Annotated in this window: 106 protein-coding genes (1 of these 106 running past the window's edge); 40 read left to right on the forward strand and 66 right to left on the reverse strand. The window is 72.3% G+C overall.

The window, feature by feature from the left end:
• The 3 genes from OO68_RS16600 to OO68_RS16610 all read left to right on the forward strand — a co-directional run.
• On the forward strand, window positions 1-194 hold a 194-nt coding region (locus tag OO68_RS16600; protein WP_033309138.1), incomplete at its 5' end, for a glycoside hydrolase family 48 protein.
• A gap of 231 nt (window positions 195-425) precedes the next feature.
• The gene (locus OO68_RS16605; RefSeq protein ID WP_033309139.1) at window positions 426-3,080 is read left to right on the forward strand and encodes a cellulose binding domain-containing protein; all 2,655 of its coding nucleotides are present in this window, start codon (window positions 426-428) and stop codon (window positions 3,078-3,080) included.
• A 112-nt stretch (window positions 3,081-3,192) separates the two neighbouring features.
• Complete coding sequence (locus OO68_RS16610; RefSeq protein ID WP_209442593.1) at window positions 3,193-3,831, forward strand: hypothetical protein; 639 nt, start codon at window positions 3,193-3,195, stop codon at window positions 3,829-3,831.
• On the opposite strand, the gene OO68_RS16615 is transcribed toward OO68_RS16610, so the two are convergent.
• Both OO68_RS16615 and OO68_RS16620 read right to left on the reverse strand, forming a co-directional pair.
• A complete protein-coding gene (locus tag OO68_RS16615) occupies window positions 3,800-4,543 on the reverse strand; it encodes a class I SAM-dependent methyltransferase (RefSeq protein ID WP_033309141.1) in 744 nt (247 codons plus the stop codon). The genes OO68_RS16610 and OO68_RS16615 overlap by 32 nt on opposite strands.
• Window positions 4,544-4,547: 4 nt before the next feature.
• Window positions 4,548-4,853, reverse strand: coding sequence for a 4a-hydroxytetrahydrobiopterin dehydratase (locus OO68_RS16620; RefSeq protein ID WP_033309142.1), 306 nt, complete (start codon window positions 4,851-4,853; stop codon window positions 4,548-4,550).
• Window positions 4,854-4,970: 117 nt separating this feature from the next.
• On the opposite strand from OO68_RS16620, the gene OO68_RS16625 reads away from it, so the two are divergent.
• On the forward strand, window positions 4,971-5,777 hold the full coding sequence (locus OO68_RS16625; protein ID WP_033309143.1) for a helix-turn-helix domain-containing protein: 807 nt from the start codon (window positions 4,971-4,973) through the stop codon (window positions 5,775-5,777).
• On the opposite strand, the gene OO68_RS16630 is transcribed toward OO68_RS16625, so the two are convergent.
• Entirely contained in the window at window positions 5,759-6,184 is a 426-nt protein-coding gene (locus OO68_RS16630) for a hypothetical protein (RefSeq protein ID WP_033309144.1), read from the reverse strand. The two genes, OO68_RS16625 and OO68_RS16630, sit on opposite strands and share 19 nt — an antisense overlap.
• Window positions 6,185-6,423: 239 nt before the next feature.
• Here OO68_RS16630 and OO68_RS16635 point away from each other — a divergent pair, with 239 nt between their 5' ends.
• Entirely contained in the window at window positions 6,424-7,287 is an 864-nt protein-coding gene (locus tag OO68_RS16635; RefSeq protein WP_033309145.1) for a Sco1979 family transcriptional regulator, read from the forward strand.
• Between the two features lie 91 nt (window positions 7,288-7,378).
• The gene (locus OO68_RS16640; RefSeq protein WP_033309146.1) at window positions 7,379-7,846 is read left to right on the forward strand and encodes a nitrate reductase molybdenum cofactor assembly chaperone; all 468 of its coding nucleotides are present in this window, start codon (window positions 7,379-7,381) and stop codon (window positions 7,844-7,846) included.
• 12 nt (window positions 7,847-7,858) lie between these two features.
• Here OO68_RS16640 and OO68_RS16645 read toward each other — a convergent pair whose 3' ends face one another.
• The 9 genes from OO68_RS16645 to OO68_RS16685 all read right to left on the reverse strand — a co-directional run bounded on the left by OO68_RS16645 (window position 7,859) and on the right by OO68_RS16685 (window position 20,312).
• The gene (locus tag OO68_RS16645; RefSeq protein ID WP_033309317.1) at window positions 7,859-9,910 is read right to left on the reverse strand and encodes a LamG domain-containing protein; all 2,052 of its coding nucleotides are present in this window, start codon (window positions 9,908-9,910) and stop codon (window positions 7,859-7,861) included.
• 179 nt (window positions 9,911-10,089) lie between these two features.
• Window positions 10,090-11,955: a molecular chaperone DnaK gene (dnaK, locus tag OO68_RS16650; RefSeq protein WP_033309147.1), complete on the reverse strand. Its 1,866-nt coding sequence runs from the start codon at window positions 11,953-11,955 to the stop codon at window positions 10,090-10,092.
• A 67-nt stretch (window positions 11,956-12,022) separates the two neighbouring features.
• The gene (locus tag OO68_RS16655; protein WP_033309148.1) at window positions 12,023-12,763 is read right to left on the reverse strand and encodes a glycerophosphodiester phosphodiesterase family protein; all 741 of its coding nucleotides are present in this window, start codon (window positions 12,761-12,763) and stop codon (window positions 12,023-12,025) included.
• Window positions 12,760-14,145, reverse strand: coding sequence for a hypothetical protein (locus OO68_RS16660; protein WP_033309149.1), 1,386 nt, complete (start codon window positions 14,143-14,145; stop codon window positions 12,760-12,762). Before OO68_RS16660 ends, OO68_RS16655 begins: the two co-directional genes overlap by 4 nt.
• Before the next feature lie 122 nt (window positions 14,146-14,267).
• Entirely contained in the window at window positions 14,268-14,696 is a 429-nt protein-coding gene (locus tag OO68_RS16665) for an OsmC family peroxiredoxin (protein ID WP_033309150.1), read from the reverse strand.
• A 78-nt stretch (window positions 14,697-14,774) separates the two neighbouring features.
• Window positions 14,775-16,505, reverse strand: coding sequence for a vWA domain-containing protein (locus OO68_RS16670; protein ID WP_106974359.1), 1,731 nt, complete (start codon window positions 16,503-16,505; stop codon window positions 14,775-14,777).
• Between the two features lie 56 nt (window positions 16,506-16,561).
• Complete coding sequence (locus tag OO68_RS16675; protein WP_033309152.1) at window positions 16,562-17,623, reverse strand: ATP-binding protein; 1,062 nt, start codon at window positions 17,621-17,623, stop codon at window positions 16,562-16,564.
• 97 nt (window positions 17,624-17,720) lie between these two features.
• A complete protein-coding gene (locus OO68_RS16680; RefSeq protein WP_078625334.1) occupies window positions 17,721-19,796 on the reverse strand; it encodes a phage holin family protein in 2,076 nt (691 codons plus the stop codon).
• A gap of 114 nt (window positions 19,797-19,910) precedes the next feature.
• The gene (locus OO68_RS16685; protein WP_033309154.1) at window positions 19,911-20,312 is read right to left on the reverse strand and encodes a hypothetical protein; all 402 of its coding nucleotides are present in this window, start codon (window positions 20,310-20,312) and stop codon (window positions 19,911-19,913) included.
• An 83-nt stretch (window positions 20,313-20,395) separates the two neighbouring features.
• On the opposite strand from OO68_RS16685, the gene OO68_RS16690 reads away from it, so the two are divergent.
• Both OO68_RS16690 and OO68_RS16695 read left to right on the forward strand, forming a co-directional pair.
• Window positions 20,396-21,169, forward strand: a complete 774-nt coding sequence (locus OO68_RS16690) for an MBL fold metallo-hydrolase (protein WP_033309155.1) — start codon at window positions 20,396-20,398, stop codon at window positions 21,167-21,169.
• A 14-nt stretch (window positions 21,170-21,183) separates the two neighbouring features.
• Entirely contained in the window at window positions 21,184-21,819 is a 636-nt protein-coding gene (locus OO68_RS16695; protein ID WP_403551170.1) for a DedA family protein, read from the forward strand.
• Window positions 21,820-21,888: 69 nt separating this feature from the next.
• Here the strand turns inward: OO68_RS16695 and OO68_RS16700 are convergent, their stop codons facing one another.
• From OO68_RS16700 to OO68_RS16715, 4 genes are all read right to left on the reverse strand, one after another.
• Complete coding sequence (locus OO68_RS16700; RefSeq protein WP_033309319.1) at window positions 21,889-22,950, reverse strand: MBL fold metallo-hydrolase; 1,062 nt, start codon at window positions 22,948-22,950, stop codon at window positions 21,889-21,891.
• On the reverse strand, window positions 22,947-24,194 hold the full coding sequence (locus OO68_RS16705) for an aminotransferase class I/II-fold pyridoxal phosphate-dependent enzyme (RefSeq protein ID WP_033309156.1): 1,248 nt from the start codon (window positions 24,192-24,194) through the stop codon (window positions 22,947-22,949). The genes OO68_RS16700 and OO68_RS16705 overlap by 4 nt, the downstream gene beginning before the upstream one ends.
• A 181-nt stretch (window positions 24,195-24,375) precedes the next feature.
• A complete protein-coding gene (locus tag OO68_RS16710) occupies window positions 24,376-25,050 on the reverse strand; it encodes a hypothetical protein (protein WP_033309157.1) in 675 nt (224 codons plus the stop codon).
• A 126-nt stretch (window positions 25,051-25,176) separates the two neighbouring features.
• Window positions 25,177-25,971 (reverse strand): RNA polymerase sigma factor SigF, encoded by a 795-nt coding sequence (locus OO68_RS16715; protein ID WP_033309158.1) that lies wholly within the window; start codon window positions 25,969-25,971, stop codon window positions 25,177-25,179.
• Between the two features lie 237 nt (window positions 25,972-26,208).
• Between OO68_RS16715 and OO68_RS16720 the strand changes: the two genes are divergently transcribed.
• The gene (locus tag OO68_RS16720; protein ID WP_033309159.1) at window positions 26,209-28,002 is read left to right on the forward strand and encodes a thiamine pyrophosphate-requiring protein; all 1,794 of its coding nucleotides are present in this window, start codon (window positions 26,209-26,211) and stop codon (window positions 28,000-28,002) included.
• Here OO68_RS16720 and OO68_RS44075 read toward each other — a convergent pair.
• Complete coding sequence (locus OO68_RS44075; RefSeq protein ID WP_078625335.1) at window positions 27,956-28,135, reverse strand: hypothetical protein; 180 nt, start codon at window positions 28,133-28,135, stop codon at window positions 27,956-27,958. The two genes, OO68_RS16720 and OO68_RS44075, sit on opposite strands and share 47 nt — an antisense overlap.
• 159 nt (window positions 28,136-28,294) lie before the next feature.
• On the opposite strand from OO68_RS44075, the gene OO68_RS16725 reads away from it, so the two are divergent.
• The 3 genes from OO68_RS16725 to OO68_RS16735 all read left to right on the forward strand — a co-directional run bounded on the left by OO68_RS16725 (window position 28,295) and on the right by OO68_RS16735 (window position 29,826).
• Window positions 28,295-28,696 carry a DUF2795 domain-containing protein gene (locus OO68_RS16725; protein ID WP_033309320.1) on the forward strand — a complete coding sequence of 134 codons (402 nt, stop codon included), beginning with the start codon at window positions 28,295-28,297 and terminating at the stop codon, window positions 28,694-28,696.
• A 72-nt stretch (window positions 28,697-28,768) separates the two neighbouring features.
• Window positions 28,769-29,200 carry a CBS domain-containing protein gene (locus tag OO68_RS16730; protein WP_033309160.1) on the forward strand — a complete coding sequence of 144 codons (432 nt, stop codon included), beginning with the start codon at window positions 28,769-28,771 and terminating at the stop codon, window positions 29,198-29,200.
• A gap of 83 nt (window positions 29,201-29,283) precedes the next feature.
• Window positions 29,284-29,826, forward strand: a complete 543-nt coding sequence (locus OO68_RS16735; protein ID WP_033309161.1) for a type 1 glutamine amidotransferase domain-containing protein — start codon at window positions 29,284-29,286, stop codon at window positions 29,824-29,826.
• Window positions 29,827-29,871: 45 nt separating this feature from the next.
• Here OO68_RS16735 and OO68_RS16740 read toward each other — a convergent pair whose 3' ends face one another.
• Complete coding sequence (locus tag OO68_RS16740) at window positions 29,872-30,129, reverse strand: DUF6158 family protein (RefSeq protein WP_033309321.1); 258 nt, start codon at window positions 30,127-30,129, stop codon at window positions 29,872-29,874.
• A 94-nt stretch (window positions 30,130-30,223) separates the two neighbouring features.
• Between OO68_RS16740 and OO68_RS16745 the strand changes: the two genes are divergently transcribed.
• The gene (locus tag OO68_RS16745; protein WP_033309162.1) at window positions 30,224-31,324 is read left to right on the forward strand and encodes a baeRF2 domain-containing protein; all 1,101 of its coding nucleotides are present in this window, start codon (window positions 30,224-30,226) and stop codon (window positions 31,322-31,324) included.
• A gap of 106 nt (window positions 31,325-31,430) precedes the next feature.
• Here the strand turns inward: OO68_RS16745 and OO68_RS16750 are convergent, their stop codons facing one another.
• Window positions 31,431-33,050 (reverse strand): ATP-binding cassette domain-containing protein, encoded by a 1,620-nt coding sequence (locus OO68_RS16750; protein ID WP_033309163.1) that lies wholly within the window; start codon window positions 33,048-33,050, stop codon window positions 31,431-31,433.
• Window positions 33,051-33,113: 63 nt separating this feature from the next.
• Window positions 33,114-33,656 (reverse strand): MOSC domain-containing protein, encoded by a 543-nt coding sequence (locus tag OO68_RS16755; RefSeq protein ID WP_033309164.1) that lies wholly within the window; start codon window positions 33,654-33,656, stop codon window positions 33,114-33,116.
• Window positions 33,657-33,868: 212 nt separating this feature from the next.
• Here OO68_RS16755 and OO68_RS16760 point away from each other — a divergent pair, with 212 nt between their 5' ends.
• Both OO68_RS16760 and OO68_RS16765 read left to right on the forward strand, forming a co-directional pair.
• Window positions 33,869-34,690, forward strand: a complete 822-nt coding sequence (locus tag OO68_RS16760; RefSeq protein WP_033309165.1) for a class I SAM-dependent methyltransferase — start codon at window positions 33,869-33,871, stop codon at window positions 34,688-34,690.
• A 42-nt stretch (window positions 34,691-34,732) separates the two neighbouring features.
• Window positions 34,733-34,903 carry a hypothetical protein gene (locus OO68_RS16765; protein ID WP_033309166.1) on the forward strand — a complete coding sequence of 57 codons (171 nt, stop codon included), beginning with the start codon at window positions 34,733-34,735 and terminating at the stop codon, window positions 34,901-34,903.
• A gap of 64 nt (window positions 34,904-34,967) precedes the next feature.
• Here OO68_RS16765 and OO68_RS16770 read toward each other — a convergent pair whose 3' ends face one another.
• The 13 genes from OO68_RS16770 to OO68_RS16830 all read right to left on the reverse strand — a co-directional run bounded on the left by OO68_RS16770 (window position 34,968) and on the right by OO68_RS16830 (window position 45,189).
• Window positions 34,968-35,231, reverse strand: a complete 264-nt coding sequence (locus OO68_RS16770) for a gas vesicle protein K (RefSeq protein ID WP_030843810.1) — start codon at window positions 35,229-35,231, stop codon at window positions 34,968-34,970.
• A gap of 38 nt (window positions 35,232-35,269) precedes the next feature.
• On the reverse strand, window positions 35,270-35,458 hold the full coding sequence (locus OO68_RS16775) for a gas vesicle protein (protein ID WP_003994122.1): 189 nt from the start codon (window positions 35,456-35,458) through the stop codon (window positions 35,270-35,272).
• A gap of 16 nt (window positions 35,459-35,474) precedes the next feature.
• Window positions 35,475-36,230, reverse strand: coding sequence for a GvpL/GvpF family gas vesicle protein (locus OO68_RS16780; protein WP_033309167.1), 756 nt, complete (start codon window positions 36,228-36,230; stop codon window positions 35,475-35,477).
• Entirely contained in the window at window positions 36,227-36,565 is a 339-nt protein-coding gene (locus OO68_RS16785; RefSeq protein WP_031108661.1) for a gas vesicle protein, read from the reverse strand. Before OO68_RS16785 ends, OO68_RS16780 begins: the two co-directional genes overlap by 4 nt.
• Complete coding sequence (locus tag OO68_RS16790) at window positions 36,562-37,668, reverse strand: SRPBCC family protein (protein ID WP_033309168.1); 1,107 nt, start codon at window positions 37,666-37,668, stop codon at window positions 36,562-36,564. Before OO68_RS16790 ends, OO68_RS16785 begins: the two co-directional genes overlap by 4 nt.
• A complete protein-coding gene (locus OO68_RS16795) occupies window positions 37,665-38,330 on the reverse strand; it encodes a hypothetical protein (RefSeq protein ID WP_033309169.1) in 666 nt (221 codons plus the stop codon). The genes OO68_RS16790 and OO68_RS16795 overlap by 4 nt, the downstream gene beginning before the upstream one ends.
• The gene (locus tag OO68_RS16800; RefSeq protein ID WP_033309170.1) at window positions 38,327-38,590 is read right to left on the reverse strand and encodes a gas vesicle protein GvpG; all 264 of its coding nucleotides are present in this window, start codon (window positions 38,588-38,590) and stop codon (window positions 38,327-38,329) included. The genes OO68_RS16795 and OO68_RS16800 overlap by 4 nt, the downstream gene beginning before the upstream one ends.
• A 4-nt stretch (window positions 38,591-38,594) precedes the next feature.
• On the reverse strand, window positions 38,595-39,368 hold the full coding sequence (locus OO68_RS16805) for a GvpL/GvpF family gas vesicle protein (RefSeq protein WP_033309171.1): 774 nt from the start codon (window positions 39,366-39,368) through the stop codon (window positions 38,595-38,597).
• A complete protein-coding gene (locus tag OO68_RS16810; protein WP_033309172.1) occupies window positions 39,365-39,799 on the reverse strand; it encodes a gas vesicle structural protein GvpA in 435 nt (144 codons plus the stop codon). The genes OO68_RS16805 and OO68_RS16810 overlap by 4 nt, the downstream gene beginning before the upstream one ends.
• A gap of 46 nt (window positions 39,800-39,845) precedes the next feature.
• Window positions 39,846-40,217, reverse strand: a complete 372-nt coding sequence (locus OO68_RS16815) for a gas vesicle protein GvpO (protein ID WP_078625357.1) — start codon at window positions 40,215-40,217, stop codon at window positions 39,846-39,848.
• A 93-nt stretch (window positions 40,218-40,310) separates the two neighbouring features.
• A complete protein-coding gene (gene ligD / locus OO68_RS16820) occupies window positions 40,311-41,240 on the reverse strand; it encodes a non-homologous end-joining DNA ligase (RefSeq protein ID WP_033309173.1) in 930 nt (309 codons plus the stop codon).
• Complete coding sequence (locus tag OO68_RS16825; RefSeq protein ID WP_033309174.1) at window positions 41,237-43,084, reverse strand: transketolase; 1,848 nt, start codon at window positions 43,082-43,084, stop codon at window positions 41,237-41,239. The genes ligD and OO68_RS16825 overlap by 4 nt, the downstream gene beginning before the upstream one ends.
• Window positions 43,081-45,189, reverse strand: coding sequence for an NAD(P)/FAD-dependent oxidoreductase (locus OO68_RS16830; protein WP_033309175.1), 2,109 nt, complete (start codon window positions 45,187-45,189; stop codon window positions 43,081-43,083). The genes OO68_RS16825 and OO68_RS16830 overlap by 4 nt, the downstream gene beginning before the upstream one ends.
• Before the next feature lie 172 nt (window positions 45,190-45,361).
• On the opposite strand from OO68_RS16830, the gene OO68_RS16835 reads away from it, so the two are divergent.
• Window positions 45,362-46,324: an LLM class F420-dependent oxidoreductase gene (locus OO68_RS16835; RefSeq protein WP_033309176.1), complete on the forward strand. Its 963-nt coding sequence runs from the start codon at window positions 45,362-45,364 to the stop codon at window positions 46,322-46,324.
• 98 nt (window positions 46,325-46,422) lie between these two features.
• On the forward strand, window positions 46,423-46,758 hold the full coding sequence (locus OO68_RS16840; RefSeq protein ID WP_033309322.1) for a hypothetical protein: 336 nt from the start codon (window positions 46,423-46,425) through the stop codon (window positions 46,756-46,758).
• 155 nt (window positions 46,759-46,913) lie between these two features.
• Here the strand turns inward: OO68_RS16840 and OO68_RS16845 are convergent, their stop codons facing one another.
• A complete protein-coding gene (locus OO68_RS16845; protein ID WP_033309177.1) occupies window positions 46,914-47,948 on the reverse strand; it encodes an SDR family oxidoreductase in 1,035 nt (344 codons plus the stop codon).
• 6 nt (window positions 47,949-47,954) lie between these two features.
• Window positions 47,955-48,434 (reverse strand): phage holin family protein, encoded by a 480-nt coding sequence (locus OO68_RS16850; protein ID WP_033309178.1) that lies wholly within the window; start codon window positions 48,432-48,434, stop codon window positions 47,955-47,957.
• Between the two features lie 48 nt (window positions 48,435-48,482).
• On the opposite strand from OO68_RS16850, the gene OO68_RS16855 reads away from it, so the two are divergent.
• Window positions 48,483-48,830, forward strand: a complete 348-nt coding sequence (locus OO68_RS16855; RefSeq protein WP_033309179.1) for a VOC family protein — start codon at window positions 48,483-48,485, stop codon at window positions 48,828-48,830.
• A 16-nt stretch (window positions 48,831-48,846) separates the two neighbouring features.
• Here the strand turns inward: OO68_RS16855 and OO68_RS16860 are convergent, their stop codons facing one another.
• From OO68_RS16860 to OO68_RS16910, 11 genes are all read right to left on the reverse strand, one after another.
• Window positions 48,847-49,404 carry a GNAT family N-acetyltransferase gene (locus tag OO68_RS16860; RefSeq protein WP_033309180.1) on the reverse strand — a complete coding sequence of 186 codons (558 nt, stop codon included), beginning with the start codon at window positions 49,402-49,404 and terminating at the stop codon, window positions 48,847-48,849.
• 44 nt (window positions 49,405-49,448) lie between these two features.
• Window positions 49,449-51,215, reverse strand: a complete 1,767-nt coding sequence (locus OO68_RS16865; protein ID WP_403551154.1) for a CocE/NonD family hydrolase — start codon at window positions 51,213-51,215, stop codon at window positions 49,449-49,451.
• A gap of 130 nt (window positions 51,216-51,345) precedes the next feature.
• Window positions 51,346-52,278 (reverse strand): S66 peptidase family protein, encoded by a 933-nt coding sequence (locus tag OO68_RS16870; RefSeq protein ID WP_033309181.1) that lies wholly within the window; start codon window positions 52,276-52,278, stop codon window positions 51,346-51,348.
• Entirely contained in the window at window positions 52,275-54,239 is a 1,965-nt protein-coding gene (locus OO68_RS16875; protein ID WP_033309182.1) for a prolyl oligopeptidase family serine peptidase, read from the reverse strand. Before OO68_RS16875 ends, OO68_RS16870 begins: the two co-directional genes overlap by 4 nt.
• A gap of 4 nt (window positions 54,240-54,243) precedes the next feature.
• A complete protein-coding gene (locus tag OO68_RS16880) occupies window positions 54,244-55,557 on the reverse strand; it encodes a M20/M25/M40 family metallo-hydrolase (protein ID WP_033309183.1) in 1,314 nt (437 codons plus the stop codon).
• A complete protein-coding gene (locus OO68_RS16885) occupies window positions 55,550-56,383 on the reverse strand; it encodes a M55 family metallopeptidase (RefSeq protein WP_033309184.1) in 834 nt (277 codons plus the stop codon). Before OO68_RS16885 ends, OO68_RS16880 begins: the two co-directional genes overlap by 8 nt.
• Window positions 56,384-56,457: 74 nt before the next feature.
• The gene (locus tag OO68_RS16890) at window positions 56,458-57,555 is read right to left on the reverse strand and encodes an SGNH/GDSL hydrolase family protein (protein WP_245237007.1); all 1,098 of its coding nucleotides are present in this window, start codon (window positions 57,553-57,555) and stop codon (window positions 56,458-56,460) included.
• 113 nt (window positions 57,556-57,668) lie between these two features.
• On the reverse strand, window positions 57,669-58,394 hold the full coding sequence (locus tag OO68_RS16895) for a class I SAM-dependent methyltransferase (RefSeq protein WP_033309185.1): 726 nt from the start codon (window positions 58,392-58,394) through the stop codon (window positions 57,669-57,671).
• A gap of 123 nt (window positions 58,395-58,517) precedes the next feature.
• Window positions 58,518-60,935 (reverse strand): ATP-binding SpoIIE family protein phosphatase, encoded by a 2,418-nt coding sequence (locus OO68_RS16900; RefSeq protein WP_033309186.1) that lies wholly within the window; start codon window positions 60,933-60,935, stop codon window positions 58,518-58,520.
• Between the two features lie 163 nt (window positions 60,936-61,098).
• Entirely contained in the window at window positions 61,099-63,480 is a 2,382-nt protein-coding gene (locus OO68_RS16905; protein ID WP_033309187.1) for an MFS transporter, read from the reverse strand.
• Between the two features lie 159 nt (window positions 63,481-63,639).
• Window positions 63,640-64,083, reverse strand: a complete 444-nt coding sequence (locus tag OO68_RS16910; protein ID WP_033309188.1) for an SRPBCC family protein — start codon at window positions 64,081-64,083, stop codon at window positions 63,640-63,642.
• A gap of 169 nt (window positions 64,084-64,252) precedes the next feature.
• Between OO68_RS16910 and OO68_RS16915 the strand changes: the two genes are divergently transcribed.
• The 4 genes from OO68_RS16915 (at window position 64,253) to OO68_RS16930 (ending at window position 68,008) form a co-directional block, all read left to right on the forward strand.
• Window positions 64,253-65,290: an Rv2578c family radical SAM protein gene (locus OO68_RS16915; RefSeq protein WP_033309189.1), complete on the forward strand. Its 1,038-nt coding sequence runs from the start codon at window positions 64,253-64,255 to the stop codon at window positions 65,288-65,290.
• Window positions 65,291-65,426: 136 nt separating this feature from the next.
• On the forward strand, window positions 65,427-67,028 hold the full coding sequence (locus OO68_RS16920) for an alpha/beta hydrolase (RefSeq protein WP_033309190.1): 1,602 nt from the start codon (window positions 65,427-65,429) through the stop codon (window positions 67,026-67,028).
• Between the two features lie 57 nt (window positions 67,029-67,085).
• A complete protein-coding gene (locus OO68_RS16925) occupies window positions 67,086-67,484 on the forward strand; it encodes a RidA family protein (RefSeq protein WP_033309191.1) in 399 nt (132 codons plus the stop codon).
• Between the two features lie 20 nt (window positions 67,485-67,504).
• On the forward strand, window positions 67,505-68,008 hold the full coding sequence (locus tag OO68_RS16930) for a GNAT family N-acetyltransferase (RefSeq protein ID WP_106974361.1): 504 nt from the start codon (window positions 67,505-67,507) through the stop codon (window positions 68,006-68,008).
• A gap of 34 nt (window positions 68,009-68,042) precedes the next feature.
• Here OO68_RS16930 and OO68_RS16935 read toward each other — a convergent pair whose 3' ends face one another.
• Entirely contained in the window at window positions 68,043-68,618 is a 576-nt protein-coding gene (locus OO68_RS16935; RefSeq protein ID WP_033309193.1) for an adenylosuccinate lyase, read from the reverse strand.
• 397 nt (window positions 68,619-69,015) lie between these two features.
• Between OO68_RS16935 and OO68_RS16940 the strand changes: the two genes are divergently transcribed.
• From OO68_RS16940 to pssA, 9 genes are all read left to right on the forward strand, one after another.
• Entirely contained in the window at window positions 69,016-70,821 is a 1,806-nt protein-coding gene (locus tag OO68_RS16940; protein WP_033309194.1) for a 3-hydroxyacyl-CoA dehydrogenase family protein, read from the forward strand.
• Window positions 70,822-70,936: 115 nt separating this feature from the next.
• Window positions 70,937-71,746, forward strand: a complete 810-nt coding sequence (locus tag OO68_RS16945) for a TetR family transcriptional regulator (RefSeq protein ID WP_033309325.1) — start codon at window positions 70,937-70,939, stop codon at window positions 71,744-71,746.
• A gap of 382 nt (window positions 71,747-72,128) precedes the next feature.
• Window positions 72,129-73,472, forward strand: coding sequence for a crotonyl-CoA carboxylase/reductase (ccrA, locus tag OO68_RS16950; protein WP_033309195.1), 1,344 nt, complete (start codon window positions 72,129-72,131; stop codon window positions 73,470-73,472).
• Between the two features lie 156 nt (window positions 73,473-73,628).
• The gene (locus OO68_RS16955; RefSeq protein ID WP_078625337.1) at window positions 73,629-75,659 is read left to right on the forward strand and encodes a protein meaA; all 2,031 of its coding nucleotides are present in this window, start codon (window positions 73,629-73,631) and stop codon (window positions 75,657-75,659) included.
• Window positions 75,656-76,630: an HpcH/HpaI aldolase/citrate lyase family protein gene (locus OO68_RS16960; RefSeq protein WP_033309197.1), complete on the forward strand. Its 975-nt coding sequence runs from the start codon at window positions 75,656-75,658 to the stop codon at window positions 76,628-76,630. The genes OO68_RS16955 and OO68_RS16960 overlap by 4 nt, the downstream gene beginning before the upstream one ends.
• A gap of 5 nt (window positions 76,631-76,635) precedes the next feature.
• Window positions 76,636-77,148 (forward strand): MaoC family dehydratase, encoded by a 513-nt coding sequence (locus OO68_RS16965; protein ID WP_033309326.1) that lies wholly within the window; start codon window positions 76,636-76,638, stop codon window positions 77,146-77,148.
• A 2-nt stretch (window positions 77,149-77,150) separates the two neighbouring features.
• Window positions 77,151-78,356 (forward strand): acyl-CoA dehydrogenase family protein, encoded by a 1,206-nt coding sequence (locus OO68_RS16970; protein ID WP_033309198.1) that lies wholly within the window; start codon window positions 77,151-77,153, stop codon window positions 78,354-78,356.
• A 172-nt stretch (window positions 78,357-78,528) separates the two neighbouring features.
• Window positions 78,529-79,185, forward strand: a complete 657-nt coding sequence (locus OO68_RS16975) for a phosphatidylserine decarboxylase (RefSeq protein WP_033309199.1) — start codon at window positions 78,529-78,531, stop codon at window positions 79,183-79,185.
• A 58-nt stretch (window positions 79,186-79,243) separates the two neighbouring features.
• Window positions 79,244-80,026 (forward strand): CDP-diacylglycerol--serine O-phosphatidyltransferase, encoded by a 783-nt coding sequence (pssA, locus tag OO68_RS16980; RefSeq protein ID WP_037667928.1) that lies wholly within the window; start codon window positions 79,244-79,246, stop codon window positions 80,024-80,026.
• 78 nt (window positions 80,027-80,104) lie between these two features.
• On the opposite strand, the gene OO68_RS16985 is transcribed toward pssA, so the two are convergent.
• Complete coding sequence (locus tag OO68_RS16985) at window positions 80,105-81,223, reverse strand: glycerate kinase (RefSeq protein ID WP_033309328.1); 1,119 nt, start codon at window positions 81,221-81,223, stop codon at window positions 80,105-80,107.
• A gap of 250 nt (window positions 81,224-81,473) precedes the next feature.
• Here OO68_RS16985 and OO68_RS16990 point away from each other — a divergent pair, with 250 nt between their 5' ends.
• The 3 genes from OO68_RS16990 to OO68_RS17000 all read left to right on the forward strand — a co-directional run bounded on the left by OO68_RS16990 (window position 81,474) and on the right by OO68_RS17000 (window position 83,906).
• Complete coding sequence (locus tag OO68_RS16990; protein WP_033309200.1) at window positions 81,474-82,544, forward strand: ADP-ribosylglycohydrolase family protein; 1,071 nt, start codon at window positions 81,474-81,476, stop codon at window positions 82,542-82,544.
• Window positions 82,545-82,586: 42 nt separating this feature from the next.
• The gene (locus tag OO68_RS16995; protein ID WP_033309201.1) at window positions 82,587-83,081 is read left to right on the forward strand and encodes an NUDIX domain-containing protein; all 495 of its coding nucleotides are present in this window, start codon (window positions 82,587-82,589) and stop codon (window positions 83,079-83,081) included.
• 69 nt (window positions 83,082-83,150) lie between these two features.
• A complete protein-coding gene (locus OO68_RS17000; RefSeq protein ID WP_033309202.1) occupies window positions 83,151-83,906 on the forward strand; it encodes an SIR2 family NAD-dependent protein deacylase in 756 nt (251 codons plus the stop codon).
• Here the strand turns inward: OO68_RS17000 and OO68_RS17005 are convergent.
• The 3 genes from OO68_RS17005 to OO68_RS17015 are packed head-to-tail and all read right to left on the reverse strand — an operon-like array spanning window position 83,866 to window position 86,588.
• On the reverse strand, window positions 83,866-84,579 hold the full coding sequence (locus tag OO68_RS17005) for a bleomycin resistance protein (RefSeq protein WP_033309203.1): 714 nt from the start codon (window positions 84,577-84,579) through the stop codon (window positions 83,866-83,868). The genes OO68_RS17000 and OO68_RS17005 overlap by 41 nt on opposite strands.
• A 35-nt stretch (window positions 84,580-84,614) precedes the next feature.
• Window positions 84,615-85,097 carry a methylated-DNA--[protein]-cysteine S-methyltransferase gene (locus tag OO68_RS17010; protein WP_033309204.1) on the reverse strand — a complete coding sequence of 161 codons (483 nt, stop codon included), beginning with the start codon at window positions 85,095-85,097 and terminating at the stop codon, window positions 84,615-84,617.
• A gap of 9 nt (window positions 85,098-85,106) precedes the next feature.
• Window positions 85,107-86,588: an AlkA N-terminal domain-containing protein gene (locus OO68_RS17015; protein WP_280922506.1), complete on the reverse strand. Its 1,482-nt coding sequence runs from the start codon at window positions 86,586-86,588 to the stop codon at window positions 85,107-85,109.
• 131 nt (window positions 86,589-86,719) lie between these two features.
• Here OO68_RS17015 and OO68_RS17020 point away from each other — a divergent pair, with 131 nt between their 5' ends.
• A complete protein-coding gene (locus tag OO68_RS17020; protein ID WP_033309205.1) occupies window positions 86,720-87,082 on the forward strand; it encodes an ArsR/SmtB family transcription factor in 363 nt (120 codons plus the stop codon).
• Between the two features lie 20 nt (window positions 87,083-87,102).
• Here the strand turns inward: OO68_RS17020 and OO68_RS17025 are convergent, their stop codons facing one another.
• Both OO68_RS17025 and OO68_RS17030 read right to left on the reverse strand, forming a co-directional pair.
• Window positions 87,103-90,996 (reverse strand): glycoside hydrolase family 2 TIM barrel-domain containing protein, encoded by a 3,894-nt coding sequence (locus tag OO68_RS17025; RefSeq protein WP_033309206.1) that lies wholly within the window; start codon window positions 90,994-90,996, stop codon window positions 87,103-87,105.
• Window positions 90,997-91,204: 208 nt separating this feature from the next.
• Window positions 91,205-92,035, reverse strand: coding sequence for an alpha/beta fold hydrolase (locus OO68_RS17030; protein WP_033309207.1), 831 nt, complete (start codon window positions 92,033-92,035; stop codon window positions 91,205-91,207).
• A gap of 152 nt (window positions 92,036-92,187) precedes the next feature.
• On the opposite strand from OO68_RS17030, the gene OO68_RS17035 reads away from it, so the two are divergent.
• Entirely contained in the window at window positions 92,188-94,233 is a 2,046-nt protein-coding gene (locus OO68_RS17035; RefSeq protein WP_033309208.1) for a SpoIIE family protein phosphatase, read from the forward strand.
• An 11-nt stretch (window positions 94,234-94,244) separates the two neighbouring features.
• On the opposite strand, the gene OO68_RS17040 is transcribed toward OO68_RS17035, so the two are convergent.
• From OO68_RS17040 to OO68_RS17060, 5 genes are all read right to left on the reverse strand, one after another.
• Window positions 94,245-94,661, reverse strand: a complete 417-nt coding sequence (locus tag OO68_RS17040) for a DUF7144 family membrane protein (RefSeq protein ID WP_033309209.1) — start codon at window positions 94,659-94,661, stop codon at window positions 94,245-94,247.
• A 32-nt stretch (window positions 94,662-94,693) separates the two neighbouring features.
• A complete protein-coding gene (locus OO68_RS17045; protein ID WP_033309210.1) occupies window positions 94,694-95,164 on the reverse strand; it encodes an SHOCT domain-containing protein in 471 nt (156 codons plus the stop codon).
• A 78-nt stretch (window positions 95,165-95,242) separates the two neighbouring features.
• Window positions 95,243-96,124 (reverse strand): YhjD/YihY/BrkB family envelope integrity protein, encoded by an 882-nt coding sequence (locus OO68_RS17050; RefSeq protein ID WP_051814677.1) that lies wholly within the window; start codon window positions 96,122-96,124, stop codon window positions 95,243-95,245.
• A gap of 3 nt (window positions 96,125-96,127) precedes the next feature.
• Window positions 96,128-97,483 (reverse strand): hypothetical protein, encoded by a 1,356-nt coding sequence (locus OO68_RS17055; RefSeq protein WP_033309211.1) that lies wholly within the window; start codon window positions 97,481-97,483, stop codon window positions 96,128-96,130.
• 54 nt (window positions 97,484-97,537) lie between these two features.
• Window positions 97,538-98,200: an HdeD family acid-resistance protein gene (locus tag OO68_RS17060; RefSeq protein ID WP_033309212.1), complete on the reverse strand. Its 663-nt coding sequence runs from the start codon at window positions 98,198-98,200 to the stop codon at window positions 97,538-97,540.
• A gap of 165 nt (window positions 98,201-98,365) precedes the next feature.
• On the opposite strand from OO68_RS17060, the gene OO68_RS17065 reads away from it, so the two are divergent.
• Complete coding sequence (locus tag OO68_RS17065; RefSeq protein WP_078625338.1) at window positions 98,366-99,004, forward strand: potassium channel family protein; 639 nt, start codon at window positions 98,366-98,368, stop codon at window positions 99,002-99,004.
• A gap of 3 nt (window positions 99,005-99,007) precedes the next feature.
• Window positions 99,008-100,417 (forward strand): DUF2252 domain-containing protein, encoded by a 1,410-nt coding sequence (locus tag OO68_RS17070; protein ID WP_033309213.1) that lies wholly within the window; start codon window positions 99,008-99,010, stop codon window positions 100,415-100,417.
• 5 nt (window positions 100,418-100,422) lie between these two features.
• Here OO68_RS17070 and OO68_RS17075 read toward each other — a convergent pair whose 3' ends face one another.
• The 4 genes from OO68_RS17075 to OO68_RS17090 form a co-directional block, all read right to left on the reverse strand.
• Window positions 100,423-100,620, reverse strand: a complete 198-nt coding sequence (locus tag OO68_RS17075) for a DUF8691 family protein (protein WP_033309214.1) — start codon at window positions 100,618-100,620, stop codon at window positions 100,423-100,425.
• Between the two features lie 120 nt (window positions 100,621-100,740).
• Complete coding sequence (locus OO68_RS17080; protein ID WP_033309215.1) at window positions 100,741-101,259, reverse strand: hypothetical protein; 519 nt, start codon at window positions 101,257-101,259, stop codon at window positions 100,741-100,743.
• Window positions 101,256-102,866, reverse strand: a complete 1,611-nt coding sequence (locus tag OO68_RS17085; RefSeq protein ID WP_033309216.1) for an MFS transporter — start codon at window positions 102,864-102,866, stop codon at window positions 101,256-101,258. Before OO68_RS17085 ends, OO68_RS17080 begins: the two co-directional genes overlap by 4 nt.
• 75 nt (window positions 102,867-102,941) lie before the next feature.
• Window positions 102,942-105,611 (reverse strand): winged helix-turn-helix domain-containing protein, encoded by a 2,670-nt coding sequence (locus OO68_RS17090; protein WP_033309217.1) that lies wholly within the window; start codon window positions 105,609-105,611, stop codon window positions 102,942-102,944.
• Window positions 105,612-105,875: 264 nt separating this feature from the next.
• Between OO68_RS17090 and OO68_RS17095 the strand changes: the two genes are divergently transcribed.
• Window positions 105,876-106,709 (forward strand): class II glutamine amidotransferase, encoded by an 834-nt coding sequence (locus OO68_RS17095; RefSeq protein WP_033309218.1) that lies wholly within the window; start codon window positions 105,876-105,878, stop codon window positions 106,707-106,709.
• An 18-nt stretch (window positions 106,710-106,727) separates the two neighbouring features.
• Here OO68_RS17095 and OO68_RS17100 read toward each other — a convergent pair whose 3' ends face one another.
• The 4 genes from OO68_RS17100 to OO68_RS17115 all read right to left on the reverse strand — a co-directional run bounded on the left by OO68_RS17100 (window position 106,728) and on the right by OO68_RS17115 (window position 111,620).
• Complete coding sequence (locus OO68_RS17100) at window positions 106,728-107,237, reverse strand: O-acetyl-ADP-ribose deacetylase (RefSeq protein ID WP_033309219.1); 510 nt, start codon at window positions 107,235-107,237, stop codon at window positions 106,728-106,730.
• Entirely contained in the window at window positions 107,234-108,643 is a 1,410-nt protein-coding gene (locus tag OO68_RS17105; RefSeq protein WP_033309220.1) for a phytoene desaturase family protein, read from the reverse strand. Before OO68_RS17105 ends, OO68_RS17100 begins: the two co-directional genes overlap by 4 nt.
• Before the next feature lie 179 nt (window positions 108,644-108,822).
• A complete protein-coding gene (locus OO68_RS17110; protein ID WP_033309221.1) occupies window positions 108,823-109,668 on the reverse strand; it encodes an inositol monophosphatase family protein in 846 nt (281 codons plus the stop codon).
• Between the two features lie 125 nt (window positions 109,669-109,793).
• A complete protein-coding gene (locus OO68_RS17115; RefSeq protein ID WP_033309222.1) occupies window positions 109,794-111,620 on the reverse strand; it encodes a gamma-glutamyltransferase family protein in 1,827 nt (608 codons plus the stop codon).
• 265 nt (window positions 111,621-111,885) lie between these two features.
• On the opposite strand from OO68_RS17115, the gene OO68_RS17120 reads away from it, so the two are divergent.
• Window positions 111,886-112,163, forward strand: the start of a protein-coding gene (locus OO68_RS17120) for a hypothetical protein (RefSeq protein ID WP_033309223.1). 391 nt of this gene lie beyond the right edge of the window; only the first 278 of its 669 coding nucleotides appear in the window; its start codon is at window positions 111,886-111,888; the stop codon falls past the right edge of the window.

Here is a 112,163-nt window from a genome sequence, read left to right on the forward strand (position 1 = left end):
TGCCGAACGGCGACGCGATCAACTCGTCGTCGACGTTCGACTCGATCCGCTCCTTCTACAAGGACGACCCGGCCTGGTCGAAGATCGAAAGCTATCTCGGGGGCGGTGCGGTGCCCTCGTTCACGTACCACCGGTTCTGGGCCCAGGCGGACATCGCCCTGGCCATGGGCTCGTACGCGGAGCTTCTCGAATAGCCCCCGCCGGGCGCTCCGCGGGTTGTGCGGTTTTCGTCTGCGGGCCGTGAGTGGCTGGTCGCGCCCGCGCGGCGTAGCCGCATATGGACGCAGCCCCGCGCCCCCAAGACAGCGTCCGAAGCTCTGCGTACACGGCCCTGCACCTGACGCGGGGCCACCACGGCCGGGCGGCTCCACCCGCACAGGGGCCGCCCGGCCCTCGCACGTCCCCCTCACGGAAGGACCCCCACCGTGCGAAGAACCCGTATCCTCACGGCCGTGCTGGCGCTGGCGGCCGGTTTGTTGTCGGGCGCGCCCAGCGCCCTGGCCGCCGGTCCCCCGGCGCCGAAGCTCGCCGCCGACACGTACACCTGGAAGAACGCGCGGATCGACGGGGGCGGGTTCGTACCCGGTATCGTCTTCAACCGCTCCGAGAAGAACCTGGCCTACGCCCGCACGGACATCGGCGGCGCCTACCGCTGGCAGGAGTCCTCGAAGACCTGGACGCCGCTGCTGGACTCGGTCGGCTGGGACGACTGGGGGCACACGGGCGTCGTCAGCATCGCGTCCGACTCCGTCGATCCGAACCGGGTGTACGCGGCGGTCGGGACGTACACGAACGGCTGGGACCCGAAGAACGGTGCGGTGATGCGCTCCTCCGACCGGGGCGCGAGCTGGCGGAAGGCCGACCTGCCGTTCAAGCTCGGCGGCAACATGCCGGGGCGGGGCATGGGCGAGCGGCTGGCCGTCGACCCGAACCGGAACAGCGTGTTGTACCTGGGCGCCCCCAGCGGCAAGGGGCTGTGGCGGTCGACGGACGCGGGCGCGACCTGGTCACAGGTGGCGAACTTCCCCAACGTCGGCAACTACGCCCAGGACCCGAGCGACACGAGCGGCTACGCGTCCGACAACCAGGGCATCGTCTGGGTCACCTTCGACGAGTCCACGGGCACCGCCGGCAACGCCACCAGGACGGTCTACGTCGGGGTCGCCGACAAGGACAACGCGGTGTACCGGTCGACGGACGCGGGCGCGACCTGGCAGCGGCTGGCCGGGCAGCCCACCGGCCACCTGGCGCACAAGGGCGTCCTCGACGCCAGGAACGGTTACCTCTATCTCGCGTACAGCGACAAGGGCGGCCCGTACGACGGCGGCAAGGGCCGGCTGTGGCGGTACGCGACGGGCACGGGGACCTGGACGGACATCAGTCCGGTGGCGGAGGCCGACACCTCCTACGGGTTCAGCGGGCTGACGGTGGACCGGCAGAAGCCGGGCACGGTCATGGCGACGGCGTACAGCGCCTGGTGGCCCGACACGCAGATCTTCCGTTCCACGGACAGCGGCGCGACCTGGACCAAGGCGTGGGACTACACGTCGTATCCGAACCGCGAGAACCGCTACACGATGGACGTCTCGTCCTCGCCGTGGCTGACCTGGGGCGCGCATCCGCAACCGCCCGAGCAGACGCCGAAGCTGGGGTGGATGACCGAGGCCCTGGAGATCGACCCTTTCGACTCGAACCGGATGATGTACGGGACGGGGGCGACGATCTACGGCACGGAGAACCTCGGGAACTGGGACGCCGGCGGCAAGTTCACCGTCAAGCCGATGGTCCGGGGCCTGGAGGAGACGGCGGTCAACGACCTGGCCTCTCCCCCGTCCGGCGCCCCGCTGCTGAGCGCGCTCGGCGACATCGGTGGCTTCCGGCACACGGACCTGACGAAGGTGCCGTCGATGATGTTCACCCAGCCGAACTTCACGACGACCACGAGCCTGGACTTCGCCGAGTCGAACCCGAACACGGTGGTGCGGACGGGCAACCTGGACTCGGGACCGCACATCGCGTTCTCGACGGACAACGGCGCCAACTGGTTCGCCGGGACCGACCCTTCGGGCGTGAGCGGCGGCGGCACGGTCGCGGCGGCGGCCGACGGCAGCCGGTTCGTGTGGAGCCCCGAGGGCGCCGGCGTGCACCACACGACCGGCTTCGGCACGTCGTGGCAGGCCTCCGGAGGGATTCCCGCCGGGGCGGTCGTCGAGGCGGACCGCGTCGATCCTAAGACCTTCTACGGCTTCAAGTCCGGCAAGTTCTACGTCAGTACGGACGGCGGGGCGACCTTCAAGGCGTCACCGGCGACGGGGCTGCCGAGCGGTGACAGTGTCCGCTTCAAGGCGCTGCCGGGCGGGAAGGGCGACGTCTGGCTGGCCGGCGGCGCCACGGACGGCGCCTACGGCCTGTGGCACTCCACGGACGGCGGGGCGAGCTTCACCAAGCTGGCGAACGTCGAGCAGGCCGACACCGTCGGCTTCGGCAAGGCGGCACCCGGCGCCTCCTACCAGACCCTCTACACCAGCGCGAAGATCGGCGGCGTGCGCGGCATCTTCCGGTCCACCGACAAGGGCGCCAGCTGGACTCGTATCAACGACGACGCCCACCAATGGGGCTGGACGGGCGCGGCGATCACCGGCGACCCGCGCGTGTACGGCCGTGTCTACGTCTCCACGAACGGCCGGGGCGTGCTCTACGGCGACAGCTCCGGCGGCGGCACCACGGATCCGGGGCCCGGTCCCGACCCGACGCCGACCGGTGCCTGCAAGGTGACGTACAAGGTCACCAGTCAGTGGTCGGACGGTTTCCAGGCGGACGTCCAGCTCACCAACACCGGTACGAGCGCCTGGAACGGCTGGTCGCTCGGCTGGACCTTCGCCGACGGCCAGAAGCTGACGCAGGCGTGGAACGCCGAGACGGCACAGTCGGGTTCGGCGGTGACGGTGAAGAACGTCGGCTGGAACGCGAGCGTGGCGGCGGGGTCGTCGGTGAGCTTCGGGTTCACCGCGAGCCGCTCGGACACGAACTCGAAACCGGCCGCCTTCAAGCTGGGTGAGCAGACCTGCGCTGTTGCCTGAGGGGTTGCTGCTGGAGGGGCGCGCGCCGGACTGGGCGCCGCGCGCCACCGTCGGCGTGGAATCGAGAGGCGGCAGGGGCAGGGGATGCGGAACACTTGCCCGAGTGATCGTGATGCAGCCCGTCCTGGAGACCGGCGCCCCTGACGGCTTCGGCTTCTGGCCCGTCGCCGAGGCCGAACCGTCCGGCTACCTGCCGCTCAGCGGCGGGCTGTCCCCCGCCGAGGTCGGGACGGCGGTGATGTGCATCGCCCGCTGCAACGACATCGACCCCGGGCTGGACGACCGCCCACCGCGGCCCGCCGACCCGCTCGGGTCCTTCCTCCACGGGCTGCTGACCTTCGACACCCCCTTCGCCGCCGGCGGCATGCGGGTCACGGACCGCTCCGACGGCACCGCCTTCACCCCTGGCTGCTGCAACGGGCTGGAGGACTGGCGTGACTGGCACCAGGTCCTCGACGGCAGCGGCCCGGCCTCCTTCGGCCACGACCCGGGCCCGTGCGCCGAGCGCCTCGGGGACACCGTCCGGCTGACCGTCGACGCCGAGCGGAGCGACAGTCCGGTGATCGAGCTGTCCGTCACCGAGCTGCACGACCTCCTCCGCGGTGCGGAGCGTGACCTGACGGGCTTTCTCGCGGCCGCGGCCGAGTGGGGGACCCGGTACCTGCCCGGCCGCTCCGCCTCCGTCACGGCCGCCCTCGCCCGCGCCCTCGCCCTGCCGTTCACCCGGCCTTCCGGAACGACCGCAGGCTGAACACCGGGTCGGGGCGGGGCCGGTCCTGGTCGGGGAGGTGTGCGAGGCGGGTGGCGAATCCGTCGGCGAGCGGGTCGCCCGGGGGCAGCGTGACGAACCAGCCACGGCGCAGGTCGGCGATCGTGCGGCGCGGGCTGCGGCCCTGGCCGAGACCAGTGAAGGCGGCCTGCCCGGCCGGGGCCAGGCCGTGGGCCGCGGCGCAGGACTCGACCTCCGCCGCCGCGTCCCGGACCGGGCTGGGCGGCCGGGAGGACAGGACGACATCGATGTCACTGCCCACGTTGTGGGAGGCGGCCTTGTCGACCGTGGTGACGTAGACCCCGCCGGGCCGCAGCACCCGGGCGCATTCGCCGACGATGGCCCGCACCTCGGCGGGCCCGGCGGCCAGGTGCAGCAGCCACACGCTGCACACGGCGTCGAACTGCCCGTCCCGGAAGGGCAGCCGGCGGCTGTCGGCGCGCACGACGGCGCCGGGGAGCCGTGTGGAGGCCTGCCGGGCCATCGCCGGGGAGAGGTCGACGCCGGTCACCCGCAGGCCGTCGCGGGCGGCCGCGAGCCGGCGGGTCACGATGCCGGTGCCGCAGGCGACGTCGAGCAGGCTGCGCGCGTCCGGCGATACGAGGCTCAGCACCGCTTCCGCGGCGGCCGCCGCCCTGGGCTCACCGCCGCGCGAGGCGTCGTACCGCTCGGCTTCCTTGTCGTAGTCGAGCACCTCGTCAGTGTGCCCCGTGCCCGGGGGCCAGGTCCTCCACCCTGCGGGCGAGCTCGAAGTCCTTCTCGGTCACGGCGCCGCCCGCGCTGTGCGTGTGCACGGCCAGGGAGACGGTGTTGTACCCGAGCGTGAGGTCGGAGTGGTGGTTCAGCTCCTCCTGGACCTGGGCGATGTGCACGACCATCGCCGTCGCCGCGAAGTGCGAGCCGAGCCGGTAGGAGCGGATGAGGCGGTCCCTGTCGAGCGACCAGCCCGGCAGCTCGGCCAGCCGGTCCTCGACCTCCTTCTGCGACAGCGGTTCGACGGGCATGGGCCGCACTCCTTCCCTGGCTGCTGGTCCTCCCAGCCTGCCACAGCGGGACGGCCGTGGCCCTGGTCAGAGGGGTGTGCCTGTCCGGCACGACCGGTTCTCGACTACGGTCCGGGCATGACCACTCACCCGTCCACCGCCGAGAAGGGCGCGGGCCCCCTGCTGCGGGCCTGGCGTGAGCAGCGGCGGATCAGCCAGCTGGAGCTGGCCCTGCGCGCGGACTCCTCGGCCCGGCACATCAGCTTCGTCGAGACCGGCCGCTCCCGGCCCAGCGAGGAGATGGTGCTGCGGCTGGCCGAGCATCTGGACGTGCCCGTGCGGGAGCGCAACGCGCTGCTGCTTGCCGCCGGTTACGCGCCCCGCTACCCAGAGACGCCGCTGGACGACCCGGCGCTGGGCGCGCTGCGGGAGGGCATCGAGCGGCTGATCGGCGGCTACGAGCCGTATCCCGCGCTGGTGGTGGACGCGCTGTACAACGTGGTGGCCGCCAACCGGGGGGTCATGACGCTCGTCGACGGGGTCGGCGAGGCACTGCTCGAACCGCCGCTGAACGCGATGCGGCTGGCCCTGCACCCGCAGGGCCTGGCGCCGCGCATCCGCAATCTGCGTGCCTGGCGGGGGCATCTGCTGGAGCAGATGGAGCGGCAGATCGCGCTGCACCGCTCCGAGCCGCTGCGGGCGCTGTACGAGGAGGTGGCGGCGTATCCGGTGCCCGACGCGGATCCGGCGGACGAGCCGTCGGAGCCGGTGCCGTACTTCGCGCTGCCGCTGCGGATCGAGCACGAGGGGCGGACGCTGTCGTTCGTCTCCTCGATCTCCACGTTCAACACGCCGATGGACGTGACGGTCGCCGAGCTGGCCATCGAGACGCTGCTCCCGGCCGACCCGGCGACGGCCAAGTACCTTCAGGCGTCGCTGTCCTGACGGGCCTTCAGAGCCAGGTGCTGGAGGACGGCGAACCCGGCCACGGCCAGGGCCTGGAGCACCGTCCACACGGCGCCCGGCGTGCTCGGCGTGAGCCACAGCGCCAGGGCCGCGAGGCTCACCGCCGCCCAGGCGAGGTTGCCCTCGACGACCGCTCGCACGCCGAGCGCCGGGGGCCGCCTGCGGGCGGCCAGCAGGCCCACGCCCGCCGAGTAGAGGGCGAGGAACGCGCCCAGGGCGAGCAGCAGCGTGGCGTCGACTCCGAGGAACCGCCCCAGCGGGCCGGAGAACGCCAGGTAGGCGAGCGCGTTGGCGCCGGTGACGACGGCGTCCAGGGCGAGGAAGCGGCGCAGCATCGACTGCGGTTCCACGGTCCGGGCGAGTGCGGCGAGCTGGATCGCGGACATGGGGAATCACTCTCCGTCGGGTTGTGGTGCGGCAGCTGGGCCGGGTCCCGGGCCGGAGTGCGCCGGCCCGGGACCCGGTGCGTTCACGATCCCGTTCCGGCGGCGTCCGGTCGATTACCCGCGGGGTAATGCCCTTGCCTCTCCTCCCTTCCGGCGATCTTCTCGGTGCGAGCCCTGTGATGCGGCGGCCCGGACGTGACAGACTGATCGCAGGCTTGGGCACGTTGGGGAGGCGTGGCGTGAGTGAACGGCGGGCCGCACCCACCGTGGGCCAGGTGGTCCTGGGCAAGCGGCTGCAAGAGCTGCGCGAGGCCGCGGGCCTCAGTCGTGAGGAGGCCGCCAAGGTGCTGCGGGTCGCCCCGGCGACCGTCCGCCGGATGGAGACCGCCGACGTCGCGCTGAAGATCCCCTACGTGCAGATCCTGCTGACGGCGTACGGCGTGGCCGAGGACGAGGTGACCGCGTTCGTGGACCTCGCCGAGGAGGCGAACCGGCCGGGCTGGTGGCAGCGGTTCCACGACGTGCTGCCGGAGTGGTTCAGCCTGTACGTGAGCTTGGAGGGCGCCGCGCGGATCATCCGGTCGTACGAGCCGCACTTCGTGCCGGGGCTGCTGCAGACCGAGGGGTACGCGCGGGCCGTGCTGCAGGCCGGGACCATCGCGAACGCCGGGCCGGAGGCCGTGGAGCGGCACGTGTCGCTGCGGATGGAGCGGCAGCGGCTGCTGGACCGTCCCGATCCCCCGCACCTGTGGGTGATCATGGACGAGACGGTGCTGCGCCGCCCGGTGAGCCTCGACGGCCGGGTGATGCGCGACCAGCTGGACAAGTTGCTGGAGTACGCCGCGCGCGACCGCGTCACCCTCCAGATCGCCGAGTTCGCCGACGGCCCGCATCCGGGGACGTACGCCCCCTTCTCGCTGTTCCGCTTCGCCGAGCCGGAACTGCCCGACATGGTCTTCACCGAGTATCTGACCGGCGCGCTGTACCTGGACTCCCGCAAGGAGGTCTCGGCGCATCTGGAGGTGCTGGACCACATGACGGCCGGGGCGGGTTCGGCGCAGCGTACGGAGGAGCTGCTGCGGGAGTACCGGGGACGGTACTGACCCGTACGGGCGCCGTCGGCGGGTGCGCTGCACGGCCCGGCCCTAGCGTCGGGATGGCGGGCAGCAGGCAAGTGCCCGTGAAGGAGGTCCGATGCCCGGATTCGAGGTGCTGTACCAGGCGGCCGCGCTGTGCCTGATGTACCCCGACGACGACTTCCGCGCCCGGCTGCCCCTGCTGCGCGAAGCCGCCCCCCAGCTGCGGGAGTTCGCCGACCACGCGGCCGTCACCCCGCCGAGGGAGCTGGCCGCGCACTACGTCGAGGTGTTCGAGGCCGGGCAGGACCACAGCCTGTATCTGAGCGCCTGGCGCGAGGCCGCCCCGGCGCCCTCCGAGGAGCTCTACCGCGCGCACGGCCTGGAGACCACCGGCGAGGAGCCCCCGGACTTCCTGCCCGCCGTCCTGGAGCTCACGGCCCGCACCGGCAGCGACGGGCTGCTGACGGAGCACCGTGACGGCCTGGACCGGCTCAGGTCCAGGCTCACCGACTTCGGTACCCCGTACGCCACGGTCCTGGAGGCGGTGTGCGCGACGTTGCCGCCCGCGCACACCGGTCCTTGACCCCTGGCGCGGTTACGGGATGCGGCCGTCGGGCAGAGCGCCGGAGAAGGCGCGCACCTCGTCCACGTCGCCGTGCAGGTGCTCGCCCCAGCCGTCACCCGTCCGGGCCCGGCCGATCTGGAGGGGGCCGGAGGCGCGCCAGCCGTTCGGGAGGGCCGCTGTGGCGTCGGCGCCGCTCTGGCCGTCGACGTAGAGCTTCACCTTGTCGGTCGCGTCGTCGTAGACCACGGCGACGCGCTCGCCGATGCCGTCGCGGCCGTCCGCCCTCGCGAACCGGGCCACCACGGTCTCGGGGGCGCCCCGCTCGTCCCTGTGCGGCATCACCAGCTGCCAGGCGTGCTGCTCGGGCTGGTAACGCACCTTGAAGGCGTCGGTGTGCTCACCGGGCAGCGACAGCACGGTCATGGGGCGCTCGGGTTCCCTGTCCGCCAGCTGCACGACCGCGCTGATCGTGAAGCTGTCCGAGGTGTCGACCACGGGTCCCTCGGCGATCGCGTGACCGGTCTTGCCGTCGAGTGCCAGGTGGCCGTCGCCGGCCAGGGGCTGCGGCGGGAGCGTGCAGTCCGGGTCCAGCCACCACTCGCACGAGCCGTCCGGGACGCGGTAGATCGTCGCACCGGGTCCCAGTTTCAGGGGCGCGCCACCGTTCGCGTCGGGGCTGGCGCCGTCCGGGGCCGTCTCCAGGGACCAGTGCCCGCGCAACGACGTTTCGCGGTGCGCCAGTTCGGATGCCTCGCCCGGCACGATCACCCGGTCGTGGACCCTGACGCCGCCCAGCTCGCCGTGCCAGCGGTCGTGGTAGCCGTTTCCGTCGCGGACCCGGCCGATCTGGAAGGCGCCGGCGGTGGCGGTGGGCGTGGCCACGGCCCCGGTGCCGACCTCATGGCCGTTGACGTACAGCTGCGCCTTGCCCGTCTCGGCGTCGTACACGCCCAGCAGGTGGGCCCATTCGCCGGTCTCCGGAGCACCGCCCGACACGGTTGCGCCGCCGACGGTGAACGACCAGTCCGGCGTCTCGCCCCGGGCGTTCAGACCGAGGGCGAACGCGGCCGCCTGCCCCGCGTCCTGGCCGGCGACGGTCATGTTCCGGCCGGTGTCGGCCGGGCGGGCCCAGGCGCTGACCGCGAAGCTCTTGCGGGGGTCGGCGACGGCCGGGGCGTCCGTGGTGAGGTAGCCGTGGCTGCTGCCGTCCAGGGTCGCCGACGCGGTGAGCTTCGTGCGCGCGGGGGCGGGTGCGCCGAAGGTGACGCCGGTGCCGGCGGCCGCGTCGGAGCCCGCCTCGGCGTCGGCGGAGGTGGCTCCCTTCGCGTCGGCCAGGGGCCAGTGGGCCACGGGCGCGCGGCCCGACTTCACCATGAAGTCGTACGACGACTGGCCGCTGCTGCGCCCGGCACGGTCGATGGCCCGGACGGTCAGGCTCTCGGGGCCCGAGTCGAGGGGCAGGAAGGGGATGGTCACCGGCCCGCCGGGGCGCTCGGGGCGGGCGGTTCCGTACGGGCCGCCGATGAAGCCGTAGCTGTAGGCCACGACGTCGTCGGAGGGCGAGTCCATCGTGAAGTGGCCGTAGACGCCCACTCCGTCGACCCAGAAGACGTTCTCCGGGTATTCCGGCGAGGAGATGGTCGCCTTCTCCGGGTTCACGTCGTCGTAGACGAACTCGCAGACGGAGCCGTCACCCTCGGAGCTCCAGGGTGAGGTCGCCTTGCCGTCGTTCGCGCGGACCCGCCAGGAGATGACGGTGTCGGGCGGGACGGAGCCCTCCGGCATGTGCCACCGCTGCGGGTTTCCGGAGTGTCCTTCGAGCGTCGTGCGCGTGAGGCGCTGTTCCACCCCGTCGGCGTCCGTCCACCACGCCTCGAACTCGCCCTTGACCAGGTTGGCCTCGGCGGGGTGGTTGTCCTCCTCCGGGTCGTACAGGACCGCGCTCAGGACGGGCGCCCCGGAGACGTACACCCTCCGGTCCCCCGCCGCGCACTCCTTGCTCCCCGTCTCCAGGTCCTGGACGAGCGGCTGCTTCGGCGGCAGGTTGTCCGCGGCCTGTGCCGCGCCGGTGCCGGTCGTCATCACGGCCGCCACCGCACACCCCACCGCCAGCAGTCTGTGTCCGCCGGATCTCTTCAGTGCGTCCAACTGTCCCTCCCCTGTGAACTTCCCTCGGCCCACCGGTCTCACGGGCTGCTGGAGGTTAACAGGGGGCACTGACTTCGCAGTAAGGGATTTCCCTGCCGTCGCGGGGAGTCGGGCTAGGCGGCGCCGCCCTTCTCGTCCCGTCCGTTCTTCTCCTCGTCCACGATCTCCGCGTCCACGACTTGCTCCTCGTCCTGCGGCGCGGTGGGGGGCTCCTCCGTGGGGGCCTGCTGGGCCTGGGCGTACATCGCCTGGCCCATCTTCTGGCTGACGGAGGCGAGTTTCTCCACACCCGCGCGCAGGGCGACGGTGTCCGCCTGCTGTGCCAGCTGCTCCTTCACCTCGGCGACGGCCGACTCGACGTCGGACTTCGTGTCGGCCGGCACGCGGTCGCCGTTCTCGCGGAGGAAGTTCTCGGTCTGGTAGACGAGTTGCTCGGCCTGGTTGCGGGTCTCGGCGGCCTCGCGGCGTTTGCTGTCCTCCTCGGCGTACTGTTCGGCCTCGCGCATCATCCGGTCGATGTCGTCCTTGGGCAGGGCCGAGCCGCCGGTGACGGTCATCTTCTGCTCGCGGCCGGTCGCCAGGTCCTTGGCGGAGACGTGCATGATGCCGTTGGCGTCGATGTCGAAGGCGACCTCGATCTGCGGGACGCCGCGCGGGGCCGGCGGCAGGCCCGTGAGGTCGAAGACGCCGAGCTTCTTGTTGTACGCGGCGATCTCCCGTTCGCCCTGGTAGACCTGGATGCCGACGGAGGGCTGGTTGTCGGCCGCCGTCGTGAAGATCTCCGAACGCCGCGTCGGAATGGTCGTGTTGCGCTCGATGAGCTTGGTCATGATGCCGCCCTTGGTCTCGATGCCCAGGGACAGCGGGGTGACGTCGAGCAGCAGGACGTCCTTGACGTCGCCGCGGATGACGCCCGCCTGGAGCGCGGCGCCGACGGCCACGACCTCGTCGGGGTTGACGCCCTTGTGCGGGTCCTTGCCGGTGAGTTCCTTGACGAGGTCGGTCACCGCGGGCATCCGCGTCGAGCCGCCGACGAGGATCACGTGGTCGATCGCCGAGAGCTGCACGCCGGCGTCCTGGACGGCTTGGTGGAAGGGTGCCTTGCAGCGGTCCAGCAGATCGGCGGTGAGCTCCTGGAACTGGGCCCGGGTCAGCTTCTCGTCGAGGTGCAGGGGCCCTTCGGCGGAGGCCGTGATGTAGGGCAGATTGATGGTCGTCTCGGTCGAGCTGGAGAGCTCGATCTTGGCCCGCTCGGCGCCCTCGCGCAGCCGCTGCACCGCCATCTTGTCGCCCGCGAGGTCGACGCCGTTCTGGCCCTTGAAGCGCTTGATCAGGTACTCGACGACCCGCTGGTCCCAGTCGTCGCCGCCGAGGTGGGTGTCGCCGTTGGTGGCCTTCACCTCGATGACGCCCTCGCCCATCTCCAGCAGCGACACGTCGAAGGTGCCGCCGCCGAGGTCGAAGACGAGGACCGTCTGGTCGTTCTCCTTGTCCAGGCCGTAGGCGAGGGCCGCGGCGGTCGGCTCGTTGATGATCCGCAGCACCTTCAGGCCGGCGATCTCCCCGGCCTCCTTGGTGGCCTGCCGCTGGCTGTCGTCGAAGTAGGCGGGGACGGTGATCACCGCGTCGGTGACGTCCTCGCCGAGGTAGGACTCCGCGTCCCGCTTCAGCTTCTGCAGCACTCGCGCGGACAGCTCCTGTGCCCGGTAGCGGGTGCCGTCCACGTCGCCCTCGGCGGGGAAGCGCCAGTGCGCGTCGCCCATGTACCGCTTGACCGAGCGGGCGGTGCGCTCCACGTTCGTCACGGCCTGCCGTTTGGCCACCTCTCCGACCAGCACCTCGCCGTTCTTGGCGAACGCCACGACCGAGGGTGTGGTCCTGGCGCCCTCCGCGTTGGCGATGACGGTGGGCTCGCCGCCCTCCAGCACGGCGACCACCGAGTTCGTGGTTCCGAGGTCGATCCCGACCGCTCGTCCCATCGCTGTCCCCTTCCGCCCGGGCGACGACTCTCCACACCATCCAGCACAAAACTTGAGTGCGCTGTTGTCAATGCCGCGATGGGGTGATCGGTCCGCGCAGGGACACCGCGCGCCGGGGCCGGTCGGTGACGAGCACGTCGACGCGCGGGTGGGCGAGGAAGGCCCGCATGAGGGTGTCGTCGTTGACGGTCCAGACCATGGTGAACAGGCCGTGCCGGGTCGCCTCGCGCAGCACGTTGGTCCTGGCCAGCCGCTGGTGGACGGCGACGCCGTGCGCCCCGCAGGCCCGGATGCGGCGGGCGGGGAACAGCTCGCTGAGCCGTGTCCCCGGCAGCCGGGCCAGGGCGAGTTCCCGGCGGTCGCGCCCCAGGGACAGGGCGGTGCGCACGCCGGGGTGGCTCCGGGTGACGGCGGCGACGGAACGGTCCTCCAGGGTGGTCACGACGAGCCCGTCCGTGCCGAGCAGGGCGACCGCCCGGTCCACCACCTCGCGCTCGTAGCCGGCCTCCTTCAGGTCGAGGTGGGCCACGAGTTTCCCGGCGATCAGCGCCATGACCTCGTCCACCACCGGCACGGCGTACCCGGCCCGCTCGCACAGCCCGGCATACGTGAGCGCGGACAGCGGCGGCCCGGCGGGGCCGACCCGGGGGTCGTGGTAGACGACGAGGACCCCGTCCCCGGTGCGGCGGATGTCGAACTCGACGTACTCCGCCCCGGACCCGATCGCGTCCTCGTACGCCTCCCAGGTGGCGGGTCCCGCGCGCTCGGAGCCACCGCGGTGGGCGGAGACGGCGGGGTGGGGCGTCATGGTCGTCGGCTCCCGGAGGGCGAGCGGGGAGGCGGGACGGGGGCGAAGGCGTCGTCGGGCGGGGGCAGCAGTGAGCCGGAGCGCGTGCTGACCCGTCTGAGCAGGATCCAGCCGATCACGACCAGGACCACGAAGGGCAGCCAGGCCAGCGCGTAGGCGGTGCCGTAGGCGCGCACGTCGAGGATGGACCGGTGCTCGTCGACGTTCGTGCCGTTCACGCCGAAGAAGGCCAGCAGCAGTGTCGGCGGCAGGGCGATCAGCGTGGCCGCGGCGACCAGGCCGGAGACAGTGCGGTCGCGGCGGTCGTCGCGTTCGGCGAGTTCGGCGTCGAGGGCGGCGGAGCGGGCGCTGATCACCGAGGTGAGGCGCTCGACCATGCGCGCCGAGTTCTCCAGGCTGTCGCGGATGCCGAGGGCGTCACGCAGCGAGGACTGGAACGCCTCCGTGACCATCTCGGGGATCAGCAGGCTGTCGACGTAGGCCTCGACACCGAAGGCCAGGTCGAGCTGGAGTTCGTTGACGCCGGCGGAGAGGCGGGAGATCAGGGAGCGGATCTCGGTGGGTGAGTCGGTCAGGGCCTGCTCGTTGGCCTTCATCATGGCGAAGGCCGCCAGCCGGGCGCGCTGGAGCACGGACAGGGCGGAGATCATGCCGACCGCGACGAGGACCAGGCCGTTCTCCACGTGCGGGGCCCAGCCGGCCTGGACGGAGACACCGCGGCCGAGGGCGGACAGGGTGAGGCCGTGGTTCCTGACGTGGGGCGCGAGGCTCGCGACGGAGGGGGTTGCGGGGTTCCAGGGCATCCGGCCGCGGTAGACGATCTCGTTGAGCAGGATCGCCTTGCGGGCCTCGTCGGCGCTGAGCAGTTCGCGCTGTAACCGGCCGCCGGGGAAGACAAGTTGGTGCACGTTCTGGCCGAGGGCGAGCGGCCGGCCGCCGAGCGGTGCGGCCAGCGTCTGCAGCAGCGGGCGGTCGTCGAGCTCGATCCGCTCCCGGTCGAAGCAGGTGGTGGCCAGCCAGACGGCGAGGTCGCCGGCCGTGGTCTCGCCCGCGAAGGAGCAGTCCACGACGAGGGTGGCGTCGCCGCGCGGGGTGGTGACCACGAGGATCCGCAAGGACGCGAGGCCCAGGCCGTGGTCGCCCTGCGGCAGCCGCAGCCGCCCGGGCGCGATCCGCTCGTCGAGGACCGGGACGGGCAGCACGTCCTGGCTGGTCATCAGGTGAGAGGCGAACCGGCCGTAGTCGTAGCGGTCGACCAGGGCGCCGAGGGGGGTGTCGCGGGGGCGGAGCCGTCCGGAGAGGCTGAACAGCAGCAGGACGCGGGTCCGGTCGCGGGTGGCGGAGTCGAGCACCGTGGCGTTCGTGGACGTTCCCGGCAGCATCGCGTTCCTTCCGGCCCGGCGGTTCGAGGCGTCTGGTTGATACCCCGGCCGGGGGTGGTGAACCGACGACGACGCGCGGGCCGCCCCTGGTGGGCGGGCCCGCGCGACGGGCGTGCGGCAGGTCAGGCGAGCTTGGCGGTCAGCGTGATGGGCGTGGCCTTGAGGGCCTGGCTCACCGGGCAGCCGACCTTGGCCTCCTCGGCGGCGGCCTGGAAGGCCGCCTCGTCGATGCCGGGGACCGTGCCCTCGACGGTGAGGTGGATGCCGGTGATGCCCTCGCCGGGCTGGAAGGAGACGTCGGCCGAGGTGATGAGCTTGGTGGGCGGCGTCCCGGCCTTGTTGAGGATGTTGGAGAAGGCCATGGAGAAGCAGCTGGAGTGGGCGGCCGCGATCAGCTCCTCGGGGCTGGTCTTGCCGTTCGCCTCCTGGGCGCGCGAGGCCCACGTGACCGGCTGCTCGCCGATGGCCCCGGAGGAGTCGAAGGTGACGACACCGTTGCCCTCGAGCAGGTTGCCTTCCCAGACGGTGTGTGCGGAGCGCGTGGTAGCCACGAGTTCTTCCTTTCGCGTGCGGACTCGCGTGCGGGCCCGTCGCCGGGCCCCGTGTCCCCCATCCGATCACACTACGGCTCAACTCACGCGGAAGACCTCTCCTCTGGCGGTGAACGGCAGCCGCGCACCCCGCGGGATCAGGTACGCGTGTTCGCGCCGCACCCGCAGCACGTCGCACCAGCCGTCGGTGATGATCAGGACGGGCGCGCCGGGCGGGAAGTCGTCGGCGCGGTGCAGCAGGTCGATGCCGGGCTGCAGGACGGTGCCGCCGCGGCCGTGGACGCGGACCCGGCCCGCGATCTCGGTGACGGGCAGGTAGCCGGCGTCGTGCGGGGCGGCGTCGCAGAACACGACCCGGGCGGCCGGTACGTCCCTCGCCCCGGCGTAGGAGGCGATGGCGCCGAGGGCCTTGCCGAGCAGGACGCGGTCCATGGAGCCGGAGGTGTCCAGCACCACGCCGAAGGTGCAGCGGGCGATCTCCTCGGGCGGGAAGTACCGTCCGGCGCGTGGGATGGCGGGGGTGGCCGCCTGGCGCCGTGAGGGGCGGGCGTAGGAGCGGACGGGCTCGGGGCGGGGCACGAACTCGTCGAACCAGCGGGCCAGTCGGGCGTCCCACGGCAGCGGCGGGTGACTCAGCGCGCGGATCTCCTCCACCAGGCCGCCGGGCAGGAAGCCGCGCTCCTGCCGCTGGTGCAGGTCGAGGCCCTGGGCGAGGCCGCGGCGGTAGAAGGCGTCGAGGTCGACGTAGTCGCGGGGCGGGCCGAGCGGGCCGCCCAGGATGTCACCGACGCCCTTGCCGCGCAGGGTGGCCAGCCGGCGTTTGCGGCGCAGGTCGCCGGTGATGCGGTCGTAGACCTCCTCGGCGGACAGGCCGGCGAGCTCGGGGTCGTACAGCAGCCCGTCGGGCATGCTGCCGACCTGCATCTCGGTCAGCCAGCCGTTGATGACGTAGTCGCAGGCGACGTTGAAGAGGTAGGGGTCGCGGGTGCCGCAGCGGTCGCCGTGGCGCAGGGCGGCGTGCAGCATCTCGTGGGCGAGGACGAACCGCCACTCCTCGTCGTCGAACCCGCGCAGCGGGTTGATGTAGATCTCGGCCGCCTCGGCGTCGACCGCCGCGATGGCGATGCCGTGGGCGCGGGCGACTTCGGCGTCGGCGACCAGCGTGATACCGGACGCGATGCCGCCGAGCAGCGGGTAGGAGGAGATGAACCAGCTCAGCGCCCGCTGCCAGGGGCGCGGCCGGGGTGCCTCGCCGTCCAGGCTGTCGCGGCGGCCGCCCGCCATGTCCATCGCGGCGGACACGGTCCGGGTCAGGGCGGTGGCGAAGGTCAGCTGCCAGTCGGGCGGCTGGGACCAGCCCGTCCACCGCGTCAGCAGCTGGTCGGGCTCGTCGCCGGCCGTGCCGCAGCGCTCGTAGACGGCGGGCAGTCCGTCGCGGCGCCAGCGGGCGGCGAGCTGCTCCTCGTCACCGTCCGGGTAGGAGGCGGGCAGGTGCTCGGGGGTCTCGCCGATGCTGAAGCCGAGCAGGAAGCGGTTGACGACGGCGCAGCGGGCGGCGAGGTCGAAGCGGTCGGGCTGGACGCGTTCGCCCTTGACGGCCGGGACGTGCCCGAACCCGAGGTGGAGGACGGCGTGGGCGAGCGCCCACGCCCAGGCTGCGGGCTCGGCGTGGCGCAGCGGGTGGACGTGCAGATCGCCGTCGGAGTCGACGACCACGAGCCCGTCGCGGGGCGCGAGGCGGCACTCCTCGTGGCGGCAGACGTCGAAGTCCACGGCCGCGAGGGCGGGGTTGGCCCTCAGCAGCCGCATTCCCTCGGCGAAGGCCTCCCCCGCGAGGTCGCGCTTCTTCTTGGCGGGGCTCCGGCTCACCGGCGGGCCTCGACGAGCCGGGGCATGTCCCGGGCCGCCTCGACGAGGAACCAGGAGGGCAGCACGGGGTTGCCGTCGCTGTCGGAGGCGATGACCGTCTGGGCGACCTCGACGGAGATCTCGGCGAGCTGTACCAGCAGGGACTTGGCGCGGTAGGCGGTCTGACGGCCGTTCGCGGACATGTGCTCCTTGCTGGCGGGCAGTTCCTTGACCAGGCGCCCGCGGAAGGAGTCGGCGAGGTAGTAGAGCAGGTCGCGGTCCTCCGGCCGGTTCGGCCAGCGGGCGTCCCCATTGACGATGGCGTCGATGCCGTACCGGCTGCGGACGACCTTGACGTAGCCGCAGAAGGCGGTCGCGTGCGCCGGGGTCAGCGTGCCGTGCGCGAGGACCTTCAGGGTCTCCTCGTCGAGGTCCCGGCCGAAGGAGTACAGGGCGTCGGAGAGCAGGTGCCAGGAGCGGGGCGTGGAGAACGGCTCCTCCGTCTTCGGCGGCTTGGACCACAGGTGGTCGGGCCGGTCGGTGAGGTGGTCCACGATCCAGGGGTGGATGCCGTTGCTCCCGGCCCAGGTCAGCCAGTCCGCGGTGGAGGCCTCCAGGTGCACGTGCGCGAGGCGGTTGACGAGGGCGGAGGCGATGGGCCGGGCGAGGGCGTTGTCGGTGGCACGGTTTCCGGCGCCGATGACGATCGAGCCCTTGGGCAGCTCGTAGTTGCCGATCCGGCGGTCCAGGATCAGCGAGTAGAACGCCTTCTGCACGTCCGGCGTGGCCGCGTTGAGCTCGTCCAGGAAAAGGCAGTACGGCTCGTCGCGGGCGATCGTCTCCGGTGGGCAGAACACCGAGCGGCCGTCGCGGATCTGCGGGACGCCGATGAGGTCCTCGGGGGCGAGCTGGGTGCCCAGCAGGCTCACGCACTCCAGGCCCAGCGACTCGGCGAAGTTCCGTACCAGGGAGGACTTCCCGATGCCGGGAGCGCCCCAGAGGAACACCGGCCGGACGGTGGCCAGGCCGAGCAGCAGGTCCGGGATGCGGGCGGGCGTGACAGTGACGGCTGCCTGCAAAGCAGCGACTCCTCAGGGGTGTTCGAGAGGACGCGCAGGTGTGCGGCGTCCGGGACGAACAGTGTGGGCCGACGGTCCCGGTGGGCGCAGCCGAATTTCAGGCGGCGCGCTCCTCCTCGGCGGCCTTCAGCGGCACCTGCGGCCCGTTCGACTCGCGCAGCCAGCGCCGCAGCACCCGGTGCACCTGCTCGGCTCCCACCAGTTCCTCGCCCTCGCCGACCGGCGCGGAGACGCCGAGCGGGGACAGCAGGAAGGGTTTGCCCTGGGCGCCGCCGAGGCCGCCGTGGGAGCCGATCTGCTCCTCGAAGGCGAGGACTTCGCCGTCGGCCGGGTCGTGCAGGGAGTTGACCATGATGTCGGCGGTGTGCGGGAAGGAGTGCGTGCGGCGTATCGCGTCGGCGGCGCCCGGGCCGAACGGGGCGAGCGGGCCCGGGTTGTCGTCGAGGTCGGCCAGCGGGATCTCGGCGCCGTACGCGCCGAGGACCACACCGCCGTGCTTCTCGCTGCGGACCAGCAGGAAGCCGATGCCGGGGTGGTTGGCGAGGGTCGGCAGCAGCGCGGGATGGCGGGCGTCGATCTCCTCTTTGCTCATCCGGTGCGTGACGTCCGGGAAGGAGATCAGGCCGAGGTTGCCGGAGGCCAGCACGACCGGCTCCTCGCGGCGGCCGGGGCGGTGCTGCTCGCCGGACTCCTCCACGGGTATGCGCAGCGCGGCGCGGACGGCGGCGCGGGCCTCCGCCCCGCTGCGGGTGCGTTCCGCCTTGCGCGGCACGGGCATGCCGCACCCGGCCCGCACCAGGTCGCCGAGGGTGAGGCCGTAGCGGGAGCGGAAGGTCTCGCCGGGGCTCTGGCCGTGGTCGGAGAGCACGACGATCCGGTAGGGGCGCGGGGCGTGCTCGGCAACGTTCTCGATCAGGGCGAGCGAGCGGTCGAGACGCTCCAGGACCTTCTGCGCGTCGCGGCTCGCGGGGCCGGAGTGGTGGGCGACCTCGTCGTAGGCCACCAGGTCGGCGTAGACGGCGGTGCGGCCGGCGAGCATGTCGCCCGTCACCGCGGCGACGACGACGTCCCGCTCGACGACGGTCGCGAAGGCGCGGACCAGGGGGTAGAGGCCGCCACGGGAGACGCGCGGGCGTTGTCTGCGCAGGTTGGCGCGGGTGGACTGGCCGATCTCCCGGCCCACCTCGGCGACGAAGGAGAGCGCTGTGCGCACGGCGTTGGCCGGGTCGGAGAAGTAGGCGAAGTAGCCGTCCCGGGAGCGGTTCTCCCGGGAGCGGCGGCGGGTGGCGATGGACAGCACGAGGGCCTGCTGGTCGGCACCGCCGCTGAACAGGTTGCCGCGGCTGGCGCCGTCGACGGTGAGCAGCCCGCCGTGCCCCGCGTACTCGACGGCGCGGCGCTGGAGTTCGGCGGCACTGGTCGGGCGGTTGCAGACGACCACTTCGCGGGTGTCCTTCTCGTACCAGCGGAAGGCGGGGACGTCGTGGTTGCTGCCGTGCAGGATGCCGAGCTGGCTGGCACCGGTCTGGCTGGACCAGTCGGTGCGCCAGGGGGTGAGCCGGTGGGTGGGGCGACCGCCGTCGCCTGTGTCGAGCCAGCGGGCCACGGTGGGCATCAGGCCCTTGCCGACGGCGTCCAGCAGGGTGTCGTGACCGACGCCGTCCAGTTGCAGGAAGACGGTGCCGGGGCTCGGCGGGCAGGGCGGTCCCGACCGGCGGCGGCGGTCGGAGAGCCGGTACAGCCGGCGGCGGTAGGCCTCGTCGTCGCGCACGGCCAGGGCGGCGCCGGTCGCCGACGCCACGGCCGACATCACGGCGGCGACCACGACGGCGGTCTCCGGGGCGGCGGCGCCGCGCTCGGCGGGGTTGAGGTGCAGGGCGACCAGCAGCAGCGCCCCGTTCAGGAAGAACACCAGCAGTCCGAGCACGAGCGCCGGGACGAGGAGCAGGAGCCGCACGAGCAGCGGCCACACCAGGGCCGACAGCAGACCGAAGGCGCCGGCGCCGAAGGCCGCCGTGACCGCGATGTCGGTCGCGCTGTCGCCGTTCTCCGAGCGGAGCCGGAAGTCCGGGAGGATCCCGGCGAGCACGAGCATGGTGACGGTGGAGACCGCCCACACGGCGGCACTCCGCCCGACCTGACTGGCGGCCCGCCGCCACCGCACGCCCCGCACGCCCAGCCACCTCACGTCTCCCGCCCGCAGCCGTCGCGGGCCCTCCCCCACAGTGTCCCAACGCCCGGTCGGGCCGTTTCGTCCCCAGGTCACGCCCCCAAGCCGGGGACGGCGTCAGCGCCCGTCGTAGCCGGCCGTCGGCATCGACAGCCGCCGGTGCACGCACGCCTTCATCGCCGCGTCGTACGCAGGCTCCGCATGCCCCACCGTCTCGACGCGTACACCACGACGGACGCACTCGGCGGTGAACTCCTCGACGGAGGCGAGCGCGCTCTCCAGCACCCGCCGGCTGGGCGCGACGAACACGTCGAGGCCGGGGCGGACGCCGTCCCACAGGGCGCCGTGGTCGGGCCGCAGGCCCCGCACGAGTAACTCCCGGCTGACCACGTAGCCCCGCTCGGCGGCCCAGCGGGCGCACATCGCGTGCTGACTGCGGGAGTCGACCAGGAACGGGTCGTCGTCCAGTTCCTCCAGCGGTGTCAGACTCGCGATCGCCGTGACCCGCACCGGCACCATGGCGCCCCCCTCACCTCCGGTTTCGCCGCCGACCCTACCCCTGCACGTAGGCTTCGGGGGAGTCGCGCGAAGGAGGCAAAGAAGTGCCGGTGGAGATCACCTGGTGGGGTCACGCCACTTGCACCGTCGAGGACTCGAACGTGCGCGTGCTCACGGATCCCCTGTTCGCACGCCGGCTCGCACACCTGCGGCGCCGGCGTGGAGCGCTGCCGCCCCCGGGCGCCCCGCGGGCGGACGTGGCGCTGGTGTCGCATCTGCACGCCGACCACCTGCACGTGCCGTCGCTGATGCGGCTCGCCGCGGGCACGCGCCTGCTCGTGCCCCGGGGCGCACGCCGGGCGGTGCCCGGTCTGCGCCGGCTCACGCACCTGCGGGTGAGCGAGGTGGCTCCCGGGGACGAGACCCCGGTCGGCGACGTCGTCGTACGGGCCGTGCCCGCGCGGCACGACGGGCGGCGGCTGCCGTTCGGGCCGCACCGCTCCCCCGCCCTCGGCTACGTCATATCCGGCGAGGCCCGGACGTACTTCGCGGGGGACACCGGCCTGTTCGACGACATGGCCAAGGAGGTCGGGCCGGTCGAGGTGGCGCTGCTGCCGGTGGGCGGCTGGGGGCCGTACCTGGGCGAGGGGCACCTGGACGCGGGCCGGGCGGCGCAGGCGCTGGAGCGGCTGGCGCCGAGCAGTGCGGTGCCGGTGCATTACGGCACGTACTGGCCGATCGGCATGGACGCCGTGCGCCCCCACGAGTTCCATGCGCCGGGGGACGAGTTCGTCCGGCTCGCGGCCCGGCACGCGCCGGCCGTGGCGGTGCACCGGCTCGGGCACGGGGAGAGCGTGCGCCTGGAAGTGGCGCGGTGAGCTGGTCCGCGCCCGTGGCGCTGACCGGTGTGTCCCTGCTCGCGGCGTCGGCCGTCACACCGGCGTCCGTGATTCCGGAATCGACGCAGCAGGCCATCGGGTATCCGACGCTCTTTCTGCTGGTGCTGGCCGGGGCTTTGGTGCCGGTGATCCCGACGGGGGCGCTGGTGAGTTCGGCGGCGGTGGTCGCCGTGCACCGGACGGCGCCGTTCTCGCTGGCGATGGTGTTCGTGACGGCGTCGCTGGCGGCGTTCCTGGGCGACGCGGCGCTGTACTGGCTGGGGCGGCGCGGGCTGAAGTCGAAGAACGGGTCGCGGTGGCTGGAGGCGATCCGGTCGCGGGCGCCGGAGGACCGGCTGGAGCAGGCGCAGGAGAAACTCGCCGCCCACGGGGTGGCGGTGCTGGTGCTGTCGCGGCTGGTGCCGGCGGGGCGTATCCCGGTGATGCTGGCCTGTCTGCTGGCCGAGTGGCCGATGCGGAGGTTTGCCCGGGGGAATTTCCCCGCGTGTCTGGCCTGGGCCGTGACGTATCAGTTGATCGGGATTCTCGGGGGGTCGTTGTTCGACGAGCCGTGGCAGGGCGTCCTGGCGGCGGTCGTGCTGACCGTGCTGATCAGTGCGGTGCCGGCTGTGGTGCGGCGGGTGCGGTAGCGCCGTTCTGGGTGCGGTTGTTCCCGGGGTGCGGGTCGTTGGTGGTCGATCGCGCAGTTCCCCGCGCCCCTACGACACGTGCAGCACCTTTGACGCGCCCACCGGCATGTCCCAGAGGTTTTCCCGGGGCAGGCCCGCCTTCTCCCAGGCCGCGCGTACGCGCGTCAGGGGCTCCATGACCGGTTCCGCCGACAGGACGAACGTGCCCCAGTGCATGGGGGCCATCCTGGTCGCGCCCAGGTCCTGGGCGGCGCGGACCGCCTCCTCCGGGTCGCAGTGCACGTCGCGCAGCCACCAGCGGGGGTCGTAGGCGCCGATGGGCAGCAGGGCCAGGTCGATGCCGGGGTAGCGGCGGCCGATGCGGGAGAACCAGTGGCCGTAGCCGGTGTCGCCCGCGAAGTAGACGCGTTGGCCGCCTTCGTCGGTGAGGACCCAGCCGCCCCACAGGCTGTGGCAGGTGTCGGTGAGGCTGCGCTTGGACCAGTGGTGGGAGGGGACGAAGTCGAAGCGGACGCCGTCCAGTTCGGCCGCCTCCCACCAGTCGAGCTCCGTCACGCGCGTGAAGCGGCGGCGGTGGAACCAGCGCGCGAGCCCGGCCGGGACGAACACCGGGGTGTCGCGCGGGAGGCGGCGCAGCGTGGGGGCGTCCAGGTGGTCGTAGTGGTTGTGGCTGATGACGACGGCGTCGACGGGCGGCAGGTCCTTCCAGGGGACCCCCACGGGGGTGATCCGGGCCGGGGTGCCGAGGATCCGGCGCGACCACACCGGGTCGGTGAGCACGGTCAGTCCGCCGATGCGCAGTACCCAACTGGCGTGTCCCGCCCAGGTGACGGCGACGGTGCGGGTGTCGACGCGGGGCAGCGGGGCGGGGGCGTAGGGCAGCCGGGGGATGTCGGCGAGTCCCTCCGGGCCCGGTCTCACCGCGCCCTCGCGGGCGAAGCGGGCCATGGCCTTCAGGCCCGGGAGCGGCGCGGTCAGCCGGTCGTGGAAGGTGCGCGGCCACACCCGCCGCTCGGCCAGCGGACGGGGTTCGGCCAGAGGCGGGTACGGGGGTGCGAGGGGGGACGGGAGCGCGGGCTCGCCGGGTTCCCGGGTGGTCGTGCTGGTGGTCGACTCGGACTGCTGCGTCATCGAGGAGGCTCCCATCGCTGAGCTTCGTCGCGGAGATCGTCGAAGACCGACTTCAGTCGGCTCAACGCGCGGTGCGCCTGCGGCAGTTCCAACGGCGTGGGCGAGGTGAGGCATTCCGCGCGTTCCGTGTCGGAACCGTCCACCAGTGCGCCGGTGGAGAGCCGCACGCGCGGGGCTTCGAGGTCGTCGCCGAAGCGGTGCCCGCCCGGGGCGGGCATGCCGAGGCGTGCGGTGAGGAAGTCCTCCAGTTCCTGTGCGTCGCCGACGCCGTGTGCGGTCAGCGCGGGGCGCAGCGGGGCCAGGTCCACGTACAGGTGGCGGCCGCAGCGCGGGGGCCGGGCGAGGGCGCCCGCGGCGACGACGGTGGTGTGCGCCTCGGCGGCCAGCAGCGCGTGCAGGCGCACGGCCGCCGCCAGGCGCGCGGTGACCGGTTCCGGCTCCCCCAGGGCGTACCCGGCCGCGGCGGCGACGGGCGCGGCGACGCGGGCGTCGAGGGCGGTGAGGACGTCGAGCACGCGCGCGTGGAGGTCGTCACCGTCGTCCCCGGCCGGGAAGCGGGCCACGGCGGCCGGCCAGCCGGGCGGGAGCAGCGCCCCGGCCAGGTCGGTGACGACGGTGACCCGGTCGGGCACCATCTCGGCGGGGCTGAGCAGCACGGTGTCGTGCGGGTCGTGCAGGGTGTCGCGCCAGGTCTCGTCGCTGACGAGGTGCAGGCCCTCACCCTGGACGGCCTCGACGGTCTCGTGGAGCAGTTCGGGAGGGGCGACGGTCGCGGTGGGGTCGTCTGCGACGGACAGCACGAGCAGCCGCGGGTCGCCGCCCTCGGCGCGGACCCGGCGCACGGTCTCCAGCAGGGCGTACGGGTCGGGTACACCGCCGCTCTCCGGCGGGGTCGGCACATGGAAGGCGGGCCGCCCGAGCAGGCGTGCGTACGGCGCCCACCAGGCGGCGCAGGGCCGCGGTACGAGGACGTCGCCGCCGAGGGCGGCGGTCAGGGCCAGCAGCAGGGCGGGCGAGCCGGGTGCGGCGGCCACCCGGTCCGGGTCGCAGTGCAGTCCGCGGCGGTGCCAGTAGCCGCAGGCGGCCTCGCGCAGGGCCCGGCTGCCGCCGACCGGCTCGTGGCCGCCCCGGGAGGCCGCGGCGGCGAGCACCGCGGACAGCTCCGGCAGGACCGGCAGTCCGTCCTCGGGGAGCGACGGCCCGAACCGGACGGGGCCGTGACCTTCGGGGGCCGTGCGCCGCATCCGTACCTCCGCAGTGCCAGTGCCTGGTGCCGCCGTGTCGTGTCGCCGTTGCCCTCGGCACCTGAGTACCCCGAGTGCCGCCGCCCCATGGGCGCCCGGCCGGGTCGTGACCGTCACAGCATGAGCGGGGCCGGGCCGGGGAAGCCGGGTCCTGCTGGGGCGGGCGAACGGGCCCGGAGGGTCAGCGGAAGGGGTCGCTCTCGCGGTTGCGCAGGCGGTGGACGGCGGCTGCGCACGCGCCCGCGATCAGCACCCCGCCCGCGACCAGGGCGGGCACGGAGTCGGTGAAGGCGCCGCCGTCACCGGCCCGCACCCCGCGCTGGACCGGTGCCGCGCCGCAGTCGGTGTGGTGGCGTTCGTGGTGGTGCGAGGGTTCGGGGCAGGGCTTGTGGGTGGGGTGGTGCGTGGGCTGGTGCGACGGCTTGTGGGATCCGCCGTGCGCCACGGTGAACGTCGCGCTCCACTCCGTGCCCTCCCCGCCGGGGGCGGCCGGGCAGATGCCGTCGACGGTCCACGCCGAGTCCTCGCCCAGGGCGTCCGGATCGCCCTCGAAGTTGTCCGCGGAGGCGATGAGGGCCGTGCCGCGGTAGGCGGGGCCGGACACCTCGTCGTCGTTGCCGGTGACCCGCTGGAGCGGCACCGTGCCCTCGTCGAAGGCCTGTGAGGTGGCGTCGATGGTGTCGGGCGGCGGCCCCCCGGTCGGATCGCAGCTGACCGAGACGGTGACGGTGCCTCCGGGGTGGACGGTGGCGGGACTGACCTCCGCGGCCGGTTCGGCGAAGACGGCCGGCGCCGCGCCCATGAGGGCTGAGCCGGCCAGGACGGCGACGGACAGGGCGTGCAGGCTGTGGCGCATCGAGGGGACTCCTTCGGTAGTCATACCCCTCTGCCATGACAGCCCGCCCGCAGCGGGCCCGCGCGGGACCGGACCCCATTAGCGGGACAGCACCCGCCAACCGGGTGACAGCGCGCGAGCCCCGGCTCAGGCCACGTCCCGCATGACCTGCTCCCGCACCCGTCCGCAGCACCGGCTGATCAGCCGGGACACGTGCATCTGCGAGATGCCGAGCTCCTCGGCGATCCGGCTCTGCGTCATGTCCCCGAAGAACCGCATGTACAGGATCGACCGCTCCCGCTCGGGAAGCGCCGCAAGCCGGGCCTTCACGGACTCGCGGTCGACGACCGTGTCCAGGGCCGGGTCGTCGGACCCCAGCGCGTCGCTCAGGGAGTAGCCGTCCTCGCTGCCGGGCAGCTCCGCGTCCAGGGACAGCGCCGAGAAGCTCTCCAGCGCCTCCAGACCGGCCCGGACGTCCTCCTCGCTCATGTTCGCGTGCTCGGCTAGCTCGGTCACGGTGGGGCTGCGCCCGGAGATGGTCTGGGACAGGTCCTGGCCGGCGATCCGCACACGGTTGCGCAGGTCCTGGACGCGGCGGGGCACGTGCAGGGTCCACATGTGGTCCCGGAAGTGCCGCTTGATCTCGCCGGTGACGGTCGGCACGGCGTAGCTCTCGAAGGCGTTGCCGCGCTCGGGATCGTACCGGTCGACGGCCTTGACCAGGCCGAGGGCCGCGACCTGGCGCAGGTCCTCGAGGTTCTCGCCGCGGCTGCGGAAGCGTCCGGCGAGGCGGTCCGCCATGGGCAGCCAGGCCTCGACGATCTCGTCGCGGAGCGCGTCGCGCTCCGGGCCGGCGGGCATCGAGGTGAGCCTGCGGAAGGCCTCGGCGGTGTCGGGGGCGTCGTCGTGGGGGTGCCGTTTCGCGCTGGTTCGGGTCTGCATGATACGTCGCAATTCCCTTGAAAGTGCTGCGGGTTGGACGGTCACCGTGGAAGCGCATCCGCTGTGGGACAGGGCCTCGGTGGCGGCGCGCGACGTCGCTCCCACGGGCGTGCCTCCTGTCCGAAGCACTGAGTGGCGCCTGCCCCCGGCCCCCGCCCGCAAACCCGGAGAGGTTTTCCGCCGTCGCGCAGGGTGACTCGTACTGCTCTCTGTCCCCATGCGTCCGGGAGGTCGTACATGAGCACCAAGGTCGCCGACCATGTTCTGCGAAGGCTGCGCGAGTGGGGAGTGGAGCACGTCTTCGGCTATCCGGGCGACGGCATCAACGGCCTGCTCGCCGCGTGGGGCAGGGCCGAGAACGAGCCGCGGTTCGTGCAGTCGCGGCACGAGGAGATGTCGGCGTTCCAGGCGGTGGGCTACGCCAAGTTCAGCGGCCGTCTCGGGGTGTGCGCAGCGACGTCGGGGCCGGGCGCGATCCATCTGCTGAACGGCCTGTACGACGCCAAGCTGGACCATGTGCCGGTGCTGGCGATCGTCGGCCAGACGCACCGCACCGCGATGGGCGGCTCCTACCAGCAGGAAGTCGACCTGCACACGCTGTACAAGGACGTCGCCTCCGATTTCGTGGAGACGGTGACGGTGCCCGAGCAGCTGCCGAACGTACTGGACCGGGCGATCCGCACCGCGTACGCGCGCCGCTGCCCGACGGCGGTCATCATCCCCGGCGATGTGCAGGAGCTCGACTACGCGCCGCCGACGCACGAGTTCAAGATGGTGCCCTCCAGCCTGGACCGCGGCTCGTGGACGGCGGTGCCCTCCGACGACTCGGTGCGGCGGGCCGCCGAGATCCTCAACTCCGGTGACAAGGTGGCGATCCTGGTGGGCCAGGGCGCGGCCGGAGCGCGGGCCGAGGTGGAGCGGATCGCCGAGCTGCTCGGCGCGGGCGTCGCCAAGGCGCTGCTCGGCAAGGACGTCCTCAGCGACGAACTGCCGTACGTCACCGGCTCGATCGGCCTGCTCGGCACGCGCCCGTCCTACGAGCTGATGCGGGACTGCGACACCCTGCTGACCATCGGCTCGTCGTTCCCGTACTCCCAGTTCCTGCCGGAGTTCGGTCAGGCGCGGGGGATCCAGATCGACATCGATCCGCACATGGTCGGGATGCGCTACCCGTACGAGGTGAACCTGGTCGGTGACGCGAAGGCCACCCTGGAGCGGCTGATCCCGCTGATCGAGGAGGGGCGCGGGCGTGAGTGGTACGACACCGTGTGCGACAACGTCACGCGCTGGCGAGACGTCATGGAGCGCCGGGCGGGACTCGACGCCGACCCGATCAACCCTGAGTACGTGGCCCACACGCTGGACCCCCTGCTGCCGGACGACGCGATCATCGCCTCGGACTCGGGCTCCGCGGCCAACTGGTACGCGCGGCACCTGACCATGAGGCCGGGCATGCGCGGCTCCCTCTCCGGCACGCTGGCGACGATGGGCTGCGGGGTGCCGTATGTGATCGGCGCGAAGTTCGCGCACCCGGACCGGCCGGCGATCGCGCTGGTGGGTGACGGGGCGATGCAGATGAACGGGATGGCCGAGCTGATCACCGCGGCCAAGTACCGGCATCTGTGGGAGGACCCGCGGCTGGTGATCGCGGTGTTCAACAACCACGATCTGAATCAGGTCACGTGGGAGCTGCGGGCGATGGGGGGCGCGCCGTCGTTCCTGCCCTCGCAGGAGCTCCCGGACGTGCAGTACGCCGCGTTCGCCCGTTCCCTGGGGCTGACCGGCATCCGGGTGGAGAAGCCGGAGGACGTCGAGGCGGCCTGGCGGGCCGCGCTGGCGGCGGACGGCCCCGCGGTGGTGGAGTTCCTGACCGATCCGGCCGTCCCGCCGATCCCGCCGCACGCCACCTGGGACCAGATGGAGGCGACCGCCGCGTCGGTCCTGAAGGGCGACGCGGACCGGGGATCGATGGTCAAGCGGGGCTTCAAGGCGAAGGTGCAGGAGTTCCTGCCGGGGCGGGAGAAGAAGTAGCGGCGGCAGGGGGCACGACGGCCGGTTCGGGCCGGCCGGCGTCCTCCTGCGGCAGCAGCAACTCCTCGTAGCGTCCCAGCACCAGCACCACTCCGAGCATGAGCAGCGGGATGAGCACAGCGAGCATCGCCATGACGGGTCCTTCCCCAGAGAGGTGTGGGGGGTGTGGTCCGGGTCTCCCGCAGCACGTGGCGCAAACCAGTGCGGACAGCGGCGATCGGGCGCACGGAACCTGTGTCGCCCTGCGGTGTACGGGTACGCGGTGCGGGCCCCCGAACGTCTGGAGGGAGACATGCAGCGAGGCAGCGACCGGCTGAGCGTCCACCGGGACGACGAGATGAAGCACGAACTGCAGGGTCTGCTCAGGTCAGGGCACCCCACGCGCAGTGAGGAGTGGCACGACCCGGAGCCGACCGCCGAGGACGACCCCGAGGTCGCCCACGGGCCGGTGACGCCGAGCCGTGCGCCGACGTCCCTGGAGTCGGTCCGGCTGGAGCTGGCCCGGATCCTGGGCCGCAGGGCGTTCCCCGCGAGCGCGCGCGACCTGGCCCGCGAGCTGCGCGGCCACCAGGCGCCCGACACCTTGGTCGAGGCCCTGGAGGGGCTGCCGCGCCAGGAGCGCTACGGCAATGTCCAGGAGCTGGCCCAGGCCCTGATCCGGGCCCGTGAGACCGGGCCGGAGGAGTACGCGTAGGGACCGCGCCGGGGGCGCCGCGGGCTGCCGCGGCGCCCCCGCCGGTCTGGGAACGGAGGGAAGGCTCCCGTGATGGCCGAGTACGTCAAGGACGTGATGACAGCGGGTGTGGCCGCGGTGCGCCCGGACGCCTCGCTCGTCGAGGCGGCGCAGCTGATGCGCACGCAGAACATCGGCGACGTGGTGGTGGCCGAAGGACAGGACGTGATCGGTGTGCTCACCGACCGTGACATCACCGTACGGGCCGTCGCCGACGGCGCCGACCCGATGACGGTCAGCGCGCGGACCGTGTGCACCCCCCATCCCGTGACGGTGACGCCGGACGACCTCGTGACGACGGCGGTGACGCTGATGCGCGAGCACGCGGTGCGCCGGCTGCCGGTGGTGGAGAACGGGCTGCCGGTGGGGATCGTGAGCCTCGGCGACGTGGCCGAGGCCGAGGATCCGGCGTCGGCACTCGCCGACATCAGCCGCGCCGAGCCCGATGCCCGGGGCGGTGGGTGACCACAGAGCTGCCGGAACGGAGCAGCGCCGGCGTGCACGCCGGCCCACAGAACGAAGCAGAGCGGGAAAGGACGTAGAACATCATGCGCATCGCGTTTCTGGTCGCGCCCGAGGGCGTCGAGCAGGTCGAGCTGACCGATCCCTGGCAGGCCGCGAAGGACGCGGGTCACGAACCCGTGCTGGTGTCGACGCGGCAGGGCGAGATCCAGGCCTTCAACCACCTCGACAAGGCGGACACGTTCCCCGTGGACGAGGTCGTGGGCGAAGCCTCGCCGGACTCCTTCGGCGCTCTCGTGCTGCCGGGCGGCGTCGCCAATCCGGACTTCCTGCGGATGGACGACAAGGCCGTGGCGTTCGTCCGGGACTTCTTCGAGCACGGCCGCCCGGTGGCGGCGATCTGCCACGCGCCGTGGACGCTGGTCGAGGCGGACGTCGTGCGCGGGCGGGAGCTCACGTCCTGGCCGAGCCTGCAGACGGACATCCGCAACGCGGGCGGCACCTGGGTCGACAAGCAGGTCAAGGTCTGTGACCACGGGGCGAACAAGCTGGTCACCAGCCGCAAGCCGGACGATCTGAAGGCGTTCTGCGAGACCTTCCTGGAGGTCTTCGCGCAGGAGGCCGCCTGACGGTCGCCGCCTGACGGTCCGGCCGTGTCCTTCCTTCGCAGGGGCTCAGGTACCGGGGTTCGCGGGAGTCTCCGACTCCCCGCTGCCCCGCTCCCGGGCCCCTTCGCGTGTGCGGCCCGCGGCCACCGGGCGGCGCGGGTTGCGGCGCAGATACTCGCCCTCCAGCTGCGCCATGCGCTCGTTGTGGGCGCGCAGCGCGTCGTTCGAGCCGTAGAGCAGCGTGTCGTGGCGCGTGCGGTGGATGGTCTCCAGCTCTTTCATGAGCTGCTGGTCGTCCAGCCGGTCAGGATCCACTCCGGTCATCGTGTCGCCCCGCTCGTCGTGTTCGTCCTTGCGGTCCGGGTACCCGCCCCCGGAGCAACTGAGCACTGCCCCCGAGCGGCATCCGGGAGGAACCATGGATCTCGCCTTTCTGCACCCACTGTACGAACACCCCGGGCCTTGGGCCTCTGTGTACGTCGACACCTCGCGGCACACGGAGGGCACTCCCCACGAGCGGGAGCTGACGGCCCAGGCGATGGCCGGTGCGCTGGCGGAGCAGGGAGCGGACGAGGCGACGTGCCAGGCGGTGCGGGGCGCGATCGAGGATCTGCGGCACTCCTCCGAGCCGCACGGCCGTGCCCTGTTCGCCCGGGCCGGCGAAGTCGTCCTCGACCCGCCGCTGGTCCGTCCACCGCAAGGCGGCGACTGGGCCGAATGGGCGCCGCTGCCGCGGGTCGCGCCCCTGCTGGAACTGGCCGGAGAGGACCCGGTGTGCGTGGTGGCCTACGTCGACCGCAAGGGCGCGGACTTCGAGCTGCGCAACGCGCTGGGCCGGGAGGACGCCGGGAGCGTCAGCGGGCGGCAGTGGCCCGTGCACCGGACGAGCTCCGCGGACTGGTCCGAGCGGCACTTCCAGCTGCGGGTGGAGAACACCTGGGAGCACAACGCCGCGGAGATCGCCGACGCGCTCGCGGTCTGCCAGGAGGAGACCAAGGCCGACCTGCTGATCCTCGTCGGTGACGACCGGGAGCGGCGGTCCGTGCACGAGCGGCTGCCCAAGCGGCTGCACGCCCTGGTGGTCGAGGCGCCGCACGGCACCGGCAGCCGGCTGCTCGACGAGGACGTGGAGCGGGCCCGGGCCGAGCATGTGGCGCGGCAGGCCGAGGCGGAGCTGGAGCGGTTCCGCGCCGCCCGCACCCCTGACGACGAGGGGCGGACCGGGGCCGCCGAGGGCGTGCCCGCGCTGGTCGAGGCGGCGCGGGAGCACCGCATCGACGAGCTGCTGATCAGGGTGGACGGGCCCGACGCGCACCGCGAGGTGTGGATCGGGGAGGATCCCGACCAGCTCGCGGTGCGCCGCACGGACCTGAAGGTCCTGGGCGAGCAGCACTCGTGGCCGGCCCGGGCGGACGACGCGCTGATCCGTTCCGCGGTAGCCACGGATGCGCCCGCGCTGGCGGTTTCCCAGGAGGAGGTGCCGGTGGGGGGCCTCGGGGCGTTGTTGCGCTGGAAGTGAGCGGGGTGCCGCGCCCAGCCGCCGCGGGGGTCTCTCACACATCGCGCATGCGGGCCCGCTGTGGCTGGCCGCGCAGTTCCCCGCGCCCCTGAGGGGGGGCGCCCTCTCAGCGGGCGCGTTCCACTCTGCGTTCGTCCCAGACCGGGTCCGGGGTTTCCCGGACCCGGCCGTCGCTGCCGAAGACCAGGAAGCGGTCGAAGGAGCGGGCGAACCAGCGGTCGTGGGTGACCGCGAGGACCGTGCCGTCGAAGGCCTCCAGGCCTTCCTGGAGGGCCTCGGCGGACTCCAGGTCGAGGTTGTCGGTCGGCTCGTCCAGCAGCAGCGCGGTCACGCCCTGGAGCTCCAGCAGGAGGATCTGGAAGCGGGCCTGCTGGCCCCCGGAGAGACGCTCGAAGGTCTGCTCCGCCTGCTGGGTGAGCTCGTAGCGGCGCAGCCGTGAGGACGCGGCACCGCGGTCCTGGGCGTGCTCCTTCCAGAGAATGTCCAGGAGCGTGCGGCCCTCCAGCTCCGGGTGCGCGTGCGTCTGCGCGAAGTGGCCCGGCACGACCCGGGCGCCCAGCTTCCAGTCGCCCGTGTGCGCCACGTCGTCACCGGCGAGCAGGCGCAGGAAGTGGGACTTGCCCGAGCCGTTGGAGCCGAGGACCGCGACGCGCTCGCCGTAGAAGACCTCCAGGTCGAAGGGCTTCATCAGGCCGGTGAGCTCCAGGTTCGCGCAGGTGACCGCCCTCACGCCGGTACGGCCGCCCTTGATCCGCATCCTGATGTCCTGCTCGCGCGGCGGCTCCGGGGGCGGGCCGGCCTCCTCGAACTTGCGCAGACGGGTCTGCGCGGCCGCGTAGCGGGAGGCCATCTCATGGCTGACCGCGGCGGCCTGACGCAGATTCAGCACCAGCTTCTTCAGCTGGGCGTGCTTCTCGTCCCAGCGCCTGCGCAGCTCCTCGAAGCGGGCGAAGCGCTCGCGCCGGGCGTCGTGGAAGGTGGCGAAACCGCCGCCGTGCACCCAGGCGTCGGCACCGGCGGGGCCGGGCTCCAGGGAGATGATGCGCTGGGCGGCGCGGGCGAGGAGTTCGCGGTCGTGGGAGACGAACAGAACCGTCTTGCGGGTCTCCTTCAGCCGTTCCTCCAGCCACCGCTTGCCGGGGACGTCGAGGTAGTTGTCGGGCTCGTCGAGGAGCAGCACCTCGTCGGTGCCGCGCAGCAGCGCCTCCAGGACGAGCCGTTTCTGCTCGCCGCCGGAGAGGGTGCGGACCTCCCGGAACTGCGCCTTGTCGTACGGCACGCCGAGCGCTGCCGTGGTGCACATGTCCCACAGCGTCTCGGCCTCATAGCCGCGCGCCTCGGCCCAGTCGGCGAGGGCCTGGGCGTACTTCAGCTGGGCGGCCTCGTCGTCGACGGTCATGATCGCGTGCTCGGCCTCGTCGACGGCCTTCGCGGCCTCGCGGATGCGGGGCGTCGCGACGGACACGAGCAGGTCCCGCACGGTCGTCGCGTCGCGTACGGATCCGACGAACTGCCGCATGACCCCGAGCCCGCCGCCGACGACCACGGAGCCGCCGTGCGGCTTGAGCTCACCGGCGAGCATCCGCAGCAGGGTCGTCTTCCCCGCGCCGTTGGGCCCCACGAGGGCCACCACGGCCCCCTCCCCCACCCGGAACGAGACATCGCCCAGCAGCGCCCTTCCGTCGGGCAGGTAGTACTCCAGGTGCGCGGCTTCGAGGTGTCCCATGGGCGCGATTGTGTGGGGGCGCGGGGGCCGGGGGCAAACGGGTTTCGGGTGACGCGGTGCCGGTCAGACCTTCTCCAGCGGCCGGTGCGGTCCGCTGGGGAGCTCCGCCTCGATCGTGTCGCCGGGGCGCACCACGCCCCCTTCCCGCACCACGCTCATGATCCCGGCCTTGCGCACGATGTTTCCCGCCTCGTCACGTCCGACGACCTGCTTGAGCAGCCCGTCCTGGAAGTGGTCGATCTGCAGGCAGGGGTTGCGCAGCCCCGTGACCTCCAGGACCGCGTTGTCGCCGATGCGCAGCAGGGTGCCGGTCGGCAGGGCGAGCAGGTCGATGCCCCGCGTGGTGATGTTCTCCCCGAGTTCGCCGGGGGCCACCTTGAAGCCCCCCTCGCCGACCTCGGCGAAGAGCTCCTCGTGCATGAGGTGGACCTGGCGCAGGTTCGGCTGGGTGGGGTCCTGGGCGACGCGCGAGCGGTGCTTGACCGTCACGCCGGCGTGCACGTCCCCCTCGACGCCGAGGCCGGTGAGCAGCGTGATGCTGTCCCGGTTCGGCTTGGTGAACGAGTACTCCCCGTTGCTGCTGACCGCCGTCACGTGGCCGCTCATCGATCGGTTCCCCCTGTTTCGGTGATGATGATCAGCCATGAGCCTGCCCCGGGGCCGTCGGTGTGTCCACCCCCTCCGGGTACCCGCCCGGCATGACGCCACCGGTTCCTGATGCACCGTCAGTCCATATTGCAGGATGCGGGTCTCAATATGCGGCATCCTTGCGTACGGTGATCTCCTGTCGTCCCGAATCGGAAGGGGTGGGATCCGCCATGCCGGAACCCCGCGAGACCGCCGTCTACACCCACGGACACCACGAGTCGGTGCTGCGCTCGCACACCTGGCGCACCGCCGCCAACTCGGCGGCGTACCTGCTGCCCTCGCTCAAGCCCCACATGAAGATCCTGGACATCGGCTGCGGACCCGGCACGATCACCGCCGACCTGGCCGAGCTCGTGCCCGACGGGGAGGTCACCGGCGTCGACCGGGCGCCGGAGGTCCTGGAGCAGGCACGCGCCACGGCGGCCGGGCGGGGGCTGGCCAACGTGGACTTCGCGGTCGCCGACGTGCACGCCCTGGACTACCCGGACGACACCTTCTGCGTGGTCCACGCCCACCAGGTGCTCCAGCACGTGGGCGACCCGGTGCGGGCACTGCGCGAGATGAGGCGGGTCGTCAGGCCCGGCGGGATCATTGCCGTACGGGACGCGGACTACGAGGCCATGACCTGGTACCCCGCGTCCGAGGGGCTCGACGCCTGGCTGGACCTCTACCGCCGGGTCGCCCGGGCCAACGGCGGTGAGCCGGACGCCGGGCGCCGGCTGAAGTCCTGGGCGCTGCGGGCCGGACTGACGGACATCACGGCGAGCTCGGGCACCTGGACCTACGCCACACCGCAGGAGCGGGCCTGGTGGAGCGGGCTGTGGGCCGACCGCACCCTGGCCTCGACGTACGCGGACCGGGCCGTCGAGGGTGGGCACACCGACGAGGCGGGGCTGCGCGCCGCGGCCGCGGCCTGGCGGGAGTGGGGCACGCGGGAGGACGGGTGGTTCAGCGTGCTGCACGGAGAAATTCTCTGCCGCAAGGAAGCCTGAAACACCCCTTCCGGGACACCCTGAAAGCAGGAGGTTCGAATTATGGTTCCCATCCTGCTGGTGCTGCTTCTGGCATTGGTTCTGTTCGGCGCCGGATTCGCAGTGGAAATTCTCTGGTGGATCGCTCTCGCGGTTCTCGTCGTGTGGCTGCTGGGATTCTTCGTCCGCGGCACGTCGGCAGCCGGCGGCAGGGGCCGCTGGTACAGGTGGTAGGACGCACAGGTCATGACGCACCACTTCCCCCGGGCCCGGTCAGGCCCGGGGGAACGCGTGTGCGTCAGTCCCGCGGAAGCAGCGGTCCGAGCGGCCCGAGGTCCAGATTCAGGTCCTCGGGCCGCAGTCCGTAGCGGTCGCGCAGTTCCGTCATCCGCTCGTCGAGCAGCATGAGCGTGAGCCCGATCCGCTCCTCCTGCTCCTCGCTCAGATCCCCCACGTCGAACCGGCGCAGCGCCTGGCGCTCCATGAGCTGGCGCAGCAGTTCCACCACGGTCAGCACGAGTTTGACCAGGTCGCGCTCGACCGTGTCGGGCTCCAGATCCATGTGCTTGCGGCGCGGCCGGGCATGGTCGTCGGGGGCGGTCACAGCAACTCCTCGAACGGTGAGGGCACCTGGGCGTTCACCGAGCTGATGAGCGCGTTGAGGTCGATGCGGACGAGGTCGACGTCGGCGATGCGCAGCGTGATGTCCCCCGTGATCACGACGCCGCCGGCGAGCAGCCGGTCGAGCAGGTCCACGAGGGCGACCTCACGGCGTTCCACTACGGTCACGGATTCTCCCGGTCGGTCATGTGGTCTCCCCCGCGAACGAATAGGCCGCCCAGGGGCCGGTGAGCTCGATGCGCATGCCCGGCACCTCACCCTTCGTGCGGTCCACCAGCTCCACGAATTCCTCGGAATTGGCGCGGGGCACGAGATAAGCGGCGTTCAGCACGTTCCGCCCGGTCGCCTTGGAGAGCGCGGGATTCTGCGGGGGATGCATCCGGGAATCCTCCGCGAATGCGGAAAGCTCCTCGTGCAGCCGGGTCGAGAATGCCTCGGCCTTCTGCCACATTTCCTCGTGGGACCTGGTCTGCATACGACGCTGGCGCAGGTAGTCGCGGCCCGACGCGGGCTTCTGCGCCGGCTGGGCGCTCTCCTGCGGTTCGGACTCGGCGTACACCTTGACGCCCCACTCGACGCGGCCCTCCAGCCGGTCGAGGGTGCGCAGGAAGTCCTCCTCGCGGGCCTCGATCATCATCCGTACGCCGCTGTCGTCGCGGAAGACGGTGCCGAGCCGCAGCGGCAGGGGGGTCGTGACGCTGGTGAGCGCGTCGATCACGCCCTGGTGGGCCCGGGCGGTCTCGGTGAGCCAGTCCAGGTCCTCCAGATGGCGCCGGAGCGGCTCCTCGGCGAAGTCCCGCTCCGGCACGTGGCTCACCACGGCCACCAGGCCGTGGTGAGCCAGCGCTCTGGGCGGATCACCCGCCACCCCCGTCAACTCGGCCTGGAGCGGTGTCCCGAAGGGGCGGCAGACGGCGTAGACGTACCGCAGTCCGGTCACGGTGCCTCCTTCTTCTCCGCGCGGCCGGGCTCCAGTTCCTCCAGCCGGGCCAGCCTCTCGCGCAACTCGGCGTTCTCACGGGTCAGTTCGTCACGGCGGGCTCGTGAGCTCAGGGCCGGGTCGGTCTCCCACCAGTCGATGCCCATCTCCTTCGCCTTGTCGACCGAGGCGACGATCAAACGCAGTTTGATCGTGAGGAGTTCGATGTCGAGCAGGTTGATCCGGATGTCGCCCGCGATCACGATGCCCTTGTCCAGGACCCGTTCAAGGATGTCGGCGAGATTGGCACCGCTTCCCTGACCGTAGGGCTCGGGCATCCTGCTGGGCGTCGTCATCGCCGGCTCCCTGCCTCGACTTCCTCGTCCTCGTACTCGTCGTCCTCGTACTCGCCCTCGGGCTCTTCCTCCTCCTCGGGCTCTTCCTCCTCGTCGTACTCGGCCTCGGAGTCGTCCTCGTACTCGCCCTCGGGCTCCTCCTCGCCCTGCTCTTCCGACTCGTCCTCGTCGTACTCGTCCTCGGGTTCCTCGCCCTCGGGGCGCTCCTCCTCGGACTCCTCCTCGGACTCCTCCTCGGCGACCGCGTCGTCGTGGCTGCGGACGACCTCGCCGTCGCGGATCTCGCCGCGCCAGCCGTCCTCCGCCTCGCCCTTGATGGTGATGAAGCGGACGAAGTGCTTCAGGTCGAGCCGGGCCCGACGGCCCTGGGCACGCCAGATGTTGCCGGTCTTCTCGAAGAAGCCAGAGGGGTAGTACTCGATGACCAGCAGGACGCGGGTCAGGTTGTCGGTGAGTTCGTGGAAGGAGACGACGCCCTTCGTGGTGCCCTTGGCCCCCTCCGAGGTCCAGGCGATGCGATCGTCGGGGATCTGCTCGGTCGTCTTCGCCTTCCAGCTGCGGTTCGACCACCAGATCTTCGCCTGCCAGTCGGAGTGGGTGTCGTCGTCGCGGCTCGCGCTCTTGACACCCTTCGCGAAGGTGCTGAAGTCCTGGTACTGCGTCCACTGGTCGTACGCCGTGCGCAGCGGCACGCCGACGTCGATGTGCTCGATGATGACGGTGGGCTTGTTGCCCGAACGGCTCTTGCCCTTGCTCTTGCCGCCCAGGTTCTTGAAGGCGCCGGTGACCTTGTCCTTGAGGCGCGAGCCGCCCAGCTCGACCGCCGAGCGCAGGGGGCCCTTGCCCTCGGCTATCTTGCGACCGCCGTCGAGGGCGAGCTTGGCGAAGCCGGGGCTGTTGCCCTCGGCGATGTCGTTCAGCTTGCCGGTGGTCTCGCCCAGCTTGCGGCCGACGCCGGTCAGCATGCGGGTGGCCTGGGCGGCGAGGTATTCCTGCAACTCGGCCTTGAGCCGGTCGGCCGCCTCGCTGTGGGCCAGGTCGGTGAGCGGGTTCTTCGCCGCTCCGTTGGCGGCGGACTTCGCCGAGCCGAGTGTGTCGCTCATGCCTCACCGCCTCCCTTCGGCAGTCGGGACCGGGCGCTGCCGCCCCGGCTCCCGGAGGCCGTCTTCTTGGCGGCCGTGGTCTTCTTGGCCGCCGTCTTCTTGGCGGGCGCCTTCTTGGCGGCCTTCTTGGCGGGGGCCTTCTTGGCGGCCTTCTGGGCCGTCTTCTTCGCGGAGGGCCTCTTGGCCGGGGCCTTCTTCGCCGCCGGCTCCTCGCCCTCGTCCTCCTGAGGCGCGGAGTCCTCGGACTCCTCGTCATGGGGCTCGTCGTCCCGGGGCTCGTCGTCCTCGGGTTCCTCGTCCTCGTACTCGTCGTCCGCGTCGTCGTCCTCGCGGCCACCCGGCACCACGCCCGTCAGCTGGTCGCGCACCTGGGCGGTCCGGCCGTGCAGCCGGTCGGACAGCGCGTCCAGCTGCCGCTCGACCATGGCACCGGAGGCCGCCTTGCCGACACCGCGCAGATCCTCGCGCAGCTGGTCCCCGATCTCCTTGAACTGCGGGTTGTTCTTCAGCTGCTGCTGGAGCAGCTCCGCGACCATGCGCGGACTCAGGTTCAGCTTCTTCCCGGCGACCAGGCCTCCAACGGCGACCGCCATCTTGAGTTTTTTGGTGCGTCCCAGGAGATATCCGGCCCCCACCGCGAGGCCCAGTCCCATTCGGTTCATTGTGTCGTCCCGTTGCCTGTTCCCGCGCTCCTGCGCGAAGCGATCTCCAGCCGGTCGAGGAGTTCGTCCTCGAGGCGGTCGAACTCCTCCTCCGTGATCTCCCCGGCCTCCAGCTGTTCCTCCAGCCGGCCCAGTTCGGCCCGTACCGTGGCGGGGTCGTAGTAGATCCGCTCGGCTTCCTGGACGACCTGCTTGATGGCCCAGGCGCTGCCGCGTACCGGTGCGAACGGCAGCAGCAGCACCTCCGAGATCAGGCCCACGTCGTCACCCCACTCCGGTGTCCGTGCCACTCGCCACGGTGCCCGCGGGCTCGGCCGGGCCGGGCTCGACGAAGCTGTACGGCGGCAGCGGTCCGTTGACCCGCACCTCCAGGTGCGGCATGTCCTTGCGGAGCTGCTCGACCGCGGCCAGGAACGACTCGGCCGTATCCCGGTTCACCAGGAACGACACGTTCGCCAGCCAGCCCGTCGACTCGGGGCCCTCGCTCACGTCGTCCGCGACCGGCTCCAGGGCACGCCGCACGGCAGCGCCGTCGTTGGCCTCCTTGGCCTTGACCGCGGCCGCGACCAGCTCGCCGAGCCGGATCTTGTCGTCGTAACTGCCGCCGCCCGCCTGCCGGTTGGCCTCCGCGAGCCCGCGGATGTCCGGGCTCTCGGCCATCACCTGGTGCAGGACGGCCTCTTCGACGTGATTGGCCTTGACGTTGTACTCGACCCGGTTGTCCAGGGCCCGCAGCCGCTCCTTGTAGTGCTCGGCGCGCTCGGCGAGCACTCCGGTGATGGAGGTGTCGTCCGGGGCGACGCTGCCGAACCGCATGGGCAGCACGCAGCCGGCCGCACCGGCCTCGCTGAGCACGTTCTGGTGGGCGAGCAGGTCCTTGCGCTTGGGCCGCAGGCCCTCGGGGGCCTCACTGACGATGGCCGCCAGGTCGCCCTCCCGCAGAATGCGCACCTCGCGGGGCGGGTCTCCGACACCGCCCATGCCCTCGGGCAGGGCGGGGTGCGAACTCGCCGCGATGCCGTAGACGTAGGTGCTCACTCCTGCTCCTCCTTACGGCGGGACGACGTGCTCTTGCGGGCTCGCGGACGCGACTCGGTCTCACGCTCCGAGCCTTCGCTCCGTGCCTGCTTGAAGGCGTCGGAAATGGTCTCGGCGGCGCCGGACAGCGCCCCCTTGGACTTGCCGCGGGCACCGGACTCGGTGATCTCCCCGACCAGGTCGGGCAGGCCCGGGTCCTTGCGCGGCCCGGCCTCCAGGTCGAGCCGGTTGCACGCTTCGGCGAAGCGCAGATAAGTGTCGACGCTGGCGACGACGACGCGAACGTCGATCTTGAGGATCTCGATGCCGACCAGGGAGACGCGCACGAATGCGTCGATGACGAGCCCCCTGTCCAGGACAAGCTCAAGCACGTCGTAGAGACCGCTGCTGCCGCCTCCGCCGCCGGACTGCTGTGCCGGTACGACAGTCATGCCGGGTGTTCCTCCTCGTGTGTGAGTGCTGGTCCGGTCGGGCGGCCTAGCGGCCGCCGGGCCTGCGCGCGTCGGAACGGCCGCGTTCATAGCGCCGGACGCGCCGGTAGCCCGTGAGCTGCCCCTCTGCGTCGAGCTCCACCTGGTAGCTCGCCATCAGGCTCATCGTGTCGGGCACGCGCTCGAGTTCGAGGACCTCGACCTCCAGCGCCCAGCCCTCCTCTGTCTGCTCGAAGGACGACACGGACTCGGCTTCCATGCCGGTGAGCTCCGCGAGCTGGCCGCGCGCCTGGCGCAGCACCTCCATCGGGCTCGGCCGGCTCTTGGCCGACTGGTTGTCGTTCGATTTGCTCGTGCTCCGGGAGTCCCGTGACTCCTTTGAATCCTGTGAGTCTTGCGTGTTTTTTGTGTTCGACATGGCCACCTCCCCCTCCGTGTGGCCGCAAGCGTGTTCGCCAAACCTCTACAGGCGCATGCATCTGCCACCCGTCCGGCCGGAGGCGGGCGTGCCTCAGCCGCGCAGGGCGTTCAGCCGCCGCCGGGCCGGTCCCAGCGCCCGGCCCCGGTTCAGCAGGCCTGACCAGGGGTTGGTCCGGGCCTGCTCGACGGCGTCGGCGATGGTCCAGCGCCGGGCGTGCAGCTCCGGGTCGTCCAGCTGGTCCCAGGTGACGGGGGTGGCCACCGGAGCGCCCGGGCGGGGCCGGACCGTGTAGGGCGCGACGGCGGTCTGGGCGTAGGCGTTGCGCTGGATGTCGAGGTAGAGCCGCTCGCCGCGCTCCTTCTTGCGGGCGGCGGTGGTGAGCCGGTCGGGGTGGGCGTCGGCGAGGGTGTCGGCGACGCCCCGGGCGAAGGCACGCACCTCGTCGAAGTCGTGCCGGCCGTTCAGCGGCACGATCACGTGCAGCCCGCGTGAGCCGGTGGTCATCAGCGCCGAGGGCAGGTCGAGCTCGTCCAGCAGCTCCCCGAGCAGCCGGGCGGCTTCGCGCACGGCCTCGAAGTCGTCCCCCGAGGGGTCGAGGTCGAACACCAGCCGGTCGGGGTGGTCGACGCTGTCGGCGCGGGACAGCCAGCGGTGCAGGGTGATGCTCGCCTGGTCGGCCAAATAGAGGAGCGTCGCGGTGTCGTCGCAGACGGTATGGCGGACGGTGCCGCCCTCCTTGGCCACCTCGACGCGGGGGATCCACTCCGGGTAGTGGTCCGGGGTGTTCTTCTGCATGAACGTCGGGCCGTCGAGGCCGTCGGGGTGCCGCTCCAGCATCAGCGGCCGGCCGCGCAGGTGCGGCAGCATGAAGGGCGCGACGGCCCGGTGGTACTCCACCAGGTCGCCCTTGGTGTACTCCTTGGCGTCGCCGCCGCCGGGGAAGAGCACCTTGTCCGGCCGGTGCACCTCCACCGTGCGGCGGCCCGCCCGCACCCTGCGCGTGCCGTCGCCGCCGCTCACCGCACGACCGCCTCCTCCACCAGCAGCCGTCCGGCCGCCGCGACGGACTCCGCGTCGATGCCCGAGGCGCGCAGCTGCTCCTCCGGGGACGCCGAGCCCGGCATCGTCCGTACGCCAAGACGTACCAGGCGTGGTACGGGGCGCCCGTCGGTGAAGGCGTCGAGGACCGCGTCCCCGATGCCGCCCTCGGGGTGGTGGTCCTCCACGGACACCAGGCAGCCGGTCTCCTCGGCGGCCCGGCGCAGGGTGGCCCGGTCGACGGGCTTCACGGAGTACAGGTCGATCACCCGCACCGCGATGCCCTCCTGCTCCAGGGCCTCGGCGGCGGCCAGCGCCTCGTGCACGGTGACGCCCGCCGCGACGAGGGTCAGCCGGTCCTCGCCGGAGGAGCGCAGCACCTTGCTGCCGCCGACCGGGAACTCCTCGTCGGGGGCGTAGATCACCGGGCTGTCGCCGCGCGAGGTGCGAAGGTAGCGCACGCCCTCCAGGCCGGCCATCGCGCCGACGAGCCGGGCGGTCTGGTTGGCGTCGCACGGGTACAGCACGGTCGAGCCGTGCACCGACCGCATCATCGCGAGGTCCTCAAGGCCCATCTGGCTGGGCCCGTCCTGGCCGATGGCGACGCCCGCGTGCGAGCCGACGAGGTTGATGCCGGAGCCGCTGATGGACGCCATCCTGATGAAGTCGTACGCGCGGGTCAGGAAGGCCGCGAAGGTGGCGGCGTACGGCACCCAGCCGCGGGACGCGAGCCCGACCGCCGAGGCGACGAGCTGCTGCTCGGCGATGTAGCACTCGAAGTAGCGGTCGGGGTGCTCCTTGGCGAAGAACTCGGCGCGAGTGGAGTCGCCGACCTCGCCGTCCAGGGCGACGATGTCGCCGCGGCCGGTGCCGAGGGCGGTGAGCGCCTCACCGAAGGCGTTGCGGGTGGCGACCTCCTCGCCCTTGTCCCACCGGGGGAGTTCGAAGTTCCCCGTGTGGACGGAGTGCAGCATGCGGGCGGCGGGCGGCTCCTGCACCCGGACGCGGATGTCGCGGGAGCCGCCGAGCGCGGCGATGGCCTCCTCGGCCTCCGGCAGCGGCTTGCCGTGCAGGCCCTCGCGGTCCTGGACGCCCTCGACGCCCTTTCCCTTGAGCGTGCGGGCGAGGATCGCGGTGGGCTGGCCCTTGGTGGACGCGGCCTCTCCGTAGGCGCGGTCGACGGCGTCGACGTCGTGGCCGTCGACCTCGATGGTGTGCCAGTCGAAGGCCTGGAAGCGGCGGGCGTAGGCGTCCAGGTCGTGGCCGTGCCGGGTGGGGCCGCGCTGGCCGAGCCGGTTGACGTCGACGATCACGGTGAGGTTGTCCAAGTGCTCGTGCCCGGCGTGCTCGGCGGCCTCCCACACGGATCCCTCGGCCAGTTCGCTGTCGCCGCACAGCACCCAGGTGCGGTAGCCGGTGCGGTCGAGCCGCTTGCCGGCCAGGGCGATGCCGACCCCGACGGGCAGTCCCTGCCCGAGCGAGCCGGTGGCCGTCTCGACCCACGGCAGGCGCTGCGGGGTGGGGTGCCCTTCCAGGCGGCTACCGAGCTTGCGGAAGGTGAGCAGCTCTTCGTCGTCGATGGCGCCGGCCGCCTTGTACGCGGAGTACAGCAGCGGGGAGGCGTGGCCCTTGGAGAGGACGAAGCGGTCGTTGCCGGGGTGGGCGGGGCGGTCGAAGTCGTAGCGGAGGTGGTTCGCGAGCAGGACGGCCATCAGGTCGGCGGCGGACATCGAGGACGTCGGGTGACCGGAGCCCGCCGCGGCGGCGGCGCGGACGCTGTCCACCCGCAGCTGCTGTCCGAGGTCGGTGAGTTCACCGGTGTTCATGAGTCTCCTTTCGCGGAGTCGTCCGGGGCGTCGGTTCGTTTCACGGGGCCGGGGGCGGGGTGGTCAGGACCGGGTGGACGGGGCGGGGGCGCGGCGGCAGGCTGATCCTTCGCGGGCTCACCACCCGGCTGATTCTTCGCAGGCTCACCGCCGGGCTGATTCCTTGCCGGCTCACCACCCGGCTGATTCTTCGCGGGCTCACCACCCGGCTGATTCTTCGCGGGCTCACCGCCCGGCTGATTCCTTGCCGGCTCACCGCCCGGCCGGCTCGTCCCGGGCTCGCCGCCGGACGGGTTCTTCGCCGGCCGGCCGGCGGGCGTACTCTCGGTCGGCTCACCACCGGGCTGGCCCGCCGGTTCACCGCCCGGCCGGCTCCTCGCCGAACCCCCGGACCGGGTCCCCGCCGGTCCGCCACCAGGACGGCTCCTGGCCGGCTCACCGCCGGGCCGCCTCTCGGCGGAATCGCCACCAGGTGGGTTCTCGGCCGGTTCACCGCCCGGCCGGTTCCTCACCGGCTCGCCGGTGGTCGGCGCGGCCGTCTCGGTCGCCGCGGCCGGGCGGCCCTTCGCCGTCTCCGACTCCGACCGCAACTGGCCGTGACCGGAGCCTGGCGGGCCCGCAAGCGGGCGGCCCTTCGCCGTTTCGGGTTCGGTTCGCGGCTGCGCGGCCCCGGATCCGGGTCGCACCTGCGTCGTCCCGGATCCGGGCTGCCCCTTCGCGGGCTCATCGGGGGACCCGTCCGTGTCGGCCGCGAGCGCCGCCCCCGGCCCGGACCTGGCGTCCGCCCGCCGCCCGGGCCCGCCCGCCACGCGGGCCACCTCGGGCGACGACGTGTCCAGCGGCACCGACCAGGACCGTACGAGCCCCAACTGCACGGCCTGGCGCGGCAGCACCGCGTCCAGCAGCCAGTCGGCCGCGACCCGGACCCGGTTCCCGGGCATCGCGGCGAGATGGTAGCCCCGCGTCACCGCACCCGCGGGTACGCCGGACAAGGTCACGCCGAGCGGGTTGGCGGCGGCCTTCGCCCCGCCCAGGTCGACGACGAAGCCGAGGTCGCGATGGCGGTAGGGCTTGCGCGACCCGCCGAGGCCGAGCGACGCGGCGACGTTCTCCGCCGCGACCTTGCCGTGCCGCCAGGCGTGCTGCGCGGTCATCGGCGTATAGCTCCCGGGGTTCTCCAGATCGGGTACGGCGGCCACGTCCCCGCAGGCGAACAGCTCCGGCCGGCCCGGCACCTGAAGGTGCGGGTCGACGAGCAGCCGTCCCTTCTCCATCGGCAGCCCGAGGGACTCCACCAGCGGGTCGGGACGTACGCCCACGCACCACACGAGCGTCCGGGTCCGGACGAACTCGCCGTCGGTCAGCACGACCCCGTCGTGGGTGGCCTCCTTCACGGAGGTCCCCATCCGCACGTCGACGCCCCGCTGCCGCAGGACCCGGTCGGCGGTGGCGGAGAGCTTGCCGTCCATCTCGGGCAGCACGCGCGGCGCCACGTCCAGCAGCATCCAGCGCGGCCGCATGCCCTGCCGCAGCGGGTGCTTGCGGACCTGCGCGTCGGTGAACATCTGCCCGTGTGCGGCGACCTCCGTGCCCGTGTACCCGGCGCCGACCACCACGAAGGTGCAGCGCGCGGCGCACGCCTCCGGGTCGTCGGCGGAAGCCGCGAGCTCCACCTGCCGGGTCACGTGATCGCGCAGGTACAGCGCCTCGGGCAGCCCCCGGAAGCCGTGCGCGTGCTCGGCGACCCCGGGGATGGGCAGCAGCTTGTTGACGCTGCCGGCGGCCAGCACCAGCCGGTCGTAGGAGAGCGAGCCCTCCTCGCCCTCGGGGCCGGTGTAGCGCAGGGTGCCGTCGTCGAGGTCGATCCGCTCGGCCTCCCCCAGCACCAGCCGGACGTCCGGCAGCGAGTCGGAGAGGGAGACGGTGACCCGGCGCGGCTCCAGGATGCCGGCGGCGACCTGGGGCAGCAGGGGCAGGTACAGGAAGTAGTCGGTCGGGTTCAGCAGGGTGATGTGGGCCCGGCCCCGGGTGAGCCGGGACAGGGTGCGGGCCGTGCGGTACCCGGCGAAGCCGGCACCGACGATCAGGATGCGGGGTCGACTCACGGTCGCTCGCCTCCGGCGCTGTCGCGTAGCTCGGGAGCCTTCCGCGTCCCCCTGGCCTGCGCACCCAAACGTCGGCCGGGACCCACCGGCCCGCACGCCGCCGGTTTCCGGCCCCGTGCGCGGGTAACCCGGTGCGGGATACGGACCGCCGACGTCGCGGAGGCACTCCCCCATGCCCGAGTACGGTTACTTCCTCTCGTGCGAGCAGTACGGACCCGCCGAGCTGATCGAGCAGGCGCGGATGGCCGAGCAGGCCGGGTTCCAGGCACTGTGGATCTCGGACCACTACCACCCCTGGAACGACGAACAGGGCCAGAGCCCGTTCGTGTGGTCGGTGATCGGCGCGCTGTCGGAGGCGGTGTCCCTGCCGATCGAGACGGCGGTGACCTGCCCGACCGTGCGCATGCACCCGGCGGTGGTGGCGCAGGCCGCCGCGACCAGCGCGGTGATGACGAACAACCGCTTCCGGCTCGGCGTCGGCTCCGGCGAGGCGCTCAACGAACACATCCTGGGCGACCACTGGCCGCCGGCGCACGTGCGTCTGGACATGCTGGAGGAGGCCATCCAGGTGATGCGCCGCCTGTTCACCGGCGAGGAGGTCAACCACCACGGCCCGCACTACACGGTCGAGAACGCCCGCCTGTACACGGTCCCGGACGAGCCGATCCCGATCGACATCTCCGGCTTCGGCCCGGCCGCGACCCAGCTCGCCTCCCGCGTGGGCGACGGCTACATCACGGTCATGCCGGACGAGGCGATGGTGGAGCAGTACCGCAAGGGCGGAGGCGGCGGACATCTCGTCAGCGGCGGCACCAAGGTCTGCTACGGCACCGACAAGGACGAGGCCGTCCGGACCGTCCACCGGCTCTGGGCGAACGAGCAACTGCCGGGTGAGCTGGGTCAGGTGCTGCCCTCCCCCAAGCACTTCGAGCAGGCGCAGCAGCTCGTCACCGAGGACATGGTGCGCGCGAACCGGGTGTGCGGCGACGACCTGGACGAGCACGTGGCGGAGCTGCGGCAGTTCGCCGAAGCGGGCTTCGACCGGGTCTATGTGAACCAGATCGGGCCGGACCTGCGCGGCTTCTTCGACTTCTACCGCACGAAGGTGCTGCCGCAGCTCCAGCAGGCCGCCTGACGCCCGCCCGGAAAATCCGGGGACGGCCCGGTACCGGGTCGCCTACAGTCGCCGGCATGTCGGTACGTCTTCGTATGCGTGACGCCCTGCCGGAAGCGATGCGGGCCCGGGACAGGGCCGCCGTGAGTGCCCTGCGCGCCACCCTGGCGGCGCTGGACAACGCCGAGGCGGTGCCTTTGGACGAGACCGCGCCGCGCGCCGCCGCTCTGGAGGCCTCACCGGTCGGCGCCGGCGCCACCGAGGCGGCCCGGCGCGAGCTCAGCGAGGAGGAGATGGCGGACGTCGTGCGGGCCGAGGCCGCCGAACGGCTGGAGGCGGCGGCGCACTTGACCGCCCCCGCACACGCCGACCGTGCCGAACGGCTGCGGACGGAGGCGGCCGTGCTGCTGCGCTTCCTCGACGGCGCCACCGAGGGCAGCGCGCGGAGCACGTAGCGGGCAGGCAGGGTCGGTCTGCGGGGCTTCCTCAACGGCGCGGAAGGTACCACGGAGCGCGTTGCCGACGGCCGGCCGCAAGCCGGTGCGTCCGTCGCGGAGCCGCCTCGGCGGCGCGGAAGGCACCGCGCGGAGCACTTGGCGGCGGCGGCCCGCTAGCCGCGGGCGAGCGTGGTCATCTTGCGCGCCGCCAGAGCGGCGGCAGCCCCCGCCGTGAGAACCGCGCCCAGCCGGCCGCGGTTTCGTGACAGCCACTGCTGCGGGCTGCTGCCGGTGGACTCGTCGTCGAAGCGCCCGTGCGCGCCGTAGTCCCGCCCGTGCACGCCGTCCGCCGGTGACCACAGGTTCGCGGGCCCCTCGGGCCGGCCCTCCCCCTGCTGGGCATCGACGTTGGTACGGGCCAGGTAGCGTTCCAGCAGCCCGGGGGCGACCGCGTTGGCGAGGAGCGTGGCGGCCGTGGAGCCGCCCACCCAGTACTCCCGGCGCCGCGCGTGCGACGACGCGTGCACGATGGCCCGGGCCGCGACCTCCGGCTGGTAGACCGGCGCGACGGGCCGGGCCCGCCCCGGCATGCGGTTCAGCACCCAGTCGAACTGCGGGGTGTTGAGGCCCGGCAGCTGCACCATCGTCGTCCGCACCCCGCTGCGCGCGTGCAGCAGCTCGCAGCGCAGCGACTCGTTGAACCCCTGGATCGCGTGCTTGGCACCGCAGTACGCGGACTGCAGCGGGATGCCCCGGTAGGCGAGCGCGGAACCGACCTGCACAATGGTGCCGCGGTCGCGCGGCAGCATGTGGCGCATGGCGGCCCGGGTGCCGAACACATAGCCCAGGTACGTCACTTCGGTCACGCGGCGGAATTCGTCCGGGGCGACTTCCGTGAACGGCGCGAACACTCCGGTGAAGGCGTTGTTGACCCAGACGTCGATGTGGCCGTACGCGTCGACGACCTGCTGGGCCGCGTCGTCGACGGCTTCGGCGTCGGAGACGTCCACGGGGACGACGAGCGCCTCGCCGCCGGCGCGCTCCACCTCGTCCGCCGCGGCGGCGAGTCCCTCACGTCCGCGGGCGAGCAGGGCGACCTTGGCGCCGCGGGCGGAGAAGGCGCGGACCGTGGCCCGCCCGACGCCGCCGCCGGCTCCGGTCACGACGACCACCCGGCCGCGCTGATGCCGTGTTGCAGCCTTGCGCACCCGGCGTCACACCCCGCGGTGGGGTATGTCCGGAGCCTCCGACGGCCGCGGGGGCACGGAGCCCGGGGTGTCCGCTCCGGCGGGCGGGGCCGGCGGCACGGGCGGGTACGGCATGCCGCCGACCGGCTCGGCCGCGCTCCGGCGGGCGCTGTGTCCGCCCGTGGCCATGCCGCCCGCGTGGTCCTGTCCCGGGCGGGACGGCCGCGCCATGCCGCGCAGCACGTAGGCCAGGGCGCCCAGGATCACCGCGGTGATGAGTGCGGCGGCCCAGTCGGGCAGGCCGAGAGCGAGGGCCAGCCCCACGGCGAGCGCGAGGGCCGCGCCCGCGTACAGAGCGAGCGCGCCGGACGCGGCGTACAGGGCGGCCTTGCGGCGCTGCTTGCGCGTCTGCTCGCGCAGTTCGTCCCGTACGGTCTCGCGCGCCACCTGTGCCAGCTCGTCGACCAGGTGCTTGTCCAGATGCTCCAGGTGATCCAACGGCTTCATGCCCGGCCGGGTACCCTCACCCCCCTGCGCGTAACTAGGCTCGGCGGCATGGAGATTCTGGGTGCCACACTGCGCGTCTGCGTCGACGACCTCGAGACCGCGATCCCCTTCTACGAGCAGCTGGCGGGCGGCAGAGCCCAGCGCTTCGAGCGGGGAGGTGTCCAGGTGGCGGCGATCGGCTGCTTCCTGCTGATGAGCGGACCCCCGGCCGAACTGGAGGTGCTGCGCAAGGTCGCGGCGACGATCGCCGTGACGGACGTCGAGGAGACGCACAAGGTGCTGACCGGACTGGGGGCGCACATCGTGGCGGGCCCGATCGCCTCACCGGCGGGCCGCAACCTGATCGCCCTGCATCCGGACGGCTCGGTCTACGAGTACGTGGACCGCCAGGCGTAGGCGGCGCCGCCGCGGCTCAGGGCCGGCCCGGCCGGGTGATCATCTCGGTGGTGATCGCCCAGCGTTGGTGGTCGCGCCAGGCCCCGTCGACGAAGAGCATCTTCGGCGAGAAGCCCTCCAGGCGGAACCCGCAGGCACGGGCCAGGGCGATCGACGCGGCGTTCCCCGGCTGGACGTTGATCTCCAGCCGGTGCAGCCGCATCGGGCCGAACGCGTATCGCACGACGAGGTCCAGCCCTTCGCGCATCAGCCCGCGCCCGGCGGCGTGCGCGAAGGCACCGTAGCCCAGCGCCCCGGACTGGAAGCCGCCCTCGACGATGTTGTTGATGTTGATGAAGCCGCCGATGGCCCCGTCGCTCTTTTCGCAGACCAGGAACCCGGCCTTGGACGGGTCCTCGATCAGCCGGCCCGCGTAGGCGGTGTAGGCCTGGGCCGTGGTGGGCGGGAAGAGCCACGGGTGGTGCAGGTCCTTGCTCTCCCGGGCGCGGGCGGTGAACTCGGCACCGTCCTCGTAGGTGAAGTGGCGTATGCCCACCCGGGGGCCTTCGGCGAGGTGGCGGGATGCGTGCGGCACCCCGCCACAGTAGCCGCGCCGGCTGTGCCTCCCCAGTCGGGGCGTCAGAAGCCGGCGACCGGCAGCCGGAGCACGCCGGTGTTCCGCGGCCCGCTGATCACGGTCACGGGTTTGATCCCCCGGTTGCCGAAGTACGCGTCGTCGCTCGCGGCGATCACGAACCGCAGCCGGTGCCCGGCCTGGTACCGGTGCACGATGCCGGGCAGGGTGACGGTGAAGCTCTTGGTGACGTCCGGGACGCGGACCGGCGCGACCAGGCGGCGTACCAGGGTGCGGGTGCCGTCGGGGGCGACGTCGTAGAGCTTGGCGAACAGGACGAGCTTGTCGGCCGCGTCGGCGGAGTTCTGGGTGCGCTCGGCCTCGGGGGAGACCACCTTGAGCGTGGCCCGCGGGGCGCCGACGACGTCGAGGGGGCGCTTCAGCGGCTCGCTCGTCCAGTCGAGGTAGGTGCCCTTGGTGTCGCGGGGCGGCATCTCCGGCAGGCCGATGAGTCCGGACAGCGAGCTTTCCGAATGGCTCGTGGGGGTGAGCCAGTTGGTGTAGCGGCGGCTGCCGGCGGTGACCTCGCCCCGCCGGTCGACGAGGCGGCCGTCGCCGGAGAGGTACAGGGTGCGGCCGGTGGCGGGGAGACGGCTCGCGGTGGCGTAGGTGCGGTCGGGGTCGGTGATCCAGTCGCGGTGGTAGGCGAAGGCCGGTCCGGTGTCGACCTCGGCCCGCCCCCGCAGATGGCGGTCGAACCAGGCGAGGACGCGCCGGCCGACGTAGCTGGTCTCCAGATTGCCCCGGGACAGGTCGAGTTCACCGTCGGCGAGTCCGCCGCTGTGGCCCGAGGACTGCCAGATCATCTTGACGGGCGTGCCCTGGGCCTTGAGCGTCCGGTACGTGGCCGTGGCCTCGTTGAGGTTGAACAGGGTGTCGGCCTGCCCCTGGACCAGCAGGGTGGGCGTGCGCACACGGTGGAGGTACAACGCCGGGGAGACCCGGTGGGCGAAGGCGAGCAGCTCGGCGGTGCGGTCGGCCGGGTAACTGCCGGAGTTGAGGGTGTGGACGGTCCGGCAGGCCTCGGTGACGAAGTGCAGGCAGGCCAGGGAGTTGATGCGGGACGGGTCGAGACTCGGCTCCAGCAGCGGCTGGCCCTCGCCGATGAGGTAGAAGCCGTTCGTCCACTGCCATTTGAAGGCCCCGGGGACGCCCGTGCTGCCGGCGGCGTTGTTGGGACTGAGCGAGTAGGCCAGGTCGTTCCAGGTGATCATCGGGACGAGCGCGTCGAGGCGGTGGTCGACGGCGGCCGTGGCAAGCTGCACGGCGCCGCCGTAGGATCCGCCGATCATGCCCACCCGGGGGTCCCCGGGAGCGTCCCGCGTGATGAAGTCGGCGGTGGTGCCGTCGTCGGCGGCGCGTTTGCCGCCGAGGAAGTCGACGAGCTGCGAGGCCGCCGCGCCGTCGATGTCCGGGTCGTCGAGGGAGACGAGGCAGCCGCTGCGGCCGAATCCGAGCCCCGAGTAGACGAGCGAGACGTAGCCGCGTTGCGCGAAGGCCTTGCCGATGGTGCTCGTGGAATTGTCCGATTTGCTGCCGCCGAAGCCGTTCGTGCCGAGCACGGCGGGTGCCGGGTGGTCGCGGTCCACGCCCGCGGGGCGGTACAGGTCGGCGTCGACGGTGCAGGTCCGGCCGCCGGCCCGGACGGTGAACTTCAGCGGCGTGAGGGTGTAGGCGTCGGCGGCGGGCGCGGGCGGGGCGAGCGGGACGGCCAGGGCGGCGCCCAGGGCGAGGGCGAGGGGGGCACGGAATCTGGGTACGCGTCGGGACACTCGGACCTCCACGGTGAGGGCAACCCGGATACCGACCGGTAGGTACCGGCCGTTGTCATGGTGTGACACGTGTCAGGAGCCGTCAATCACCGAAACGAGGGTTCTTGACAGGATTTCAGCAGCGGCCCGCTCAGCTGAGGGCCGGTTCGTCCAGCGTCAACGTGCCCCTCTCGGCGTCCAGTTCGGCCCGGACCCCGAGGGGCATGGTCAACGCGCCCTCGCCGTGCCCGAACCCGAACTCCTCCACGACCGGGACGCCCAGGCCGCCGAGCCGGTCGGTGAAGACCGCGCGCAGCCCCTCGGGAGGGCCGCACGCCGCCCAGGAGCCGAGCACGATCCCGGCGGCCCCGTCGAGCCAGCCGGTGCGCAGGAGCTGGGTCAGACAACGGTCCACGCGGTACGGGCTCTCGCCGACGTCCTCCACCAGCAGCAGCCCGCCCCTCGCCCCGGGGTGGGCGTGCGGGGTGCCGAGGTCGCTCGCGAGCAGGCTCAGGCACCCGCCCAGGGTGACGCCCCGGGCGCGGCCCGGGACCAGGGCGGTGCCGCCCGGGGGCACGGCCGTCAGGGTCGTCACGGACTCCGGCTCGAAGAGGGTGGCGCGCAGGTGGTCCTGGGCCCGGGCGTTCTTGAGGAAGTCGACGCCGGCGGCGGCGGGCCCGTACAGGGTGACCAGGCCCAGGCGGGTGGCGAAGGCCTGGTGCAGGACGGTGACGTCGCTGAACCCGGCGAACACCTTCGGGCCCGCCGCCCGCATCGCCGTCCAGTCGAGCAGGTCGACCATGCGCTGCGCCCCGTATCCGCCCCGGGCGCACAGCACGGCCGCGACGGACGGATCGCACCATGCGGCCTGGAGGTCGGCGGCGCGCTGCACGTCCGTGCCGGCGAGGTAGTCCAACTCCCGTTGCCGGTCCAGCGCATGGGGCGCCACGACGGGGTCGAGGTCCCAGCCGCGCAGGATGTCGAGCCCGGCCTGGAGGCGTTCCTCGGGCACGGGCCCGCTGGGCGCGACGACGGCGACGCGGGCGCCGGGGGCGAGCCGGGGCGGTCGGACGAGCTGGTTCACTTGCTGAGCTCCAGAGTGGGGACGCCGGGCGGGTCCAGGCGGAACACCTGGGCATAGAGGGAGAGTTCGGCTTCCAGGGCGCGCACCATGGTCTCCGCCTTCCGGAAGCCGTGCCCCTCCCCCTCGAAGGCGAGATACGCGTGCGGCACTCTCCGGCCCTCCAGGCGGGCCAGGAACCGCTCGCACTGGACGGGCGGGCAGATCACGTCGTCCAGGCCCTGGAGCAGCAGGAACGGCACGGCGAGGCGGTCGGCGTGGGCGGCGGGCGAGCGTTCCGCGTACCGGGCGGGCACCTCGGCGAGCGGCCCGATCAGGCCTTCCAGGTACCGCGACTCGAAGTCGTGGGTCTCCCCCGTGCCCCAGCCGGCCAGGTCCAGGATGGGGTACTTGATGGTGCCGCAGGCGTAGACGTCGGTCGTGGTGAGCGAGGCAGCCGCGGTCCAGCCGCCCGCACTGCCGCCCCGGACGGCGAGCCGGGCGCGGTCGGCGGTGCCCTCCTCGGCGAGGGCCAGGGCGACGGCGGCGCAGTCCTCGACGTCGACCACGCCCCACTGTTCGCGCAGCCGCTCGCGGTACGGGCGGCCGTAGCCCGTGGAGCCGCCGTAGTTGACCTCGGCGACGCCGATGCCGCGCGAGGTGAAGTAGGCGATCTCCAGGTCGAGCACGAGCGGGGCCCGGCCGGTGGGCCCGCCGTGCGCCCAGACGACGTAGGGCGGCAGCTCGTCGCCGGGCGCGACGCAGCCGGGGTGGTGCGGTGGGTAGATGTGGGCGTGGATGTCGCGCCCGTCGGGGCCGGTGAAGGTGCGGATCTGCGGCTCGGGGTAGTACGCGGGGTCGACGGCGTCGTCGTGCTCGGCGCCGACGACCCGGGCCCGGCCGGTGCGGGCGTCCAGCTCGACGACCTCGTAGGCGCTGCGCGGGCTGGCCCCGACGGCGACGACCCGTTCGCCGTGGGCGGCGAGGGTGGGAGTGAACTCGGTCCAGGGCCCGGCGGCGTCGACGACCTCGCCGGTCTCGGGGTCCAGGATGCCGAGGGCGGTGGCGCCCCGGCCGTGCACGACGGCGATCAGCCCACTGTCCAGCGGCGTGAACCAGCGCGAGCCCAGCTTCCACAGCGCGCCGCCGAACTCCTCCTCGCGCGGGCACAGTGGCTGTCCGTCGAGGTAGAGGTTCCACCAGCCGGTGCGGTCGCTCGCGTGCAGCAGATGGCCGTCGTGGGTCCAGTCGGCCTGGGCGATGGACTCGCCGGGGCCGCCCGCCACGGCCCGGGCGTCGCGCAGGGTGCCGTCGGGCGTGACCTCGGCGAGGAGCAGTTCGGTGCCGTCCCAGGGCATGCGCGGATGGTCCCAGGCGAGCCAGGCGGCCCGCCGCCCGTCGGGCGACAGCTTCGGCCCGGTGACGAACCGGTGCCGGCCGTCGGTGAGCTCACGGACGGCGCCCCGGTCCCGGGCGGCGGATCCGTCCAGCGGTACGGCGGCCAGGACGCGGCGCACGTCGGTGGGTCCGTCACCCGTGAACTCCTCCAGCACGCACCACACTTCGCCCCGCTCGGGCCGCAGGAGCGGCTCGGCCCAGCGCAGGCCGGCGCCGACCGAGGACACGGGGGTGAGCGGCCGGGGTTCGCCGCCCGGCTCCCAGCGGTACAGCCGCTGGTCGGCGAAGTTCACGAACACCACCAGAGGTCCGGTGTCGCCCGCGAGGGCGGCCCACGGGTGCCCGCCGTACTCGATGACCCGGCTGCGCACGTTCCACGGCGCGGGCAGCAGGGGCTCCTCCCGGCCGTCGGCGTGCCGCCGGACCAGTGTGCGCCGGCCGCCTTCGGCGGGGCGCGGCTCGGTCCACCACACCTCGTCGCCGACGAAGCCCACGTACTCCGGGTGCCCGTCGTGCGCGGCGGTCAGGGCCGCGTCGATGGGCGAGGGCCACGCCCCGTAGGCCAGCGTCCGCACCGTCTCCCCCACTCTCCTAGGCCGTCCGCAGGAACCGGTCGAGTACGCGGACACCGAAGTGCAGCGCCTCGACCGGTACCCGTTCGTCGACCCCGTGGAACATGGCCGCGTAGTCGTAGCCGTCCGGCAGCTTCAGCGGCGTGAAGCCGTAGCCGGTGATGCCGAGGCGGGAGAACTGCTTGGCGTCGGTGCCGCCGGACATGCAGAACGGCACCACGTGGCCCTCCGGCGCGAACTCCTCGACGGCGGCCCGCATGCCCGCGAACGTCGGCGAGTCCACCGGCGACTGAAGGGCGACCTCGCGGTGGTGGAACTCCCAGTCCACGTCCGGCCCGGTGAGCCGGTCGAGGGTGCTGCGGAACTCCTCCTCGCCGCCGGGCATGTACCGGCCGTCCACGTGCGCCACGGCCTCACCGGGAATGACGTTGATCTTGTAGCCGGCGTCCAGCATGGTCGGGTTGGCGCTGTTGCGCAGGGTCGGCTCGACGAGCTTCGCGGCCGGGCCGAGCTTCTCCAGCAGCGCGTCCACGTCGGTGAGGTCGGTCTCGATGCCGTAGAGCGCGGCGAGTTCGGTGAGGGCGGCGCGGACGGTCGGGGTGAGCCGCAGCGGCCACTCGTGCGCGCCGATCCGGGCGATGGCGCCCGCGAGGTGGGTCACGGCGTTGTCCCGGTTGACCTTGGAGCCGTGCCCGGCGCGTCCGCGAGCGGTGAGCTTCAGCCAGGCGGTGCCGCGTTCCCCGGCGGCGATCGGGTAGATCTGCCGTCCGCCGCCGTCGTGGAAGGTGAAGGCGCCCGACTCGCTGACGCCTTCGGTACAGCCCTCGAACAGTTCGGGGTGTTCGTCGGCGAGGAACCCGGATCCGTCCTCGGCGCTCGCCTCCTCGTCCGCGGTGAACGCGATGACGACGTCCCGGCGGGGCCGGACACCCCGCCGGGCCCAGCCGCGCACGACGGCCAGGATCATCGCGTCCATGTTCTTCATGTCGACGGCGCCGCGTCCCCAGACGACCCCGTCGCGGATCTCCCCGGAGAACGGGTGCACGCTCCAGTCGGCGGCCGCCGCGGGCACGACGTCCAGATGGCCGTGGAGCAGCAGAGCGTCGGCCGCGGGGTCGGTGCCCTCGATCCGGGCGACGACGTTGGTCCGCCCCTGGGTGCGCTCCAGCAGAACCGGTTCGATCCCGGCCTCGGCGAGCCGTGCGGCGGCGTACTCGGCGGCGGGCCGCTCCCGGCAGTCGCCGCCGCCCCGGTTGGTGGTGTCGATCCTGATGAGGTCGGACGTGAACGTCACGACCTCGTCCAGCGCGGGCGGGTCCACCTGCTCAGCCATACTGCTCCTCCACCGCGGCCGAGACGATCGTGGTGACCGCCTTGAAGGCGCGGATGCCGTCGTACATGGTCCCGCTCGTGTACGCCACCTTGCGCTCCCCGATCCGGTCCACACCCGGGACGACGGTGGCGGCCATCGCCAGGTGCTCCGCGTCGAACTCCACGGCCACGGTGAACGGGCCACCGCGCACGGGTTCGTGACGGACCGCTAGCACGGCCGCCTCCTTGGCCGCCGCGCGGATGTCGGCCGCGGTGCGTCCCGGTGTGCGGCACACCGCCGCGTAGCGCGACACATGGTCCTTCACCGCGACCTTCAGCGCCTCGGGCGCGTAGCCGAGCGCGTCCTCGCAGGCGACGTCGTCCCCCGTGACCAGCACGACCGGCACCCCGTACTCGGCGACGACATGGGCGTTGAGCAGCCCCTCGCTCGCCCGGACGTCGTTGAGCCACACGCCGGTGATGGAGTTGGCGAGGTAGGTGTGGGCGAGGACGCCCTCCATGCCGGCGCCCGCGTGGTAGCCGACGAACGCGATGCCGTCGACGTCGCCGTGCTGCACGCCTTCCACCATGGACAGCGTCTTGTGCCGGCCGGTGAGCAGCTGGGCGCGGTCGTCGAGCTGCTCCAGCAGCAGGTTGCGCATCGACCAGTGCGCCTCGTTGATGATCACTTCGTCGGCGCCGCCGTCGTAAAAGCCCCGTACGGCGGCGTTGACGTCGGAGGTGAACAGCGAGCGGCAGCGCTCCCACTGGGAGGCGCCCGGCACCACGTCGTCAGGCCAGGTGACGCCGGTGGCGCCCTCCATGTCGGCGCTGATGAGGATTCTCATGACGAGCCGTCCGGGGCGGAGATGTTCATGGTTCGTCACGTTACGCGCTGCGGGCGCAACCGGCTACGAGGTGGTCACCAACGGATCGGCAGGTCGGCGACGAACGCGGTGAGGCGGTCGGCCAGCAGCCGGTGGTCGCGGGCCGAGTAGTGCCAGTGGCAGCCGGTGTGGTCCAGGCCGGTGGGGTCGAGGGGCCAGTAGCGGACCCCGCGGTCGCCCGCGGCGGTGCGTTCTTGGACGACGTGCTCGACATGGCCGGCGAACGGGCCCGTGCCCGCGGCCAGGATGGTGGTCGCGGGCCCGTAGCGCTTGCGCAGCTTGGCGAGGAAGGCGCCGTAGGCGCTGCGGTAGGCGGCGGCGAGGCTCTCGTCCGTCCAGGGCTCGCCCGGGTTGACCGGCGTCGAGAAGTCGTTCGTGCCGAGGTGGACCACCACCAGCCGCGGGCGCCAGGTGCCCGGGTTCTGCCAGACGTCTCCCGGCACGTTCAGCAGCGCGCGGTCGTAGAAGGTGCGGTAGTTCACCTCCGGGGAGCCGCCGTTGTAGTTGCGCACCATGCCCTGGCCCGAGTACGCGTTGATCTGGTAGTCGGCGCGCAGCTTCCGGGCGGTGAGGGCGCCGTAGCTCACGTCGGCGTTGGTGGTGCGCTTGAGCTGCTCGCCGTCGCAGTCGCGGGAGGCGGAGAGGTTTCCGTAGCCGGCCGTGAGGGAGTCGCCGATGAACTCGATCTGGCGGCTGCGGGCGGCGGGCCTGGCCAGGACGGCGCCGCCGGGTGCGGCGACGAAGCCGCCGAAGGCACTGGTGCTCCACGGGGTGTCGTTGCGCTTGACGAGCCGGACGGTGTGCGCGCCTTCGCGCAGGCCCCTGACCCAGTGGGTGGTCTTCCCCGGCGCGGTGAGGGTCGCGACGGTGACCCCGTCGACCTGGACGTCGTAGTCGGCGGCCGGGTCGTCGAGCACGACACCCACGCCGGTGCCCCGGACCCGGCCCTCGAAGTAGACGCCGGGCCAGCTGTACTGCAGCACGTCACCGGCGTCCTTGACCCGTCCGGCGGTGTGCACGCCGTCCTGTACCCCGCGCTGGTCCGGTGCGGCGGCGGTCGTGACGGCCGCTGTGCCGACCAGCACGGTCGACACCGCCGACGCGACCAGCGTCCGCAACCAGGGCATGGGCATGGCTGTCCTCCGCGGGGGCGAGGCAGGTGCACGGGGCGGAAAGGAGTGACCGTACACCGACAATCTGCCGCCCACCAGACCACACCTCGGCCCCGTGCCCCGGACCGCTCGATTCAGGCCGTACGCCCCGCCACCAGCCAGGTGGAGGGCAGTTCGATGCGGGTGCCGTCGGGCCGGTACTCCGTGGTCTTCAGGGGCAGTCGGCCGCTCGCCAGGACGGTGAGACCGGCCGAGCGCAGGTACTCGGGCACGGCCTCGTCCGAGACCTCGCCAGGCGCGAGGCCGTGCCGGAACACGGGCGCGAGCTTGGGCGGCGGACCGTCCGGGCCGCCCGCCAGGCCCCCGAGGACCTGCTTGGCGGCGCCCGAGAGCTCCACCAGGCAGGCGCGGCCACGGTCGCCGACCAGCGTGGCGATGCCGTCGACCAGGGGCTGCCGGTCGTCCGGCTCGCACTGGTGGAGGACGCCGCGCATGTAGACGTTGGTGTCGCCGAGCTCGGCGTGCAGGGCCTGGGCCTCGTCCTTCGCGGCGGCGTCCAGCTGCCGGTAGGCGGCCTGTCCCGCCGGGTCGGAGCGCCGGGCGTGATCGAGGGCCGCGGCGGACAGGTCGACGCCCAGGACCCTCGGGAAGCGGTCGGCGAGGTAGCGGGTCTGGGTGCCGTTGCCGCAGCCGAGGTCCACCAGCGGCAGGGCGGGATCGGTCAGGTACGGCTCGAAGAGGGCCAGGTGCGGGCCCACGGTCAGCACCGGTTCCGCGTCCCAGAACACCGCCCCCGGTTCGTCGGCCGCCTCACGCCAGAAACCCTCCCAGGCCTCCCGGTACCGACTCGTCACGCTCATGGCCCACTCCCCAGGGGTGCGTACGAACCCCGCCGTGCGACGGGCGAGTACGGTGTACCGCGCCCCGGCCCCGGCCACAAGAACGCGGCACGTACCTTCACGCCCCCTTCGACCCGGGGGTGTTCAGCGGCGCGGCAGCGTCAGCTCGAACCAGACCGTCTTGCCGGTCGTGGTCCGGCTGGTCCCCCACTCGCGGGACAGGGTGCTGACGACGCGCAGACCGCGCCCGGCCTCGTCGAGCGGGCCCGCGTTGAGCAGCGTCGGCAGCTCGTGGTCGTCGTCGTCCACCTCGCACAGCAGGGTGTCGCCGCGGACCAGGCGCAGTTCGACGGGGCGGGCGTGGGAGTGCCGTACGGCGTTGGTGACCAGTTCGCCCACCATCAGCTCGGCGGGCGCGACGAGCTTCGGCAGGCCCCAGTCGTGCAGTTGCTCGCGGACCGCCGCGCGGGCCCGGCTCACTTCGGCGGGGTCGAGGGCGAGGCGCCATGCGGCCACGTCGTCCGGCTCGATGCCGCCCAGGCGGGCCATCAGCAGCGCCACGTCGTCCTTGCGGCCACCCCGTGTGTTGAGGGCCCGGATGATGGTGTCGCAGGCGTCGTCCATGGACGCGGCGGGGTGCGCGGCCGACTCGCAGAGGGTGGCGAGACCGACCCCGATGTCCTCGCCGCGGACCTCGACCAGCCCGTCGGTGCACATCACGAGCCGGTCGCCGGGTTCCACGCGCACGCGGACCGCCTCGAAGGGCACTCCCCCGACGCCGATGGGCGCACCCGTGGGCAGGTCCAGCAGTTCGCTGCGGCCGTCCGCGGCCCGGACCAGGACGGGCGGGATGTGCCCGGCGTTGGCGAGGTGGAGTTCGCTCGCGATCGGGTCGTAGACGGCGTAGAGGCAGGTCGCGAGGTAGGTGTCACCGAGGCGCTGGGCGAGGTCGTCGAGGTTGCGCAGCAGCTGGGCGGGCGGCAGGTCGAGCCCTGCCATGGTCTGCACGGCGGTGCGCAACTGCCCCATCATGGCGGCCGAGTTCAGTCCGTGGCCCATGACGTCGCCGACGACCAGGGCCGTACGCCCGCCGTGCAGTTTCACCGCGTCGAACCAGTCGCCGCCGACCCGCCCGAGCTGTGTGCCCGGCAGATAGCGGGTGGCGATGTCGCAGCCCGCCATGTGGGGCGGGATGTGCGGCAGCATGCTGTCCTGGAGGGTCTCGGCGACGTTCTCCTGGAAGGTGTACATGCGCGCGTTGTCGAGCACGAGGCCCGCGCGGGCGGCGAGTTCGGCGCCGGTGACACGGTCCATGTCGTTGAAGACGGGCCGCTCCGGGTGGCGCAGCAGGATCATGAAACCGAGGACGACGTTGCGCGCCTTGAGGGGCACGACCAGCATGGAGCGGCCGGTGATGAGGGGCCGGATGTCGCGCTTCTCGAACTGCGCGGCGATGGCGTGCCCCATCTCCTCGCTGATGCGCGGCACGAGGACGGGCTCGCCGCTGGTCATGCACTGGAAGAACGGCGTGTGCGCCGGGAACGGCATGGCCTCGCCGACGGGGACGACGTCGTCCCAGCGGCCCGGTTCGTCGGTGTGCTCGACGGCGACCCGGTGCCACATCGTGGTCGTGTCGGGCACGCCGTCCGCGAACACCTCGCCCGCGACGACCTGTTCACGCAGGTACGTCCCGGCGACGTCGGTGAAGCGGGGCACGACCGCCCTGCTGACCTCGACGATCGTGCGGGACAGGTCGAGCGAGGTGCCGATGCGGCCGCTGACCTCGTTGAGGAATTCCAGACGCTCGCGGACGGCGGCGTATTCGAGGTCCTCGCCCTCGTCCCGCAGCTCCTCCGGCACGGGTTCACCGGCGGCCAGGGCCCGCGCGGCCCGTTCGCGGCGCGCCTTGCGCTCGGCGCGCCGGGCCACGCCCCAGTCGGGAGTGACGGGGACCCGGTCGTTCTGGCTGAACTCCAGCACCGGGTAGCCGAGTTCGAGGATCTGCCCGACGATCCGGGCGCTCTCGCCGACGCTCATGCTGGGCAGGATCTCGGGGAGGCGGCGGGCGAGGTCCTCCGCCCCGGGGAAATCGGTGTGCAGCGCGAAGCCGGGCGCGATCCGCTCGAACGCCCCGTCACCCGCCCGCAGCCCGTCGGCGTCGGCGGCCAGCACGAGCAGCCGCTCGGGCCCGGGGCCCACCAGCGGATAGGCCCACCACAGGACGTCGACGCGGCCGTCCCCGGGCGCGGTGAGCCGGGCGCGGCCCGCGGCCGGGTAGGAGAGCCCTCCGTCGAGGGACGATTCGAGGTCGGGACCGAGACCGTCGAAGGCGGTGTACGGGGTGTCCTGCTCTTCGGGCAGGGCGCCGGAGACGGGGAGCAGGTCGAGGGCGGTGCGGCCGATCGCCTCTTCCTTGGGGATGCCGAACAGGCGTCGTGCGCCGCGGCTCCAGTGGGACACGAGGCCGTCGCGGTCGACCACGACGACGGCCAGGGGGACGCGGCCGGGCTCGGCGGGTTCCGTCGCCGTGCCCTGCTCAGCCCTGTCGGTGCCACGGTCCATGGCCCAGGCCCTCTCTCCCACGGACGCAAGATCTGTGCCGGCGTCACCACCGTACGGCGCCCGCCGGTGGCGATGTGAGGCAATGCGGGAATTGCCCGCGCGGTGCGCGCACCGGCGTACGACCCCGTGCGCCGGTGCCGTCCGGTCCCGGGCCGGTGCTCGTTCAGTCCTCGTGGCTCAGCTGGAGATCCCGCTCGGTGCGGCCTCCTCCGGCGACCTGGAGCACGGTGGCGACGGGCGGGTAGCCGGCGGCGATGACGGTGTACTCGCCGGAGGACAGGTCGGCGAAGCGGAATGTGCCGTCGGCGCCGGTGGTGAGGGTGTCGACGACGTTGCCCGCCAGGTCGAGCAGCGTCACGCGGGCGTCCTCGACGGGCCGGCCGCCGCCCGCCCGGACGGTGCCGCGCAGCACGGCGCCGCCGGCCAGTTCGATGTCCCGGCGGGTCTCGCGGGCGGCCTGGACGGTGACGGGCAGGGCCGCCGGGCGGAAGGCGGGCGCACCGGCGGCGAGGGTGTACTCGCCGGCGACCAGTTCGGTGATGACGTAACCGCCCTCGCCGCCGCTGCGGGTGGTGGCCACGACCTCGCCGTGCACGTTGGTGAGCGTGACGGTGGCGTCCCGTACGGGCGTGCCGTCTGCGGTGACGACCGTGCCGACCAGGTTTCCGGCGCCGCCGAGGACGATGTCGAGTTCGACGGGGTGTTCGCCGACGGTCACGGAGACCGCCTGCGGCTGGTGACCGCCGGCGGTGGCGATCAGCACGTACGAGCCCGGGCCGGGGGTGGCCAGTACGTAGCGTCCGTCCTCGCCGCTGGCGCCCCGCCCGGTCTGCTGCCCGGCGGCGTCGATGAGCGTGAGCGCCGCGCGGGGCACGACGGTCCCGTCGCCGTGCTGCACCGCGCCGCACACGGGCCCCCCGGCGGCGTACGCCCGGGCCTGCGGGATCGTCCCCGGCGCCGTGTCCGGGTCGGCGACGGACGCGGTGTGGGACACCAGAGGTTTCTCCTTGAGGAAAAGGGCGATGACCAGTCCGAGGGCGAGCACCGGCACCAAGTAGAGGAAGATCCGCGGCATGGCGTCGGCGTACGCCCGGATGTAGTCGTCGCGCAGGGCCGGCGGCAGCGCGTGCACGAGCTGCGGGGTGATGGACTCGGGGTCGGGCAGCCCGGTCCCCGCGCGGGCGGGCAGGCGCTCGTCGAGGGCGTGGGTGAGCCGGTCGGCGAACAGCGTGCCGAAGACGGCGGCTCCGACACTGCCGCCGATCTGCCGGAAGTAGTTGTTGGCGCTGGTGGCGGTGCCGAGATCGGCGGGACGCACGGAGTTCTGCACGGCGAGGATCAGCACCGGCATCACCATGCCGATGCCCGTGCCGAGGACGGCCATCCAGATGCTGTAGTGCAGCCGGGGCGTGCCGGCCTCCAGGCGCGACAGCAGCCACATGCCGGCGACGGAGAGGGCTCCGCCGAGGATCGGGTAGGCCTTGTATCGGCCGGTGTGGCTGATGAGCTGCCCGACGATGACCGAGGCGCCGACGATGCCGGCCATCATCGGCAGCATGAGCAGGCCCGACTCGGTGGCGGAGGCCCCGTCGACCATCTGCAGGTACGTCGGCAGGTAGCTGGCGGCGCCGAACAGCCCGGCACCGACCACCAGGCCGACCAGGCCGGTGACGTTGAAGACGGAGTCCCTGAACAGCCGCAGCGGGATGAGGGGTTCGACGGCGAAGTGCTCGGTGACGAGGAAGAGGACGGTCGCTGCCGCCGCTCCGGCCGCGAGGCCGAGGATCGTGCGCGAGTCCCAGGCGTACTCCGTGCCGCCCCAGCTGGTCAGCAGGACGAGGCAGGTGGAGGCGGTGGTCAGCAGGAGCGCGCCGAGGACGTCCAGCCGGGCCCTGGCGGCCGGCTTGGGGAGCTTCAGCGCGACGGCGACGACGGCCAGGGTGACCAGGCCGAAGGGGACGTTGACGTAGAAGCACCAGCGCCAGGAGAGGTGGTCGGTGAAGTAGCCGCCGAGCAGCGGCCCGGCCACGGAGGCGAGGCCGAAGGCGGCGCCGATCAGACCCAGGTAGCGGGCGCGCTGCCGGGGCGGCACGATGTCCGCGATGATCGCCTGCACGCCGATCATGAGACCGCCCGCGCCGACGCCCTGCAGGGCACGGAAGGCGATCAGCTGGTCCATGGTCTGCGCCCGGCCCGCGAGCGCGGAGCCGACGACGAAGACGACGATCGCGAACTGGAAGACGCCCTTGCGGCCCAGCAGATCGCCGAGCTTGCCGTAGATCGGCAGTCCGACGGTGGCGGTGAGCAGGTAGGCGGTGATCGCCCAGGACATCCGGTCCAGGCCGTGCAGTTCACCGACGATCTTCGGGAGCGCGGTGGCGACGATCATCTGCTCCAGGGCGGCCAGGAGAAGGGCCAGCAGGAGAGCGAAGAAGACCAGCCGGACCCGGCGCGGACTCGGTCCGGTGTCAGGATCCGGCGGGGATGCAGGAGTGTCGGGAGGCGCTGCCGCCGGTTCGTCCTGCGCCAGAGTGATCCCGCCCACTCACCGCTCCCCTCGTCGCGCTGCCGCACCATTCCCGCGTAAAAGCGACAACTACGAGCAAGCGCGACGAGTTACGGCACAGCAGCGAGCGGTACGGAGATCACCCGAACCAGTGAGGGGCGGCAACACCCCTTGGCTGCCCGCGTCTTGGAGTGAGGACTACTTCTCGACCTCGGCGGCGAGCTTGGCGAGCATCGCGTCGTAGATGCGGCCGAGACCCTTGGGCGCGAAGGTCTTCTCGAAGAAGCCGCCGATGCCGCCGGCGCCGGTCCAGGTGGTGGTCACCACGACCCGGGACTTGCCCTCGCCGGCGGGGGTGACCCGCCACGTGGTGACCATGGAGGAGTTGCGGTCCTTCTCGACCAGCTCGCCGTCGGTGGGCTCGCTGACCTCCAGGAGGCAGTCGCGCACCCGCTTGCTGGTGGCCTGGAGCTTCCAGCGGACGAGGGTGCCGTCGCCGTCGCCGCCCTCCCGCACCTCGTACTCACTGAACTGCTCGGGCAGCAACTTCGCGCGCGTGCCGCTGTAGTCGGCGAGGGCGTCGAACACCGTCTCCGCGTCCGCCGCGACGATCCGCTCCGTAGTGGCTTCGACCTGCGCCATCGCTTTCCTCCAGGACCTGGTTGCTCGGGTGTCGGGGCAAGCCAACCACCCCGCTGCCCGGCCCCCCAAATCGGGGTGGCCGAACCGGTCGAACGCGTTCGGAAAACACCCTCGCACGATCAAGGGAACATGTGTTCTATTCTGTGGTCAGTGCTACCGAGGGGGCGTCATGCGCTGGGAGAACCTCACAGTGGACTCCGAACACAGCCGGGCCGATGCCGCGCTGTTCGGCGCGGACGCGGTGACCACGCGTACCTTCGACACGCCGGAGTTCCGCGGGATCACCTTCCACGAGATCCGGGCCCGGTCGATCATCAACCGGGTGCCGGCGGTCTCCCGGATGTCGTTCCAGTGGACGGTCAATCCGTACCGGGGCTGCTCACACGCGTGCGTGTACTGCTTCGCGCGCAAGACGCACAGCTACCTGGACCTCGACACGGGCCTCGGCTTCGACAGCCAGATCGTGGTGAAGATCAACGCTCCGGAGCTGCTGCGCCGGCAGCTCGGCTCGCGCCGCTGGCAGGGCGAGCACATCGCCATGGGCACGAACGTCGACTGCTACCAGCGCGCCGAGGGCCGCTACCGGCTGATGCCGGGCATCATCTCGGCGCTGCGCGACCACGCGAACCCCTTCTCGATCCTGACGAAGGGCACGCTCATCCTGCGCGACCTGGAGCTGATCGAGCAGGCGGCGCAGGTGACCGACGTCGGCATCTCCGTGTCGGTCGGTTTCACCGACCAGGAGCTGTGGCGCACCGTCGAGCCGGGCACGCCCTCGCCCGAGCGCCGCCTCGACGTGGTGCGCACCCTGGCCGAGCACGGCATCGGCTGCGGGGTGCTGATGGCGCCGGTGATCCCGTTCCTGAGCGACTCGCCCGAGCGACTCCGCGCCACGGTGCGGGCGATCGCGGCCTCCGGTGCCACGTCCGTGACACCGCTGGTGCTGCACCTGCGGCCCGGCGCCCGCGAGTGGTTCATGGCCTGGCTGGGGCAGCACCACCCGTACCTGGTGGCCCGCTACGAGCGGTTGTACGCGGAGGGCTCCTACGCCCCGAAGTGGTACCAGCGGCGGATCACCCGTCAGGTGCACGAAATGGCCGAGGAGTACGGCATCGGACCCACGCGCGCTGACGTACCGCGCCGGATCCGGCCGCCCGAGCCGGCCGAGCCACCGTCGTCCGAGCCGACCCAACTGTCGCTCCTTTAGAAGCGTTCGAGCGCATCCCGCGACCCAATCGGGTCAAGTCTCGACGGAAGACGTTCTTCCAGCGCCGTGTGCCGGGACGAATCGGCGAGGACTGTGAGCCCCGCGGTCCGATGCCCCTCCGCCCTGGAAGGCCTCCATGAGAACACGCGCAGCCGTGCTGTGCGGCGCCGCAGCCGTCGCGCTGGCCGGGAGCCTCACGGCCGTGCCCGCCGAGGCGAGCGCACCGCACTCCGCACCCATCTCCCGCCTGGGGAAACCCAGCTGGAGGAAGTGCGGCACCACCGACTATCCGTCGCTCCAGTGCGCGTCACTCAAGGTGCCGCTCGACCACGCGAACCCGGACGGCCGGCAGGTCACCCTCGCGCTGTCCCGCGTCCCGCACACCGCCGAGAGGTTCCAGGGCCCGCTTCTGGTCAACCCCGGCGGCCCCGGCGGCGACGGCCTGACCCTCGCCGGTTTCGTCGCGGCCACGCTGCCGAAGGGGGTCGCGGCCCAGTACGACGTCATCGGCTTCGACCCGCGCGGAGTGGGCGCCAGCAGACCGGCACTGGACTGCGAGCCCGGCTACTTCGGCCCGGTGCGCCCGGACTCCGTGCCGAGCACGCCCGAGGCCGAGCGGGCCAACCTCGCCCGCGCCAAGTCCTTCGCAGCCGCCTGTTCCAGGAAGCACGGGCAGCTGCTGCCGTACATCGACACGATCAGCGCCGCACACGACATCGAGGCGATCCGGCAGGCCCTGGGCGCGCAGAAGATCAACTACCTCGGCTACTCGTACGGCACCTACCTGGGGGCGGTCTACGCCCACCTGTACCCACAGCGGGTCCGGCGTCTGGTCCTGGACTCGATCGTCGACCCCACCGACGTGTGGTACACCGCCAACCTCAACCAGGACCACGCCTTCAACGACCGTCACCGCGCCTTCATGGCCTGGGTCGCCAGGCACGACGCGCGGTACCGGCTCGGCACCGACCCGGAACGGGTCGAAGCCACCTGGTACGCCATGCGGGCCGCTCTGGCCGAGAAGCCCGCGGGCGGCCGCGTGGGCGCCGCGGAGCTCGAGGACACCTACCTCCCGGGCGCCTACTTCAACGGATTCTGGCCCCCTCTGGCGGAGGCGTTCGCGGCGTACGTGAACCGCAAGAACGCCGCATCGCTGATCGAGGCCTACCAGGACTTCGGCGCGATCGACGCCGCCGACGACAACAGCTACAGCATCTACGCGGCGGTGCAGTGCCGGGACGCCTTCTGGCCGCGCGATTGGCACCAGTGGCGCAAGGACAACTGGGCGGCGTACGAGAAGGCCCCGTTCATGACCTGGAACAACGCCTGGTACAACGCACCGTGCGCGTTCTGGCCGACGGAGTCGCTGCGCCCGGTGAACGTGGCGAACGGCAAGCTGCCGCCGGTGCTGCTGTTCCAGGCGACCGCCGATGCGGCCACTCCGTACGAGGGCGGTGTCACCATGCACCGTCTGCTGGCCGGTTCCAGCCTGGTGGTCGAGCAGGGCGGCGGCAACCACGGCATCACGCTGAGTGGCAACGCCTGCCTGGACAAGCACCTGGCGGCCTACCTGACCGACGGCACGGTGCCGATCGGCCTCGGCGAGGCGGACGCGGCGTGTGATGCGCTGCCCGAACCGAAGCCCCCGGCGACGGCCACCGGGGCGGCGTCGGACAAGGCGGTGCCGGCCCCCTCGAACGGCTCGGTGCTGCACCGCCTGCTCGGCTTCCGTCACTGAGCGGCTGACGGCCCGTCGGGGACGGACTCTGTCAGTGCCATGGTCCACCATGGGCCCATGAGTGACGTGACGAGGATCCCCGCCCCCGACGGCGTCGCCGCCGCGCCCCAGTACAGCCATGTGGTCCTCGGCACCGGCCGTTTCGTGGCGATCGCCGGCCAGCTCCCGCTCGACGAGCAGGGACGGCTGGTCGGCGAGGGTGACCCGACGGCGCAGGCGCGCCAGGTCTTCGAGAACCTCCGGCGCTGCCTGGCGGCCGCCGGCGCGACCTTCGACGACGTCGTCAAGCTCACCTTCTTCGTCACGGACATGGCCCACATGCCGGCCCTGCGTGTGGCCCGCGCCGGGCACATACCCGACGACCGGCTGCCGGCCGCTTCGGCGGTACAGGTCGCGGCGCTGGTCCGACCGGAGTTCCTCATGGAGGTCGAGGCGTTCGCGGTGGTCGCGCCGTGAGCGGGCTGCGGATACGCGAGATGACGCTCGCCGACTGCGACCGCGTCGCGGAGATCCGGGTCGGCGGCTGGCGCAGCGCCTACCAGGGCCTGATCCCGCAGTCGTACCTCGACGGGCTCAGCGTCGAGGAGGACGCCGAGCGCCGTCGCATGTACTTGTCGCAGGGTGACGGCAGTGTGGTGAACCTGGTCGCCGAGGACGCCGACGGCGAGCTCGTCGGCTGGGCGTGTCACGGTCCGTACCGGGAGGGCGAAGTCCTCACCGGGGACGCCGAGTTGTACGCCATCTACGTCCATCCGCTGCATCTGGGACAGGGCGCGGGGCGGGCGCTGCTCGCCCGGTCCGTCGCGGGCTGCTCGGCCGCGGGCCACGGCCGTGTCCTCCTGTGGGTACTCAAGGGGAACGACCGGGCCCGTCGTTTCTACGAGCGGGCCGGCTTCCGGGCGGACGGCGCCGAGGAGCCCTTCGAGGTGGACGGGGTCGCGGTCCCGGAGGTGCGGTACGCCAGAGCCCTCGCCCGCTGACGTTGCGGTACGGCGAGCCTCTCCCCCGCCGTCGTCACCGCTGCTTCGGGATCCGCCCCAGCGCCCGCACCGCCGCCTCGGCCAGCACCGGATGGGCCAGGGCCTCGTTCAGGACGGGCCGGGCCCGGGTGTCGCCCAGGGTGCCGAGCCCGTCCACGCAGGCCAGGGCCACGCGGCGGTACGGGTCGTGCGGTCGCAGGCGCCGCTGGAGCGTGGTGATCAGCGCTGGCACCGCCTCCGGGGCGCGCAGCTCGACCAGGAGCCGCACCGGTTGCAGGGCGTAGGCGACCCGCAGCTCGTTGGTGGCGAGGGCGGCGGCCGCCCGAGCGGTACGCGGGTCGCCGAGCCGGGCCAGGGCGTGGGCGGCGGAGGCGCAGCGCGGGGGGTCACGGTGGTTGAGCAGCAGCACCAGGGCCTCGAAGGCCCGCCGGTCCCGCGCGAGCCCCAGCCGGAACGCGGCCAGTTCCCTCGCCCACAGGTGCTGCCCGGGTTCGGTCAGCACCGCCGCCAGCGCGTCGAGGTCATCGGTCGCCACGAGCCGCTCGAACGCGGGCGACGCCCCCGACTCCTGCCGTAAGCGTTCCGTGAGTGATCGCAACTCTTCGCTCATGCCTCAGAAGATTAGGGGTGGCGCGGTCCGCGCGGGACGTACATCACAAAGACGAGGGCTGGCGCGCTCGTTACCCGCCAGTTAAGCTCAGACGAGCGAGTTACCCACTCGCATTTCCTCGTGGCGGTCTGGTGACGCGGCTGTCGCGAGAGCAGTCGGTTCGGTGCCTCAGGTACCGCAGTACGGCTCGGCCCCGGGACAGGGCCGGTCGGACCCGCCGTTTCAACCCCGGGCGTGTGCACGCCCGCTGAGCGGCACCGGGCGTGTGCGCTTCGCAGCCCGGCCAACACCCGCACTTCATCACGCACCCGGTGCGCCCGTGGTCCGGCCCTGCCGGGCCGCCTCCGGCGCACCCGGGGCGCGTTCCCCGTCGTCACCCTCATCCTGGAGTCCCGCGATGGCCACTCCCCTTTCCGACCCGTCCCAGTCCCCGCTGCAGACCGTCGCCGTCGTCGGCCTCGGCACGATGGGCACCGGCATCGCCGAGGTCCTCGCCAAGGCCGGCCGCACGGTCGTCGGCATCGACATCAGCGAGGCCCAGGCCGCGAAGTGCGTCGCCGCCCTGGAGGCCTCCACCGCCCGCGGCGTCGAGCGCGGCCGGCTGACCGAGCAGGAGCGCGCAGAGATCCTCGCCCGGGTCCGCACCTCCGCCGACCTGCGCACCGCGGCCGACGCCGACCTGGTCATCGAGGTGGCCCCGGAGTCGTACGAGGTCAAGCAGCAGATCTTCCGGGAGCTGGACGGGATCGTGCGCCCGGAGACCATCCTGGCGACCGGTACCAACGCCCTGTCCGTGACCCGGCTGGCCGCCGAGTCGTCGCGCCCCGAGCGGGTGCTGGGTCTGCACTTCTTCAACCCCGCCCCGGCCATGAAGCTGGTCGAGGTCGTCTCCTCGGTGCTGACCGCGCCGGCGGCCGTCACGGCGGTCACAGACCTCGCGCTGGACCTCGGCAAGGAGCCCGTCGCGGTCGGCGACCGTCCCGGTTTCGTGGCGGACGGCCTGCTGTTCGGCTACCTCAACCAGGCCGCCGCGATGTACGAGGCCAAATACGCCTCCCGCGAGGACATCGACGCCGCGATGCGGCTGGGCTGCGGACTGCCCATGGGCCCGCTGGCGCTGCTCGACCTGATCGGTGTCGACACCGCCCGCACGGTCCTGGAGGCCATGTACGCCGCCTCCCGCGACCGGCTGCACGCCCCGGCCCCGATCCTCAAGCAGCTCAGTGAGGCGGGCCTGACCGGCCGCAAGGCGGGGCGCGGCTTCTACACGTACGAGGCGCCGGGCAGCGCGGTCGTCGTGCGGGACGCGCTGACCCCGCCGGAGGGCGGCGACCTGGCTCCCGGCCGGGAGATCCGCTCGGTCGGTGTCGCGGGCTCGGGCACCATGGCCTCCGGGATCGCCGAGGTCTTCGCCAAGGCCGGGTACGAGGTGGTCCTGGCCGCCCGCAGCGCCGAGAAGGCGCAGACCGCGAAGGCCCGGATCGGCAAGTCCCTGGCCCGCTCGGTCGACAAGGGCCGGATGACCGCGGAGAGTGCCGCGGAGACCCTGGACCGCATCACCGCCACGGGCACCTACGACGACTTCGCCGGTGTCGACCTGGCCGTCGAGGCCGTCGCCGAGGACCTGGAGGTCAAGCGGCAGCTGTTCGCAGCCCTGGACAAGGTCTGCAAGCCGGGCGCGATCCTGGCCACCACGACCTCGTCGCTGCCGGTCGTCGCCTGCGCCCGGGCCACCTCGCGCCCGCAGGATGTGATCGGCATGCACTTCTTCAACCCGGCGCCGGCCATGAAGCTGGTCGAGGTGGTCCGGACGGTGCTGACGGCCGACGACGTCCACGCGACGGTCCGCGAGGTGTGCGGACGGATCAGGAAGCACCCGGTCGACTGCGGGGACCGCGCCGGCTTCATCGTGAACGCGCTGCTGTTCCCGTACCTGAACAACGCGATCAAGATGGTGCAGGAGCACTACGCGACGCTCGACGACATCGACGCCGCGATGAAGCTGGGCGGCGGCTACCCCATGGGCCCGTTCGAGCTGCTGGACGTCGTCGGGCTGGACGTCTCGCTCGCCATCGAGAAGGTCCTGCACCGCGAGTTCCGCGACCCGGGGCTCGCTCCGGCGCCGCTGCTGGAGCACCTGGTGGCCGCGGGCTGCCTCGGCCGCAAGACCGGCCGTGGCTTCCGCGAATATGCCAAGCGCTGAGCGTCCCGGCGACTGGTTCCGGTCCGGCGCGGAGTGGGGCGGCCTGCTCGGCCCGGACCGGTTCCACGAACCAGGCCATGCGCAGCGAGCTGCGCACATGCAGTACGTTCAGGGCATGCCCCAGCCCGCCAAGTCCTCACGTACACCAGCCGCGACCGAGGCGCCGGAGAGTGCCGCCGGCTCTCGTGCCGCCGCCCAGCGGCTCAAGATGCGCCGGGAACTGGCGGCCGCCGCGATGGAGCTGTTCGCGACCAAGGGGTACGAGGCGACCACCGTGGACGAGATCGCGGCCCAGGCCGGGGTCGCGCGCCGTACCTTCTTCCGCCACTTCCGCTCCAAGGAAGAGGCGATCTTCCCCGACCACGACGACACCCTGATCCGGGCCGAGGCGGTGCTCAACGCCGCGCCGGCGCACGAGCATCCGCTCGACACGGTGTGCCGTGGCATCAAGGAAGTCATGCGGATGTACGCGGCCCGGCCGGAGATCTCGGTCGCCCGCTACAAGCTGACGCGTGAGGTGCCCACCCTGCGCGAGGCGGAGATCGCGTCGGTGGCCCGCTACGAGCGCCTCTTCACCCGCTATCTCCTCGGCCACTTCGACGAGCGGGCGCACGCCGACGACGCCAACGACGACCCGCTGCTGGCGGAGGTCGCCGCGTCGGCCGTGGTCACGGCCCACAACCACGTACTGCGGCGCTGGCTGCGCGCGGGCGCCCAGGGGGACGTGGAGGCGCAGCTGGACCACGCCTTCGCGATCGTGCGGAAGACCTTCGGCACGGGGATCGGGGCCGGGCGCTCCACGGACGCGCAGCCGGCCGCGGCCACGGCCTCGGCGCAGGGCGAGGTGCTGGTGGCGGTCGCCCGCACCGACGCGCCGCTGGACGAGGTCATGCGGACGATCGAGCAGGCCCTCAAGGAGCGCTGACGCCTCCTTTCGCAGTGTGATGACGGCCACCCCGCGGGGTGGCCGTTTTGGCATGTCAGAGGCCGTTTTGCTGGCCCCTGAGGAGCCCATTCGATCGATCATCGCTCATTTGTTACGTAAAGATTTCATCTGAGATCAAGTTCTGGCACTCAGTGCCTTGCGAGGTGACACGCGGTGTCATACGTTGAAGAGGTCCGGGCGACGTCCCGGCAAGCTCACCCGCTTGCCCGCCCGGGCGCCTGCGTCACAGGCAACCTCCCGCGCCACCCAGCGCTGCCGATCAGCACCACCGCCGAACCGACGGCACACCCTCAACCCTCAGCAGCACCGACGTAACCATCGGCGCCCCTCCCTCAGGGCGCTCACCGCCGGAGGCAACACCGTGACCGTTAAGGACATCCTGGCCGCGATCCAGTCGCCCGACTCCACGTCGGAGGACTTCGCCGCCCTCCAGATCCCCGAGTCGTACCGCGCGATCACCGTGCACAAGGACGAGACGGAGATGTTCGCCGGACTCGCCACGCGCGACAAGGACCCCCGCAAGTCGATCCACCTGGACGAGGTGCCGCTTCCCGAGCTCGGCCCGGGCGAGGCGCTGGTGGCCGTCATGGCCTCCTCGGTCAACTACAACTCGGTGTGGACGTCGATCTTCGAGCCGCTGTCCACCTTCGGCTTCCTGGAGCGCTACGGCCGCACCAACGAGCTGGCCAAGCGCCACGACCTGCCGTACCACATCATCGGCTCCGACCTCGCGGGCGTCGTCCTGCGCACCGGCCCGGGCGTCAACGCCTGGCGGCCCGGTGACGAGGTCGTCGCGCACTGCCTCTCCGTCGAGCTGGAGTCCAGCGACGGCCACAACGACACGATGCTCGACCCCGAGCAGCGCATCTGGGGCTTCGAGACCAACTTCGGCGGCCTCGCCGAGATCGCCCTGGTCAAGTCCAACCAGCTGATGCCGAAGCCCGACCACCTGTCGTGGGAGGAGGCCGCCGCCCCCGGCCTGGTCAACTCCACCGCCTACCGGCAGCTGGTCTCCCGCAACGGCGCCGGCATGAAGCAGGGCGACAACGTCCTGATCTGGGGCGCGAGCGGCGGACTCGGCAGCTACGCCACCCAGTTCGCGCTGGCCGGCGGCGCCAACCCGATCTGTGTCGTCTCCAGCGAGCAGAAGGCGGACATCTGCCGCTCGATGGGCGCCGAGGCGATCATCGACCGCAGCGCCGAGGGCTACAAGTTCTGGAAGGACGAGACCACCCAGGACCCGAAGGAGTGGAAGCGCTTCGGCAAGCGCATCCGCGAGTTCACCGACGGCGAGGACATCGACATCGTCTTCGAGCACCCGGGCCGCGAGACCTTCGGCGCGTCGGTCTTCGTCACCCGCAAGGGCGGCACCATCACCACCTGCGCCTCGACCTCGGGCTACATGCACGAGTACGACAACCGCTACCTGTGGATGTCGCTGAAGCGGATCATCGGCTCGCACTTCGCCAACTACCGCGAGGCCTGGGAGGCCAACCGGCTCATCGCGAAGGGCAAGATCCACCCGACCCTGTCGAAGGTGTACTCCCTGGAGGACACCGGCCAGGCCGCCTACGACGTGCACCGCAACCTGCACCAGGGCAAGGTCGGCGTGCTGTGCATGGCGCCCGAGGAGGGCCTGGGCGTGCGCGACCACGAGAAGCGCGCCAAGCACATCGACGCCATCAACCGCTTCCGCAACATCTGAGACCCGGGGTCATAGATGACTGAGCGTCAGCCCGCCGAAGGCAAGCGGGAGCCCGTGCCTGCGTCTGAGGGCGCGTCGGAGCCGAAAGAGACGAAGACAAGGGAGCGAAGCGACCGCGGGCTGAGGAACGTCGGCTCCGACACAGAGCGCCCTCAGATGCAGGCACAAAGGGAAAAGGACCGGCCGTGGCTCATGCGCACGTACGCCGGTCACTCCACGGCCGAGGCGTCCAACGAGCTGTACCGGCGCAACCTCGCCAAGGGCCAGACGGGCCTGTCGGTGGCGTTCGACCTGCCGACGCAGACCGGCTACGACTCCGACCACGTCCTCGCCCGCGGCGAGGTCGGCCGGGTCGGCGTGCCGATCGCGCACGTCGGGGACATGCGCCGGCTGTTCCAGGACATCCCCCTGGAGCAGATGAACACCTCGATGACGATCAACGCCACCGCCATGTGGCTGCTGGCGCTCTACCAGGTCGTCGCCGAGGAGCAGGGCGCGGACATCACCAAGCTCCAGGGCACGACCCAGAACGACATCGTCAAGGAGTACCTGTCCCGCGGGACGCACGTCTTCCCGCCGGGGCCGAGCCTCCGTCTGACGACGGACATGATCGCGTACACGGTCTCCCACATCCCGAAGTGGAACCCGATCAACATCTGCAGCTACCACCTGCAGGAGGCGGGCGCCACGCCGGTGCAGGAGATCGCGTACGCGATGTCCACCGCGATCGCCGTCCTCGACGCCGTGCGCGACTCCGGCCAGGTGCCGCAGGAGCGCATGGGCGACGTCGTGGCACGCATCTCGTTCTTCGTGAACGCGGGCGTCCGCTTCGTCGAGGAGATGTGCAAGATGCGGGCGTTCGGCCGCATCTGGGACCGCATCACCCGTGAGCGGTACGGCATCGAGAACCCCAAGCAGCGCCGCTTCCGCTACGGCGTCCAGGTCAACTCCCTGGGCCTGACGGAGGCGCAGCCGGAGAACAACGTCCAGCGGATCGTGCTGGAGATGCTGGCCGTCACCCTCTCCAAGGACGCCCGCGCGCGTGCCGTGCAGCTGCCCGCCTGGAACGAGGCCCTGGGCCTGCCCCGCCCCTGGGACCAGCAGTGGTCGCTGCGCATCCAGCAAGTGCTGGCCTACGAGAGCGACCTGCTGGAGTACGAGGACATCTTCGAGGGCTCGAAGGTCATCGAGGCGAAGGTGAACCGGCTGGTCGAGGAGGCGTTCGCCGAGATCGACCGCATCCAGGAGATGGGCGGCGCGATGGCGGCCGTCGAGTCCGGCTACCTCAAGTCGCAGCTGGTCGCCTCGCACGCCGAGCGCCGGGGCCGGATCGAGTCCGGCCAGGAGAAGATCGTCGGCGTCAACATCTTCGAGGGCACCGAGCCGAACCCGCTCACCGCCGACCTGGACACCGCGATCCAGACGGTGGACCCGGCGGTCGAGGCCCGGGTCATCACCGCGCTCCAGCAGTGGCGCGACAGCCGCTACCAGCCACCGTTCAACCACCCGCGCCCCTGCAAGGCGCTGGAGCGGCTGAAGGAGGCCGCACGCGGCAACGAGAACCTCATGGAGGCCACCCTGGAGTGCGCCCGTGCCGGGGCGACGACCGGCGAGTGGGCCGGGGCCCTGCGCGAGGTGTTCGGCGAGTTCCGGGCGCCCACGGGCGTCTCCTCGGCGCCGGTGGCCGTCCCCGTCGAGGAGGGCAGCACACTCGCCCTGGTGCGCCGCAAGGTGGATCTGACGGCCAAGGACCTGGGCGTGGGCAAGCTGCGCTTCCTGGTCGGCAAGCCGGGCCTGGACGGGCACTCCAACGGCGCCGAGCAGATCGCAGTCCGCGCGCGCGACGCCGGCTTCGAGGTGGTCTACCAGGGCATCCGGCTGACGCCCGAGCAGATCGTGGACGCGGCCCTCGCCGAGGACGTGCACGCGGTCGGCCTGTCCATCCTGTCCGGCTCACACGCCCAGCTGGTGCCGGACGTGCTCGAACGGCTCCGTGTGGCCGGTGCCACAGATATTCCGGTGATCGCCGGTGGCATCATCCCGAACGGTGATGCCGAGCAGCTCAGGGAAGCCGGAGTGGCCGCGGTCTTCACCCCGAAGGACTTCGACATCACCGGAATCATCGGCCGCATCGTCGACGAGATCCGGAAAGCGAACAAGCTCGACCCCCTGGAGGTCCCCGCATGACCAGCCCTGCTCCGCAGGTCAACCGCCTTCGCCCCCGGCGTTCCTGCCTGGCGGTACCGGGCTCGAACCCGCGCTTCCTGGAGAAGGCCCAGGGCCTCCCGGCCGACCAGGTCTTCCTCGACCTGGAGGACGCGTGCGCCCCGCTCGCCAAGCCCGAGGCGCGGCACACCATCGTGAAGTTCCTGAACGAGGGCGACTGGACGGGCAAGACGCGGGTCGTGCGCGTCAACGACTGGACGACCGAGTGGACGTACCGCGACGTCGTCACGGTCGTCGAGGGCGCCGGCCAGAACCTCGACTGCATCATGCTGCCGAAGGTGCAGACGGCCGAGCAGATCGTCGCCCTCGACCTCCTCCTCACCCAGATCGAGAAGACGATGGGCTTCGAGGTCGGCAAGATCGGCATCGAGGCGCAGATCGAGAACGCCCAGGGCCTGAACAACGTCAACGAGATCGCGACGGCCTCCCAGCGCGTCGAGACGATCATCTTCGGCCCGGCCGACTTCATGGCGTCGATCAACATGAAGTCGCTGGTCGTGGGCGAGCAGCCGCCCGGCTACCCGGCGGACGCCTACCACTACATCCTGATGAAGATCCTGATGGCCGCCCGCGCCAACAACCTCCAGGCGATCGACGGCCCCTACCTGCAGATCCGCAACATCGACGGCTACCGCGAGGTCGCCCAGCGCGCCGCCGCGCTCGGCTTCGACGGCAAGTGGGTGCTGCACCCGGGCCAGGTCGAGGCGTCCAACGAGATCTTCTCGCCGTCGCAGGAGGACTACGACCACGCCGAGCTGATCCTGGACGCGTACGACTACTACACGTCCGAGGCGGGCGGCAAGAAGGGCTCGGCGATGCTCGGGGACGAGATGATCGACGAGGCCAGCCGCAAGATGGCGCTGGTCATCTCCGGCAAGGGCCGCGCCGCCGGCATGCAGCGCACCAGCAAGTTCGAGATCCCGGAGGCGTGACGGCGATGCAGTTCGGACGCACCTACGAGGAGTTCGAGGTCGGGGCGACGTACAAGCACTGGCCGGGGAAGACGGTCACGGAGTACGACGACCACCTGTTCTGTCTCCTCACGATGAACCACCACCCGCTCCACATGGACACGAACTATGCGGAGAAGACGACCGACTTCGGCAAGAACGTCGTCGTGGGCAACTACATCTACTCGCTGCTGCTCGGCATGTCCGTACCGGACATCTCCGGCAAGGCGATCGCCAACCTGGAGATCGAGTCGCTGAAGCACGTGGCACCGACCTTCCACGGTGACACGATCTACGGCCAGACGACCGTGCTCGACAAGTGGCCGTCGAAGTCGAAGAACGACCGCGGCATCGTCCACGTCGAGACCAAGGGCTACAAGCAGGACGGCACGCTGGTCTGCGTGTTCCGCCGCAAGGTGATGGTGCCGACCGAGACGTACATCAAGGAGCGCGGCGGCGAGCAGCCCGGCCGCCCCGAGCTCAGGGAGCAGGAGAAGTAGCCATGGCGCGACTCGCCCAGACCGCCGGTCTGACGGACGTCCAGCAGGAGATCCTGTCCACCGTCCGGGACTTCGTGGACAAGGAGATCATCCCGGTCGCCACGGAGCTGGAGCACCGCGACGAGTACCCGCAAGCGATCGTCGACGGGCTGAAGGAGTTGGGCCTGTTCGGCCTGATGATCCCCGAGGAGTACGGGGGTCTGGGCGAGTCGCTCCTGACCTACGCGCTGTGCGTGGAGGAGATCGCCCGCGGGTGGATGTCGGTGTCCGGCATCATCAACACCCACTTCATTGTGGCGTACATGCTCAAGCAGCACGGCACGCAGGAGCAGAAGGACCACTTCCTGCCGAGAATGGCGGCCGGCGACATCCGGGGCGCGTTCTCGATGTCGGAGCCCGCCCTCGGCTCGGACGTGTCGGCGATCACGTCGAAGGCGGTGAAGGACGGCGAGGAGTACGTCCTCAACGGCCAGAAGATGTGGCTGACGAACGGTGGCACGTCGTCTCTGGTGGCCGTGCTGGTCAGAAGTGACGAAGGTCACCCCGAGGGCACCGCGCCGCACAAGTCGATGACGACCTTCCTGGTCGAGAAGGAGCCCGGCTTCGGCGAGGTCCGGCCCGGCCTCACGATCCCCGGCAAGATCGACAAGATGGGTTACAAGGGGGTCGACACCACCGAGCTCATCATGGATGGCCTGCGCATTCCCGCGGATCGGGTGCTCGGCGGGGTCACCGGCCGCGGTTTCTACCAGATGATGGACGGCGTGGAGGTCGGCCGCGTCAACGTGGCGGCGCGTGGCTGCGGTGTCGCTCAGCGTGCGTTCGAGCTGGGTGTCCAGTACGCGCAGCAGCGCCACACCTTCGGGAAGGCGATCGCCCAGCACCAGGCGATCCAGTTCAAGCTGGCCGAGATGGCTACCAAGGTCGAGGCCGCCCATGCGATGATGGTGAACGCAGCACGCAAAAAGGACTCCGGGGAGCGAAACGACCTGGAGGCCGGGATGGCGAAGTACCTCGCCTCCGAGTACTGCAAGGAGGTCGTGGAAGACGCCTTCCGTATCCACGGGGGCTACGGCTTCTCCAAGGAGTACGAGATCGAGCGCCTCTACCGCGAGGCTCCGATGCTGCTCATCGGTGAAGGTACCGCCGAGATCCAGAAAATGATCATCGGCAGGCGGCTGCTCGAAGAGTATCGATTCCAGGGCTAGATGTCCGGATACGGGGTGTTTTCTTGGAGAAGAAGATCACACCCCGTCAGCACTCTTCTGCCGCCGACTCGGCTGCCTGGCTTACCCAGTTACGGCCCCGAGCCGCTACGATCGCCGGAAAGCCGCCGTCCCCCGTCAGAGTGCGGCATCATCTCCGCTACGAAGGTCATCCATGCCCCACAGCCAAACCTCTGCACCTCGCGACAGCCGGGCCGGCGTACGCCTCGCGCGCGGAGCATCGCCGTGGCTCCTTCCGACCGTCGCCACCGCAGCCCTCAGCCTGGCCCGGGCGCGCCGCTCCGGCGCCGCCAAGGCCGTCGCCGTTCCCGCCACCGCGCTCGCGGCGGGAATGCTGTGGTTCTTCCGCGACCCCGAGCGCGAGATCACCCAGGGCCGGGTCATCTCGCCCGCCGACGGCGTGGTGCAGAGCATCATGCCGTGGAAGGACGGCCGCACCCGCGTCGCGATCTTCATGAGCCCGCTCAACGTCCACGTCAACCGCGCGCCGCTGGCCGGCACGGTGACGTCCGTGGAGCACATTCCCGGTGGCTTCGTTCCCGCCTTCAACAAGGAGAGCGAGAACAACGAGCGGGTCGTCTGGCACTTCGACACCGAGCTCGGCGACATCGAGATGATCCAGATCGCCGGCGCGGTCGCCCGCCGCATCGTCCCCTACCTGCCCCAGGGCACGAAGGTGGAGCAGGGTGAGCGGATCGGCCTGATCCGCTTCGGCTCGCGTGTCGACCTCTACCTGCCCGAGGGCGTGGAGGTCGCGGTCGAGGTCGGTCAGAAGACGGTGGCTGGGGTGACTCGCATTGACCGTGATTGATCCTGATACCAAGGCCGGCTGGGTCCCGGAGGCGGACGAGGTCGACGAGGAAGAGGAGATGCCCCTCTCCCTCCGGCTGTCGATAGCGGACACCCTGACCCTCGGCAACGCCACATGCGGCTTCATGGCGGTGTACTTCACCACCACCGGCATCCTGATCCCGCACCTCACGGGCAGCCAGGAGACCGGCATGGCCCGCCACAGCGCGGCCACGGCGGTCATCCTCATGCTCTGCGCGGCGGTCTTCGACCTCTTCGACGGCCTGGTGGCGCGCAAGCTGCGCTCCTCCCCCATGGGCGCCGAGCTGGACAACCTGTCCGACCTGATCAGCTTCGGCCTGGCACCGGCGTACTTCGTCCTCGTCTACGGCATGGTCGCGAACGACGCCCACCAGCGGGTGGCGGCGGTCGGGGCGATCGTGGTGCTGCTGGCGGTGGTGCTGCGGCTCGCGCGGTTCTCGTGCGTGACGGTGAAGGACGGCACGTTCCAGGGCATGCCCTCGCCGTTCGGTGCGCTGACGGTCGTCGCGATCGTGCTGCTGGAGCTGCCGTTCGAGGCCACGCTGCTGGCGATCGTGGGGACGGCGTGGCTGATGGTGAGCCGGGTGGAGTACCCGAAGCCCCGCGGCTGGCTCGCGGTGGCGATGCTGATCTGGATCGTGCTGTCCATGGGTCTGCTGGCGGCCTGGGCCTTCGGCGCGCCGGGCGGACAGCTCCTCCTGCAGACGGGGTGCGCGCTCCAGCTGGTCACGGGGGCGGTGATCCCGCTGTTCGCGACGGCTCGGCGGGTGAACAACTTCCGCGACAACCGCCGCGAGGCGCGGGCGGCGCAGCTTCCGTAGCGACCGTACGACGATGAAGGCCCCGAGCTGACAGCTCGGGGCCTTCTTTCGTAACCGGGGCGGCGGGAACCGCCCGGATCAGGTCAGGAAGTCCCTGGCGATCCGCTCCGCGACCCGTTCCAGGATCGGGCCCGCCTCAGCGATGCACTTCGCCACGTCCGGCTCGGCGTCCGTCAGGGGGTAGGCCCGGCGGAAACCGGCGCGGCCCAGGGTCTGGGGCGGCAGGGCGAGGCGTCCGCAGACCGCCACGACGTCCTTGTCCGCGGCGCGGGCCGCGGTGGCGACACCCGCCGGAGCCTTGCCGTGCAGGGTCTGCTCGTCCAGGGAGCCCTCGCCGGTGATGACCAGGTCCGCACGGTCCAGGGCGGGGGCGAAGCCCAGGACGTCGAGCATGACCTCGATGCCCGGACGGAACCGGGCGCCGAGCAGCAGGGCGCCGTAGCCGATGCCGCCCGCCGCGCCCGCACCCGGCGACGCCGCGTACTCGGTGGCCTTCGGGCCGGCCGGGCCCTGGAGCACCTTCGCGAAGTGCGCGAGGGCGCTGTCCAGGGCCGCCACATCCTCGGGCGAGGCGCCCTTCTGCGGACCGTAGACCGCGGGTGCCCCCTTCGGGCCGGTCAGCGGGTTGTCGACGTCGCTCGCGAGCACCAGCTCGATCTCGGCCAGGCGCGGGTCGAGTCCCGACAGGTCGGCGGTGGACAGCTCGGCGAGTCCGCCGCCGCCCGGGGGCACCGGCTCCCCGGCGGCGTCGAGGAACCGGGCGCCCAGCGCCGACAGCATCCCGGCGCCGCCGTCGGTGGTGGCGCTGCCGCCGACCCCGAAGACGATCGTGCGGGCGCCCGCGTCCAGCGCGGCCCGCAGCAGCTCGCCGGAGCCGTACGTGGAGGCGGTCAGCGGGGCGAAGACCCCGGCGGGCAGCCGCTGCAGCCCGCTCGCCTCGGCCATCTCCACGACCGCGGTGCCCTCGCGCAGCGCGAACGCCGCCGTCACCTCGTCGCCGAGGGGGCCGGCGACCCGTACCTCCCGGCGCTCGAACCCGGCCGCGACCGCCGCGGCCACGGTCCCGTCGCCGCCGTCGGCCACCGGAAGCGCCTCGACCTCCAGCTCCGGCAGGACCCGGCGCAGCCCGGCCGTGACCCGCTCGGCGACCTCCACGGCCGTCAGCGACCCCTTGAACTTGTCCGCGGCGACGAGCACCCGCTGGGCCTTCCGGGTGTCGCTCACTGCAGCGTCCGCCACTTGCACTCCCCTTGCTCTCCGGGCCCTCACGCATGTCAAGGCCAGTCGCGCCGCTGTGACCTTAACCGGAGCAGCCCCGGCCCGTCAGCCTTTGCCCACCCCCTGGACCGATGCCCTGGAGGCCCGGGGAACTGCGCGACCGGCTGCGAACGGGGGCCCGCGGCCCCACCCCCTCAGGCGCCCTGCGCGAAACGGGTAGACCGGAACCATGACCCTCGTCGACAACGAAACGGCCCTGGCCGACCGCATCCTTGGCGGCTGGACGGGCCGCATCGCGGGAAACATGCTGGGCAAACCGGTCGAGCAGGGCGAGCTCTGGACACGCGAGCGCATCGACCGCTACCTCCGGCAGGCCGCCGCCCTGCCCCTGACTGATTACCTGCCCGAGCCCACCGGAGACCACGAGATCGCACTGCGCCCCGAGTGGCCCCAGTGCGTCCGCGGCCGCATCCACGGCAGCTGCCGTGACGACGACGTCGACTACGCGATCCTCGGCCTCGACCTGCTGGAGACCCACGGCTTCGGCTTCAGCACCGAGCAGGTCGGCGACCTGTGGCTGCTGCGGCTGCCGTTTCTGCAGACGTTCACCGCCGAGCGGGCCGCGTACCGCAACCTCGCCAACGGGCTGAAGCCGCCGCTGACGGCGACGTACGACAACCCGTACCAGGAGTGGATCGGCGCTCTCATCCGCGCAGACATCTTCGGCTGGACCTGTCCGGGCGTCCCGCGCCGCGCAGCCCAGTTCGCCCGGCGGGACGCGGTGCTGTCGCACACCGGGAACGGGGTCTACGGGGCGATGTGGGCGGCGGCGCTGATCGCGGCGGCGTTCACGGCGCCCACCGTGCGGCACGCCGTCGACGAGGCCCTGGCCGTGATCCCGGCGAGCAGCCGCCTCGCCCGCACGGTGCGCCGGGTGGTCTCCCTGCACGACACCCGGATGTCCTGGGAGGACACGCTGACCACGGTCGCCGAGGAGACCGGCGGCCTGGGGTGGATCCACACCGTCCCGAACGCGGCCGTCCTCACCGCGGGCCTGCTCTACGGCGACGGTGACTTCACCCGCACCATCACCCTGACCGTCCGCGGGGGCCTGGACACCGACTCCAACGGTGCGACCGCGGGTTCGGTGGCCGGCGTGTTCGGCGGGGCGGCGGCCATCCCCGACCAGTGGAAGGCCCCGCTGGAGGACACGGTCCGCAGCGCGGTGTTCGGCTACGACGGGGTGCGGATCAGCGAACTGGCGGAACGGACCCTGCGGCTGGTGGAGCCGGCGGCCTGACGGCCGTGCCGTGATGCGGGGCGCGGTGGTTACCCTGCACCGATGACCTCCTCTCCTGACTACGCCGCCTACATCGCCTCCCTGCCCCGTGTCCTGGCCGGTGCCGCCGTGCTGTTCCGGGACGGCGAGGGCCGTGTGCTGCTCGTCGAGCCCGGCTACCGGGAGGGCTGGGCGCTGCCCGGCGGCACCGTCGAGTCCGACGACGGCGAGACCCCGCGGCAGGGTGCGCGGCGCGAGACGGCCGAGGAGCTCGGTCTCGACCGTGAGCTCGGCCGGCTGCTGACGGTGGACTGGGTGCAGGGCACGGGCCGCCCGCCGGTGGTGGCGTACCTGTACGACGGCGGGGTGTTGAGCGAGGACGAGTTCAAGGCGATCCGCCTCCAGGAGGAGGAGCTGCTGTCCTGGCGGCTGGTGGCGCGCGAGGAACTGACCGAGTACCTGCCGGGGGCCCACTGCGGCCGGGTCCTGACCGCCCTCGACGTCCTTGCGGACGGGTCGGGCACGGCGGAGCTGGAGAACGGCCGGCGCGTGTTCTGACCGGCGGCGGCTGCCTGTCGCGCGATATCCGCTCGCCGCTCGGGCCCGGCCCGTCCTACCCTCGGCGCCATGGCCAAGCCCCTCGTCGCCCTGCTCACCGGTGCCGGCATCAGCACGGACTCGGGCATCCCGGACTACCGCGGGCCGAACGGGCTGTGGCGCCGGGATCCCTTTGCCGAGAAGCTCGTCACGTACGAGTACTACATGGGCGACCGGGAGATCCGCCGCCGCTCCTGGCGCATGCGGCGCGAGACGGGGGCGCTGCGGGCCGAGCCCAACGCCGCGCACCGGGCGGTGGCGGAGCTGGAGCGGTCCGGGGTGCCGGTGCGGGTGATCACGCAGAACGTGGACGGACTGCACCAGCTCGCCGGGATGCCGGCCCGCAAGGTGCTCGAACTGCATGGCACGGCACGGAGTTTCGTCTGCACCGGCTGCCACGCCCGCGGCCCGATGGCGGACGCGCTGGCCCGGGTGGAGGCCGGTGAGGAGGACCCGCCGTGCCGGGAGTGCGGCGGGATCCTGAAGCCGGCGACGGTGATGTTCGGCGAGCGGCTGGACCCCGTCGTCCTCGGCCAGGCGGCCGCCGTCAGCAAGGGCTGCCAGATCTTCGTCGCCGTCGGCACGAGCCTTCAGGTGCAGCCGGCGGCCGGCCTGGCCGGCGTCGCCGCCGACCACGGTGCCCGGCTGATCATCGTCAACGCCGAGCCGACCCCGTACGACGACCGTGCCGACGAGATCGTCCGCGATCCCATCGGCACGGCCCTGCCTGAGCTGTTGCGCGGCATCACGGCCGAAGCGAGCCCCGCAGGTCCGCCAGGCGCGTGAGCGCGTCGCGGCCCTGGTCGCGCTCGGCCGCGGTGAGGTCGAGCGCGGCGGCCCGGGCGAGGGCGGTGGCGGCCGCCTCCTCGTCGCCGAGCCGTGCCGCGGCGTCCGCGCGCAGGACGAGGAGCTGAAGCAGCTGGACGCGGGTCGGCGTCTCGTCCGTCAGGCCGAGCACCCGGTCGACGACCTTGGCGGCGCCCGCCGGGTCCCCCTTGGAGTCCGCCAGGAGGGACGCGAAGTGCAGGGCCCGCGCGAACGTCTCCTCCGGGGCGGGCCCGTGGTGCCGCTCCCCGCCGGTGCGCTGCCCGACGCGGACGCAGTTGCCTCCGGGGTCGGTCATGAGGAACTGCCGCACGCCGTACGTCATGTCCTTGAGCGGCCCGACCCGCGGCAGCCCCCGGGTGGGGACCCTGCCGTACGTCTCCTTGAGCCCGGCACGGAACGCCTGGTAGAGGCCGTCGACGTCGTCGGTCAGGACGTAGCAGGTGCTGACCGACACGGCCGGCTCGTACTGCTTCATCGCGAAGAACTGCAGCTCGATGCCGCCGCGTTGCACGACCGCGTACGGGTTGGGGCTGCGCTGCTGGTACGTCACCTCGAATCCGAGGGCGGTGTAGAAGTCGAGGACGGGCTGGAGGGTCCGGCAGGGCAGGATCGGGATCGTCTTCTCCGGCATGACCCCACTCTAGTCAAATTTGACGAGGCGAAGAGTCAGAAAAGAGAGGCTCCGCGTTCGAAGTCCAGCAGGCGCTGCTTGCGCTCCAGACCGCCGCCGTACCCCGTCAGGCTCCCGTTCGCCCCGATGACCCGATGACACGGCACGATGATGCCGATGGGGTTGCGGCCGTTGGCGAGGCCGACGGCGCGGGAGGCGGTGGGCGTGCCGAGGAGTGCGGCCAGCTCGCCATAGGTACGGGTCTCGCCGTACGGGATGCGGCGCAGGGCGTCCCAGACCGTGCGCCGGAACGGGGTGCCGTGCAGGCGGAGTTCGACCGTGAACTCCCTCAGTTCGCCCGCGAAGTAGGCCTTCAGTTGCTCCTCCGTCTCGGCGAAGAGGGTGTCGTCGCGGGTGCCGAAGGTCTCCTCGGGCGGGCGGTGGCGCTGGTCGGTCATGTACAGGCCGCACAGGACACCGTCGTCGGCGACGAGGGTGAGGGGGCCGTACGGGCTGGCGGTCACGGTGTGCTGCTTCATCGGACGTCCCTATACCGGAAGGAAGTTGATCGGGTGGCTGTCGGTCGCCCAGAGGTACTGGACCGCGTAGGCCCGCCAGGGGCGCCAGGCCCCGGCGCGTGCGGTGAGGGCGGCGGGAGTGGACGGCAGGCCCAGTTCCCGGGCCGCGCGGCGGATGCCGAGGTCGGTGGGGAGGAAGGCGTCGGGGTCGCCGAGCGCGCGCATGGCGATGACGTCCACCGTCCAGGGGCCGAAGCCGGGCAGGGCGAGGAGCCGCTCGCGGGTGCGGGGCCAGTCGCTCTCCACGCCGAGGTGGAGGTCGCCGTCGGCGAGGGCCCGGACCAGGGTGGTGAAGGTCGTGCGGCGGGTGCGCGGCATCGCCAGCGTCTCGGGGTCGAGCGCCGCGAGGGCCTCGGGGGCCGGGAAGAGGTGGGTGAGGCCGCCTTCCGGGTCCTCGACCGGGTCGCCGTGCGCGGTGACCAGGCGGGCCGCGTGGGTGCGGGCGGCGGCGGTGGAGACCTGCTGGCCGAGCACGGCCCGGACGGCGAACTCGGCCTCGTCGACGGTGCGCGGCACGCGCCGGCCGGGCGCCTTGTCGACCAGGGGCGCGAGGACCGGGTCCGCGCGGAGCTGGTCGTCGATGGCGACGGGGTCGGCGTCCAGGTCGAGCAGGCGGCGGCAGCGGCTGATGGCGACGGTCAGATCGCGCAGGTCGCTGAGGGTGAGACGGCAGGCGATGTGGTCCGGGTTGGGGGTGAGGGCCACGATGCCGTGGCCGTACGGGAGGCGCAGGGTGCGGCGGTAGGAGCCGTCGCGCCATTCCTCCACGCCGGGTACGGCCGTCGCGGCGAGGTGGCCGAAGAGGTTGTCGGGATTGAGCGGGGCCCGGAACGGCAGCCGCAGGGACAGCGCCCCGGGTGTGCTCGTGCCCTGCCGTTTCGGGGCGCGGGCTCGCAGCTCGCCCGGGGCCAGGGCGAAGACCTCGCGGACCGTGTCGTTGAAGGTCCGGATCGAGGCGAAGCCGGCGGCGAAGGCGATCTGCGCCATGGGCAGGGCGGTCGTCTCGATGAGCAGCCGGGCCGTCTGGGCGCGCTGCGCACGGGCGAGCGCGAGCGGGCCCGCGCCCAGCTCGGCGAGGAGCTGGCGTTCGACCTGCCGGGTGCTGTAGCCGAGCCGGCCGGCGAGGCCGGGCACGCCCTCGCGGTCCACGACCCCGTCGGCGATCAGCCGCACGGCGCGGGCCACGAGGTCGGCGCGCTGGTTCCACTCGGGGGAGCCGGGGCTGGTGTCGGGCCGGCAGCGCTTGCAGGCCCGGAACCCGGCCTGCTGGCAGGCCGCCGCACTGGGGTGGAAGACCATGTTCTCCGGCTTGGGCGGCACCACCGGGCAGCTGGGACGGCAGTAGATGCCGGTGGTCAGGACGGCCGTGAAGAACCAGCCGTCGAAGCGTGCGTCCTTGGACCGGACGGCGCGCACGCAGCGCTCGGTGTCGGTGTGCATCCCCATCTGCATGGCTCCAGCATCCGGCACCGGGCGGCGCGGGGCTGGCGAGAATCCGACATGGACGTGCCGGCGCGGCACGGCCCCAGGAGTACATTTGAAGATTCATTCATATGTTCGCGTGGGGCCGCTAGGATGAGGTCATGGGTCATGGAGCCGTCACCCCCGTGCAGGACGCCGGCGAGCGCGTGCGCCTGGACGCGGACAACGTCGCGAAGGTCGCCACCACGCTCCAGGCCCTGTCCACGCCCTCCCGGCTGCTGATCCTGGCGCGGCTGCGCGAAGGCCCGCTGCCGGCCACGGAGTTGGCGGCCGAGGTGGGCATGGAGCAGTCGGCCTGCTCGCACCAGCTGCGGCTGCTGCGCAATCTGGGCCTGGTCGTGGGCGAGCGGCGAGGCCGTTCGGTGGTGTACGCGCTGCACGACCACCATGTCGCCGAGCTGCTCGACCAGGCCGTGTACCACGTGGAGCACCTGCGGCTGGGCATCAGCGACGCCGCCGACTGAGGCGGCGCCGCCGGCCCGGGCTACGCGGTGGCGGTCGGCCGCCGCGAGGCCTCCATCGCCTCGCTCACGCGCGTGAGCGGACGCAGCCGGTAGGTGTACGCGTAGTCGCGGTTCGCGAACAGCTTGAACTCGTCGTGGGTGTGCGCGCCCCAGCTGTTGTCGCCGCCCACGCCCATCTGGCGGTGGTTGAGCCGCAGGACCACCGCGTCCCGGGGGGTGAGCTGGTAGTCGTGCCGGGCGCCGACCGAGAGATCCTCGGGGGTGAAGTGCGAGGCGTTGACCTCCAGCAGCGGCTCACCGGACACGAGCAGTCCGCGCCCCTTGCCGTCGGTCAGCGCCGCCCAGCGGACGTCGGTCTTGTTGCCGTTCTCCTGGGGGCGCAGGTACGGGGTCCACTGCCCGGAGACGGTGCCGGAGTACAGGCCCACGTCGGTGGCGTTGTTGCGGTCCCACATGTTCTCCTCGGGGCCCCGGCCGTAGTAGTGCAGCCGGTCCAGGCTCCGCGGCAGGAACAGCAGGGTGCCGACCTCCGGGATGTACGGCAGGTTCGCCGCCCCCGGGTGCAGGGTGTTGTCGACCTTGATCTCGCCGTTGCCGAAGACGGTGTACGTCGTGCTGTACGTGGACTCGGTGCCGGTGGGCAGCGTGCCGGTGACGGTGACCTCGACGGCCCGGTCGTCCAGGGGCCGCACCCGTACGCCGGCCACCTTCCGCTTCGCTCCGGCGTCGCGCCAGATCTGGTTGCGGGTGTGCTGGCCGTTGCCGCGGTCGTTGTCGGTGGGCGCCCGCCAGAAGTTCGGGACGGGCCCTGAGGTGATGAGCCGGGTGCCGCCCGCCTCGTAGGAGGTGATGGTCCCGGTGCTCTTGTCGACGGTGACGGCGAAGCCCTTGCCCTTCACGGTGACGGTCCTGTCCCCGTCGGTGTGGGTGAGGGCGGGCACGGTGCGCAGCGGCGCGGGCCGCACGGCCGGGCTGTCCACGTCGAGTTCGAGCTGCTGCCTGGCCACCTCGAAGCCGGCCCGGGCCCAGGGGGTGGCTTCCCTGGTGGTGAAGGAGAGCTGGAGGAAGTACTCCGTGCCGGGTTCGGGCTTGGCCGGGAGCCGCACCGGGACCTTGATGTCCTTGCTGTTCAGCGGGGCCACGCTCAGCTGGTCGCGGGTCAGCCGGCCACGCTGGACGACCTTGTCGTCGGCGACCAGGGACCAACGGCCCTCGAACTCGCGGAGGTTGGTGAACAGGTACTCGTTGGTGAGCGTGACGGCACCGGGGCCGCCCGCGGCCGGGGTGGCGCCGACGGCCTGGTAGATCTGCTTGACCTCGGCGGACTTGCCGGTGAGGCTGCGGTCGGGCAGGACGATGCCGTCGCCGGCGAAGGCACCGTCGTTGGGGTTGTCGCCCCAGTCGCCGCCGTACGCGTAGAACGTCTTGTCGCGCGGGCGCTTCTCGGTGAGTCCGGCGGTGGCCGCGTCGAACCAGAAGCGCACGCCCTCGCCGTCGGGCCCCCGGGTGTCCGAGGCCAGTTCGGCGGCGCTCAGAGCACGGGCGTACACGCGGGCGCGGCGGATGGTGCCGCTGAACTCCCGGGTCGGGTTGTCGACGTCGGTGGCGAGGGACAGGGACGCGGTGTTGACGCCGGGGCGGCGGGTGGTCGTCCGGGTGCCGCGCGCCTGGCCGTCGACGTACAGGGTGAGTGTCCCGGCGTCCGCGTCGAAGACGCCGGCGATGTGGTGCTCCTTGCCGGTCCAGCCGTCGGGCAGCGCCCAGCTCGCGGTGACCCACTGGCCGCCGCCGTGGATGAAGAACTCCAGGTTCTTGTCGGTCTGCTTGAGGGCGTACTGGGTGTCGCCCTTGGCGATGATGGGCTGGTGGCCGTAGGGCACGTCCGGGGTGACCCAGGCCTCCAGGGTGAGGGAGCCGGTGAGGTCGAGCCCGGGATCGCGGGGGAAGACGGTGCCGCCGGAGACGCCCTTGGCGCGGTCGAAGGTGCCCGCGGGTGCCATGACCTCGCCGCGCAGCGCGCCCGGGCCTGACTCGGTCAGCAGCTTGCGCGTGGGGGTGGGCCAGCTCAGGGCCTGGTCGACGAAGTCCCAGATCCAGCCGCCCTGGAGGACGTCGTAGCGGCGGACGATGTCCCAGTACTTCTTGAAGTTGCCGTTGGAGTTGCCCATGCCGTGGGAGTACTCGATCATCACGTACGGCCGGGTGTCGCTCGTGTCCTTGGCGCGCTGCTCGACCCGCTGCGGGCTGTCGTACATCTCGGAGCGGATGTCGCTCATGCCCGGGCGGTCGTCGCCCTCGTACTGGATGACGCGGGTGGGGTCGTAGGAACGGATCCAGTCGTACATCGCGTTGAAGGTGGTGCCGCCGCCCGCCTCGTTGCCGAGGGACCAGATGACCACGCAGGCGTGGTTCTTGTCGCGGTGGACCATGTTCTGGGCGCGGACCACGCAGGCCTCGGTCCACTCGGGGTGGCCGCTTCCCGGGAACTCGTCACGGATGCCGTGGGTCTCCAGGTTGGTCTCGTCGACGAGGTACAGGCCGTATGCGTCGGCGAGTTCGAGCCACAGCGGGCTGTTGGGGTAGTGCGAGGTGCGGACGCTGTTGATGTTGAGGCGCTTGATGATCTCGATGTCCTCGACCATCTGCGCGCGGGTGAGGGCCGAGCCGGTGACGGGGTGCATCTCGTGCCGGTTGGTGCCGCGGAAGGAGACGGGCTTGCCGTTGATGCGCATCAGGCCGTCCTTCAGCGCGAACTCGCGCAGGCCGACCCGGTGCGAGAGGGTCTCCACCACCTTGCCCGCGGGATCGCGCAGGCGGAGCACGGCGGTGTAGAGGTTCGGGTGCTCGGCCGACCACAGCTTCGGCGCGGGGACGGCTCTGGACGCCTCGACCGTCGCCTCGTCGCCGTCGGGGACGTCGGCGGAACGGTTCAGCGGCCGGGACCAGACCGCGTGGCCGCGGGCGTCGTAGAGCTGGGTCTCGACGGTGTAGCGGCCTCCGCCCTCGCCGCCGTAGTCGCGTACGTGCGCGGTGACCTTGAGCTCGGCTGAGGTGTAGCCGTCGCCGAGCGGGGTGTCCAGCTTGAAGTCGCGCAGGTGCACGCTGGGCGTGGAGTACAGGTGGACCGAGCGGAAGATGCCGCTCAGCCGGATCATGTCCTGGTCCTCCAGCCACTCCGCGTCGGAGTAGCGGTACACCTCCACGGCGATCTGGTTGGTCCCCGGCTTGAGGTGAGGGGTGATGTCGTACTCGGCGGAGGTGTAGGAGTCCTCGTGGTAGCCCACCAGCTCGCCGTTGATCCACACGTAGTGGGCGGACTTGACGCCCTCGAAGTGCAGGAAGGTGCGCCGGCCCCGCCAGTCGCGGGGCACGGTGAAGGTGCGGCGGTACTGGCCGACGGGGTTGTAGCGGGTCGGCGCGGCCGGCGGCTGGGCCTCCTCGCCGCGGCCGTTGGGGCCCCACCAGGGGTAGGTGATGTTGACGTAGATCGGGACGTCGTAGCCGTGCAGCTGCCAGGCCGAGGGCACGGGGATGGTGTCCCAGCCGGAGTCGTCGACGTCGGTGCCGTAGAAGTCCTTGTCCCGGTCGTCGGGGCGGTCCACGTAGGCGAACTTCCAGGTGCCGTCGAGGCTCAGCCGGTACGGCGAGCGCTCGCGGTCGCCCTTGAGGGCCTGCCCGAGGTCCGCGTAGGGCATGAGGGTGGTGTGCGGCGGCTCGGTGCCCACCCGGTACACGCTGAGGCCGTCGTTCCACTCGGGAGGGCCGTCCGCCGCCGCGCGCCGGCCGGCCGCGCGTGCCGCGGCGGGCGACGCGGACAGGGCGAGCGCGCCGAGCACGGCGGCTCCTCCCTCCAGCAGTCGGCGGCGGCTGACGACCGGCCGGTCGGCGGGGGACGGGTGCGGGGGGTGCGGCATGAACGTGGCCTTCCTCGGTTCGACAGGTGCGGTGCTGAACGGACTGAGGGCGCGTCAGATGCAGGCCTCAACTGCCCACCCGTGATGAGTGTTTCTGTTGAGTCGCGTGGCAACTGACGGTGAAGGAGCAACTGCTGAGCAGGCACACCCTAGGACCCGCACACAATCGAAGCAATGACCTCGTCGGACTTTGTGCGTTCCTGATCGTTCAGGCCCTGAGGAAGGTGAGCAACTCGCCCGTCAGCCGGGCGGGCGCGTCCAGCGGGACGAGGTGACCGGCCTCCGGGACGCCCACCAGCCGGGCTCCCGGGATCAGCGCGGCGAGTTCCCGCCCCCTGGCGAACGGGATCCAGGTGTCCTCGGTGCCCCAGCACACCGTGACGGGCAGGTCGATCGTCGGGTAGAGCGGCTGGATCTCGTCGGTGTAGCGCTGGTCGGCCTGCGCGATCTGCCGGTAGAAAGCCGCCTGGCCCTCCTCCCCCGTCCATGGCCCGACCAGGGCGTCGAGGGTGGCGGGACGCAGGCCGAGGTGGCTCGCGGAGGAGACGTACTCGCGCACCAGCGCCTCGTGCAGGGCCGCCGGGAGCTGCTCGAAGACCCGGCTGTGCTCCCCGACCAGCCGGAAGAAGGGGGAGCCCCAGGGCTTCAGCGCCACCGGGTCGACCAGCGCGAGCCGCCGGTAGCGGGCTCCGTGCAGCAGATGGGCGCGCAGGGCCACGCACCCCCCGAAGTCGTGCGCGACGACCGCCGGCTCCGCCAAGCCCCAGTGCGCGAGCAGCTCGGCGAAGATCCGGCCCTGGGCGCCCAGTGAGACGTCCTGGCCGGCGTGCATGTCCGAGGAGCCGTAGCCCGCCATGTCCCACACGTGCACGCGGTACCCGGCGGCGGCGAGGGCGGGCGCGATCCCGTGCCACACGTACGAGGAGAAGGGCGTCCCGTGCAGCAGCACCACCGGCTCCGCGCCGGGGTCGCCGAGCCGGTCCCAGCGCACGGTCCCCGACGCGGTGACCAGGCTCTCCCGCAGCGTCCAGTCCTCCACGAAGCCGCTCCCTCCCGCCGCGAGCACCCACCCGCGCGTTTTTGTCATTTCGGCGCGACAGTGCCGCTCCTCCGACCGTAATGTGACCTCATCGGACAGCCAGCGCAACAGATCATGGCGGTACCTTTGCCGCGCCGGAAGGAGCGGCTCGCATGAACGGGTATGCGACCTCGGACCGCGACGCCGTCACGGCCGCGCCCGGCGGGCTGCTGGATCTGCTGAAGGTCGCGGCCGTGGTTCTGGACGCGGGCGGGCACATCGCGCTGTGGAGCCCCGAAATCGAGCAACTGCTCGGCTGGACGGCGGCGGAGGCCCTGCGGCAGCGAGCCGACACCCTCCTCGTCTCCCCTGAGAACCGGCCCCGCGGCAGGGAGCTCTTCGCCCAGGTCAGCACGGGGGCCCGGTGGGCCGGTGTCTTCCCGCTGCGGCACCGCGACGGCACGGAACGCGCCGTGGAGTTCCGTACGATGCGCCTCCTCGACCCCGACGGGCAGCCCCACCTGCTGGGACTCGCCACGGACGCGACGACCGTACGGCAGGTGGAGCGCGACCTCGCCCTCTCGCACAGCCTCGTCAACCAGACCCCGCTCGGCATCGCCGTCTTCGACAACGACCTGCGCTGGGTCGGGGTCAATCCCGCGCTGGAACGGATCAACGGCGTGCCCGAGGAGGCCGTGCTGGGGCGCCGGGTGGGTGAGGTGCTGCCGGACCTGGACGTGGCGGCCATCGAGGCCCGGATGCGGCACGTCCTGGAGACCGGCAGACCCCTGCTCGACCAGCAGACCGTCGGACGGACGGCGGCGGATCTCCAGGACCGCGCCTACTCGGAGTCGTACCACCGCATCGAGGACACCGACGGCCGGGTGCTGGGGCTGGCGATGGCCGTGCTGGACGTGACCGAGCGCCAGCAGGCCGCGGCGGAGGTCGCGCAGGCGCGCCAGCACCTGTCGGTGATCGCCGACGCGGGCGTGAAGATCGGCACCACGCTGGACCTCCAGCAGACCGCCCGGGAGCTGGCCGGCGTGGTCGTGCCGCATCTCGCGGACCTGGCCGCCGTGGATGTCCTGGAGTCGGTCGTGGCCAGCGGCACCATCACTCCCGTGTCGGGCGGAGCCCCGGCGGAGTTCCGGGCACTGGCCGTCGCGGCCGGCTACCCGACCGACGCCATCCACGCCGCCGATCCGGTGGGCGAGCTGGCCACGTACGGCTCGTCGCGGGTCATCACGCAGTGCGTGCGCAGTGCCCGCCCGGTCCTGGTCGAGCGCGTGGACGGCAAGATGCTGCGGCGTCTGGCCCGGGACTCACGGGCCGCCCAGGCCCTGCACGAGGCCGGTGCCCACTCCTACCTGGCGCTGCCGCTGGTGGCCCGGGGCAAGGTGCTCGGCACGCTCTCGCTGTACCGCACGGTCAACGAGCGCCCCTTCGACGACCGGGACCAGGTGCTCGCCTCCGAACTCGCCGCCCGGGCCGCGATCTGCATCGACAACGCCCGCCTCTACGGCCGCGAGCGCGGCACCGCCCTGACCCTGCAGCGCAGCCTGCTGCCGAGCACCCCCGCCCAGCGGGAGGGGCTGGACATCGCCGCCCGCTACCGCCCGGCCCTCAGCGAGGTCGGCGGCGACTGGTACGACGTCCTGCCGCTGGGCCCGGGGCGCACCGGGCTGGTCGTCGGGGACGTCATGGGCAAGGGCGTCCAGGCCGCGGCGATCATGGGGCAGCTGAGCACCGCGACGCGGGCGCTGGCCCGGCTGGACCTGCCGCCGGCGGAGCTGCTGCGCCACCTCGACGACATCGCCGGCTCGCTCGGTGACGCGATCGCCACGTGCGTGTACGCGGTGTGCGACCTGGAGCGCGGCACCTGCGAGCTGTCCAGCGCCGGGCACCTGCCGCCGGTGCTCGCCGGGGCGGACGGCAGCGCGAAGCTCCTCGACATTCCGGGCGGTGTACCGCTCGGGGTCGGCGGCGTGGAGTTCGGCACGGTGGAGGTGGACCTCGCCCCGGGCTCTCTGCTCGCCCTCTACACGGACGGGCTGGTCGAGAACCGCGCCGAGTCGATCGACACCGGCCTCGACACGCTCACCCGCCTGCTCCGGAACGCGGGACCCAGCCTGCAGCGCGCGAGCGACAGTCTGCTCGGCGCGCTGAGTCCCGAACCGGACGACGACGTGGCCCTGCTGCTGGTCCGCACGCGGGCCTGAGCCGGGGCGGCTCAGGCGTCACCCCTGCGTGGGGTGCACAGGGCCCAGATGATGAACGCCGACATCGCGATCATGACCACGGACCAGACCGGGTAGGCCGGCAGGGAGAGGAAGTTGGCGATGATGACGAGTGAGGCGATGCCCACGCCGGTGACGCGCGCCCAGCCCGACCCCTGGAACAGACCCATGCTGACGAGCACGGCGACCACGCCCAGGGCGAGGTGGATCCAGCCCCAGCCGGTGAGGTCGAAGGCGAAGACGTAGTTGGGTGTCGAGACGAAGACCTCGTCCTCGGCGATCGCCGCGATACCGCGCATCACAGCGAGGATCCCGGCGATCATGAGCATGACGGCCGCGAAGACCATCATGCCGGTGGCCAGGCCCTGCTTCGCCGTCCTGTGCCCGTGCGTAGGGTGTGTGGCTGCCATCTGCTGCCTCGTTTCTCTTGCGTCCGGCGCGGTCAGCGACCGGAGGTGGAGGTGGCGTGCGGCGAGGATGCCGACGCGCCGGAGCCGCTGAGGACCAGGTGCTTGGCCTTGCTGAACTCCTCGTCGGTGATGTCACCGCGGGCGCGGATCTCGGACAGCCTGGCGAGTTCGTCGACGCTGCTCGTCCGGTCGTCGCCGCCCCTGGCGGTCTGCCGTATGTAACTGTCCATGGCCTCCTGCTGCTCGCGGGCGTGTGCGATCTCCCTGCGTCCCATGTTCTTGCCGCGGGCGATGACATAGACGAACACCCCGAGGAAGGGCAGGACGATGCAGAACACCAGCCAGCCCGTCTTGGCCCAGCCGCTCAGGGAGTCATCGCGGAAGATGTCGAAAACGATCCGGAAGAGCAGCACGAACCACATGATCCACAGGAAGAACCACAGCATCGCCCAGAAGGCGCTCAGCAGTGGAAAGTCGTACGCCAGATAGGTCTGCGCACTCATGTCACTCCTCCGTCCCGGGCGGGGGCCCGGCAGTCGTATGTGCCGTTTTCAGCGTGGTCGCGGTCCGGGACGGCTGCCTCACCCGGAGCGGGTGATCGTGCGGCCGCCGCGCGGTCGGCGGCGGGTGCCGAGCACCCTGCGGTACCAGGCGGACGTGGCCACCGTCTCGCCGAGTGCCAGCCCCGAGACGGCCACCAGGAAGACCGCGATCAGCCACGACAGGAAGGTGAACACGGGCCCCAGGAGGCCGAACTCCTCCAGGCTGCGGTCCATGGCCGTGGGCATCAGCAGACGGGCCGCCCAGCTGAGCACGACCGTCCCCGTCCCCGCCAGGACCGCTCCCGGCAGCAGCTCGCTCCAGCCGACCCTGGCACTGAGCAGCAAGTGCTGCGACCACCACCACAGCAGCGTCGCCCCGAGCAGGGACAGCACTGCTCCGAGAACCGGGCCCACGCCGAAGCCGCTGCGCATCGGCGCCTGGAGGAGCAGATAGACGAGCCAGACCACCAGCCACAGCGGCCAGCGCCAGGCCGCCGCCCGCAGCGGGAGCCGGGGCAGGTCCCAGCACCGCTGGCACACCGCCTGGAGCGCCCGGCTGAAGGCGGTCGCCGAGGCGAGCGTGACGAGCACACCCACGGCCCCGACCGTGTTCCCGGCGGGGCCGGTCGCCTCGAAGGCGCGGCGCACCTCCTCCAGCGTGTCGCCCTGGACCCCGACGACCTTCTGCAGTGCGTCGGCCAGCAGGTCCTGCACGCCCTCGGGTGCGAACGCCGCCACCGTGATCAGCAGCGGAAGGGCGGCGATGAAGGCCTGGGCGGCGAGCCGGACCGCCCCTTCCACGATGTTGAGCGCGACCAGCCTGGGCAGCAGCCGGGCCGCGGGGCCGGACCTCAGGTGCGACGAGATCCGCTCGCCCCTCGGCCTGCGGGACGGTGGAGTCGGGGCGGCGGTGCCGGACATGGCTCATGGAGCCGCGGCCGGGCCCGTTCGCGTCGTGTCCGGGCCCTGTGCGGCAGCGGCGAGCGTCTCCAGGACGATCAGCACGACGACGACCAGGCCTGCCACGAGCGCGACCGCGCCGGCCGTCGGGTGGTTCCACAGGACGAGGGCCAGCACGCCCGCGCCGATGACGATGCCGGTTGTCCATGAGCGGTGCTCCGCCAGGGCGAACCCGGCGGACCCGGTGCGGAGTCCGGCGCGGGACAGGCTCCGGCCGGCGGCCGAGGTGCCCCGGCGGGCGAGGTGCCGGACGGCCCGGGCCCCGCGCCCGGGGCCGTAGAGGTAGGCGGCCAGCGCGGTGATCACCGCGACCACGAGGAGGGTGCGGGTACTGTCGCGCAGGAAGCGGACGAAGGTGTCGTAGATCGCCGCGGCGGCGTCCGGCGGCAGCGTCGCGCTCGGCACGGCGTCCAGGTAGACCCGCCGCAGCAGGGCGAGCGCCACCAGGAACACGATCATCATCACGCCGACGCCGACAGCCGTGACCAGCAGCATGCGCCGGTGCCGGGGAGCGGTCCACACGGCTAGGGCGGCCAGGGCGACCGTCAGCACGGGCAGCCAGGTACCCATGGTGTCCAGCAACCGCATCGCGTCCTTCGCCTTGCCCAGTTCCTCGGCCTGGAACAGCGTGATGGTCCGGTCGGTGTCCGGGATGGCCGCGGCCTTGTCGAAGCCCGCGTCGACGAGACGCTGCTGCACCTCGTCGACCACCTGGCCGAGGTCGAGTTGCACGGTGTCGCCCTCGGCGCGGAGCGCGCCCTCGCGTTCTCCGGTGAGCATGCTCACCACGGCGGCGTGCGCCCGCGTGTTGGCGCCCTCCCACGCCTGTGCGAAGACGTCGCTGGTCACGACGCGGCTGATGGTCCGGTCCACGACGTCGCGGACCGCGGAACGCAAGGGCCCGGCGAGGGACTCGGACGCCTCCACCACACGCGGCGGTGCCCCGGCGTCCGCCAGCGTCCGCGTGAGCGCCTCCGTCACCGCCTCGACATCCACCTGGGCCACCACGCGGGCGGTCAGCCGGTCCGTCACCACGTCCTGGACCGCGGGGTCCGAGGCGAGCGGTGCCACGGTCTGCACGTACCGGCCCGTGTCGGAGACCTGGTCGTCCACCCAGGCGGCGACCACCGACAGCGGCGCGAGCAGCAGGGCCAGGACGAGCAGCACGCCGGCGCCGGACCAGCGCAGCCGGCGGTGACGTACGCCGGCGTTCCGGCGCAGCCGCTCGTACTCCGCGTGTTCTTCCGTGCTCAGGAAGCGCCCCGATGCCTCACTCCCCTCGGCAGGAGGTGGCGGGACGGGGCCGTCGGTCGGGGCCATGGCTGCTCCTCTCATGCGGTGAACGGCCTGTCGCCGTCCCGTGTCCCGCCGGGCTCAGGCGTTCCCGGTGGAGCCGTGCGGAACGGCGGTGGACGACCGGCGCAGCGCAGCCCGCCAGGCGAACGCGAGCCCCGCCTCGGCCAGTCCGAGCAGGACGAGCCACAGGCCGAGCAGCCGGGTCAGCGCGCGGGCCGACTCCGCGGGCAGGGCCAGCACCACGATGCCCGCGACGATGCCCAGGACCGCCATGCCCAGGACGAAGCCGCGGTGCGGCAGGTCCCGGGCGGCGAGGGCGGTGTAGAGCGTGAGGATGCCGGACACCAGCCAGACGAGGCCGACGACCAGCGACAGCGCGGTGATGGTCTGCAGCGGGTTGCGCAGGCACAGCACTCCGGCCAGCACGTACAGCACGGCCAGGAGCAGGCTGGGCAGGCGGTGGCCCTGCTCCTGCCGGGCGAAGGTCGCGACGAAGCGGAACGCTCCGGCCGCCAGCAGGTACAGGCCGATCAGCACCGCCACGACATGCAGGGTGGCCTCGGGCCAGACCAGGAGCAGGATGCCCGGCACCAGGGTCGCCACCGCCGAGGCGAGGATCCACGTCCAGGAGCGTCCCAGCGCCGCCAGCACCTCGGCGGGGTCGCCCGCGGTGCCGTACGGCGACCCTGCGGGCCCGGAATCGGCGCCGGCACGTGGCCCCTGGCTCGGTGACGTGGCCATGGCTCCTCCTCACCGGCGATCCGCCGGTCTGCGGGAACGCCCTTGCCGAGCAGCGTCGCGTGCCCCGCCGGTCTCGGGATCACCCCCGGCGGGTGATCCCTCTCCCGCGCCGCCGCGGTGAGGTGGTGAGGACCCCGTCTGCCGGCAAGGAGCACGAGACACGAGATGAACGATCCAGCGGTGGCCCGGACCACGTCCGCCCGGCTCCGGCAGAAGCAGGACCAGGATCAGGACGAGGAGCAGGAGCGGCGTCGGCGGCCGCACGGCCCGCGCCGACGCGCGCGGGCCGCCGTCCTCGTGCGCGCGGCGCTCATCGCGACCGGTCTCATCACCGTCTACTACGTGCTGCCTCTGGACGGGCGGAGCACGACCGGCACCTCGGTTCTGCTCGCCTGCGGCCTTCTGCTGGTCGTCATGGTCTTCTCGTGGGAGGTGCGCGCCATCGCGCATTCGCCCTATCCGCGGCTGAAGGCCGTCGAGGCCCTGGCCGCCACCCTGGTCCTCTTCCTGCTGCTCTTCGCCGGCACCTACTTCCTGCTGGAGTACTCCACCCCGGGCTCCTTCAGCGAACCGCTGACCAAGACGGACTCCCTGTACTTCACGCTCACCACGTTCACCACCGTCGGGTACGGGGACATCGCCGCCCGTTCCCAGACCGGACGCGTACTGACGATGGTTCAGATGGCGGGCGGGCTGCTGCTGGTGGGCGTCGCCGCACGGATTCTCGCCGGTGCCGTGCAGGCGGGGCTGCGCCGCCGCGGACGGGAGCCCTCGGACGACTTCACCTCGCGGCCGGAGGACTGAGCCATGACCGTACCGGGCCCCCTCATGACCTACCTGTCCCCGGCCGAGCGGGCGGCCGAGGGGCGGAACGTGCGACGGCACGTCCCCCGCTCCTCCCACGGCTTCTTCGACGCGGGTCCGCAGCGCTTCGACCCGGTCGAGGTGCTGGAACGTCAGTCGGCCACCCGTGTACCGGAGTTGGTGCCGATCCGCTACGCCCGCATGCTGGAGTCCCCGTTCCGCTTCTACCGGGGCGCGGCGGCCGTCATGGCGGCGGACCTCGGGGCCGTCGCGGACACCGGACTGCGGGTGCAGCTCTGCGGTGACGCCCATCTGCTGAACTTCCGGCTGCTGGCCTCGCCGGAACGCCATCTGGTGTTCGACATCAACGACTTCGACGAGACGCTGGCCGGGCCGTTCGAGTGGGACGTCAAGCGGCTGGCGGCCAGTTTCGCCATCGCGGGCCGGGCCAACGGTTTCGAGGCCGAGGAGCAGAACCGGATCGTGGAGGCGGGCGTACGGGCCTACCGGCAGCGGATGCGGGAGTTCGCGGGCATGCGCACCCTGGACATCTGGTACGCACAGGACGACGCCGACCGGCTGCGGGAACTGATGGCCGCGTCGATGACCAAGGAGGCGCGGCGCCGTACCGCCGAGGCGACGGCGAAGGCCAGGACCCGCACGCACCTCCAGGCCTTCGAGAAGCTCACCCGGGTCACGGACGAGGGTCGGCGGATCGCCCCCGACCCGCCCCTGATCACGCCGCTGCGGGACCTGGTGAGCGAGTCCGCGCCACGCGGGCAGGAGAGGGAGCTGCGCGCCGTCCTGGAGGGGTACGTGCGGACCCTGTCGTCCGAGCGCCGGCACCTGCTGCGCCGCTACCGGCTGGTCGACATCGCCCGCAAGGTGGTGGGTGTCGGCAGCGTCGGCACCCGCTGCTGGATCGTGCTCCTGCTCGGCCGGGACGACGACGATCCGCTGCTGCTCCAGGCCAAGGAGGCACAGGCGTCGGTGCTCGCCGACCACACCGACGGCATCCGCTACGACAACGAGGGGCGCCGCGTGGTGGCGGGCCAGCGGCTGATCCAGACCACCAGCGACATCCTCCTCGGCTGGACCCACGCCACGGGCCTCGACGGGCACGAGCGGGACTTCTACGTACGTCAGCTGCGCGACTGGAAGGGCATCGCACGGCCGGACACGATGGACCCGGGCCTGCTGCGGCTGTTCGCCGGGCTGTGCGGAGCGAGCCTGGCGAGGGCCCATGCCCGCTCGGGCGATCCCATAGCCATCGGGGCGTACCTCGGCGGCGGGAACGGCTTCGACCGCGCCCTCACCGCGTTCGCGCAGTCCTACGCCGACCGGAACGAGCGGGACTTCGCGGCGCTGGGCGCCGCCGCCCGGTCCGGCAGGATCCGGACGGCGGCGTCCTGAGCCGGTCACTCCGGCAACTGGCGCATCTCCACGACCCTGAGTCCCAGCGACTGGAAACGGGTCAGCAGTCCGTACAGGTGGGCCTCGTCCACGACCGGGCCGTACAGCAGCGTCTGCCCGGACACCACGACGTAGTCCAGTTCCGGGAAGACCTTCGCCAGTGTCTCCGACATCTGTCCGGCGATGCGGATCTCGTAGCGCATGAGCTGCTCTCCCGCGGGCGGCCCGAGAGGGGGAGGCGCGCCCTTCCCTAGTGATGGTCCGCCCCGGCGGCCCGCGCGCCCTCACCCGGCGCAGGTGAACCTCCGGCCCGCGGGCCCGCGTCAGTGCTTGACGACGAACTTGAAGGCGATGATCAGCAACCCGAGCAACAGGTTCACCGCCGCCGACCCGGCCAGCTGCCCCCGGGAGGCACCGGCCCGCAGCGACGCGGCCACCGACCAGCCGACCTGCTCCGCCACCGCCACGGCCAGCGCCAGCCACACGGCGCCCTGCACGTCCAGGCCGAGCAGCGGGCTGACGGCGACGGCGGCGGCGGGCGGACCCGCGGCCTGCAGGATCGGCCACTCCTCGCGGCACACATGCAGTACGGTCGCGCGGTCGACGCTCCGCTGCGCCAGTCGCGCCCCGAACAGCTGCGCGTGCACGTGCGCCAGCCAGAACACCGCACCGGTCAGCACAAGCAGCAGCACCAGTTCCAGCCGGGGCAGCGACCCCAGGGTTCCCGCACCGATCACCACCGAGGCGGCGAGCATGGCGCCGTAGACGCCACCGGTGTAGTCGGCGTGGGCCCGGCGCTCGGCGCCCCGCGCCTTGCGTGCGGCACCGCGATCCGTGGTCATCGGGCCCCTCCTTCGCCGCCGGGCCGCCGCGTGGAGTGCTGCCCGGCCGTCGGCAGATGCGAGGTGACCAGGAAACTGGCAAGGGTGATCCCGCCGGTGGCGAGGACGGCCGCCTTCAGCCCGTCGAGCTGGGCCGATGCGTAGGACTCCGTGACCGCTTCGACCTCAGCGGGCGGCAGACCGGCCTGCTCGGCCGCCGAGCGGACCTGGCCCGTGGAGACGAAGCTGACCCCGGCCTCCAGGGCCACGCCGGTCTGTCTGCGGGCCTCGTCCGACAGCCGGGGATCGGCCTCGACCTGGGTGCCGAAGGCGTGCACCAGGGCTCCGATGAGCAGCGACCCGATGAGGGCGGTGCCCAGTGCGGAGCCCAGGTTCTGGGCCGTGAACTGGAGTCCTCCCGCCTCGCTGCGCTCCTCTTCGCCGACGCCCGACTGGACGACGTTGCCCAGCTGTGAGGCGAGCAGGCCCATGCCCACGCCCAGCACGGCCATGGCCCCCGCGAACTGGGCGTCGTCGATGGCCGGGTCGATCGTCGCCAGCAGCCACACGACCGCTCCCGCGAGGGTCAGCAGAGCCAGCCGCACGACCCGGCGCGGACCGAGCGACCGGCCGAGCCGCGCTGCGAAGAGGGAGGTCGCGAGCATGGTGAGGGACACCGGGAGCAGGCGCAGGCCTGTCTCGAACGCGTCGAACCCCTGCACCACCTGCAGGTACAGCGGGATCGCGAAGAACAGCCCCAGCAGGACGAGGTTCTGGCTCACCAGCATCAGCAGGCCCGACCTCAGGACCGGTCTTCCCAGCAGCGCCAAGTGCACCAGGGCGTCGGCCCCCCGGGTGTCGCGCCGCCGCTCCCAGCGCACGAAGCCGTACAGGACCAGGGCTCCGGCGCCGACGATGAACAGGGTCGGGGCGAAGCCCAGGACGGTGAAGGGCGGGTTGCGCGGCTGCACCCAGCCCCAGGTGCTGCTCTGGAGCACTCCGAGCACGCCCAGCCCGAGGCCCGCGGCGGAGAGCGCCGCGCCCACGCCGTCGAGCCGGGGCCGCGGTTCCCTCACGGCCGTCCTGGGGATCACCCGGTGGCAGAGCAGCACGGCCAGGACGATCACGACCTCGCCGGCGAAGACCAGACGCCACGTGAGGTACGTCGTCATCCAGCCGCCCAGCAGCGGCCCCACCGCGATACCGGCGCCGGCGAGGCCGCCTATCACTCCGTAGGCGACGGCCCGGTCCCGTCCCCTGTAGGACTCGGCGACGAGTGCCGCCATGGACGGCAGGACCATGGCGGCACCGAGACCCTCGATCACCGACCAGCCCAGGGCGAGGACCCACAGACTGGGCGCCACGGCGGTCAGGGCCGATCCCGTGCCGTAGACCATCAGCCCGAGGAGGAACGTGCGCCGGCGTCCGAGGACGTCCCCGAGGCGTCCGCCGATCATCATGAAGGCCGCCATGACCAGGGCGTACAGGGTGATGACCGCCTGGATGGCGGTGACCTCGGTGTCGAAGTCGTCGACCAGCCGGCTGATGGACACGTTCATGACGGAGGTGTCCAGCACCATCAGGAACTGGGCGGTGCCGAGGACGATCAGGGTGCGCCAGCGTGTCACCCGTCCATCCCAGCCGCGCAGCGGCCGTCGCGCCTCACCCTCCCCGGGCGAGGGCGGTGGGACCGGGCCGCGCGGTCACAGGATCCGGGCCTCGCGGGCGCGGCGCACCGCGTCGCTGCGGCGGCTCACGGCGAGCTTGCGGTAGATGCTCTTGAGGTGGGTCTTCACGGTGTTCACCGACAGGTGGAGGTCGGCTGCGATCTCCTCCGTCGACCTCATCTCGGCCAGCCTGCGCAGCACGTCGTGTTCGCGCGCGCTCAGGTCCTCGACGACCGGCGCGGGCGGCTGCGACGGTGCCACGGGTGTGGGGCGGCCGTGTCCGGCTCCGGGGACGAGCCAGCCGCTTGCCAGCTCCCGCAGGCGGCCGGTGCCCAGCAGCGGGCGGATCCAGGGGCCGGCCTCCAGGAAGGGCAGGCGCAGCTGGTCGCGCCTGCCGTCCAGGAGGGCCCGGCCGAGGAGGCGGTGCGCGGCGGTGTGGTCGCCAAGCCCGTGGGCTGCCTGGGCACGGACCAGCGTGGCCCGGACGGTCACCGCCGGCCCGGGCCGGTCGGTCTCCGGCAGGTCGTCGAGCATGGCCAGCGCCTCCTCGGGGTGCCCTGTCGCGAGCCGGGCCCGGGCGGCCTGCACGGTGCAGGCGGCCCGGCGGTCGGCCACCCGCTCGGCGGCCCTGCGGGCCGACTCGGGCCGTCCCTGGGCCAGGTAGGCGGCACAGGCGAGGGCGGCGGCGTGATCCTCGGCCCAGGGTGAGTTCATGACGGCCGGGACGACCGCGTCCGCCGCCGCGAGCGCCGCGCGGGCATCTCCCTTGGCCAGGAGCAGCCGGCCCCGGGTGAGGACCCGGCCCGCTTCCTCGACGGGATCCGCTACGAGCGGGTGCGAGGCGGCGGCCTCGTCGAGAAGCGCCTGCGCCTGGTCGAGTTCGTCACGGTCGATGAGGACGGCGGCCCGGACCAGAGCACCGAGGCCGGCGCCGGAGCGCTGGGGCAGGCTGTAGCGCTGTGCCTGGCCGGCCGCGGCCAGGGCCTTGTGCTCCGCCCGGCCGAGCCAGCCGTTCAGGTAGTCGATCAGAGCCAGGTGGCCCAGAGCCTCCCACCGGGGCAGCGCCATGGCCGCTCCGCCGGGCCGTCCGGCCACCGCCGACAGGACGGCCCGGGCGTCCTCGAAGCGCCCGGCCCACAGGCGGGCGGACCCCAGGTGGGTGAGCAGCAGGGCGTTCAGCTCCGGGTGCTCGTCGAGCAGATGGCCGGGAACCTCCGGCCGGAGCGCCGAGGCCTGCTCCGCGGCGCGCTCGGCCCTGCCCGGGGTCCCGGTCAGCCGCGCCGCCAGGGCTTCCAGCAGGGCGCAGGTGAGCCCGGCCGCCGCCGGGTCCGTCGCGCCGTCCCGGGCCAGCTCCTCCTCGGCCCGTTGCAGGTGCGCCAGGCCGTGTTCGACATCGCGGCCGGCCAGCTCGCGGGCCGCGCGGACCAGGTCCGGGGCCGGGCCCCTGACGTCGGGGCCCATCCGCTCGAACAGCGCGGACAGGTCGTCGGAGCGCAGGCCGGTGAAGAACTGCCCGAGGGCGAGGTCGTCGACCACGGCCCGTGCGGTGAACTCCCAGTCGTCCGCCGCCGCGCCCTGGGCGAGCGCTTCGGGCAGGGCTCCGGAACGCCGTAGCCACTGGGCCGCGCGGCTGCGCAGTTCAGGCTCCAGGCCGGGGAAGCGCTCGCGCAGGTGGGCGCGGAGGATCTCGGCGAACAAGGGGTGCAGGCTGTACCAGGAGTGGCCGAGGTAGTGGACGAAGGCGTTCTCGCGCTGCAACGCGGCCAGTATCGGCTCCGCGTCAGTGCGCTGCGTCAGTACATTGACCAGGTCGGGGCAGCAGCGTTCCAGGACGCTGATGCGCAGCAGCAGATCCTGTGTACCGGGTGCCTGCCGGTCGAGCACCTCGGCGAGCAGGAAGTCGGCCACCGCGCTGTGGTCCGCTTCGAACTGCTTCAGGTAGGCGTGCGGGTCGGTGCCCTGCCGGGCGGCGAGCGCACTCAGCCGGAGACCCGCGGCCCAGCCCCGGGTCCGTTGCACCAGGGCCAGCACGGCGCTCGCGGGCAGGTCCAGGCCATGCCGTGTCAGGAGCTCATGGGCCTCGTCGGGGGTGAAGGCCAGCTCGGCGTCGCGGATCTCCGTCATCTCGCCCGACGCCCGGTAGCGGTGCAGCGGCAGCAGGGGTTCGGTGCGGGTGACCAGGACCAGACGCAGGCCCCGCCCGGCGTGGTGCAGGACGAACTCCAGCTGTTCGGCGATCTCCCGGGAGACCACGCGGTCGAACTCGTCGAGGACGACGAGCGTGGGATCGTCCCTGCCTTCGAGATCGGCGGCGAGGCGGGTGAGCGTCCGCCGGTCCACGCGACCGGCCTCCGCGGGGCTTCCGACCTCGCTCGCCACCGGCACGCCGGCGGCCCGCAGAGCCTGCAGCACGTGCGCCCAGAACACGCCGGGTGCCTGATCGGTGCTCTCGGCGGTGAGCCACGCGACCGGGCGGCTCAGGTTCGAGGCCCAGTCGGCGACCAGGAGCGTCTTGCCCGCGCCGGCCGACCCGTTGACCATGGTCAGGGGCGTGGCCAGGGCCTGGTCGAGGTGTCCGGCCAGGCGTGGCCTGCGCACGAAGGTGGCGGGCCTGGCCGGCAGGGCGAACCGGGTGCGCAGCAGCGGGTCGCCGGTGGGGTCGGCGCACGCGAACCCCGCCTCCGGAGTTTCCTCTACAGCGGCCATGGGGCTCACCCCTGCCTGCCGTCCGTCAGTCGGGCCTGACCTGGCGATCGTCCCGCTCAGCATCTCAGTGTTCGCCCGGCCGCGCATGCCCTGGCCCGGGCCGGGGGTGTGCGGGAGACCACCCGTGGCGGGCGATGCGGCCACCGCCGCGGCCGGGGTCTCCTGGGGTCACGCCCCGCCGCCCGGGCGCGCGGGGCGCATCGGCGATCATCATCCAGAGGCCGCCCGGCTCGACCGGGGCGGCCCGGAACGGGAGTACCGACCATGTGCCGCTGGCTCGCCTACTCGGGAACGCCCGTGCTGCTCGACGACGTCCTCTACCGCCCCGAGCACTCGCTGATCGACCAGAGCCTGCACGCGCGGATGGGGGTCGAGACCACCAACGGCGACGGCTTCGGCGTCGGCTGGTACGCATGGCATCTGCGCACCCCGGCCGTCATCCGCGACACGGGTCCGGCCTGGAGCAACAGCAATCTGCGGGAGATCGCCGACCACGTCCGCTCGTCGCTGTTCTTCGCCCACGTGCGGGCCTCGACCGGAACCGCCGTGCAGCAGACCAACTGCCACCCCTTCCGGCACGGACGCTGGATGTGGATGCACAACGGGGCGATCACCGGGTTCTCCGCGATGCGCCGGGATCTCATGATGTCCATAGCGCCGGAGCTGTTCCCCTCCCTGGAGGGCACGACGGATTCCGAGGTGATGTTCCACGTGGCCCTCACGCTCGGTCTCGACGCCGATCCGCCGGGCGCGGTGGCCCGGATGGCGGGGCTCGTCGAGCGGCTCGGACACGAGAACGGGGTGCCGGAGCCGCTCCAGATGACGATCGCGGTGACCGACGGCGAGCGGGTGTGGTTCTTCCGGTACTCCAGCGGCGGGGCCTCCCGCTCGCTCTACTACAGCAGCAGGGTGGAGGACGTGCGCGCCCTGCACCCCGATCTCGCGTTCCTGAACCACATCTCGGACGAGACCCGGCTGGTGGTGTCGGAACCGCTGGGCGATCTTCCCGGGGTGTGGAACACCGTTCCGGAGAACAGCTACGGCGTCGTCCAGCCCGGCCGGGACCTGCTGCGGCACTTCGAGCCCGAGCCCGTCTGAGCGCCGCCGTGCCGCGGTTCAGTGAAGGTGCGCGGCGAACGCCTCGTACGCGGGGCGGTCGAAGAGGACAAACCTGACCTGCTCGACCGTGGTGCCGGCCGCCCGTACGGTCTCGATCGCGATGCGGGCGCCGTCGTCCATCGGCCAGCCGTAGACGCCGGTGGAGATGGCGGGGAACGCGACGCTGCGGGCGCCGAGTTCACCGGCGACGCGGAGCGACTCGCGGTAGCAGGAGGCGAGCAGGCCGGAGCGGTCCTCGCTCGTGCTGAACACCGGGCCGACGGTGTGGACGACCCAGCGGGCGTCCAGCTCGCCCGCGGTGGTGGCGACGGCCTGGCCGGTGGGCAGGCCCTTGCCGAGGTGCGCCGCGCGGAGCCTGCGGCAGTCCTCCAGGATGGCGGGGCCGCCGCGGCGGTGGATCGCCCCGTCGACCCCTCCCCCGCCCAGCAGTGAGGAGTTGGCCGCGTTGACGATCACGTCGACGCTCTCGCGCGTGATGTCGCCCTGGACCAGCTCGATGGCCGTCATATCTGCCTCAGTCGCTTCCAGACGGCCTTCGCCGCGTTGTGCCCCGACATGCCGTGCACTCCGGGGCCCGGCGGGGTCGCCGACGAGCAGATGAAGACGGCCGGATGCGGGGTGCGGTACGGGAACAGGGTGAGCTTGGGGCGCAGCAGGAGCTGGAGGCCCGAGGCCGCGCCGGAGGCGATGTCCCCGCCGACGTAGTTGGCGTTGCGGGCGGCGAGTTCGGGCGGGCCGGCCGTGGCGCGGGCCAGGACGCGGTCGCGGAATCCCGGGGCGAAGCGCTCCAGTTGGCGCTCGATGGTGTCGGTGAGGTCGCCCGTCCAGCCGTGCGGGACGTGTCCGTAGGCCCAGAAGACGTGCTTGCCCGCCGGGGCCCGGGTGGGGTCGACGACGCTCGGCTGGACCGTGATCAGGAACGGCTTGTCGGGGGCCCGGCCCTGACGGGACGCCGCGTTCAGGGCCGCGCCGATCTCCGCGCTGCTCGCACCGACCTGCACCGTGCCGGCGGCGCGGGCCTCCTTCGCCGTCCAGGGCACGGGGCCGTCCAGCGCGTAGTCGACCTTGAAGACTCCCGGTCCGTAGCGGTAGCCGGCGTAGTGGCTGCCGAAGCCGGCGATGCGGGCCAGGGCGGTGGGCGAGGTGTCGAAGACGTACGCCCGGGCCGGTGGCAGGTCGTCGAGGCGCTTGACCTCGTAGTCGGTGTGGACGCTGCCGCCGAGGTCCCGCAGGTAGGCGGTGAGGGCGTCGGAGAGGGACTGGGAGCCGCCGCGGGCGACGGGCCAGCCTCGGGCGTGCGCCGCGAGGGCGAAGACCAGGCCGACGGCACTGGTGGCCAAGCCGCCGAGCGGGGCCATGACGTGGGCGACGAGCCCGGAGAACAGGGCCTTGGCCGGTTCGTCGCGGAAGCGGCGCATCAGCAGCGTCGACGGGGGCAGCCCGGCCAGGCCGAAGCGCGCGAGCGTCACCGGGTCGCGGGGCAGCGCGGTCAGCGGCAGCGACATGAAGTCCCGGGCGAGGGTGTCCCACTTGGGCAGGAAGGGCTCGATGAGCCTGCGGTAGGCGCCGGCGTCGCGCGGGCCGAAGGAGGCGGCCGTCTCGCCGACCGTGCGGGCCAGGACGGCCGCCGTGCCGTCCGGGAAGGGGTGCGCCATGGGCAGTTCGGCGTGCAGCCACTCCAGGCCGTACCGCTCCAGCGGCAGGGCGCGGAACGCCGGGGAGTTGATGGCGAGCGGGTGGGCCGCGGAGCACGGGTCGTGCCGGAAGCCGGGGAGGGTGAGCTCCTCGGTGCGGGCTCCGCCGCCCACGGTGCTGCGGGCTTCGAAGACGGCGACGGAGAAGCCGCGGCGGGCCAGCTCCACGGCCGCGGTCAGTCCGTTCGGCCCCGCACCCACTACGACGGCATCGAGCATCGACGGCACCTCGGACCCCTTCGTCAGCCGACGGCCACTGGGGATCAGGATATGCCCGGGGACTGACAGTCACCGGCCGCCGGTGATTTCCGGCGGGGAAGGCCGCTTTGCGGCGACCGAAACCCTTCGCTTGCACACCCTGTGTAGTCCCATGTGCGCACCACGCAACGGGATGCCGCTCATGCCCCGCCCGACAGCAGGCTCACGACCCTGCGGGCCGTGGCCGCGTCGCGGGCGGCGGTGAAGGGCAGGGCGTTGCCGCCGGCGATGCGGAAGGGCTCGCCCGCACGCGTCAGGTGGGCGCCGCCGGCCTCCTCCACCAGCAGCAGACCGGCCGCGTGGTCCCAGGCGGCTTCCCAGGAGAACGCCACCGCGTCCGACTCGCCGCGGGCGATGGCGAGATACTCAAGGCCGGCCGAGCCGCACGGGCGCGGTGCCACGCCGTCGGTGCGCAGGCCGAGCAGGGCGTGCTTCTCCTCGTCCGTCGTGTAGTCGGGGTGGGAGGTGGCCACGCGCAGGTCCCGGCCGGGCTCCGGCACTCCGGCGAACAGCCGCTCCCCGTCGAGGTGGGCGCCCTTGCCCCGCTGGGCGGTGGCGAGCCGGTCGCGGGCGGGCGCGTACGTCCAGGACGCGAGCAGGGTGCCGCGGTGGGCCAGGGCGACCAGGGTGCAGAACCCCGCCTCGCCGCGGACGAACTGGCGTGTCCCGTCGACCGGGTCGACGATCCAGACCGGGGCGTCGCCGCGTATCGCCTGGTACGACGCCGGGTTGGCGTGGACCGCCTCCTCGCCGACCACGACCGAGCCGGGCAGCAGGGCGACCAGGGCCTCGGTCAGATACAGCTCGGCCTTGCGGTCGGCGTCGGTCACCAGGTCGTGCGGGCCGCTCTTCTGGTCGACCTCGTGTGCGGCCAGCCGGCGCCAGCGGGGCATGATCTCGGAGGCGGCCGCCTTGCGGATCGCCTCCTCGACGTCGAAGGCGTGCTGTGCGAGAAACTCTTCGATGGTTTCGGTGCTGTCGTTCACCCCTCCATGACAACACGGACCACTGACAGGCCCTGCCCGCCGGGTTCACTCCCGGTGGCAGCGCGATGAACAGCGGGGGCGGCCGGACGCCGACGGGCGCCGAGCGCGGCGGCGGCCCCGCCGGATCACCGGCCCACCGCGTACCCCTGCATCCCGCGCGGGTTCGCCGCGGCCGACAGCACGCCCGTCTCCGGGTCCCGCGCGACCGCGCACAGCCTGCCCTCCGACCAGGGGCCGCCCACGGTCACGTCGTGGCCGCGCCGCCGCAGTTCCCCGACGACGGCCGGGTCGGTGCGGGACTCCACGGTGACGCTGCCCGGGCGCATGCCGCGCGGGTAGAAGGAGCCGGGGAAGCTGTCGTTGTGCCAGTTCGGGGCGTCGATGGCGCCCTGGAGGTCGGGTCCGCCGCGCACGGGGGCGCGCAGCGCCACCGCGAGGAAGAAGTGCAGCTGCCACTGGTCCTGCTGGTCACCGCCGGGCGTGCCGAACGCCATGACGGGCACGCCGTCGCGCAGGGCGATCGAGGGTGTGAGGGTGGTGCGGGGACGGCGGCCCGGGGTGAGGGAGTTGGGCAGGCCCTCCTCCAGCCAGGTCATCTGGAGCCGGGTGCCGAGCGGGAAGCCGAGTTCGGGCACGACCGGGTTGGACTGGAGCCAGCCGCCGCTGGGGGTGGCCGAGACCATGTTGCCCCAGCGGTCGACGACGTCGAGGTGGCAGGTGTCGCCGCGGGTGGTGCCGTCGGCGAGGATCTCGGGTTCGCCGGGAACGGGGGACGCCGGGCTCTTGGCGACGGTCGGTTCGCCGACGCCCAGGGCGTCGAAGCCCTCCTGTGCCGCGGCGGCCACGCGCGCGTGCGCGCACAGGCGGGGGGTGCGTCCGCCGGGGCTGCCGGGCAGCAGGTCGTTCTCGGCCCGCTCGCCGACGAGGGCGCGGCGGGCCGTGTTGTAGGGGCCGGACAGCAGGTCGTCGAGCGGTACGTCGGCGGCGTCCCCGTACCAGGCCTCCCGGTCCGCCATGGCGAGCTTGCAGTTCTCGACCAGGAGATGGACGTAGTCGGCGGAACCGTACGGGGGCAGTTCGGGCGGGAGCAGGGCGAGTTGCTGGAGGAGGACGGGGCCCTGGCTCCAGGGGCCCGGCTTGCACACGGTCCAGCCGTTCCAGTCGTACGTCGCCGGTGTCTCGTAGGTCGCGGACCAGGCGGCGAGGTCGGCCGCCGTGAGGGTGCCGGTGTGCCGTCGGCCGCTGGTGTCCCTGGTCGGGCGGCCGGCCTGGCGGACGAGGGCGTCGGCGATGAACCCTTCGCGCCACACCTGCCGGGCGGCCTCGATCCGCGCCTGTCTGTCGCCCGCGCCGGCGGTCTCGGCGAGCAGGCGCTTCCAGGTGGCGGCGAGTGCGGGGTTGGCGAAGAGCTCGCCGGGGCGCGGTGCCTTGCCGCCGGGCAGGTAGACGTCCGCCGACGAGGTCCACTCCGTCTCGAACAGCTCGCGCACGGTCTCGACGGTCTCGCCGACGCGCTCCACGGGCGCGTGGCCGTGCTCGGCGTAGCCGATGGCGTACTTCAGGACGTCTTCGAGGGCCAGGGTGCCGTGGTCGCGCAGCAGCAGCATCCACGCGTCGAACGCGCCCGGCACGGCGGCCGCGAGCGGCCCGGTGCCGGGGACGAGGTCCAGGCCGAGGCCCCGGTAGTGCGCGACGGTCGCCCCGGCCGGTGCGACGCCCTGCCCGCACAGCACCCGTACCTCGCCGCCGGCCGGGGCGAGCAGGATCGGCACCTCACCGGCCGGGCCGTTGAGGTGCGGCTCGACGACGTGCAGCACGAAGGCCCCCGCCACGGCCGCGTCGTAGGCGTTGCCGCCGTTCTCCAGGACGGCCATCGCGGACTGCGAGGCGAGCCAGTGGGTGGAGGCGACCATGCCGAAGGTGCCCTGGAGGGTGGGGCGGGTGGTGAACATACGGCCTTCTTCTCTCGTCGTCCGGGGCGCTCAGGGGCCACGCCACCCGTCCCCCTCCCCTGGTCGGGGTCCTGGCAAAACCTCGGGTAAACCACCCACCGGCTGCTGAACCGACCGATTTCCGGGCGGTGGAAAGGGGTGTCCCGTCACCGCGCAGCCACGGAGCGAGTTCGCACTTCCGCACCACAGACACTCGTGTGAGACTGTCGTCCCGTCCGCCGTGCGGACCCGCTCCGCACCTTCCGTCCCCCACGAGAAGGGCGCCGTGCGTTCCCTACCTCTGCCCCTCGCCCTGACCGCCCGTCTGTCCCCGGTGGTGGTGCTCGCCGCGGCGGGCTGGGCGCTGTCGTCCGGTCCGCTCGCCGCGCCGCAGGCAGCCGAGCACAGGCCGGCCGAGGAGAAGACCGAGAACCGGTCCGCGTCCGCCCCGTCGACGTCGACGGTGTCGAAGGCGTACTCGGCCGCGCCCGCCCCGTGCGAGAGCGTCGCCAAGAAGACGATCGAGTCGCTGGTGCCGGGCGCCAAGACGGCGGGCAAGGAGAT

The sequence above is a fragment of the Streptomyces iakyrus genome, from assembly GCF_000717055.1.
Lineage (GTDB): Bacteria > Actinomycetota > Actinomycetes > Streptomycetales > Streptomycetaceae > Streptomyces > Streptomyces iakyrus.

Excerpts from the sequence above, each read along its gene's own strand:
- OO68_RS16660 (WP_033309149.1), bottom strand. The coding sequence starts at position 14,145 with ATGCTGCCGGGAACGTCCACGAACGCCACGGTGCTCGACTCCGCCACC.
- OO68_RS17090 (WP_033309217.1), bottom strand. The coding sequence starts at position 105,611 with ATGGCCGCTGTAGAGGAAACTCCGGAGGCGGGGTTCGCGTGCGCCGAC.
- OO68_RS16645 (WP_033309317.1), bottom strand. The coding sequence starts at position 9,910 with ATGACGACCGGCACCGGCGCGGCACAGGCCGCGGACAACCTGCCGCCG.
- OO68_RS17025 (WP_033309206.1), bottom strand. The coding sequence starts at position 90,996 with ATGCCGCACCCCCCGCACCCGTCCCCCGCCGACCGGCCGGTCGTCAGC.
- OO68_RS16670 (WP_106974359.1), bottom strand. The coding sequence starts at position 16,505 with ATGCGGCTGCTGAGGGCCAACCCCGCCCTCGCGGCCGTGGACTTCGAC.
- OO68_RS17100 (WP_033309219.1), bottom strand. The coding sequence starts at position 107,237 with ATGACGGCCATCGAGCTGGTCCAGGGCGACATCACGCGCGAGAGCGTC.
- OO68_RS16795 (WP_033309169.1), bottom strand. The coding sequence starts at position 38,330 with ATGAACCGAATGGGACTGGGCCTCGCGGTGGGGGCCGGATATCTCCTG.
- OO68_RS16945 (WP_033309325.1), top strand. The coding sequence starts at position 70,937 with ATGCCCCAGCCCGCCAAGTCCTCACGTACACCAGCCGCGACCGAGGCG.
- OO68_RS17060 (WP_033309212.1), bottom strand. The coding sequence starts at position 98,200 with ATGGCCACGTCACCGAGCCAGGGGCCACGTGCCGGCGCCGATTCCGGG.
- OO68_RS16940 (WP_033309194.1), top strand. The coding sequence starts at position 69,016 with ATGGCCACTCCCCTTTCCGACCCGTCCCAGTCCCCGCTGCAGACCGTC.
- OO68_RS44075 (WP_078625335.1), bottom strand. The coding sequence starts at position 28,135 with ATGGCGATGCTCGCTGTGCTCATCCCGCTGCTCATGCTCGGAGTGGTG.
- OO68_RS16710 (WP_033309157.1), bottom strand. The coding sequence starts at position 25,050 with ATGCGCCACAGCCTGCACGCCCTGTCCGTCGCCGTCCTGGCCGGCTCA.
- OO68_RS16835 (WP_033309176.1), top strand. The coding sequence starts at position 45,362 with ATGCCCGAGTACGGTTACTTCCTCTCGTGCGAGCAGTACGGACCCGCC.
- OO68_RS16620 (WP_033309142.1), bottom strand. The coding sequence starts at position 4,853 with ATGCCCGTCGAACCGCTGTCGCAGAAGGAGGTCGAGGACCGGCTGGCC.
- OO68_RS16765 (WP_033309166.1), top strand. The coding sequence starts at position 34,733 with ATGGTTCCCATCCTGCTGGTGCTGCTTCTGGCATTGGTTCTGTTCGGC.
- OO68_RS17005 (WP_033309203.1), bottom strand. The coding sequence starts at position 84,579 with ATGCCGGAGAAGACGATCCCGATCCTGCCCTGCCGGACCCTCCAGCCC.
- OO68_RS16895 (WP_033309185.1), bottom strand. The coding sequence starts at position 58,394 with ATGAGCGTGACGAGTCGGTACCGGGAGGCCTGGGAGGGTTTCTGGCGT.
- OO68_RS16975 (WP_033309199.1), top strand. The coding sequence starts at position 78,529 with ATGCCCCACAGCCAAACCTCTGCACCTCGCGACAGCCGGGCCGGCGTA.
- OO68_RS16715 (WP_033309158.1), bottom strand. The coding sequence starts at position 25,971 with ATGCAGACCCGAACCAGCGCGAAACGGCACCCCCACGACGACGCCCCC.
- OO68_RS16935 (WP_033309193.1), bottom strand. The coding sequence starts at position 68,618 with ATGAGCGAAGAGTTGCGATCACTCACGGAACGCTTACGGCAGGAGTCG.
- OO68_RS16970 (WP_033309198.1), top strand. The coding sequence starts at position 77,151 with ATGGCGCGACTCGCCCAGACCGCCGGTCTGACGGACGTCCAGCAGGAG.
- OO68_RS17055 (WP_033309211.1), bottom strand. The coding sequence starts at position 97,483 with ATGGCCCCGACCGACGGCCCCGTCCCGCCACCTCCTGCCGAGGGGAGT.
- OO68_RS16730 (WP_033309160.1), top strand. The coding sequence starts at position 28,769 with ATGGCCGAGTACGTCAAGGACGTGATGACAGCGGGTGTGGCCGCGGTG.
- OO68_RS16955 (WP_078625337.1), top strand. The coding sequence starts at position 73,629 with ATGCAGGCACAAAGGGAAAAGGACCGGCCGTGGCTCATGCGCACGTAC.
- OO68_RS17040 (WP_033309209.1), bottom strand. The coding sequence starts at position 94,661 with ATGGCAGCCACACACCCTACGCACGGGCACAGGACGGCGAAGCAGGGC.
- OO68_RS16915 (WP_033309189.1), top strand. The coding sequence starts at position 64,253 with ATGCGCTGGGAGAACCTCACAGTGGACTCCGAACACAGCCGGGCCGAT.
- OO68_RS16900 (WP_033309186.1), bottom strand. The coding sequence starts at position 60,935 with ATGGACCGTGGCACCGACAGGGCTGAGCAGGGCACGGCGACGGAACCC.
- OO68_RS16890 (WP_245237007.1), bottom strand. The coding sequence starts at position 57,555 with ATGCCCATGCCCTGGTTGCGGACGCTGGTCGCGTCGGCGGTGTCGACC.
- OO68_RS16825 (WP_033309174.1), bottom strand. The coding sequence starts at position 43,084 with ATGAACACCGGTGAACTCACCGACCTCGGACAGCAGCTGCGGGTGGAC.
- OO68_RS16745 (WP_033309162.1), top strand. The coding sequence starts at position 30,224 with ATGGATCTCGCCTTTCTGCACCCACTGTACGAACACCCCGGGCCTTGG.
- OO68_RS16770 (WP_030843810.1), bottom strand. The coding sequence starts at position 35,231 with ATGGATCTGGAGCCCGACACGGTCGAGCGCGACCTGGTCAAACTCGTG.
- OO68_RS17070 (WP_033309213.1), top strand. The coding sequence starts at position 99,008 with ATGACCGTACCGGGCCCCCTCATGACCTACCTGTCCCCGGCCGAGCGG.
- OO68_RS16965 (WP_033309326.1), top strand. The coding sequence starts at position 76,636 with ATGCAGTTCGGACGCACCTACGAGGAGTTCGAGGTCGGGGCGACGTAC.
- OO68_RS16630 (WP_033309144.1), bottom strand. The coding sequence starts at position 6,184 with ATGTCCGCGATCCAGCTCGCCGCACTCGCCCGGACCGTGGAACCGCAG.
- OO68_RS17065 (WP_078625338.1), top strand. The coding sequence starts at position 98,366 with ATGAACGATCCAGCGGTGGCCCGGACCACGTCCGCCCGGCTCCGGCAG.
- OO68_RS16735 (WP_033309161.1), top strand. The coding sequence starts at position 29,284 with ATGCGCATCGCGTTTCTGGTCGCGCCCGAGGGCGTCGAGCAGGTCGAG.
- OO68_RS16930 (WP_106974361.1), top strand. The coding sequence starts at position 67,505 with ATGACGCTCGCCGACTGCGACCGCGTCGCGGAGATCCGGGTCGGCGGC.
- OO68_RS16840 (WP_033309322.1), top strand. The coding sequence starts at position 46,423 with ATGCGGGCCCGGGACAGGGCCGCCGTGAGTGCCCTGCGCGCCACCCTG.
- OO68_RS17095 (WP_033309218.1), top strand. The coding sequence starts at position 105,876 with ATGTGCCGCTGGCTCGCCTACTCGGGAACGCCCGTGCTGCTCGACGAC.
- OO68_RS17045 (WP_033309210.1), bottom strand. The coding sequence starts at position 95,164 with ATGAGTGCGCAGACCTATCTGGCGTACGACTTTCCACTGCTGAGCGCC.
- OO68_RS16920 (WP_033309190.1), top strand. The coding sequence starts at position 65,427 with ATGAGAACACGCGCAGCCGTGCTGTGCGGCGCCGCAGCCGTCGCGCTG.
- pssA (WP_037667928.1), top strand. The coding sequence starts at position 79,244 with ATGCCCCTCTCCCTCCGGCTGTCGATAGCGGACACCCTGACCCTCGGC.
- OO68_RS17115 (WP_033309222.1), bottom strand. The coding sequence starts at position 111,620 with ATGTTCACCACCCGCCCCACCCTCCAGGGCACCTTCGGCATGGTCGCC.
- OO68_RS16910 (WP_033309188.1), bottom strand. The coding sequence starts at position 64,083 with ATGGCGCAGGTCGAAGCCACTACGGAGCGGATCGTCGCGGCGGACGCG.
- OO68_RS17035 (WP_033309208.1), top strand. The coding sequence starts at position 92,188 with ATGAACGGGTATGCGACCTCGGACCGCGACGCCGTCACGGCCGCGCCC.
- OO68_RS17075 (WP_033309214.1), bottom strand. The coding sequence starts at position 100,620 with ATGCGCTACGAGATCCGCATCGCCGGACAGATGTCGGAGACACTGGCG.
- OO68_RS16610 (WP_209442593.1), top strand. The coding sequence starts at position 3,193 with ATGCAGCCCGTCCTGGAGACCGGCGCCCCTGACGGCTTCGGCTTCTGG.
- OO68_RS16810 (WP_033309172.1), bottom strand. The coding sequence starts at position 39,799 with ATGACTGTCGTACCGGCACAGCAGTCCGGCGGCGGAGGCGGCAGCAGC.
- OO68_RS16705 (WP_033309156.1), bottom strand. The coding sequence starts at position 24,194 with ATGCGGCGCACGGCCCCCGAAGGTCACGGCCCCGTCCGGTTCGGGCCG.
- OO68_RS17000 (WP_033309202.1), top strand. The coding sequence starts at position 83,151 with ATGGCCAAGCCCCTCGTCGCCCTGCTCACCGGTGCCGGCATCAGCACG.
- OO68_RS17015 (WP_280922506.1), bottom strand. The coding sequence starts at position 86,588 with ATGCAGATGGGGATGCACACCGACACCGAGCGCTGCGTGCGCGCCGTC.
- OO68_RS16625 (WP_033309143.1), top strand. The coding sequence starts at position 4,971 with ATGACCACTCACCCGTCCACCGCCGAGAAGGGCGCGGGCCCCCTGCTG.
- OO68_RS17080 (WP_033309215.1), bottom strand. The coding sequence starts at position 101,259 with ATGACCACGGATCGCGGTGCCGCACGCAAGGCGCGGGGCGCCGAGCGC.
- OO68_RS17020 (WP_033309205.1), top strand. The coding sequence starts at position 86,720 with ATGGGTCATGGAGCCGTCACCCCCGTGCAGGACGCCGGCGAGCGCGTG.
- OO68_RS16640 (WP_033309146.1), top strand. The coding sequence starts at position 7,379 with ATGCCCGGATTCGAGGTGCTGTACCAGGCGGCCGCGCTGTGCCTGATG.
- OO68_RS16880 (WP_033309183.1), bottom strand. The coding sequence starts at position 55,557 with ATGGCTGAGCAGGTGGACCCGCCCGCGCTGGACGAGGTCGTGACGTTC.
- dnaK (WP_033309147.1), bottom strand. The coding sequence starts at position 11,955 with ATGGGACGAGCGGTCGGGATCGACCTCGGAACCACGAACTCGGTGGTC.
- OO68_RS16990 (WP_033309200.1), top strand. The coding sequence starts at position 81,474 with ATGACCCTCGTCGACAACGAAACGGCCCTGGCCGACCGCATCCTTGGC.
- OO68_RS16995 (WP_033309201.1), top strand. The coding sequence starts at position 82,587 with ATGACCTCCTCTCCTGACTACGCCGCCTACATCGCCTCCCTGCCCCGT.
- OO68_RS16815 (WP_078625357.1), bottom strand. The coding sequence starts at position 40,217 with ATGTCGAACACAAAAAACACGCAAGACTCACAGGATTCAAAGGAGTCA.
- OO68_RS16960 (WP_033309197.1), top strand. The coding sequence starts at position 75,656 with ATGACCAGCCCTGCTCCGCAGGTCAACCGCCTTCGCCCCCGGCGTTCC.
- OO68_RS16740 (WP_033309321.1), bottom strand. The coding sequence starts at position 30,129 with ATGACCGGAGTGGATCCTGACCGGCTGGACGACCAGCAGCTCATGAAA.
- OO68_RS16785 (WP_031108661.1), bottom strand. The coding sequence starts at position 36,565 with ATGACGACGCCCAGCAGGATGCCCGAGCCCTACGGTCAGGGAAGCGGT.
- OO68_RS16700 (WP_033309319.1), bottom strand. The coding sequence starts at position 22,950 with ATGACGCAGCAGTCCGAGTCGACCACCAGCACGACCACCCGGGAACCC.
- OO68_RS17010 (WP_033309204.1), bottom strand. The coding sequence starts at position 85,097 with ATGAAGCAGCACACCGTGACCGCCAGCCCGTACGGCCCCCTCACCCTC.
- OO68_RS16925 (WP_033309191.1), top strand. The coding sequence starts at position 67,086 with ATGAGTGACGTGACGAGGATCCCCGCCCCCGACGGCGTCGCCGCCGCG.
- OO68_RS17105 (WP_033309220.1), bottom strand. The coding sequence starts at position 108,643 with ATGCTCGATGCCGTCGTAGTGGGTGCGGGGCCGAACGGACTGACCGCG.
- OO68_RS16850 (WP_033309178.1), bottom strand. The coding sequence starts at position 48,434 with ATGAAGCCGTTGGATCACCTGGAGCATCTGGACAAGCACCTGGTCGAC.
- OO68_RS16760 (WP_033309165.1), top strand. The coding sequence starts at position 33,869 with ATGCCGGAACCCCGCGAGACCGCCGTCTACACCCACGGACACCACGAG.
- OO68_RS16855 (WP_033309179.1), top strand. The coding sequence starts at position 48,483 with ATGGAGATTCTGGGTGCCACACTGCGCGTCTGCGTCGACGACCTCGAG.
- OO68_RS16750 (WP_033309163.1), bottom strand. The coding sequence starts at position 33,050 with ATGGGACACCTCGAAGCCGCGCACCTGGAGTACTACCTGCCCGACGGA.
- OO68_RS16725 (WP_033309320.1), top strand. The coding sequence starts at position 28,295 with ATGCAGCGAGGCAGCGACCGGCTGAGCGTCCACCGGGACGACGAGATG.
- OO68_RS16885 (WP_033309184.1), bottom strand. The coding sequence starts at position 56,383 with ATGAGAATCCTCATCAGCGCCGACATGGAGGGCGCCACCGGCGTCACC.
- OO68_RS16685 (WP_033309154.1), bottom strand. The coding sequence starts at position 20,312 with ATGGTGCCGGTGCGGGTCACGGCGATCGCGAGTCTGACACCGCTGGAG.
- OO68_RS16720 (WP_033309159.1), top strand. The coding sequence starts at position 26,209 with ATGAGCACCAAGGTCGCCGACCATGTTCTGCGAAGGCTGCGCGAGTGG.
- OO68_RS16655 (WP_033309148.1), bottom strand. The coding sequence starts at position 12,763 with ATGACGCCCCACCCCGCCGTCTCCGCCCACCGCGGTGGCTCCGAGCGC.
- OO68_RS17050 (WP_051814677.1), bottom strand. The coding sequence starts at position 96,124 with ATGTCCGGCACCGCCGCCCCGACTCCACCGTCCCGCAGGCCGAGGGGC.
- OO68_RS16790 (WP_033309168.1), bottom strand. The coding sequence starts at position 37,668 with ATGAGCGACACACTCGGCTCGGCGAAGTCCGCCGCCAACGGAGCGGCG.
- OO68_RS16755 (WP_033309164.1), bottom strand. The coding sequence starts at position 33,656 with ATGAGCGGCCACGTGACGGCGGTCAGCAGCAACGGGGAGTACTCGTTC.